The organism is Bacteroidota bacterium, from assembly GCA_016194975.1.
Lineage (GTDB): Bacteria > Bacteroidota > Bacteroidia > Palsa-965 > Palsa-965.
The window spans coordinates 115,344-230,686 of the sequence record JACQAM010000022.1; the positions used below are offsets into that span (position 1 = coordinate 115,344).

The 115,343-nt window shown below is 43.6% G+C and carries 95 protein-coding genes (2 of these 95 cut by a window edge); 27 read left to right on the top strand and 68 right to left on the bottom strand.

Annotated elements, in window-relative coordinates:
- From HY064_13740 to HY064_13760, 5 genes are all read right to left on the bottom strand, one after another.
- Positions 1 to 189 carry the beginning of a site-specific DNA-methyltransferase gene (locus HY064_13740; GenBank protein ID MBI3511717.1) on the bottom strand. Its footprint begins 699 nt before the window's first position, so 189 of the gene's 888 nt are visible here — the first part of the coding sequence; its start codon is at positions 187 to 189; its stop codon lies beyond the left edge, outside the window.
- 84 nt (positions 190 to 273) lie between these two features.
- Complete coding sequence (locus HY064_13745; protein ID MBI3511718.1) at positions 274 to 1,278, bottom strand: CBS domain-containing protein; 1,005 nt, start codon at positions 1,276 to 1,278, stop codon at positions 274 to 276.
- A 212-nt stretch (positions 1,279 to 1,490) separates the two neighbouring features.
- A complete protein-coding gene (locus tag HY064_13750) occupies positions 1,491 to 2,732 on the bottom strand; it encodes a hypothetical protein (protein MBI3511719.1) in 1,242 nt (413 codons plus the stop codon).
- A 109-nt stretch (positions 2,733 to 2,841) separates the two neighbouring features.
- The gene (locus HY064_13755) at positions 2,842 to 3,843 is read right to left on the bottom strand and encodes a DUF3137 domain-containing protein (GenBank protein ID MBI3511720.1); all 1,002 of its coding nucleotides are present in this window, start codon (positions 3,841 to 3,843) and stop codon (positions 2,842 to 2,844) included.
- A gap of 111 nt (positions 3,844 to 3,954) precedes the next feature.
- The gene (locus tag HY064_13760; protein MBI3511721.1) at positions 3,955 to 4,806 is read right to left on the bottom strand and encodes a leucine-rich repeat domain-containing protein; all 852 of its coding nucleotides are present in this window, start codon (positions 4,804 to 4,806) and stop codon (positions 3,955 to 3,957) included.
- A 184-nt stretch (positions 4,807 to 4,990) separates the two neighbouring features.
- Here HY064_13760 and HY064_13765 point away from each other — a divergent pair, with 184 nt between their 5' ends.
- The 3 genes from HY064_13765 to HY064_13775 all read left to right on the top strand — a co-directional run bounded on the left by HY064_13765 (position 4,991) and on the right by HY064_13775 (position 10,607).
- Positions 4,991 to 6,388, top strand: coding sequence for a hypothetical protein (locus tag HY064_13765; GenBank protein ID MBI3511722.1), 1,398 nt, complete (start codon positions 4,991 to 4,993; stop codon positions 6,386 to 6,388).
- Positions 6,355 to 7,056, top strand: a complete 702-nt coding sequence (locus tag HY064_13770) for a chromosome partition protein MukE (GenBank protein MBI3511723.1) — start codon at positions 6,355 to 6,357, stop codon at positions 7,054 to 7,056. Before HY064_13765 ends, HY064_13770 begins: the two co-directional genes overlap by 34 nt.
- 62 nt (positions 7,057 to 7,118) lie before the next feature.
- A complete protein-coding gene (locus HY064_13775; protein ID MBI3511724.1) occupies positions 7,119 to 10,607 on the top strand; it encodes a hypothetical protein in 3,489 nt (1,162 codons plus the stop codon).
- A 193-nt stretch (positions 10,608 to 10,800) separates the two neighbouring features.
- Here HY064_13775 and HY064_13780 read toward each other — a convergent pair whose 3' ends face one another.
- Entirely contained in the window at positions 10,801 to 11,091 is a 291-nt protein-coding gene (locus tag HY064_13780) for a GIY-YIG nuclease family protein (GenBank protein ID MBI3511725.1), read from the bottom strand.
- Positions 11,092 to 11,240: 149 nt separating this feature from the next.
- Here HY064_13780 and HY064_13785 point away from each other — a divergent pair, with 149 nt between their 5' ends.
- Positions 11,241 to 12,614: a hypothetical protein gene (locus HY064_13785; protein MBI3511726.1), complete on the top strand. Its 1,374-nt coding sequence runs from the start codon at positions 11,241 to 11,243 to the stop codon at positions 12,612 to 12,614.
- Positions 12,615 to 12,648: 34 nt separating this feature from the next.
- On the opposite strand, the gene HY064_13790 is transcribed toward HY064_13785, so the two are convergent.
- From HY064_13790 to HY064_13840, 11 genes are all read right to left on the bottom strand, one after another.
- Positions 12,649 to 13,272, bottom strand: a complete 624-nt coding sequence (locus tag HY064_13790; protein ID MBI3511727.1) for a carboxypeptidase regulatory-like domain-containing protein — start codon at positions 13,270 to 13,272, stop codon at positions 12,649 to 12,651.
- A gap of 121 nt (positions 13,273 to 13,393) precedes the next feature.
- Positions 13,394 to 13,921 (bottom strand): RDD family protein, encoded by a 528-nt coding sequence (locus HY064_13795; protein MBI3511728.1) that lies wholly within the window; start codon positions 13,919 to 13,921, stop codon positions 13,394 to 13,396.
- 30 nt (positions 13,922 to 13,951) lie between these two features.
- Positions 13,952 to 15,193, bottom strand: a complete 1,242-nt coding sequence (locus HY064_13800) for a tetratricopeptide repeat protein (protein MBI3511729.1) — start codon at positions 15,191 to 15,193, stop codon at positions 13,952 to 13,954.
- 96 nt (positions 15,194 to 15,289) lie between these two features.
- Positions 15,290 to 16,681: a tetratricopeptide repeat protein gene (locus tag HY064_13805; GenBank protein MBI3511730.1), complete on the bottom strand. Its 1,392-nt coding sequence runs from the start codon at positions 16,679 to 16,681 to the stop codon at positions 15,290 to 15,292.
- 2 nt (positions 16,682 to 16,683) lie between these two features.
- Positions 16,684 to 18,183, bottom strand: a complete 1,500-nt coding sequence (locus tag HY064_13810) for a tetratricopeptide repeat protein (GenBank protein MBI3511731.1) — start codon at positions 18,181 to 18,183, stop codon at positions 16,684 to 16,686.
- Positions 18,180 to 19,652, bottom strand: a complete 1,473-nt coding sequence (locus HY064_13815; protein MBI3511732.1) for a tetratricopeptide repeat protein — start codon at positions 19,650 to 19,652, stop codon at positions 18,180 to 18,182. Before HY064_13815 ends, HY064_13810 begins: the two co-directional genes overlap by 4 nt.
- 23 nt (positions 19,653 to 19,675) lie before the next feature.
- Positions 19,676 to 20,857: a tetratricopeptide repeat protein gene (locus tag HY064_13820; protein MBI3511733.1), complete on the bottom strand. Its 1,182-nt coding sequence runs from the start codon at positions 20,855 to 20,857 to the stop codon at positions 19,676 to 19,678.
- A gap of 208 nt (positions 20,858 to 21,065) precedes the next feature.
- Complete coding sequence (locus HY064_13825; protein ID MBI3511734.1) at positions 21,066 to 22,679, bottom strand: tetratricopeptide repeat protein; 1,614 nt, start codon at positions 22,677 to 22,679, stop codon at positions 21,066 to 21,068.
- Positions 22,676 to 24,112: a tetratricopeptide repeat protein gene (locus tag HY064_13830; protein MBI3511735.1), complete on the bottom strand. Its 1,437-nt coding sequence runs from the start codon at positions 24,110 to 24,112 to the stop codon at positions 22,676 to 22,678. Before HY064_13830 ends, HY064_13825 begins: the two co-directional genes overlap by 4 nt.
- A 150-nt stretch (positions 24,113 to 24,262) precedes the next feature.
- Positions 24,263 to 25,528, bottom strand: a complete 1,266-nt coding sequence (locus HY064_13835) for a T9SS type A sorting domain-containing protein (GenBank protein ID MBI3511736.1) — start codon at positions 25,526 to 25,528, stop codon at positions 24,263 to 24,265.
- Between the two features lie 27 nt (positions 25,529 to 25,555).
- Entirely contained in the window at positions 25,556 to 26,776 is a 1,221-nt protein-coding gene (locus tag HY064_13840; GenBank protein ID MBI3511737.1) for an outer membrane protein transport protein, read from the bottom strand.
- Between the two features lie 261 nt (positions 26,777 to 27,037).
- On the opposite strand from HY064_13840, the gene HY064_13845 reads away from it, so the two are divergent.
- From HY064_13845 to HY064_13855, 3 genes are all read left to right on the top strand, one after another.
- Positions 27,038 to 27,940: a hypothetical protein gene (locus tag HY064_13845; protein MBI3511738.1), complete on the top strand. Its 903-nt coding sequence runs from the start codon at positions 27,038 to 27,040 to the stop codon at positions 27,938 to 27,940.
- A gap of 277 nt (positions 27,941 to 28,217) precedes the next feature.
- Positions 28,218 to 29,417, top strand: a complete 1,200-nt coding sequence (locus tag HY064_13850) for a CapA family protein (GenBank protein ID MBI3511739.1) — start codon at positions 28,218 to 28,220, stop codon at positions 29,415 to 29,417.
- A gap of 241 nt (positions 29,418 to 29,658) precedes the next feature.
- A complete protein-coding gene (locus HY064_13855) occupies positions 29,659 to 30,345 on the top strand; it encodes a tetratricopeptide repeat protein (GenBank protein ID MBI3511740.1) in 687 nt (228 codons plus the stop codon).
- A 223-nt stretch (positions 30,346 to 30,568) separates the two neighbouring features.
- Here HY064_13855 and HY064_13860 read toward each other — a convergent pair whose 3' ends face one another.
- The 5 genes from HY064_13860 to HY064_13880 form a co-directional block, all read right to left on the bottom strand.
- Positions 30,569 to 32,107, bottom strand: a complete 1,539-nt coding sequence (locus tag HY064_13860; GenBank protein ID MBI3511741.1) for a LysM peptidoglycan-binding domain-containing protein — start codon at positions 32,105 to 32,107, stop codon at positions 30,569 to 30,571.
- Positions 32,108 to 32,262: 155 nt separating this feature from the next.
- A complete protein-coding gene (gene gatA, locus HY064_13865) occupies positions 32,263 to 33,684 on the bottom strand; it encodes an Asp-tRNA(Asn)/Glu-tRNA(Gln) amidotransferase subunit GatA (protein MBI3511742.1) in 1,422 nt (473 codons plus the stop codon).
- Positions 33,685 to 33,737: 53 nt separating this feature from the next.
- Entirely contained in the window at positions 33,738 to 33,929 is a 192-nt protein-coding gene (gene tatA, locus HY064_13870) for a twin-arginine translocase TatA/TatE family subunit (protein MBI3511743.1), read from the bottom strand.
- Between the two features lie 292 nt (positions 33,930 to 34,221).
- Complete coding sequence (locus tag HY064_13875) at positions 34,222 to 34,866, bottom strand: superoxide dismutase (protein MBI3511744.1); 645 nt, start codon at positions 34,864 to 34,866, stop codon at positions 34,222 to 34,224.
- 230 nt (positions 34,867 to 35,096) lie between these two features.
- Positions 35,097 to 35,585 carry a biotin/lipoyl-binding protein gene (locus HY064_13880; protein MBI3511745.1) on the bottom strand — a complete coding sequence of 163 codons (489 nt, stop codon included), beginning with the start codon at positions 35,583 to 35,585 and terminating at the stop codon, positions 35,097 to 35,099.
- 338 nt (positions 35,586 to 35,923) lie between these two features.
- Between HY064_13880 and HY064_13885 the strand changes: the two genes are divergently transcribed.
- Positions 35,924 to 38,644 carry a M1 family metallopeptidase gene (locus tag HY064_13885; protein MBI3511746.1) on the top strand — a complete coding sequence of 907 codons (2,721 nt, stop codon included), beginning with the start codon at positions 35,924 to 35,926 and terminating at the stop codon, positions 38,642 to 38,644.
- Positions 38,645 to 38,704: 60 nt separating this feature from the next.
- Here HY064_13885 and rnhA read toward each other — a convergent pair whose 3' ends face one another.
- Complete coding sequence (gene rnhA, locus HY064_13890; GenBank protein MBI3511747.1) at positions 38,705 to 39,163, bottom strand: ribonuclease HI; 459 nt, start codon at positions 39,161 to 39,163, stop codon at positions 38,705 to 38,707.
- 338 nt (positions 39,164 to 39,501) lie between these two features.
- Here rnhA and HY064_13895 point away from each other — a divergent pair, with 338 nt between their 5' ends.
- Genes HY064_13895 through HY064_13905 form a run of 3 tightly spaced genes read left to right on the top strand, consistent with a single transcriptional unit; the run spans position 39,502 to position 41,553 of the window.
- Complete coding sequence (locus tag HY064_13895) at positions 39,502 to 40,260, top strand: hypothetical protein (protein MBI3511748.1); 759 nt, start codon at positions 39,502 to 39,504, stop codon at positions 40,258 to 40,260.
- Positions 40,257 to 40,943 (top strand): hypothetical protein, encoded by a 687-nt coding sequence (locus HY064_13900; protein MBI3511749.1) that lies wholly within the window; start codon positions 40,257 to 40,259, stop codon positions 40,941 to 40,943. Before HY064_13895 ends, HY064_13900 begins: the two co-directional genes overlap by 4 nt.
- A gap of 1 nt (position 40,944) precedes the next feature.
- Complete coding sequence (locus HY064_13905) at positions 40,945 to 41,553, top strand: hypothetical protein (GenBank protein ID MBI3511750.1); 609 nt, start codon at positions 40,945 to 40,947, stop codon at positions 41,551 to 41,553.
- A 99-nt stretch (positions 41,554 to 41,652) separates the two neighbouring features.
- On the opposite strand, the gene HY064_13910 is transcribed toward HY064_13905, so the two are convergent.
- The 5 genes from HY064_13910 to HY064_13930 form a co-directional block, all read right to left on the bottom strand.
- Complete coding sequence (locus HY064_13910; protein ID MBI3511751.1) at positions 41,653 to 42,597, bottom strand: succinylglutamate desuccinylase/aspartoacylase family protein; 945 nt, start codon at positions 42,595 to 42,597, stop codon at positions 41,653 to 41,655.
- A 6-nt stretch (positions 42,598 to 42,603) separates the two neighbouring features.
- On the bottom strand, positions 42,604 to 43,491 hold the full coding sequence (rimK, locus tag HY064_13915; GenBank protein MBI3511752.1) for a 30S ribosomal protein S6--L-glutamate ligase: 888 nt from the start codon (positions 43,489 to 43,491) through the stop codon (positions 42,604 to 42,606).
- 111 nt (positions 43,492 to 43,602) lie between these two features.
- Entirely contained in the window at positions 43,603 to 44,037 is a 435-nt protein-coding gene (locus HY064_13920) for an ATP-dependent zinc protease (GenBank protein ID MBI3511753.1), read from the bottom strand.
- 105 nt (positions 44,038 to 44,142) lie between these two features.
- On the bottom strand, positions 44,143 to 45,600 hold the full coding sequence (locus HY064_13925; protein ID MBI3511754.1) for a T9SS type A sorting domain-containing protein: 1,458 nt from the start codon (positions 45,598 to 45,600) through the stop codon (positions 44,143 to 44,145).
- Between the two features lie 113 nt (positions 45,601 to 45,713).
- Positions 45,714 to 46,658: an SPFH domain-containing protein gene (locus HY064_13930; protein MBI3511755.1), complete on the bottom strand. Its 945-nt coding sequence runs from the start codon at positions 46,656 to 46,658 to the stop codon at positions 45,714 to 45,716.
- Between the two features lie 148 nt (positions 46,659 to 46,806).
- Between HY064_13930 and HY064_13935 the strand changes: the two genes are divergently transcribed.
- On the top strand, positions 46,807 to 47,571 hold the full coding sequence (locus HY064_13935; protein MBI3511756.1) for a hypothetical protein: 765 nt from the start codon (positions 46,807 to 46,809) through the stop codon (positions 47,569 to 47,571).
- A gap of 20 nt (positions 47,572 to 47,591) precedes the next feature.
- On the opposite strand, the gene HY064_13940 is transcribed toward HY064_13935, so the two are convergent.
- Positions 47,592 to 48,788 carry a DUF4419 domain-containing protein gene (locus HY064_13940; protein MBI3511757.1) on the bottom strand — a complete coding sequence of 399 codons (1,197 nt, stop codon included), beginning with the start codon at positions 48,786 to 48,788 and terminating at the stop codon, positions 47,592 to 47,594.
- A 74-nt stretch (positions 48,789 to 48,862) separates the two neighbouring features.
- On the opposite strand from HY064_13940, the gene HY064_13945 reads away from it, so the two are divergent.
- A complete protein-coding gene (locus HY064_13945) occupies positions 48,863 to 49,930 on the top strand; it encodes an FAD-dependent oxidoreductase (GenBank protein MBI3511758.1) in 1,068 nt (355 codons plus the stop codon).
- A gap of 39 nt (positions 49,931 to 49,969) precedes the next feature.
- Here HY064_13945 and HY064_13950 read toward each other — a convergent pair whose 3' ends face one another.
- The 14 genes from HY064_13950 to HY064_14015 all read right to left on the bottom strand — a co-directional run bounded on the left by HY064_13950 (position 49,970) and on the right by HY064_14015 (position 64,582).
- The gene (locus tag HY064_13950) at positions 49,970 to 50,323 is read right to left on the bottom strand and encodes a hypothetical protein (protein ID MBI3511759.1); all 354 of its coding nucleotides are present in this window, start codon (positions 50,321 to 50,323) and stop codon (positions 49,970 to 49,972) included.
- A gap of 41 nt (positions 50,324 to 50,364) precedes the next feature.
- Positions 50,365 to 51,420 (bottom strand): T9SS type A sorting domain-containing protein, encoded by a 1,056-nt coding sequence (locus HY064_13955; protein ID MBI3511760.1) that lies wholly within the window; start codon positions 51,418 to 51,420, stop codon positions 50,365 to 50,367.
- A gap of 103 nt (positions 51,421 to 51,523) precedes the next feature.
- A complete protein-coding gene (locus tag HY064_13960) occupies positions 51,524 to 52,093 on the bottom strand; it encodes a hypothetical protein (protein ID MBI3511761.1) in 570 nt (189 codons plus the stop codon).
- Positions 52,094 to 52,206: 113 nt separating this feature from the next.
- Complete coding sequence (locus tag HY064_13965; protein ID MBI3511762.1) at positions 52,207 to 53,010, bottom strand: hypothetical protein; 804 nt, start codon at positions 53,008 to 53,010, stop codon at positions 52,207 to 52,209.
- A 42-nt stretch (positions 53,011 to 53,052) separates the two neighbouring features.
- Entirely contained in the window at positions 53,053 to 53,802 is a 750-nt protein-coding gene (locus tag HY064_13970; GenBank protein ID MBI3511763.1) for a 1-acyl-sn-glycerol-3-phosphate acyltransferase, read from the bottom strand.
- A gap of 113 nt (positions 53,803 to 53,915) precedes the next feature.
- Positions 53,916 to 54,824 (bottom strand): exopolyphosphatase, encoded by a 909-nt coding sequence (locus HY064_13975; GenBank protein ID MBI3511764.1) that lies wholly within the window; start codon positions 54,822 to 54,824, stop codon positions 53,916 to 53,918.
- Positions 54,760 to 56,922 carry a polyphosphate kinase 1 gene (gene ppk1, locus HY064_13980; GenBank protein MBI3511765.1) on the bottom strand — a complete coding sequence of 721 codons (2,163 nt, stop codon included), beginning with the start codon at positions 56,920 to 56,922 and terminating at the stop codon, positions 54,760 to 54,762. The genes HY064_13975 and ppk1 overlap by 65 nt, the downstream gene beginning before the upstream one ends.
- A 91-nt stretch (positions 56,923 to 57,013) precedes the next feature.
- Complete coding sequence (locus tag HY064_13985; protein ID MBI3511766.1) at positions 57,014 to 57,514, bottom strand: histidine phosphatase family protein; 501 nt, start codon at positions 57,512 to 57,514, stop codon at positions 57,014 to 57,016.
- Positions 57,515 to 57,810: 296 nt separating this feature from the next.
- Positions 57,811 to 59,172, bottom strand: coding sequence for a peptidoglycan DD-metalloendopeptidase family protein (locus tag HY064_13990; GenBank protein ID MBI3511767.1), 1,362 nt, complete (start codon positions 59,170 to 59,172; stop codon positions 57,811 to 57,813).
- Positions 59,123 to 60,025 (bottom strand): DUF4292 domain-containing protein, encoded by a 903-nt coding sequence (locus tag HY064_13995; protein ID MBI3511768.1) that lies wholly within the window; start codon positions 60,023 to 60,025, stop codon positions 59,123 to 59,125. The genes HY064_13990 and HY064_13995 overlap by 50 nt, the downstream gene beginning before the upstream one ends.
- Before the next feature lie 7 nt (positions 60,026 to 60,032).
- Positions 60,033 to 61,481: a tetratricopeptide repeat protein gene (locus tag HY064_14000; protein ID MBI3511769.1), complete on the bottom strand. Its 1,449-nt coding sequence runs from the start codon at positions 61,479 to 61,481 to the stop codon at positions 60,033 to 60,035.
- A 3-nt stretch (positions 61,482 to 61,484) separates the two neighbouring features.
- Positions 61,485 to 62,498: a nucleotidyltransferase gene (locus tag HY064_14005; GenBank protein MBI3511770.1), complete on the bottom strand. Its 1,014-nt coding sequence runs from the start codon at positions 62,496 to 62,498 to the stop codon at positions 61,485 to 61,487.
- A gap of 111 nt (positions 62,499 to 62,609) precedes the next feature.
- On the bottom strand, positions 62,610 to 63,047 hold the full coding sequence (gene dut, locus HY064_14010) for a dUTP diphosphatase (protein ID MBI3511771.1): 438 nt from the start codon (positions 63,045 to 63,047) through the stop codon (positions 62,610 to 62,612).
- Between the two features lie 20 nt (positions 63,048 to 63,067).
- Positions 63,068 to 64,582 carry a polysaccharide biosynthesis C-terminal domain-containing protein gene (locus tag HY064_14015; protein MBI3511772.1) on the bottom strand — a complete coding sequence of 505 codons (1,515 nt, stop codon included), beginning with the start codon at positions 64,580 to 64,582 and terminating at the stop codon, positions 63,068 to 63,070.
- Between the two features lie 305 nt (positions 64,583 to 64,887).
- Here HY064_14015 and HY064_14020 point away from each other — a divergent pair, with 305 nt between their 5' ends.
- Positions 64,888 to 65,400 carry a hypothetical protein gene (locus HY064_14020; protein ID MBI3511773.1) on the top strand — a complete coding sequence of 171 codons (513 nt, stop codon included), beginning with the start codon at positions 64,888 to 64,890 and terminating at the stop codon, positions 65,398 to 65,400.
- A 107-nt stretch (positions 65,401 to 65,507) separates the two neighbouring features.
- Here the strand turns inward: HY064_14020 and HY064_14025 are convergent, their stop codons facing one another.
- The 3 genes from HY064_14025 to HY064_14035 form a co-directional block, all read right to left on the bottom strand.
- Positions 65,508 to 66,287, bottom strand: a complete 780-nt coding sequence (locus HY064_14025) for an enoyl-CoA hydratase/isomerase family protein (protein MBI3511774.1) — start codon at positions 66,285 to 66,287, stop codon at positions 65,508 to 65,510.
- A gap of 134 nt (positions 66,288 to 66,421) precedes the next feature.
- Positions 66,422 to 67,030 (bottom strand): hypothetical protein, encoded by a 609-nt coding sequence (locus tag HY064_14030; GenBank protein MBI3511775.1) that lies wholly within the window; start codon positions 67,028 to 67,030, stop codon positions 66,422 to 66,424.
- A gap of 9 nt (positions 67,031 to 67,039) precedes the next feature.
- Complete coding sequence (locus HY064_14035) at positions 67,040 to 70,483, bottom strand: lamin tail domain-containing protein (GenBank protein MBI3511776.1); 3,444 nt, start codon at positions 70,481 to 70,483, stop codon at positions 67,040 to 67,042.
- Positions 70,484 to 70,798: 315 nt separating this feature from the next.
- Here HY064_14035 and HY064_14040 point away from each other — a divergent pair, with 315 nt between their 5' ends.
- Positions 70,799 to 71,791 (top strand): aspartate-semialdehyde dehydrogenase, encoded by a 993-nt coding sequence (locus HY064_14040; GenBank protein ID MBI3511777.1) that lies wholly within the window; start codon positions 70,799 to 70,801, stop codon positions 71,789 to 71,791.
- Positions 71,792 to 71,812: 21 nt separating this feature from the next.
- Here the strand turns inward: HY064_14040 and HY064_14045 are convergent, their stop codons facing one another.
- The 7 genes from HY064_14045 to HY064_14075 all read right to left on the bottom strand — a co-directional run bounded on the left by HY064_14045 (position 71,813) and on the right by HY064_14075 (position 80,030).
- On the bottom strand, positions 71,813 to 72,730 hold the full coding sequence (locus HY064_14045; GenBank protein MBI3511778.1) for a lipoprotein signal peptidase: 918 nt from the start codon (positions 72,728 to 72,730) through the stop codon (positions 71,813 to 71,815).
- A gap of 210 nt (positions 72,731 to 72,940) precedes the next feature.
- Entirely contained in the window at positions 72,941 to 73,321 is a 381-nt protein-coding gene (locus HY064_14050; protein MBI3511779.1) for a TraR/DksA C4-type zinc finger protein, read from the bottom strand.
- A gap of 468 nt (positions 73,322 to 73,789) precedes the next feature.
- Positions 73,790 to 74,200 carry a hypothetical protein gene (locus HY064_14055; protein MBI3511780.1) on the bottom strand — a complete coding sequence of 137 codons (411 nt, stop codon included), beginning with the start codon at positions 74,198 to 74,200 and terminating at the stop codon, positions 73,790 to 73,792.
- A 13-nt stretch (positions 74,201 to 74,213) separates the two neighbouring features.
- A complete protein-coding gene (locus HY064_14060; GenBank protein ID MBI3511781.1) occupies positions 74,214 to 77,771 on the bottom strand; it encodes an isoleucine--tRNA ligase in 3,558 nt (1,185 codons plus the stop codon).
- Positions 77,772 to 77,887: 116 nt separating this feature from the next.
- The gene (locus tag HY064_14065; protein ID MBI3511782.1) at positions 77,888 to 78,607 is read right to left on the bottom strand and encodes a hypothetical protein; all 720 of its coding nucleotides are present in this window, start codon (positions 78,605 to 78,607) and stop codon (positions 77,888 to 77,890) included.
- A gap of 21 nt (positions 78,608 to 78,628) precedes the next feature.
- Complete coding sequence (locus HY064_14070) at positions 78,629 to 79,045, bottom strand: RidA family protein (GenBank protein ID MBI3511783.1); 417 nt, start codon at positions 79,043 to 79,045, stop codon at positions 78,629 to 78,631.
- Positions 79,046 to 79,190: 145 nt separating this feature from the next.
- The gene (locus HY064_14075; GenBank protein MBI3511784.1) at positions 79,191 to 80,030 is read right to left on the bottom strand and encodes a fructosamine kinase family protein; all 840 of its coding nucleotides are present in this window, start codon (positions 80,028 to 80,030) and stop codon (positions 79,191 to 79,193) included.
- 115 nt (positions 80,031 to 80,145) lie between these two features.
- Here HY064_14075 and HY064_14080 point away from each other — a divergent pair, with 115 nt between their 5' ends.
- Positions 80,146 to 80,844, top strand: a complete 699-nt coding sequence (locus tag HY064_14080; protein ID MBI3511785.1) for a hypothetical protein — start codon at positions 80,146 to 80,148, stop codon at positions 80,842 to 80,844.
- On the opposite strand, the gene HY064_14085 is transcribed toward HY064_14080, so the two are convergent.
- The 6 genes from HY064_14085 to HY064_14110 form a co-directional block, all read right to left on the bottom strand.
- Positions 80,789 to 82,216, bottom strand: coding sequence for a hypothetical protein (locus HY064_14085; GenBank protein ID MBI3511786.1), 1,428 nt, complete (start codon positions 82,214 to 82,216; stop codon positions 80,789 to 80,791). The genes HY064_14080 and HY064_14085 overlap by 56 nt on opposite strands.
- A 4-nt stretch (positions 82,217 to 82,220) precedes the next feature.
- Positions 82,221 to 84,053 carry a PAS domain S-box protein gene (locus HY064_14090; protein MBI3511787.1) on the bottom strand — a complete coding sequence of 611 codons (1,833 nt, stop codon included), beginning with the start codon at positions 84,051 to 84,053 and terminating at the stop codon, positions 82,221 to 82,223.
- A gap of 84 nt (positions 84,054 to 84,137) precedes the next feature.
- Positions 84,138 to 84,548 carry a response regulator gene (locus HY064_14095; protein ID MBI3511788.1) on the bottom strand — a complete coding sequence of 137 codons (411 nt, stop codon included), beginning with the start codon at positions 84,546 to 84,548 and terminating at the stop codon, positions 84,138 to 84,140.
- Between the two features lie 238 nt (positions 84,549 to 84,786).
- Positions 84,787 to 86,979, bottom strand: a complete 2,193-nt coding sequence (locus HY064_14100) for a T9SS type A sorting domain-containing protein (protein ID MBI3511789.1) — start codon at positions 86,977 to 86,979, stop codon at positions 84,787 to 84,789.
- Positions 86,980 to 87,194: 215 nt separating this feature from the next.
- On the bottom strand, positions 87,195 to 88,397 hold the full coding sequence (locus HY064_14105) for a TIGR03862 family flavoprotein (protein MBI3511790.1): 1,203 nt from the start codon (positions 88,395 to 88,397) through the stop codon (positions 87,195 to 87,197).
- Positions 88,398 to 88,405: 8 nt separating this feature from the next.
- Positions 88,406 to 89,107, bottom strand: coding sequence for a DNA-3-methyladenine glycosylase I (locus HY064_14110; protein ID MBI3511791.1), 702 nt, complete (start codon positions 89,105 to 89,107; stop codon positions 88,406 to 88,408).
- Positions 89,108 to 89,250: 143 nt separating this feature from the next.
- Here HY064_14110 and HY064_14115 point away from each other — a divergent pair, with 143 nt between their 5' ends.
- A complete protein-coding gene (locus tag HY064_14115) occupies positions 89,251 to 90,990 on the top strand; it encodes an aspartate aminotransferase family protein (protein MBI3511792.1) in 1,740 nt (579 codons plus the stop codon).
- Between the two features lie 95 nt (positions 90,991 to 91,085).
- On the opposite strand, the gene HY064_14120 is transcribed toward HY064_14115, so the two are convergent.
- The 6 genes from HY064_14120 to HY064_14145 all read right to left on the bottom strand — a co-directional run bounded on the left by HY064_14120 (position 91,086) and on the right by HY064_14145 (position 98,304).
- A complete protein-coding gene (locus HY064_14120; protein MBI3511793.1) occupies positions 91,086 to 92,435 on the bottom strand; it encodes an FAD/NAD(P)-binding protein in 1,350 nt (449 codons plus the stop codon).
- Between the two features lie 75 nt (positions 92,436 to 92,510).
- Complete coding sequence (locus HY064_14125) at positions 92,511 to 93,563, bottom strand: 2-oxoacid:ferredoxin oxidoreductase subunit beta (protein ID MBI3511794.1); 1,053 nt, start codon at positions 93,561 to 93,563, stop codon at positions 92,511 to 92,513.
- A 1-nt stretch (position 93,564) separates the two neighbouring features.
- A complete protein-coding gene (locus HY064_14130; protein ID MBI3511795.1) occupies positions 93,565 to 95,403 on the bottom strand; it encodes a 2-oxoacid:acceptor oxidoreductase subunit alpha in 1,839 nt (612 codons plus the stop codon).
- Positions 95,385 to 97,178: an FAD-dependent oxidoreductase gene (locus HY064_14135; GenBank protein MBI3511796.1), complete on the bottom strand. Its 1,794-nt coding sequence runs from the start codon at positions 97,176 to 97,178 to the stop codon at positions 95,385 to 95,387. The genes HY064_14130 and HY064_14135 overlap by 19 nt, the downstream gene beginning before the upstream one ends.
- A gap of 251 nt (positions 97,179 to 97,429) precedes the next feature.
- Entirely contained in the window at positions 97,430 to 98,005 is a 576-nt protein-coding gene (locus HY064_14140) for a bifunctional nuclease family protein (protein ID MBI3511797.1), read from the bottom strand.
- A gap of 11 nt (positions 98,006 to 98,016) precedes the next feature.
- Positions 98,017 to 98,304, bottom strand: coding sequence for a hypothetical protein (locus HY064_14145; GenBank protein ID MBI3511798.1), 288 nt, complete (start codon positions 98,302 to 98,304; stop codon positions 98,017 to 98,019).
- A 269-nt stretch (positions 98,305 to 98,573) separates the two neighbouring features.
- Here HY064_14145 and HY064_14150 point away from each other — a divergent pair, with 269 nt between their 5' ends.
- The 3 genes from HY064_14150 to HY064_14160 all read left to right on the top strand — a co-directional run bounded on the left by HY064_14150 (position 98,574) and on the right by HY064_14160 (position 101,754).
- Positions 98,574 to 100,016 (top strand): aldehyde dehydrogenase, encoded by a 1,443-nt coding sequence (locus HY064_14150; GenBank protein ID MBI3511799.1) that lies wholly within the window; start codon positions 98,574 to 98,576, stop codon positions 100,014 to 100,016.
- A gap of 245 nt (positions 100,017 to 100,261) precedes the next feature.
- Positions 100,262 to 101,101 carry a PKD domain-containing protein gene (locus tag HY064_14155; protein MBI3511800.1) on the top strand — a complete coding sequence of 280 codons (840 nt, stop codon included), beginning with the start codon at positions 100,262 to 100,264 and terminating at the stop codon, positions 101,099 to 101,101.
- 212 nt (positions 101,102 to 101,313) lie between these two features.
- Positions 101,314 to 101,754, top strand: a complete 441-nt coding sequence (locus HY064_14160) for a DUF1761 domain-containing protein (GenBank protein ID MBI3511801.1) — start codon at positions 101,314 to 101,316, stop codon at positions 101,752 to 101,754.
- A 129-nt stretch (positions 101,755 to 101,883) separates the two neighbouring features.
- On the opposite strand, the gene HY064_14165 is transcribed toward HY064_14160, so the two are convergent.
- Entirely contained in the window at positions 101,884 to 103,428 is a 1,545-nt protein-coding gene (locus HY064_14165) for a HAMP domain-containing histidine kinase (GenBank protein ID MBI3511802.1), read from the bottom strand.
- Between the two features lie 189 nt (positions 103,429 to 103,617).
- On the opposite strand from HY064_14165, the gene HY064_14170 reads away from it, so the two are divergent.
- A complete protein-coding gene (locus HY064_14170; protein MBI3511803.1) occupies positions 103,618 to 104,490 on the top strand; it encodes a T9SS type A sorting domain-containing protein in 873 nt (290 codons plus the stop codon).
- A 285-nt stretch (positions 104,491 to 104,775) separates the two neighbouring features.
- On the opposite strand, the gene mgtA is transcribed toward HY064_14170, so the two are convergent.
- Complete coding sequence (gene mgtA, locus HY064_14175) at positions 104,776 to 107,289, bottom strand: magnesium-translocating P-type ATPase (GenBank protein ID MBI3511804.1); 2,514 nt, start codon at positions 107,287 to 107,289, stop codon at positions 104,776 to 104,778.
- A gap of 63 nt (positions 107,290 to 107,352) precedes the next feature.
- A complete protein-coding gene (locus tag HY064_14180) occupies positions 107,353 to 107,946 on the bottom strand; it encodes a MarC family protein (protein MBI3511805.1) in 594 nt (197 codons plus the stop codon).
- Positions 107,947 to 108,088: 142 nt separating this feature from the next.
- Here HY064_14180 and HY064_14185 point away from each other — a divergent pair, with 142 nt between their 5' ends.
- The 6 genes from HY064_14185 to HY064_14210 form a co-directional block, all read left to right on the top strand.
- The gene (locus HY064_14185; GenBank protein MBI3511806.1) at positions 108,089 to 109,357 is read left to right on the top strand and encodes a hypothetical protein; all 1,269 of its coding nucleotides are present in this window, start codon (positions 108,089 to 108,091) and stop codon (positions 109,355 to 109,357) included.
- Positions 109,358 to 109,363: 6 nt separating this feature from the next.
- The gene (locus HY064_14190) at positions 109,364 to 112,627 is read left to right on the top strand and encodes a SpoIIE family protein phosphatase (GenBank protein ID MBI3511807.1); all 3,264 of its coding nucleotides are present in this window, start codon (positions 109,364 to 109,366) and stop codon (positions 112,625 to 112,627) included.
- 12 nt (positions 112,628 to 112,639) lie between these two features.
- Positions 112,640 to 113,899: a DUF2029 domain-containing protein gene (locus HY064_14195; protein ID MBI3511808.1), complete on the top strand. Its 1,260-nt coding sequence runs from the start codon at positions 112,640 to 112,642 to the stop codon at positions 113,897 to 113,899.
- Positions 113,859 to 114,473, top strand: coding sequence for a hypothetical protein (locus tag HY064_14200; GenBank protein MBI3511809.1), 615 nt, complete (start codon positions 113,859 to 113,861; stop codon positions 114,471 to 114,473). The genes HY064_14195 and HY064_14200 overlap by 41 nt, the downstream gene beginning before the upstream one ends.
- A gap of 2 nt (positions 114,474 to 114,475) precedes the next feature.
- Positions 114,476 to 115,009 carry a GNAT family N-acetyltransferase gene (locus HY064_14205; GenBank protein ID MBI3511810.1) on the top strand — a complete coding sequence of 178 codons (534 nt, stop codon included), beginning with the start codon at positions 114,476 to 114,478 and terminating at the stop codon, positions 115,007 to 115,009.
- Positions 115,010 to 115,110: 101 nt separating this feature from the next.
- Positions 115,111 to 115,343: the 5' portion of a DoxX family protein gene (locus HY064_14210; protein ID MBI3511811.1), read on the top strand. 145 nt of this gene lie beyond the right edge of the window; the window shows 233 of its 378 coding nt (coding positions 1-233); its start codon is at positions 115,111 to 115,113; the stop codon falls past the right edge of the window.

Sequence of the window (115,343 nt, forward strand, 5' to 3'; positions counted from 1 at the left end):
CACACGCAATAGTTCATGCGAAATTGGAAGAAACCAGTCAACATATTCATCCGGACTGATTCCGCCATAAGTGTTTTTTCTGCTGTCAGCGTACGGCGGCGAGGTAAAAATGAGATTAACAGAATTAGTCCGTAGTTTTTTCAATTCTTTTGCACAATCCCCTAAGATCAAATTAGCTTTAACTTCCATAAGGGCTAAATTACAATGAGAAAAGATTACTCATTCAAGTTTTGAAAAATCTTTCCAACAATTAAAATAGCGGATAAGAATTATTCAAGCTTCTCCCTTCACAAGGTTGAAGAAGGTGAGTGCGCCGGTCACTTTATTTTCATGGTCAACAACAGGCAAATAGGTGATGGCGAAATTTTTTGATTTGATGAGTCGCAACAATTCTTTCACCGTAGCATTTTCATTCACGGTAACAGGAGTACGATTGACCACATCATTTTCCGTAATGGAATTAAGCGCGTTTATTTTTTTCAGCATTCCTTTTCTCATGTCGGCGTTGCTGATTATTCCTTCGAACTTATTTTTTTCGTCGGCGAGGATCGTGAAACCAAGAGCGAAATCTTCTATACTGCGGAGAATATTTTCAAGGGAACGTTCATTCGGTTTCAGCACCGGAATTTCTCCACGGGTCATCATGAAATCTTTCACCATGAAATGCGATTCGTTCTCATGTGCTTTTAAATTCAGCAATGCGCTTCCCACAGTTTCCGCTTTGAAAAGATAAGAGCCGCTCACGCTCGCGTACACGCCCATGTTGCGCAGGATGAAAGAAACTTCCCCGTTCACTCCGCCGTCAACATGAATTCTTTTTTCCGGGAATTTTTTTCTGAACATCCGGATTTTCCTGAAAATTTCTTTGTTGAATTCTCCGCCGCTTTTTCCGGGAATGGTTGCCATCATGAGAATGAAGTCAAAGCGATCGGCATATTCGGTGAAGACATCAATTTCAGAAACAGAAGTGATGGCGAGGCCCAATTTCCCTTTAATTCCGGATGGAACAACCAATTTGCCGGGAAGATCTTCATATTGGAAGGTGACAAAATCACAGGGAGTTTTTTCCAGCAACGGAAAATATTTTTCCGGAGTTTTTGAAATGATATGAAGATCAACGGGCGTTTTGCTCCATTGACGGATCTTCGAAATATCTTCGAAAACTTTCGGCTCATCGTTACAATCCACATGAAAAAGATCGATGCGGTGTGCGTCGAGATCTTCTACAACTTCTTTCAGGTCGCGTGATGTAGAATAAATGGAAGCGGAGATTTTCATTGGAGAAATTCTGCCCAAAGGTATGTATTTGGCTGGTAAGCTATGCGATGGATGGAATATCGGATCTGTTTTTCAATGGGCTTTTCTCTTGTTCTTTTTGCCTGACCAAACCAATGCTAATGGCTACGAAAGTGAACAAGCTGCAATGATCACCACAGTTTTAGTACGCATTCGTATTACGTAACTTTTAGTAGGATTTTCGTATTTCGTACTCAATGCCAGAAGGCATAACTGATGAGTATCGCTGCAATGATCCCTGCGAGGTCTGCTATCAATCCTGCTCCCACAGCGTAACGTGTTTTCTTTATTCCAACAGAACCGAAATACAATGCAACAATATAAAATGTGGTGTCGCCCGAAGCGTACATCACCGAAGAAAGTTTTCCCACAAAAGAATCGGGACCGTACGTCGTTTTATTCTTGAGCAGTTCAGCTACCAGCCCCTGTGTTCCGCCACCGCTCAATGGTTTCATTATAGCAACCGGAATGGTGGGAGTGAAATCTGTATTCACCCCGAGTTTGTGAAAGAACCAATCGAATCCTGCAACGAGATAATCCATCGCACCACTTGCACGGAAAACACCAATGGCGATGAGCATTGCAACCAGATAAGGAATAATTTTTATCGACGTGTTGAATCCTTCTTTCGCACCGTCAATGAAAACGGAGAACACGTTCAGTTTTTTTATTACGCCACCGAAAATAAAAAGTATGATCACCGAAAAAAGAATGAAACTGCTTTCTACATTCGAGATGGTTGTTCTTCGCTCCGGCGTCATGTGCGAGAAGGCCCAGATCATAAAAAAAACAAATGCGGTTATCCCGAGCAGCCACGAGAGTAAAACTTTATCGAACAATTTTATTTTCTGCCGGATCGCAACAAAAATGAGTCCGCAGAGTGATGCACAATAAGAAGCGATCATGATGGGAACAAAAACGCAAGTGGTATCGGCCGATTGAAAAGAGGCTCTCAGCGCGAGAATGCTCACAGGGATCAAACAGAATCCGGCCGTGTTCAGCGCAAGAAACATGATCATGGAATTACTCGCTGTTTCTTTTTCGGGATTTATTTCCTGCATCGATTGCATCGCTTGTAATCCGAGTGGCGTTGCTGCATTTCCGATGCCGAGCATATTCGCAGAAAAATTCAGAATGATGTGTCCATGCGCAGGATGTCCTTCGGGAATTTCAGGAAATAATCTGCAGAAAAACGGCCCGATGAGTTTGGCAAGAAAACGTATTGCCCCCGCTTTCTCACCCACGCGCAGCAGGCCCATCCACATAGTGAGCGCGCCTGTGAGGCCGAGTGCGACTTCGAATCCTGTTTTTGCAGAATCGAATGTGCCCGACATCATGCTGGAAAAAACAACCGTGTCGCCGAGGAAGATCAGTTTACAAAGCGCGACGATGAATGCAACAAGAAAAAATCCAACCCAGACGTAATTCAATGCCATGAAGTAAAAATAATAAGATAGGAGAGCGGAGGGCGGAGCCCAGGGCAAACTTTACAACAAGCTAATTGTGAATATCTGATTTTCCGATTGCAGATTCCATGAAAAAATCTCAGAGTGAATAGGCGAGCGAAGCCACATCTTTCAACCGCGCAAGTTCATCGGCATGCCGCTGCAATAATTTTTCCGCGATCTCTTCTTTCACCACCACGTCGAGCGGATCATTCTTGTAACCGATCATCACGTACACTTTATTCTCTGTGTAAGAAACCGCAACTGCTGTAGCAAAAAGTTTATTCAATTCCAGCAGGTTCACCATGCGTGCGTGCGTGACGATGAGCGCCGCACCTTTGGTGTCGGTGGTGTAAACCGAAAAATTTTCATCGAAAGAATCATTCCCGGCTATTACTTTTTTCAGGGTGGAATTGCGGGAATATTTTTTCTCGGTGAGTTCAGCCCATTCATCCACTTCGCCTGAAACTTTTTTCTTCTTCGGAAAAACCCATACATCACAGGGAAAAATTACAGGACAGTGAATGCGGAAAAAATATCCGTAGAAATGATTCGTTGGCGATTCACGCTGCAGTACTACGCCCGAGCGCGCATCGCGATTGTCCTGCGACTCGGTTTGCAATGCGATCTGGTAAACTTCCGAAACCACTTTTCCCGAAGGGCCGAAGAGATAATCTTCCCGCTCAATGCGGTTTGCTTTATCACGGAATAATCCGCTCTTGCGTATATCTTCATTCATCAACCGGTGCGACGAAGCATTCACCCATCCCGGCAAAACGTGCGGAACAATTCTCCGCAACATAAGCCGCTTGTATTTTCTTGAGATCGTTTCGCGATCAGGAAATTTAAATGTGATCCACGCAACGAAACCAAAAAAACCGAGCGTGGAAACGAGCATCACAATGTAGGGCCATGCACGATCATTGTAATTTTCAAGTTCAATCATGAAAGCCATCCACGTCATAACACCCACGTAAAGCAATGAAGCGGAAATCCACAGCGCGGGTTTACGCCGGAGAACAACGCGTTGCCTTTCGAGTTTCTGCAAACGTTCCTGTTCCTCCTGCGTGAAGAGTGAAAAGTATGTGCGTTGTGAAGACATGGATTTGTTGAGCAGCGAAAGGTAGGTAATTTGCCCATGTGCTAATGGGGGAATTTGCCAATGAATTACTGATTACAAATGACAGATTCAAGGATGAACGACAAAATCAAGTCAAGATGTCCACTGCAGTTTTTTCAATTGTGCCGGACTCACGTTAAATGATTTTTCAAAATTCATTCTCGATTCCATATCACTTCCCGGGGCGGAAAGCGAGAGCTCTTTAATATTTTCTTTATTGAGAAGTGCGGTGACGGTTGGTGTACAAAGATCAAAATGCAGATGATTCACCGGGCATTCGTAAGGCCACGAACTGGAAATAAGAACAGGCACTGGAGCTTCATTATTAGAAAAAATCACGGAATGAATGTTTTTCATTTTCAGAATTTGCGGTGGAATATCCGTGAAAAGATTATTGGCAAGATCGAGAACGGTGAGACTATCCATTTCTGCAATGGATGCCGGCAATGTTTTCAAATTATTTACGCGAACCATCAGCACTTCAAGACTTTTCATTCTTGAAATTTCTTCCGGAATTGTATCTGCAAATGAAACGCCGATGGCGAGGCCTTTCAGTTTGTCGAGGCAACATATTCCCATTGGAAAATCATCGAAATTGAAATAAGAGAGCTCGAGGTATTTTAAATTTTTCAATTCTTTCAGGCGTAAAGTGTCAATGCGAATCTTCAGTGGCGCCTGGAGCGAATCGGTTTTCTTTTCCCGGCAAAATCTTCCCTGTACCGAAAGATGCTCTACATTTCTCAGCAACATAATTTTATCATCGGGAAAAACAGAGTCGCTGTAATTTTCATACTCAACAAATGTTGCGCGGAGCGGATTTTTCAATGCGGTTTCGATGGGTTTGCCGCGCTTTTCACTGTACATCGCTTTTTCCGCCGGAGTTTTTTCTGCGTGAATGGCAAGAGGGAAGAGTAAAAAAAGTGAAAGAGAAAAAATTCTGTTCATGGTGGAAATTTATCATTTAGCTAACAAAACTGTCCATTTTTACAACCAGGAATTCATAAATCTTATCAACAAATCAAACAAGTTTTCAGAATGAAAAATAGAAATTTCTCCAATGAAACCAATCTATCCACATTCTATCAACACGGCGTTTTTCTCTCTGCAAGAAGAATAAATTTGTGTGCTTATGGAACAACTCTCTCTTCTTCCACCTGCGCTGCGCACCTCACGCGCGCTGCACTTCCCGAAAATTCTCCGCGATCGTTACAATCTTCTCGTCCCGCGACAGGAAGACGGACTCATCGTTCTCGCACTTTACCAGAAAGTCCGCGCGGGTACTATCGAGCGCACTTTTCCCGAACGCATCATCACCGAAACGATCAAGCAGGTGCTCGATGAACTCGGACAAGGATCGGCACGCGGAGAAGAAACACAGAAGTATGATGAGACGCTGCACCGTTTGCTCCGCCACTTTCTCGACAAAAACATTGAAGAAAAAAATTACCAATTGAGTTCGTACGCAGAAAATTTCTGCGATCTGCTCGAGCGCGAAGTGCACACTGCGATCAATCCTTCGCAGATCCAGAAAACTTTCAACGACCTGGTGATGCTGCTGGGAATGAAACTCGAGAACATCGAGGATTTTCGCCATTGGTATCACACCCAATTTTTCAAGCACAAGAACGACATCAGCGCACAATTGCGCGCGTTGCAGGCCCAGATCGAAGACACCGTTGAGCAGCTGAATGATCTCGTGAAAAATGAAGTGGAGAATTTCCGCGATATGCTTATTGCATGTGAAGCTTTGCTCGATCGAATCAAAGAACAGGCGGATAAACTTTCAAGCGCATTCTCCTCGAAGGACGACATCAAGCAGATGCTCGATGATTCGGGGCTGAGCGATGAATTTGAATTCCGCACGATGAAACGCGAGGTGAGAAATTATTTCAAGGACATTGAATACCGGCTCATCAATGTGAGTCACACCATCGACCGCATCAAGCCGAAGATCAATAAACTTTATAATGATTTTGAGAAACGCGAATTCGACCGGAAGATTGAAACGTTCCTGGTTTATCTTTTCAAAAATTCGACAAGCAAATTTTATCGCACCAAAAAATTAAAAGACCGCAAAGTACACGAGGTGGATATTTTTCTTCCGAAGAATATTGCGGAAAAAGAAATGTACATGGATCGTTCGCGGCTGATGGATGTAGAATACATGCAACTGCTCGAGCCACCGGCCATTCAATTGCTGAATCACGAATTCGATGTGGATGATCTTCACCGCCAGGCAGAGGATCGCCGCCGACAGATAGAGCGCGACAAGAAGATCGAAGAATGGTTCAACATTATTTCTGAAGACCTGGCAAAAAATAAAAAAGTGAATTTCGGAGATTACTATTACCGCATTCTGCAGAAGGAAAATGATTTTGAGGCAGCCGTCAAGGAAGCGAATCTTGTACTCAAAGAATTTTCTAAAATGGAAAATGTGGAAGTGACCGTGAATGAAGAATTTCAATTCGACTCAAAACAACCCAACATCGCGCTATGGAAGATGCAGCTAAAAAATACAGTTTCCTAGAAACGGAAGAAGCGGATAATCTTTTCGCTGAACTTGATTTCGCTCTCAAGAGCGGGCAACACGTGCAGAATTATCCGCACCAGGTGGAGCTTTATAATTTTCTCGAGAAATTCGAAGAAGACATCCGCCTCTATTACCGGAATCTTTTCAAGGTGAATCTCGCTGCGAAAGGATCGGATTACACAAGATATTTTTATCTCGAGATCGATGATGAAAGCCGTGGCATTGTGAAATCGCGTTCGAAAAAACTTTCGCCGGAATATACTTTGCTCGGAATTCTGTTGCTGAAGATCCATCGCATCGACAAATATTTCATCAACGACATTTACATTCCCGATCTCATCCAACTCATCAAGAGCAACGAAGAGTACAAGAATTTCATCTACAATCTTTTTGCAAAACGCCGGGAAAAAGAAGCGACTGACATTGATGAAAACACCATTGACGAATGGGTGCGCAATGCGCTGCAGAATTTTGAACGAATGGGATGGATCCATTTCGATCCGCGCAATAAAGATATTTTCGAGATCATGCCTTCGATCGATCGGCTCTTCACCATGTATTCTTACGAGATCCACAACATCGATCGCCTCATTGACGAAACAAACACCATCACCGAAAAAACAGGAGGATTGTATCCTGTGGAAGAAGGTGAGGACAACGAATAAATTTTTGTCTGCCTTCGACAGGCTCAGTCTGACAAAAATTTCAAGAAGAACAAAAAAACATTATGAAACAATATCCAAGAATCTATTCACTCTCCACTGTAGGAGTTATCTATCACAACAACTGCGATTATCTTCTGCATCCGCTTCGCACGGATTTCACCGGCGGTTCCGGTTCGGGAAAATCGGTGATCGCCGATCTGTTGCAACTGATCTTCGTTGCGAAAAAAGAATTCTGGGAATCCAGTACCGATGTCATGACCACGGAAAAACGAACCGTGGAAGGCATTGTGCTCAAGCAAGGCGGTGAGCAGGGAAATTTCGGCTATGCTTTTGTGAATGTGGAAGTGGAAAAAGGAAAATTCTTTGTCGTGGGTACGCACGTGCAGACGAACGCGCGATCCATTTATCCGTTCATCATCCAGAAGGGATTTGACTTCGGGCCGGAGGCAGAGAACAATCTGGACCCGATGGATAAATTTTTATTGTACAAAGATTTTCTCATCAACAACCAGATCCTTCCCATTGACAAACTGAAAGAGGTTTTTGATAAACGTGGTTATAATCTCCGCCACTTCAATAACCGTACTGCGGAATTTCACCGCGTGCTTTACAACAACCAGATCCTTTCGCTCGATCTCAGCCACGATGAAAAGAAGCTGAAGAATTTCGCGCAGATCATACAGTCCTTCTCAAGGGGAAAAGGTGTTGGCGCAAAATCAGAAGACCTGAAAAATTTCCTGTTCTCGAATGACGATGATCAGAATAAAGAATATGAAAAACGCAAAAAGGAAATTGAAGAAGCGCATGAAGAATACAAACGCCGGTCACGCGTTTACGAAATTGTGAAGCTGAAAAAAGATCGCCTGTTGGCATTGCTCGAAGACAAAAAGAAACGTGATGTGGCACAAGTGCGCGCTGTTACGATGGAAACAACGTGGGCTTATCACCAGAAAGATGTGGTGGGCCGCGATCTCATTCGCACACAAAAAGAAACCGCGCATGTGAATCTTCAGCAGATTTTGCTCGAGCAAAGAGTGAATGAATTGAATACCGAAGCGGTGGAACGTGAGCTCGACTCGATCACGGGTGAGCGCGAACGCCTGACGACGGAGTTGGAAACAAAAAAGAAATCGCGTGAATTCGCGGAGAAGAATCGCGCATCGTATGAAAAGGCGTACGGAATTTCACAGCAGGAATACGATGAGGCCAGTGCGCGATGGACCAAAGTTAAATCAGTGGAAGGATGGATACGTCTTTACAAATCCATCGATGAGGTGCGCGAGCAATTTGCAAAGCAGGATAAAGTGGCGCGCGATAAAGAACGGCTCGAAGAATTTGAGAATTTCCTCGACGAACGCGGCATCACGAAAAATTTTCTCGATTCAACATGGGCAACTGATTTCAGGATGGCGCAGGTGGAGAACGACGGCATCATGGATAACCTGAACGAAGAAATTTTCCGCCTCGAACAAGTGCTTCCGCTTTTCGACAGCCAGAAAAAAGATTCTGTTGTGCAATGGGCTATCAAGAACGCAGGAAAACTCACGAGGGAAGAAGAGTCGGTGCTGATGCATTTTAAAACGCTGAGTACAAAAAAACCGTACGATGTAAAAGACGGAGCGCGTTTCATTCCTGATCCTGCCGGTATTTACAAAAATTTAAAACCAACCGACAAAGACGCGAATGGTTTCTGGGTGGATCTTGCCGGTGTGATGGAATATGTTCCGCTTGTTTCGAAACAACTTTTCAATAATCCGAAAACGATCGAGCAGGAATTGCAGAAATACGGAGATACGATCGGAAAAGAACTGGAGAAACTTACGGCCGAACGCGAGCATCATCGTTTGCTGCGCGATCAGCTCATAGAAGCAGGATTCAACCAGGCGCTCTCCGATATTTTCATTCGCAGGGAAGAACTCGCGCGATTTGTTGCGGATGAAACGATGGTGATGACAAAAGATGAATTTGAAGTGACGATGGATCTTTTCACGAATCCGCAGAACAATATGCGCCTGCAATACGAGGAAGCGAAGAAGAACTGGGAAGATGCGCATCAGAAATTACGCGAGGCCGATGATATCATTGCAAATTCACAGGGAGCTTTGATCGCGCTCGAAGGACAATTGCGCCAACTCGATCTCACTCAACTTCCCGACAAAGAACGAGAACTGAAAAATTTCAAACAGGAACGCAAAGCAGCCGATGAACGTTTTGCAGAATGGCAGAAGGATGCGAACACGTATCTGAAACCGGCTGATGCGGAAACAAGTCATGCGCAGGTGAACAAAGAAGTTCGCGCCATTGAAAAAGAACACGGCTCAAGTTCGAAAATGCTTTACAACGCGTTCACGCAACGGCTGCAGGAAATTTCGCGCAAGCAGGGATCGCTCGAGCAACGCCTCATCGGGTTGATGGAACAAATGCCTACGCTCGATTCGCGTTTCAATGAAGTGCACAAACGTTACACGGAACTCATTGGAGAATTCAAAGCGGAAGAAGCGACAGATATCGTGGAAGAATCGCAGGTGAATAAAGCAAAAGTTACCGTGATCACCACGCAGAAATCGTATGAATCGAATTTCGAAACGATTTTAAAAGATGATAAATTCAATATTGATGATGAACGTTTGAAGGGCGATCACAAATATGATTTTCAATCGCTTGCTGAAGTGATGTTGCCGAAGATCATCAAGGATCCGAACAACGTGGAGAATGATCTTGCGAGCGATGTGGAAGAACACCTCAAAAGTATCAATGAGAAAATGAACGAGATCAACGATCACAAGTTGAAGATCATCAATGGAATTTTCTCGAAGATCGAAGAAGTGTACAGCGAATACCGCGATCGTATTGATGACATCAGGGAATTTTTCCGCCAGAATAAAATTTCCGGCGGACACTACGTGGAAATTAATTTTGATCCGTCGAAAGCTTACCCGATCCAGTGGATACGTTCGCTCAATAAAAACATCGCGGCGAAAGCGCAGAATGTCGGCCTCTTTAAAATGTTCGAGACAGACAATGAAGGAGCGGATGCAATTATTTTAAAAGCATTCCTCGAACACAGCGATGGAAAAAATGTGAAACCCGACATTCGCAAACTCACGAATCCGAAATCCTATTTCGATCTTTCTATTTCACTGAAAACTCCAAGGGGAGAAGATGCGCCGGGATCGAACGGGCAGAACTACACGATGCTTGCGTTGCTTTGCATTGCGCGTCTCTCGATCATTGACAGTGATAAACTCACAGGAGCCGATCGTAAAATAAAACGCGGCGTTCGTTTCATGACCATCGATGAAGTAGCGGGACTCGGTGAGAATTTCGATATGCTGTATGAACTCGCGAAGAATTACGATTACCAGATTCTTACGATGACGATCGATCCGATAGGTCGATTCCAGGAAGGCAAGCAGAATATTTACACGTTGCGGAAAAATAATAACCCGGAATTCCACAACATCAATCCGACTCCGCTTGCACAATTCAGTTACGATAATATTGTGGAGACGCTGGAAGATTACATTGGTGCACTGCAGACGCAGAATTAATGTGCTAATGAATTAATATGTAAATGTGCGAATGCCACACAAGTGTTCGCACATTTTTTTCAATTCGTTTGTAGAGCCGGCCAGCGCTCAAGATTGCTTCACTTCGTTCGCAATGACCGACGCGCGGGCTGTCATTGCGAACGAAGTGAAGCAATCTTGCGGGCGGCCGTGAGAAAAACCAACTGTTGCATATTCAAACAATATTCCCGGAAAGATCTTTCCATTCCGGATTCATTTTATTAATGAGATCCTCTTTTCTCTTTCTGTTTCCGGCTTTCAATTGTTTTTCCCTTGCGATCGCATCACGTATATCCCAGAAAGTTTCATAGTAAACAAGTTTGTGAATTTTATATTTTGACGTAAATGATTTCGAATTACGATGATTCTTGTGTTCTTTCGAACGGCTTTCAAGATTATTCGTTACACCTATGTAGAGTGTAGTGTGCGTAAAATTAGCCATGATGTAAACAAATCCTCCGGTCATACTTTCAAAAGTAAATTGAAGAAAGGACTTAGTCATTTGAAAATGGTTCACCTTTCAGAGGCCAGCGCAGGATCGCTTCTCCCGATTTTAATCGGGAGAAGCGATCCTGCGCGAAGGCGTTGAGAAAAACAACTACCTTAGTTTCTCCAATGAAAAAATATTTTTTCCCTTCTGTACTTATTGCAGTTTTTGCGACAGTGATTTTATTTCAACTCAACTGCACTCCCAAACTCGATCCACCGAAACCGCAGGCAGGAAGTTGTGATTTTAGAACAACGGTTGCAATCGGTGGAGATTACATTTCAGGATACCAGGACGGAGCACTATGTTATGACGGACAACATAAGTCGATCTCCGCTCTTCTCAGCAGGCAGGTAAATTTATTCTCAGGAAATAATTTTTTTATTTACAGCATTCCGAGCGGATCAGAAGGGTTGGGTTGGAATATTAAACCGTGGGAAAGTTGGTATTCTGTACCATCACATCTTGGTTATTCCACAGACTGCATGGGCGTGAATTCATTAATGCCTTTGCAGGATTCGCTCAGCAGGACTTCAGCAAATTCAATTATTACAACGGCGAATCTTACCACGTACACGCATCTGATAGGAATTCCATTCGCAAAAACCCCCGACCTCTTTGATCCCATTCTTGGAAATTTCTCGTCGACACAAAATACAAATCCATATTATCGGCGCATTGCAAGAAATCCAGGCGCATCGACTGCTATCGGAGATGCAGTCGCACTGAATCCAACCTTCTTCACCGCATGGCTCGGCATGGAAGACATTTACGATTACGCACAACTCGGTGGAACAGGAGCGAGCATTACTTCTTCCGGAACTTTTTCCGCGTATCTCGATTCTGCATTGATGCGGTTGACGGCGAATGGCGCGAAAGGTGTGATCGCAAATATTCCCGACTTCCGGAATTTTCCATTTTACACTTTGGTTCCGTGGAATGGAGCAACGCTCACGCAGAGCAAAGCCGATTCGCTGAATTTAATTTACCAGAGTGCAGGCATCACCAATATTAATTTCACAGAAGGGGCGAATGGATTTGTGATCGTGGATCCGAGCACTTCATCCGGTTACCGTCAATTGCACAATGGAGAATATATTCTGCTAGATGCGCCACTCGATTCGATGAAGTGTAATTTTTATGGATTACTTATCAACCCGATGAACGATCGTTATGTGCTCGACAGTTCGGAAGTGGCGAACATTGACGCAGCTATTTCTTCTTACAATTCCATCATCGGGCAGAAGGCAAATCAATATGGACTGGCGCTCGTGGATGCGCATTCGTATTTCGCGCACGTGACCTCGGGAATAAAATGGGACGGGGTTGATCTCAATGCGGAATTTGTAACGGGAGGATTTTATTCGCTCGACGGTTATCACCCGAACCAGAAAGGATATGCGCTTATTGCGAATGAATTCATTTCAGCGATCAACAATAAATACGGTTCCACTATTCCTACCCTGAATTGTTTTGATTGCAACGGAGTTTTATTTCCGTAGACCCGCATCACTTCCTGCAATCAGAATTTTCTCTTCATTTTTTTATTTTCCCTTTGCTGATTCGCAATGCTTTTTTCTTTCCGCCTTTATTATGTTTTACAAAAGTGTTTTCCTGTGCAACCGGTTTTCTTGCTGCCGGCATAGGGCGGTGCTGGTAATAAGCGGTGTATTGTTTTTTCACTTCACAATTCACTTGGTCGGTATAGTTGTGATTGTAATCAAAACATTTTTTCCCGCGACTATAACTGATCGCGGCTATAGGAGTTTCAAGTAAAGAAATATCAGGACCTGGAACTGATTTAAAGAGGGCAAGTTCGAATTCGATACCGAAATAACCGGTTGTAAAAACAGGAACGTGCGTGTCGGCGCTGATCTTTTTGGAAACAAATCCTTTGTGCGAGATGGTGATCAGGAAATTATTATTCACCGGGAGACGGAAAATATATTCACCCGATTCGGCGCTGAGAAAAGTATCAGACCGGCCGCTCCCGGTATTCAGAATAATAAGCCGCGCACTGTCGAGATATTTTTCAGTCCCCGTAACGTCAAACCCGGTCTGGAATATTTTCCCGCTGAGTTCGAGGTATCTTGCCGCATTCATTTTTCCAATCATCCCGCTGCCAGCGAGTATCAGAAGTGTATAGAGGAACTTTTTCATAATCCGGGATTTTCTCTTTCCTGTTATAAAGGAACAACAGCACCTAAACGAAAACCCTGATGGAAGTCAAGAAAACAAGTGAGAGAAAGCAATCAGAAAACAATCGCTGCTCAGAAATTTTTCAGCGTTTCTCAATGACAAGCGTCTGCCCGATACGGTCGTGAAGTGAGCGTTTCTTTTTATCGGCGAGAAGAAAAATTATTTCGGCAGTATAAATGCTCATTGAAACTACAGTCTGAATAATAGTGTGTCCACTATTCCTCGCGAGTCGTGTATATTCCTTCATGGTGATCGCAGATTGAAATTCCGGCAGATGAAAGACCCTAAGTGTAAAATACAATGAGATTATTCCTGTGACAATGATGAGGGAATGCCTGAGCACAGCATTCATTAAACCGATACGGGAGAGATCACGTTTCACCACTTTCATTTTCATGATCATTTTTCCCGGTGTGGCGCTGAAGAGATATTCAAAGAATGGCCGGAATAAAACAGAAAAACAAACCAGGATGATCATGAGCGCCGGATTTTTCCACGTGGTCTTGTCAAACCACTGCAACGGAATAAAAACCGGGGCGATAAATAATCCGTCGATCAATAAAGCGAGCAATCGTTTCCAGAATCCGCCGTACACTACAGTATTGTCCATGAATTAAAGATAGTTGAAACAGGAAAGCGATCAGTCTTTTTTCAGCGCGTTCAGTTTTTTGTCAATGTATTTGTCATTCGGCAAAAGACTTTTCTGAATTCTCCTTGCATAATTTATGCTATCAATGACCTCTTTCTGCTTCATTTCCACCAATAATTTTTGCGAAGAAATAATTTCATTCGCTTTCTGCTTATTCCTGTACGCGCGGAAGGACACGCCCGCCACCACAAGCATGAGCGCGAAGCCGAGCGCACCTCCGTAAGAATAAATTTTCTGCTGTTGAATTTCCTGCGTGTGTTTTAAGTCGTCACGTTTTTTTTGTTCTGAATTTTTTATGGAATCCGCGGAAGTTTTTTTGTCGAAGTCGTACTGCATTTCTATCTGCGTTTGCCGTTTTGTGTTTTCTTCATTGGCAAGACTGTCGCGTGCTGCAATGTATTTTTTGTAATGATCCAAAGCCAGATCGTATTTGCCGGATTCCTCATCTATTTCACTCAAGCCATGGTAGATCTCTTTTTCGGCGACGAGCAAACCCAGACTATCTGATTTTGCGAGCGCCAACAGCAAATATTTTTCTGCTTTTGAATTTTGTTTCAGTGAATGATAGGAATCAGCAATATTGTCGAGCATGATCGCCTGGTTCTCCTCATCCCCGGTTTCTTCGGCAATCTGCAACGCCAGAAATTGATATTCGAGCGCTTTGGTAAAATTACCAAGACTGGAATAGGAATTACCAATGTTTCCGTATTCGGCCGACATTCCCGATTTGTTTCCCGTTTCTTCGTCGATCTTAAGGGCAGCGAAAGAATATTTCAATGCAGTGTCCTGCTCATGAAGATCCCTGTAAATATTTGCAACGTTGCCCAGGTAACGTGCCGTGCTTACTTGATCACCAAGATCCTTCACGATCTTTAATGCGATTGAATAATATTTCAGCGACTTCTCATACTCTTTCTGTTCAAGATAAACCAATCCGAGTCCGGCGTTTGCAGAGGCGATCCCGTTTTTATAATGGATCTTTTCAAATTTCTGAAGTGCGCCCAGGTAATTTTCAATTGCATTCGGGTACTGGCCTTTGATCCAGAAAGTATTTCCCAGGTAAAGCGAGGCAAGCCCCATGAATTTGTCCGATTTTAATTTAGTTGCCAGCTGCACGGCCTCAAGCGAAAGTATTCTTGCCGTATCGGGATTGTTATGCAAACACAGGCGCGAGAGTAAGTTCAGGCTCTTTACTTCATTGGTATCCGGCTTTGCTGTTTTTAAGAGAGCCACAAGAGAATCTGTTTTCCGTTTCTGGGAGAAACAAGTAGCCGCCGGCAACAGGCAACACGCCGATAAAAAAAGTAAAAGCAATTTTCTCATTTATTATTACTTTAACTGGCCTAAAATTTTTTCAATGTATTTTTCATTCGGCAATAAACTCTGCTGAATTCTTTTTGCGTAATGAATAGAATCCAAAATTTCCTTCTGCTTCATCTCCACCAATAATTTTTGAGAAGAAATAATTTCATTTGCTTTTTGTTTTTGCCGGTAACCCCTGAAAATAAATCCTGCCAGTAAAATCACCAATGCAAATCCGGCGATGAAATAATTCCGTTCTTTTTCTTTCTGTTTCAATTCTTCTTTTGCGAGCGCGTCTTTTTTATCCTGCTCGGCTTTTTGCTTTGATTCTTTTTTGTCGAATTCGTAATTCATTTCTTTTCGCACACCTTCTTTTTTATTTTCTTCGGACAAAAGAGTGTCGCGGACACTGGTGTAGCTTTTGAAATAGTGCAATGAACGCAAACGCATTTGTTCCATGTTTAATATTTTTCCGCCTAGAGAATCGGGAAGAGAAATATCGGCGGCCTCATAGAGCTGGCTTAACACTTGATAGATTCCCGCCGTAAAATCTTTCGACCCGATGCTGTCAGAAATAGCAAGTGCACGGTAATCATTCTTGAACGCAGCTTTGAAATCCTTTTGTTCCATTTCAAATGAACCGATGTTGACGAGGTCTGCAGCAATATCTTTTTGGTTACCAAGTTCTTCATCAATTTTCAATGCCCTAAGATCATAGTCAAGCACACTATCTACCATTTCCAAATCCCAAAATGCCAGCGCCATATTGGTGAAAGTTTCGGCGATTTCCCTTTTGTTTTTCAATTTTTCTTTAATTGACAAAGCTCTTCTGTCGTAATCCAGGGCTTTGGAATAATTTTCTGTATCGTAATAATAAACGCCGATATTGCCAAGCAGACTCGCAAGGTAATTCTGGTCTCCAAGTGTTTCTGCGATCTTCAGCGATTTGAAAAAATATTCTTGCGCTTTGGGATAATCTTCCTGATCCTCGTAAGCAAGTCCAATGTTCCCGAGCGTTTTCGCCTGCGATTGGAGATAACCGATTTCTTCGGCGATTTTCAGACTCTTGAAATAATTATTAAGCGCATCCGGATATTTTCCCTGTTCTTCATTTGCAATGCCGACCTGATTATAGGCAGCGGCAAGCCCTCTCCTGAAATTGATCCGTTGCGCGAGCTGAATTGCTTCGTTGCAGTAAATGATCGTGCTGTCATAACTGCCGATCGTCCTGAATTCATCGCCAGCCGTGTTCAGAAGAATTACTGTATTGGAATCTCCGCTCGGAAAAGTTGTTTTATTTTTTTTCAGCAACAAAATAATCGAGTCAATCTTTTTTTCCTGCGCGCAAATAGAGGAGCAGAGGAGCAGATAAGCAAATGTGCAGATGAAAAAGAAATAATATTGGGATGTTATTTTCATTCTCAATTCTTAATTCTTAGTCGATTTAAATTTTTTACAATATATTTCTCCGTCGGCATCATCGATTGCTGAATTCTCCTTGCATAATTTATGCTATCAATGACCTCTTTCTGCTTCATCTCCACCAATAATTTCTGCTGCGAAATAATTTCATTCGCTTTCTGCTTATTCCTGTACGCGCGGAAGCTCACGCCCGCCACCACGAGCATGAGCGCGAAACCGAGCGCGCCTCCGTACGTATAAATTTTCTGCTGCTGAATTTCCTGGTTGTGTTTCAACACCTCCTGTTTGTTTTGCTCTGAATTTCGAATGCTGTCGGAAGAAGTTTTTTTGTCGAAGTCGTATTGCATTTCCATGCGGGTTTGTTTTTTGGTGTTGTCATCATTGGCAATACTATCTTTTGCTGCAATATATTTTTTGTAATGCTCAAAAGCAAGTTCATATCTGCCGGTGGTATCGTAAAGTTTGGAGAGGGATTGTTCTCTGGATTTTTGCCCTTCAAGTGATCCGATTTCTAAATCAATTGCCAATGCCTTGCTCAAATATTCCTCCGCCTCTTTGAACTTTCCGGTTTTCGTATAAAGCGAGCCAATGTTGCCGAGGTCGGCAGCAAATCCGCCTTTATTTCCGAGTTCTTCTGCCATTTTCAGCGCCCTGAAATCATAGTCCAGCGCTTTGGGATAATCGGCTTGCTCCTCATAGACACTTCCGATGTTGCCGAGGTGGCGGGCAATTCCGTTTTTATCTCCGAGTTCTTCATCCATTTTCAGCGCTCTGAAATAATAGTCAAGCGCTTTGGGATACTCGGCTTGCTCCTCATATACAACTCCTATGTTGCCGAGTTGGATGGCAATTCCGTTTTTATTTCCGAGTTTTTCATTCATTTTGAGCGCCCTGAAATAATAGTCAAGCGCTTTGGGATAGTCGGCTTGATAATTATAGACACTCCCGATGTTGCCGAGGTTGGGAGCAATTCCGTTTTTATCTCCGAGTTCTTCATCCATTTTCAGCGCCTTTAAATAATAGTCAAGCGCTTTGGGATAGTCGGCTTGCTCCGTATAGACAATCCCGATGTTGCCGAGCCGTTTTCCTATACCTACTTTGTTATTCAATGCCTGATCAATTTTAAGAGCGGCAAAATAATTTTCCAATGCCTTGGGATAATCACCCTTTGCCCAGTAACCAGTACCGGCAGTGCCGAGTGTATTTGCTTTTCCTTTTTGCCAGTTTATTTTTTCAGCAATAGCAACTGCCTGCTGCGCGAGTAAAATAGTTGTATCGGGATTCGTAAAGTAAAGAGCGAAGGCGAGTTTATTCAGCACATTCACCTTGTTCGTGTCCTCCGGAAGAATTTTCAGAAGCGCAAGAAGCGAATCTTCGCTTTTCGGTAACGGATATTTTATTTTCACTGATGGCTGTGCCGGGTTATTATTTTTCTTCTTTCCTTCTTCACCACAGGAAAAAAGAAAAATGAGAAGGAAAATGCCGGGCAGAAATTTCATTTTCGCGGGAAAAGATTTTTAGAAATATATTTTTCACTTGGCAACAAACTATCCTGAATTCTTTTTGCGTAATGAATAGAATCCAAAATTTCCTTCTGCTTCATTTCCACCAATAATTTCTGCTGCGAAATAATTTCGTTTGCTTTTTGTTTTTGTCGGTAAGAGCGGAAAATAAATCCAGCAAGCACGAGCACCAAAGCAAATCCGGCGATGAAATAATTCCGCTGCGTTTCTTTTTGTTTCAGCTGTTCTTGCGCCAGCGCTTCTTTCTTGTCGTTATTTGCTTTTGTCTGCGCCTCTTTTTTATCAAACTCGTAATTCATTTCCTTGCGCACAAGTTGTTTTTTATTTTCTTCGGAGAAGAGCGTGTCGCGGACATCGACGTAACTTTTAAAATAGTGTAAGGCACGTAAACGCATTTGTTCCATATTCAGCATTTTCCCGCCAATAGAATCGGGCAGCGGAATTGACGATTCTTCGTAGAGCGTACTTATCTCATTGTACACATTTTGCATGTTTTCCAATCCACCCATACTGTCGCTGATGGCTAGAGCGCGAAAAAGATAATCGAAGGCAAGCTTATAATTTCCCAGGCCGGTATTGATCGAACCAATGTTTGAAATATTTCTTGCGATATCATCTTCATCCTGGAATTCCGCATCCAGATCGATAGCCTTCCGGAAATAAAGCAATGCTTCGGAAGAAAGTTCTTTTTTCTCCGAAGGGAGCAGCATCGGCATGTGGGATCTTTCACTGTAAACAGTTCCAATATTTCCGAACGTTACAGCAAGGTCTAATTTATTTCCTACTTCCTCCATCAACTGAACAGCCCTGGCATAAGTATCGAGTGACTTTTTCAGGAGTTCGTCTTTTTTTTGCGGAGTAATGAATGGTACGCGCGACTGTTCATCATAAATTACACCGACATTATCAAGCTGCGTTGCAATTTTGTTATTGTCTCCGATCTTTTCAAAAGTATTCAGCGCTTTTAAATAATAATCGAGCGCCTTGTCAAAATCGCCTTCTTCATCATAAATGATTCCTATGTTTCCATACTGGGAGGCAATTCGTTTTTGATCGCCGATTTCCTCATCGAATTTTAATGCTTTCAGATAATAACCAAGGGCTGTCGGGAAATCAGATTTAATGGAGTAATAGTTTCCGAGTTGTCCGTAAGTATTTGCCGCACATTTTTTACAAGCGGCTTCGAGAACGGCAGACCCGGATTTGGCAGAATCTAATTTTAATACGATAGCAAGCGCCTGCTCCCCGAGTAGAATTGCGGTGTCCGGATTTCCGTAACACAATTCCCGCCCGATGGCGTTGAGGTGAAATATTTTGTTGGTATCCTCTTTATCAGTTTTAAGAAGTTCGCGCAGGGAATCCAATTGGCCCTGCTGTGCAAAAGCAACCTTCTGCATGAAAGCCGCGAGAAATAAAATAAAAAAAATAAGGTAAATGTTTTTCATAATTGGACAAGCTCACTACAAGCTTAACTATTTAGCCGGTTTAAATTTCTCCCAATATATTTCTCGGTCGGCAGTAAACTTTTCTGAATCCGTTTTGCATAATGAATAGAATCCAAAATTTCTTTTTGTTTTTCTTCAATGACCATTTTTTGTCTGCGGGATGTTTGCAGCGAACGGAATACAAAAGCTGAAAATAGAAGCGCTAGCAATAAAACGATCGCCACAGAAAAGATAATACTATTCTTCTGTCGATTTTTTTCTTCAGCAATAACCGCTTGTTTTTCTTTTTCTTTATTCAACAATTGTATTTGCTGCTCCTTTTTTTGGGATTCGTATTTGGCACTCATTTCCGTTATTTGTTTTGAATTTTCCAAGCTGTAAAACGAATCATTGGCAACGACATACAATTGGGAATATTCGTAAGCTTTTTTATAATTGTTGAGTTGTGCGTAGGCGGTCGCCACATCAGAATAGGTATTGCCCAACTCCAGAGGAACGTTCAGTTCTTTGGAATAGGCCACGCACTTATCAAAATAAAAAAACGCGGAATCACTTTTTCCCAATGCCATATAAGTATTTGCAATTCCTCTTAGCGGATAAAGCATTGCCCAGTGATTACCCTCTTGTAATTTCAGCGCCTTGAAATGATAATACAATGCCTGCTTGTAATTTTTTTGCTCATAATAGAACGAACCGATATTTGTAGAAGTGATCGCCACTCGGTTTTTGTCTCCCAAATCTTCCGATATTTTCAATGACTTTAGATAATATTTTATGGCTTCAGCATAATTTAGTTTAAGATAAAAAATATTTCCCGCCATATTATATGCGTTTCCTAAACACAATTTGTAAGTTATTTTCTCACACAATTGAATGGTTTGTGTAGTGTATTCTAACGCTTTTGCATAATTTTTTTGATAGACATAAATGATTCCAAAATTGTACCAGGAATCGGCAATGCCTTCCTGAAAATTAATTTTTTCGGATAAAGAAAGTGCTTGTTGCGAATAATTCAGCGCTTTTGCCGCGTCATCGAAACGAAAGTTTTTCGAAAGCGTGATTAAATTCTTGACCTTATTCGTATCCTCTTTTTCGGTTTTGACAATGATTTGCAATGAATCAATAATTCTTTGCTGCGCGGGTAAAAAGAAAAATACAAATTGAAAGCCGCTGATTAAAAAAATACAAAACGATTTCTTTTTCATTGGAATTTGTTTAACCGATATAAATTTTTTGAAATGTATTTTTCATTGGGCAACAAACTCTGCTGAATTCTTTTTGCATAATGAATCGAATCCAAAATCTCTTTTTGTTTTTCCTCCCCTGAAGCAGAAACACCGGAATTCATTCTATAAATGTGTTTCGCTTCAGGGGAGATGAAGCGAAAGAGAGGAATATTGGGGCTATGTATCATTATCTTCCCAATTTATTCAAGGCGTTCTGAATGAAATTCTCCCCCGGTAATAATGCGTTCTGAATTCTCCTTGCATAATTTATGCTATCAATGACCTCTTTCTGCTTCATCTCCACTAATAATTTTTGCTGCGAAATAATTTCGTTTGCTTTTTGTTTATTCCTGTACGCGCGAAAACTCACGCCCGCCACCACGAGCATGAGCGCGAAGCCGAGCGCGCCCCCGTAAGAATAAATTTTCTGCTGTTGAATTTCCTGGTTGTGTTTTAACACCTCCTGTTTGTTTTGTTCGGAGTTTCGAATGCTGTCGGCGGAAGATTTTTTATCGAAGTCGTATTGCATTTCCATACGGGTTTGTTTTTTTGTGTTTTGATCATTGGCAACGGAATCGCGGGCGGCAATATATTTTTTGTAATGTTCGAGTGCGAGTTGGTAGCGGCCGGTGGTGTCGTAGAGTTGGGAGAGGGATTGTTCAACTTGTTTTGTTAGATCTAATGTCTTCAGCGTATCACAGAGCGCGAGCGAGCGTTTGAAATAATCCTCCGCTTCATTAAACTTTCCGGTTTTGGTATAAAGCGAGCCGATGTTGCCGAAGTCAGCGGCAATTCCGTTTTTATCTCCCAATTCTTCTGCCATTTGTAGCCCCATCAAATAATAGTCAAGCGCTTTGGGATAATCGGCTTGAGAATAATAGACATTCCCGATGTTGCTGAGTTGGATGGCAATTCTGTTTTTATCTTTCAATTCTTCCGCCATTTTCAGCGCCCTGAAATAATAGTCAAGCGCTTTGGGGTAGTCGGCTTGCTCCATATAGACAATCCCGATGTTGCCGAGTTGGCTGGCAATTCTGTTTTTATCTCCGAGTTCTTCATCCATTTTCAACGCCCTGAAAAAATAGTCAAGGGCTTTGGGATGGTCGGCTTGGTCTTTATAGACAACCCCGATGTTGCCGAGTTGGATGGCAATTCTGTTTTTATCTTTCAATTCTTCCGCCATTTTCAACGCCCTGAAAAAATAGTCAAGCGCTTTGGGATAGTCGGCTTGGTCTTTATAGACAACCCCGATGTTGCCGAGGGTTTTTGCAATTTCATTTTTATCTCCGAGTTCTTCTTTCATCTTCAGCGCCCTGAAATAATAGTCAAGGGCTTTGGGATAGTCGGCTTCAGAAAAATAGACAATCCCGATGCTGCCGAGGGTTATGGCAATTCTGTTTTTATCTCCGAGTTCCTCTGCAATCTTCAGCGATTGAAAATAATATTTCAACGCATCGACATAATTTCCTTTGTCAAGATTAAAGCCGCCTTTGTTTCGCAAGGCGGTTGCCAATCCTTTTTTGAATCCTGTTTTTTTCGCAAGCGCAATTGCATTGTTAATGATAAGAAGGGAGGTATCGGGCTTGGAGAATTTATATTCCCACGCAAGCCCATTCAACACATTCACCTTATTGGTATCCTCCGGAAGAATTTTCAGCAAAGCAAGAAGGGAATCTTCACTTTTCGGCAACGGATATTTTATTTTCACGGAAGACTGCGCCGGGTTATTATTTTTCTTCTTTCCTTCTTCACCACAGGAAAAAAGAAAAATGAGAATGAAGATGCTCCAAAGAAATTTCATTTTCGTGGAAAAAGATTTTTAGAAATGTATTTTTCATTCGGCAATAAACTCTGCTGAATTCTTTTCGCGTAATGAATAGAATCCAAAATCTCCTTTTGTTTTTCCTCCACGAGTTCTTTCTGCTGCGAAATAATTTCATTCGCTTTTTGTTTTTGTCGGTAAGAGCGGAAAATAAATCCAGCAAGCGCGAGTACCAGTGCGAATCCGGCGATGAAATAATTCCGCTGCGTTTCTTTTTGTTTGAGCTGTTCCTGTGCAAGCGCATCTTTTTTATTCTGGTCGGCTTTCTGCTTCGTTTGTTTTTTATCGAACTCGTAATTCATTTCCTTACGCACGAGCTGTTTTTTATTCTCCTGGGAGAACAGGGTGTCGCTGATGGAAACGAATTTCCTGTAATAATAAATGGAACGCAAACGCATCTGTTCGGGATTCAGCAGTTTTCCTCCAATGGAATCGTGCAATGGAGAAGTCGAATTTTCATAAAGGGAACTCAGGAGTTCATAATCCGACTTAAGTGCATTCATTAATCCGAGACTGTCATCAATTCTCAATGCCGTGTAGATCAAAGCGAACGCATCATTGTATTTTCCTGTCTTGGTATAAATGGAACCAATGTTTACATCATCTATCGCTATACCCTTTTTATCATCGAGCGATTGCGAGATCTTAAGTGCCCTCAAATCGAAGTCCAGGGCATTTGGGTAACAACTATTAAGTGCAAAAACAACATTGCCTTTGGCGATCCCGGAATCGCCCCTTTCTTCATAAACAGTTCCGATGTTGCCGAAACAAGTTGTAGCAAGAACATTATCTCCGGACGCTTCACAAATTTTTAACGACTTGAAATAATATTCCAGCGATTCTGAATAATTGCCAATGTCCCGGTAAAGATTTCCCAGACTGCATTCATTCCTTGCAATACCGCCATCATCCTTTAATTCAATTGCCAGATTCAACGCTCTCACATAATAATCTCTTGCTTTCGGGTAATCGGTTTCGTTAACATAAACAATACCGATGTTACCAAGAACGATTTCGATCCCATTCTTATCACCGATCTGTTCATCAATAGTAAGCGTCTTCAGGAAAAAATCCAATGCCTTCGGATAGTCTCCGAGATCTGAATAAACATTTCCGATGTTTCCAAGATGCCTTGCAATTCCATTTTTATTTCCGAGTCCGGAATCAATTTCCAACGACCTGAAGAAATAGATCAATGCGTTGGTATAATCTCCTTTGGTTTTATAGACGATTCCGAGATTATTGTAAGCGTATGCAGTTCCCTTCTTAAAATCAATTTTCTGAGCGAGAGTCAACCCGGCATTTCCATAAACGAACGCTGAGTCATACGCTCCTGCTTTTCGGAATTCCACACATAATTTGTTCAGATGATTTGCTTTTCCTGTATCGTCTTTGTCCTTAATAATAAGCAACCGAAGCGAATCTATTTGTCTGCCCTGAGTGTAACAGGCAACTTGCATCAGCATGCAAAATGTAGCGCAACAATAAATGAATGATCTTTTCATTTGCCGGGGGAGTAAAACCAAACGAAAGAAAAATACGAAAAGAAAGTCAACAGCTTTTTACTCCACCACTACTTTTTTAGAATAGCTCATTTCTTCATTGTGAATATTCACAAGATAAATTCCGGGAGCGAGATCAGTGGTATTCACTTTCGTTTTTCCATCAGCAGAAAGTTTTTCAGAACGCACGAGTTGGCCGGTCGGAGAATAAAGATCCATTACAAATCCATTTCCTTCGAGCCGCTCTGCATTAACCGTGAAATTTCCGGAAGCAGGATTCGGATAAATTCCAATGAGCGGCGCAAGCGCGGGAAGATCATTCACCGCAACAGGATTGGAATAAGAACAGTCGAGCGCATCGCCGCACACATAATGCACAAGAAAATTTCTCGAGATCACAAGTGTTGTATCATAATAAGCAGGATTGCTCACTTCGGGCGTGTGATCCTGTCCTTCGTAAGTTTCAAAACAATGTTCAATACCAAGATTTGTAAGACGCGCATCAACAGAATGCGAACCATCCACCATCAGCAATGGATAAGTGCCGAGCAAATAAATAATAGCAGAGCCATAAGGAACAGTTCCGTCCTGGTCACCATGAAAAAGCATGGCGGGCATATTGCCGGCAGCTATCCAGGAAGTATCTCCGATAGCGCCGCAAATTTCTATCACGCCCCGGAACGAAGAAGAGTAACCCTGGTTTCCGCTGAGTCCTTCTATTCCTCCATTGAGTCCGTAATGATTTACCGTATCAGCATAAACAGGAAATTCACTCATGTTATCCATGTACGACATGTGCAGCGCGGTGATCGCTCCTGCAGAAACGCCCATAAAAAATATTTTTGAAGTGTCGATGCGGTATGAATTTCCATTGACAGCAACATCTTTTTTGAAAAAACGGACCGCCGCTTTTCCATCGTGCACAGCGCGGATCACTGACCCTGCTGCATCAACACTGTCGGGTGTGCCGAATGGAAAATTGGTCATTCCCACACGGTAATCAATGGAGGCGACCACGTATCCCATTTTTGCAAAGTCGTGACAGAATGGAACAACATCAGTTCCGGTTTTTGATCCGCCGAGAAAATTTCCGCCATGCATCAGGATCACCAATGGCCGATTGGTACTCGTGTCCATTTTCGGAAAATACATATCGAGTTTGAGCGTAGTCACTGCATTTGATAAATTCACATTCGAACCATAAACGATATTCGACACGATGCTGTCCTGGTAAATAAAATCGCGATAGTGAAGTCCGTTACAGGTTTGAGAAAAGAGAAAAGAGAACGGAGAGCTGAGCAGTGCAAAGAGTAAAATTTTTTTCATGATGGGAATTATTGAGGGTTGAAATTTTTAAAGTTGAATGCTGAATCCGATCCCGGGTGCAATGACACGCGTTTTGTAAGTTCCGGAAAATCCGGTTTCGAGATTGGTGTCGGTTCTTTTCATTGCTTCAATGTACAACAATGAAAGATCAAGTGAAACTTTTTTTGTGGCTTTAACACTTGCTCCGCAGGTTACACCAATGCGGTCGGCGTCCGGCGTTTCAGGAGTGAGATATCCATCGGGAACAGGAGTATGATCATAATAAATTCCCATTCGCACTGTGCAGGAATTATCAATCGTGTATTGCGCGCCGGTGCGTATGATGTACGTGTCCTTGTACATGCGCGCGGAACTCACATCAGTAAGTTTGTCGGTATTGTCTTTGAAATCGATGCGAAGTGAATCATAACTGTGCCAGCCAATGAAATTAAGATCACAAGCCAGTTTTATTTTTCCACAAGCGTACCCAATCCCTGCATTCGCCACGTAAGGAAGTTTTATTTCCGATTTAAAAGTGGTCGGCGGAAAATAAGCAGCGAGAGAATTAGGAACGGAAAAATTTGCAAATCCATCCACCACTTTCACTGTTACAGATGAGCGGAAAGAAATTCCCGCACTCCAGCGGTCATTCATTTTAAAAAATAATCCTGCATTGTATCCGGTTCCTGTTGCAACGCCGTCGAGCACCGCTTTGCCATAATGGCCCGCTGTATCCTGTACGGGAATTCCCTTCTGCAATTCGAAACTTCCGGATGCATAAATGAAACCGACACCGATCCCGATATGATCATTGATCTTATAGGAAAAAGTAGGTTGGGTGAAAATTGTTTTGAGCGCAATTTCCTGGATCAGGAATTCTCCTTTCCAGTCTTCGGGCCACACTGCTTTGCTTCCGAACGGGGTGTAAACAGCAATTCCCGCAGTGAGATTTTTGAATTTGTAAGACATGAATAATTCAAATGGAGTTCCTACATGATGCAGCATCGTGTCGGTATAAATTCCAGGCGCCGGTTCGCGATAAATGGTTCTCGGAACAAGGAAAGAACTTCCGGCTGTAAAAGAAAATCCCGGATTTAAAAATCCCGCCATCCCCGGATTGAAAAACAAACAGGAATTATCGAGCAGTAACCCGGTTCCGCAATGTCCCATTCCCAGTTGTTTTTGTCCCTGGGCATTCAATTGGAATCCGCCGGCGTGCACGAGAAGAGTAAGCAGTAAGCAGGAGGTAGTAAGCAGGAGGTGGCGCATTTTCAAATGTAAGTATTGGTAACGAATTAAGAATGGAAGATAGACGACGGACTGATTTAAATGATGGGAACTAATTCTATCTCAAATATTGGCATCAAGTCCATCTTCCATAAGCGTGATGACCGACGCACAATCTGTATATCTGTAATCCTCCCTAATCTTTTTCATCCCCCTTTAAACCCTGTTCATCGAACGGCGTCTTAAGATCAACAAACCGGTTCCGCAAAAAACAAAATCAATAATCTTCTAAAAAATAAAACCATGAACGCTCAGAGATTTTTCACCGCAACAATAGGAGTAGCCATGATCGCCGCTCTTGCTTTTACTGCCTGCAGAAAAGATGAAACCGAAGAAGAAACTTCTTCTTCCGAAGACCACGCGATGCTTGAACGCACCGACCATGATATCACTTCCATGTCCGGGCAAGCCGCTGATATTACAGGAAGTTCACTTTCCAATTACAGAACAGGTGCCGATGAAAGTATTCTTTCCAATGGATGCGCAACCATTACGCGCGATTCTGCAAATCATACCGTGACCATTACTTTCAATGGAGGAACCTGCCAGGATGGACGCACGCGGAGCGGATCACTGCTCATCGATTATTCTGCATCTACCAATGGAGCGATGCATTATCGTGATCCCGGTTTTGTGTGCAGCGTTACTTCGAATAATTATGTGGTGGACGGAAATGCGGTGAACATCATCACCAAAGTGATCACCAATACTACACCATTCGGGTTCGATGCGCTCACTACAAATCTCACCTGGCACATTGTTGCTCACGTTTCTGTTACCAAATCTGCGGGAGGAACCATCGACTGGAATTGCGACCGCACAAAAGAATTGCTGAATACTTCTGACGCGAATGTTTATCACGGTTCTGCGCAACCCATCAGCTGGAATCTTGCCCGTATCGGCCTCACGGGATCTTCACATGGCACATGCGCAGACGGAGAATCATTCACAGGAAATATAACGAGCCAGCTCATCCGCGATTTCGGTGGTTGCAACATTGGCGGGAAATACCCGATCATACAGGGAGCGATTGATTTCACAAAAGGAACACGCCCCGTGCGCCACATCGATTTCGGAAACGGAGCGTGTGATGATCTTGCAACAGTTACAGTGAACAATCATACAAGAACGATTACGTTGCATTGACAATTTGAAATTTGAAAATTAATAAAGTGTGTGTAGGATTGAAGCGCCGGTCTTGGGAGAGGCCGGCGTTTTTCTTTTAGTACCAACTACGAAATCGACGAATTGCGAAATACAAACACTACGAATATGCTGATTTATTACAGGAACAGAATGTGCAGCTTTTTCGTTTAATGAATAGAGGCGTCCATAATTTACAATCAGGTAATCCGCAATCAATTTATCTTTGTTCCCCATGTCAGTAATAGCTTTCAAAATATTTTCTTTTCGGCGCGAACGCGTGAGTATCCCTTTTGAGATTTTCGGTGTGAGTTTGATTTTTCTTTTTTCTTTTTCGGCAATTCTGCTTGACGAGACTTACGAAAAAAATATTACTGCTGATAACAATTCCAATTCCTCTTATTTACTGCCTGCTGCTAAAGATTCCTCCGTTACCATCACACTCAGCTTCATCGGCGATCTCATGTGCCATGTGCCGCAAATAAATAATGCACGGCAAAGCGACGGCACTTTTGATTTCAATCCGAGCTTCAAAGAGATCACGCAATATTTATCCGCTGCAGATATCACGATGGGAAATCTCGAATGCACATTCGCTGGATCCGGTCATCCGTATCAGGGTTATCCGGCATTCAATGCGCCGGATGCTTATCTCTCAGCAATTAAAAATGCAGGAATAGATTTTCTCTGCACGGCAAATAATCACAGCATGGATACGGGTGAGGAAGGATTGCTGCGTACGGTGAAAAAAGTCCGCGAGAATGGTTTTTCTTCAACGGGAACGTTTGTTTCGCAAAGCGATCGTGATTCCATTCGCATTCTTGATATCAAGGGAATAAAAGTGGCGGTGCTTAATTACACTTACGGAACCAATGGCGCATACCCGTCCGCAGATCATGCGTACATGCTCAATGTGGCCGACAGCGCGCTCGTGCATGATGATGTGACGCGTGCGCGCGCAATGAACGCCGACATTGTTCTTGTGTTTTATCATTGGGGGAAAGAAAATAACCCGGACCCGATAGCAAGGCAGGATACAATGTTTCACTGGGCGGCCGATGCCGGTGCAGATCTTGTGATCGGCTCGCATCCGCATGTGCTGGAGCCGGTGTTGTATTATAAGACAACCGCAGGCGCTAAGCTTGATTCGGGTATCGTGGCATGGTCGCTGGGAAATTTTTTATCGAACCAGTACTGGCGTTACACCGATGGAGCGATGATACTTACCGTGTCGCTCACGAAAAATATTACGACCGGGAAGATCTCATTGGCAAAAGCAGAATATCTGCCCACCGCCGTTTGCCGCTCCGATGATAATTCCATCCGCCAGCACGTAGTGATTCCTGCGCAATGGTGTGAAAGTGATTCGATGCCGTCGTGGATAAATGATGTGTACAAAACAAAATTGTGTGAATCTTATAATGATACGAAGACGATGATGGGGAAAAGTCAGAAGCTGGTGATGGACACGTTGCGGTAGAAATTTATTTTCATCAACTTATTTATTTTCATTTTCTCATTGGAGAAAACAACTTTCAGAATTCACTTTTACAATCCTTGAATCCCTGAATTTTGAAAAATTTAATGCATACGTCATTTGCCGTATTCGAATTTTCATTAACAGATTTTTACAACACACAGGGTGGCTTTGGTTCGATGTTCGCGTTAGGAGTTCAGACCGCACGAAAAACGTACGGCACCAAAACAAAAAACGAAACAAAATGAAAAAGCACATCATCCTTCCGATCCTCGCTGCAATGGTAGCAGGAACAATTTCTTTGAACGCCGGTAATATTAAAATTAAAGCGATCGATGAAACACCCACTAAGGCAACAGAACTTTCCAACAAGGCATTCTGGTGCATGATCCTCAACTTCACGAACGAGGATTCCTTAAAGTATGCCGTTTCACTCTGCGACCAGGCGATCGCGCTTGATCCCGATCTGATCGATGCGTACTTCAATCGCGCTGATGCAAGATATTTCATGGGCGATTATGCAAATGCGCTGAAAGATTTTGACATCACTGTAGAAAAACGCGGACACGCAGATGATTTCCAGTACAGAGGCGAATGCAAGTACAACCTGAATGATTTCGAAGGTGCGCTCGCTGACTTTACGAAAGCAGCTGATCTCGGAGAATCTTCAACAGAATCCGGCGCAAGTCTCGCCATGAAAGATGCGAACGTACTTGGAATCGCATTCTATAATGCGAACAATTATGATAAAGCGGTGACAGCATTCAAGATCTCTGTGAATGCAACAACAACCGGAACCAATCTTTATAACCTTGCTAATTCCGAATATTTAGCAGGAGATCATTCTACAGCAATCAACGACTGGCACCGCAGTATGAAAATGGGAGACAAGGACGCGAAGAAAGCTTACAAAAAATACCGCAAGACCTGAAGAGACGGATGATGAGTGGAGCCCGGCCGAGGATTATTCCGAAGCCGGGTTTTTTTGCGTACATGCCGGCGAATGGGGGAACGAATTACGAATGGGGGAACGAAATGCGAATAGGAACGAAAATGCGAATTACGAATAGTTGTGTAAGGGCGATTTTTTTTTCGCAATGTGCATATTCGAAGTGTGCGGGGTTGTGAGCAGAGATTTGTAATTCGTACCCCTCTCAGATTTTTGCGATTTTTATTTTATCGCCGGCATGCATCACGAAATGATCGCCGAATCCATTCAGCTTTTTGAGCTGCTCGACTGAAACTCCTGTTGATTTTGAAATGGTATAAAGATTATCACCTTTCTTCACGGTGTAGTATTTGTATTTCGCGCCGGAAGAATTCGGTGCAGGATCATTTTTCCCGGGATCGGGATCGGAAGTTTTTGTCTTCGTGGAATTTTTCTGCGCGTCTGTTGATGTGCTGCCTGATTTTTCTTTCGGATCTTTTTCGGCGGTGTCGGAGTCCGTGGAAGAAGAAACTCTTTCCGGTGTGTAGATCACTAATTTTTGTCCGGGTTTTATATAATTACTTTTCAATCCATTCCATGCGCGTATATCAGTCACCGAACATTTATATCGCCGCGCAATGGAAGTGATCGTTTCTCCTTTTTTCACGGTGTGTGTGGTTTTCACTTCCACAATGGCCATTGCAGCCATCGCGGTATCTTTTTTAATATAATCGTAGATCGCCTGCTCATTTGTTACAAACGGCCCGACTTTATCAATGGGAAGAACTAATTTGTACGGTTCGGTGAATGAGTATGGAATTACATCGAGTTTATATTCCGGATTTAAAAATTCCAATTCATCCTGCGAAACAGCAAGCACTGCTTCTATCTGCGAAAAAGTAACCTGCTGTTTTACGGCCACAGTATCGATATCGGAAAATGCTTTTCGGGGAATGGCAGAATACAAATTATGTTCGAGATGATAACTCATCACATAATTCGCGGCGATGAATGCAGGAACGTACGCTTGTGTTTCTTTCGGAAGAAAAGGACGGATTTCCCAATAAGATTTTTTTCCTCCACCCGCGCGGCGAATTGCTTTGTTCACAGTTCCCGGCCCTGCATTGTATGCAGCAAGCACCATTTGCCAGTCGCCGAACATATTGTACAGATCACGCAAACACTGGCACGCCGCTTCGGTAGAACGATACGGATCGCAACGTTCATCTACATAAGAACTCACTTCGAGATCATACATTTTTCCGGTGGTGTACATGAATTGCCAGAGCCCGCGCGCGCCTGCATGTGAAGTTGCAGAAGGATTGAGAGCAGATTCTATTACCGGGAGATTTTTCAGTTCGAGCGGAAGATTGTATTTGTCGAGCTGTTCTTCGAAGATCGGATCATACAATTGCGAAAGCCCGAGCATTTTTTCTACGAGCGGGCGTTTCTTCACCACGTAAAGATTAATGTAAGTCTGCACATCTTCATTGTAAATAAGATCGAACGGCGAAGCGGCATTGAGTTTTGCAAGACGCGATTCTACAACAGCCGGATCAGCCGTGGGAATACTGTCGGCGGCATAATGAAATTTATTGTTGTGTTGTGTTTGCTGTTTCGGCAGCGATTCAATGTAGCGGTTGTGCGCAAGACTGTCGAGCATGGCCGCAATAGGATCGTCTGAAAATTTCAACGAGTCGGACTGCGCGTTCAGAAATCCTCCGATAAATAAAATACCTGTCAGCAGTGAAATTCCTCTCAGCATCAACGGGAGCTTTTCAGTTTATACGTTGAAATCCACGAAAAAGTACGTGTACTTGCCACAAAGATCGTCTGCATTGTTCTAATATTCAAAGGGAAATAATCTGTTTATTAGCTATGGATTGTTAAAAAGGGGGAGGGAGGATTACAGATTCTTCCCTAAAGCGATTGCAAATATTTCGCAAAGGCGAACATTTTTCCTTCTTCAAAATATTTTCCCATCAGTTGTACTCCGAATGGAAGTCCGGCAGAAGTTTTTCCAGCAGGAACCGAGATCGCCGGAACTCCGGCAAGATTGGCCTGCACCGTGAAAATATCTTCGAGATACATTTTGATCGGGTCAGCAGAATTGGCGCCGAATTCAAATGCAGTTCCCGGTGTTGTCGGAAGAAGAATAAGATCATACGCTTTCAGAATTTCTTCTGTTTTATCGCGAAGCAATCGTCTAACTTTTTGTCCTTTGGAATAATAGGCATCGTAATATCCTGCGCTCAGTACAAATGTTCCAAGCATAATTCGCCGCTGCACTTCGGCACCGAATCCTTCACTGCGTGATTTTTTGTAAGTCGATTCAAGATCACCTGCATTTTTACTGCGGTATCCGTAACGGATCCCATCGTAACGAGCAAGATTAGAGGAAGCTTCCGCCGTAGTGAGGACATAATAAGTGGGAACGAGATAATCAAGGAAAGGAAAACGCACCGCTTCTACCGTGTGTCCGTCTGACTTTAATTTGTCAATGATATTTTCAATCCGCGTTTTTATTTCCGGATCGAGCCCGTCTTTTTCGAGACAATCGGCGAGATAAGCAACGCGTATTTTTTCAGGATGCGAAAGTTGTTTCGAATATTCTGCAACAGGTTTTGATGAAAGCGTAGAATCATATTCATCTTTTCCTGCGATCACTTCCAGTATTTTTGCTGCATCGTCAACGTTGTTTGTCAATGGGCCCACCTGGTCGAAAGAAGATGCATAGGCAATGATTCCCCAGCGGGAAACTCTTCCATACGTTGGTTTCATTCCCACAATTCCGCAGAATGATGCGGGCTGGCGAATGGATCCGCCGGTATCTGTTCCCAATGCAGCGAGACAAAGCCCGGCAGCCACTGCAGTTGCACTTCCACCGGAAGATCCGCCGGGAACGCGTTTTACATCGTGCGGATTTTTCACATTTCCGAATGCCGAATTTTCGTTGGAAGATCCCATTGCAAATTCATCGCAGTTGGTTCTTCCAATGATGATCGCATCTTCTGCGAGCAAGCGCTCGACCACGGTGGAAGAATACGGAGAAATAAATCCTTCCAGAATTTTTGATGACGCGGAAACTTTGTGGTCTTTGTAGCAGATGTTGTCTTTCAGCGCAATTACCATTCCTGCTAATTTCCCTTCATTACCATTCCTGATCTTTTCATCTGCTTCTTTTGCTTTTGCGCGCGCGCTTGCTTCGAAAACTTCAAGAAAAGCATGGAGATCTTTTTTCTCTTCAATTTTTTTGAGATAATCTTCCACCAATGCAACGCAGGAAATTTTTCCGTCATGCAGATCAGTTTGAATTTGAGAAAGGGAAGTGTATGTCTTCAAAATTTCGAATTCAGCGTGGCAAATTCAGAAAACCAAAATTCCAATTTGAAGCTTCAGTCTTTTTTAGACTCACTTTCGCTGTCCACGCCTTTCGAAGCGTCTTTGAATTCTTTGATGCCTTTTCCAAGTCCCTTCATGAATTCAGGAATTTTTCTTCCGCCAAAAAGCAGCAGCACAACAACAAGAATAATGATCAGCTCGGGACCGCCCATGCCGAATATGCCAAGTATGATGAATGGATTCATGTTTTGTAGTTTCTGGTGCAAAGATACGAAAATGGCCATTGCTCAATTGTCATGGAAAATTTTTCGTTGACAATAAGAGGCTGTTTAAAATTCATTTTTTGGAATTGTTATGATACCATTTTTGTTCAGCCGAGACGCATTTTGCAGGCCATAGTGGAGCGACTACGGCCAAGAAATGCAACCCCGCCTGCTAAAGGAAAATGGGTCGTGCGTGGGCGGGCAGGGAAGGATGAATAAAAATGGCGCATAACAAAACAGAAGGATGAAATTTAAACAGCCTCTTAACCAATGACTATTTCATCCCATTCTCATACAACTGCGCAGCCATTTCCCAGTTCACCACATTCCACCATGCTGCGAGATAATCGGCGCGTTTATTCTGGTATTTGAGATAGTAGGCATGTTCCCAAACATCAACGGCGAGAATTGGAGTTCCCTTGGTTTCGGCAATATCCATCAGCGGATTATCCTGGTTTGGGGTAGAGCAGATGGAAAGTTTTTTGTCTTTGTCCAAAATGAGCCATGCCCATCCCGAACCGAAGCGGTCTTTGCCCGCACCGCTGAATTGTTCTTTGAATTTATCGAATGAAATAAAAGCAGAATTGATAGCGTCTGCTAATTTCCCATTGGGAACTGCGGAAGATCCCGCCGATGTGGTAGCCCGCATACTGTTCCAGAAAAAAATATGGTTCCAGTGTCCGCCGGCATTGTTGCGCACGGCCATAGGATATTTCGAAACAGTTTTTACCAGTACATCCAGGTCCAGCGGCGCATCTTTTATTCCGTCCAGCGCTTTGTTCAGGTTCGTCACGTAGGCCTGGTGATGTTTGTCGTGATGGATCTGCATGGTTTGAAGATCGATGTGCGGTTCGAGCGCGTCATACGCATAGGGAAGATCGGGCAAAGTAAAAGGTGCGGGAAAACTTCCGAAATCCATTTTTATGAGATCATGATTTTCTGCCTGCAGCATTTTTTTTCCGAGGAGAGAAATGCCCACCGTGGCAAGAATACTTTTCTGAAGGAATTTTCTGCGTGTGTTCATGGCTTTGAGTTTTGAGTTATGGATTTTGAATTATGAGTTATGAGTTTTTAGAAACTTCGACGCATCTTAGTTTCATTCCTCAAAACCATTCGTTAAGGGCAGAAATATATTAATCTAAAAACAAATCAGCTGAAAAGAACGAGTACCTGGTTTTTCTCGACAGCCGTTCCTTTCTTAACCGAAATTTTTTTCACCGTAACATCGGCGGGCGACTTGAGAATATTTTCCATTTTCATTGCTTCGAGCACAACCAGCGCATCGCCTTTTTTCACCAACTGTCCTTCATTCACCACCACATCAAGCACGAGTCCGGGCATAGGCGCTTTCAATTCATTCACTTTCGCCGAATGTAATTTATCCATTCCCAGTGAGTGAAGCAGCTCATCGTATTTGTCTTTTATGTTCAGCGAATAAGAATGGCCATTCACTTTTACCGTTAATGTTTTTGCAGCCACATCTGCTTTCACGATTTCCACTTCGTACGATTTGTGATCGCGCAATACATGAAAACGATTCGACTTTGCCTCATCGGAGGAAGTCGAGATTGTCCCATTGAGCGAAGTCGAAATGACATCACACAAAAAATCTTTTCCATTGATGTTGCCCTCCGTCATTTTTTCGCCGGAGAAAATAATTTTATGTTCCCTGCTGGAATTAACCGTGATAGTGAAAGACTGTTTTTCCATTGGGTACGAAATGCGAATCGCTGCGAATATACAAATAGCGAATCTGCGAACAACGCTAAATTAATTATTCGGTAAGTATAGGGAAAGAAGTTTAGACAGATAGCAGGATTAATTCGATAGTTGATCAAAAAAAGGACGAAATCATTGGCAATGCGCAACAATCTGTGTTCTTTCCAGCGGTCATTTTCCATTATGAATGGGGACATCTTATCAGAGTATTTTCCTCACCTTTACGTTCCTCGAAAACAATAAGTGCAATCCTTCCCATGAAAACGCTTCACAAATTTATTTTTCCCTCCGCCATTCTTTTCTTCGCACTTGCATGCGGACATCAGAAACATGTGGCCACTACCAAAAAAAATAATCACCAATGGTGGGAAGCTGATCTTAAAAAACCGGTCGATACTACTGTGAACGCAGAGTCGCGTACTGATTATAATCCTTCAGCAACACGTGTCACCGATCTGCTGCACACAAAACTCGATGTGCGTTTCGACTGGAAGAAGCGTTACATGTATGGCAAAGCAACGATCAGTGCGAAACCATATTTCTACCCGCAAACAACAATGGAACTTGATGCGCGCGGAATGCAGATCAACCGCGTGGCGATGCTTAAGCGCTCTGCGAACAACAGTATTTCTTTTTCTGAAGATACCGTGGATGCGAAATATGATTACGATGGAAAAAAATTAGTCATCCAGCTCGGGCGCACATACACGCGCGATGAGAATTACACCATGTACATCGATTACGTTTCCAAACCCGATGAACAACCTGTGAACGGAAGTGCGGCAATTAACGAAGACAAAGGATTGTATTTTGTGAATCCGGATGCGGATCAGAAAGATTCTGTTTTACATCCGCGCCAGATATGGACGCAGGGAGAAACACAATCGAATTCTGTGTGGATGCCTACGATCGACAGGCCGAATGAAAGAATGACTTCCGAAATTTATATTACCACGGAAGATAAATATGTGACGCTTTCCAATGGACTTTTATACGATCAGAAAAAAAATCCGGATGGAACGCGCACCGATCACTGGAGAATGGATTTGCCGAGCGCGCCTTATCTCGTGATGATGGCCATCGGTCAATTTTCAATAATAAAAGATTCGTGGAAAGGAAAAGAAGTGAGTTATTATGTGGAACCGCAGTTTGCACAATATGCACCAATGACTTTCGGAAGAACGCCGGAGATGATCGATTTCTTTTCGAAAAAACTCGGCGTCGATTTTGCGTGGGCGAAATATTCGCAGATATGCGCGCGCGAGTACGTGAGTGGAGCCATGGAAAATACAACGGCAACTTTGCATTCCGATTATCTGCAGGTGGATGACCGTGAGTATCTCGATGCAAATTTCGAAGATTATATTTCACACGAATTATTTCACCAGTGGTTCGGCGATCTCGTTACGTGTGAATCGTGGTCAAATCTTCCGTTGAATGAATCGTTCGCCACTTACGGAGAATATATGTGGAATGAATTCAAATACGGAAAACAGGAAGCCGACTACGGACATTATGCATCATTGCAGGGTTATCTCCGCGAATCGGCAGCGGGCCATCGCACAGCGTTCTGGCCGGGAGTTCGTGAACCACTCATTCGTTTTTATTATGATGATCGTGAAGATATGTTTGACGGACATTCTTACAATAAAGGAGGACAGGTTCTGCATTTGCTGCGGCAGTATGTGGGCGATGATGCTTTTTTCGCTTCGCTGAAATTATATCTCAACACCAAAAAATTCTCTTCAGGAGAAGTGGATGATCTTCGCCTGGCATTCGAACAGGTTACCGGGCAGGACCTGCGCTGGTTTTTCAACGAATGGTTTATGGAACGCGGCCATCCCGAATTGGACATTGCTTACAATTATGATGCGGCGAAACAAAAAGAAAGAGTGATCATCAAACAAACACAAGACAGAACAGACGGCACTCCTATTTTCAGAATTCCATTGGGGGTGGATGTATATGCAGGAGGAAAAACTACGCGCGAAGAAATTCTTGTGAAATCTCTGCGCGATACATTTTATTTTTCTTCCCTGTCGAAACCCGATTTTGTGAATGTGGATGCACAGAAAACATTGCCGTGTTTTAAACTCGATCATCACACAACAGCAGAGTGGGCATTTCTTTATGATCATTCCGATCTCTATGTGGATAAAGCGGAAGCGCTGAACAATCTTGCACCGAAAGGAATTTACAACGATACTGCAAAACAAATTCTTACTAAAGCGCTTGACGATAAATTCTGGGCGGTGCGACTCATTGCATGCAGGAAATTTTCCATTCCGCTCCAGGAAGAAAACGGCAAACCGCAGAACCCGATCGATGATGCGGTAAAACAAAAACTCATCTCGATTATTTCTTCCGATCCGAAATCAAATGTGCGAGAAGCCGCGGTTGAAGCATTGAACAGCAATGGAAAAGGGAGCGATCTGAAAAAAGTTTATCTCGATGCGCTGAATGATAAATCGTATTCCGTGATCGGGTCTGCGCTTGAGGCGATGTGCAAACAATTCCCGGAAGAAGGAATGGCAGAATGTAAAAAGAGGGAAAATGATCCCGCACGCTCCATGAAAATTGCCATTGGAGGAGCGTATGCTTATTATGGAACCGATGCACAACAATCCTGGTTTGAAAAAACAATGGCCACACTTTACGGTGGGCACCAGGCCGAATTCATTCTCGATTACGGAGCGTTGTTACGCCGTTGCAGTCATGCGACGATCGACAGCTCATTGCCGGGATTGGAAAATTTATATAAAACTTCTGCTTCGGAAACTACACGCGGGTATGTGAAAGGAACACTGAAAGACGTGAGCAATTATTTTAAAGACGGGGCAGATGAAGCGCAGAAAAAAATTGACGATCTGAAATCGGTGAAAAAAGATGCGACCGGTTTGCAGAAATTACAGAATGAAAAAGCGGAAGACGATGCGATAGCTGCGGATATTGATGTAGTGGTGGCGAGACTGAAATAGTATTGAGGGCGTAGCCCAACGCAGCAGTTCGAAGTTTTTAGAGATGCCCTTGAGTGCTCTCTACTCAGTACCATACCCATCATCTTCAATTAAATCTCCTCCCATCGCAGCGGCTACTGCTAATTCATCACATCTTTCATTGAGCGGATTTTCGGCGTGGCCTTTTACCCAATGAAATTTTACGTGATGTTTTTCGTAGATATCTAAAAAGCGCATCCACAGATCGGCGTTCTTCTTTTTTTTGAATCCTGTTTTTTCCCAGCCGAACACCCATTTTTTTTCCACGCTGTCCACTACATATTTCGAATCGGAATAAATAGTGACGTGCGATCCCGCAACTTTTAAACTTTCCAATGCAATGATCACACTCAGCAATTCCATCCTGTTATTCGTGGTTACACGGAATCCCTGTGATAATTCTTTGCGATGATTTCCAGACAGGAGAATGACGCCGTATCCGCCCGGGCCGGGATTTCCGCGCGAAGAGCCATCCGTGTAAATGGTAATGTGGTGTGACAAAGAGATTATTTATTTGTGCGAAGATAGTTACGAGTGGGAAGATTATAGATAGTACGGGATACAGATTACAGATAGTAGTATCATCGGACGCTTTTTGTCCGGTAAATCTGTCTTATCTGTAATCTGTATTCCCCAAGATCTGTAATCCTCCCTTCATTAGGAACTTCTGATTTTTTTTTCAAGGCGAAATACAATTGCCATAACGGGAACCGGAAGATGGAGAATGGACTAAATTACCGGATCTGAAAAATGAATTAACTCCCATAGGCGAAATCAGTCCAACTTCCATCCTCTATCTTCCAGTGCCAATCATTAACTTTATACTGAAAAATTAATTCATGACACAAATAGTCGGCGGTCCCTTCTGGCTTTTATTCCTTCTGAAATTCATAGAAGTTTCGTTGCTCATCATGATGACGATCTTCTGGGTGCGTGCAATGGCGCGCGCAATAGAATCCTGTCATCCTGCTGCGCGCACTACGGAATCGTGGAGCGCGTGGCTGACACTCATTCCTCTTTTCGGATTGGTGTGGCAATTTGTTTCCGGAAAAAATGCGGGCGAATCATTGGCGAGAGAATATTATCGCCGCGGATGGAAAAGCGAAGAGGGAAGGCCCGGTTATGAATTGGGCGCGATCACAAGTTCCATTGTTGTTTTTGTTTTTCTATTGCGCAGTTTCGATTATTTCAGCGATATGCTCGACATTCATCCCGGATTTTATTTCATCGGTACGGTCGTCATCGGGTTCTGCATGTACCGGCACATGGATCGTCTGAATGCGTATCGCGAACGCATCGACAAGGAAGCAATGATAATTCCTGATCTTGCATTTACGCAATACCAGCAGGCGCTTCGTTCGGTGAATGTGGAAAAGCAAACGTGGAATCCTATTCAGCAAACTTATTCTACGCAACCCGTTGCACCCGCACAGAATATTTACCCTGCTTACCAGCAGCCCACTTTTTTTCAGCAGGAACAACAAAATAATTTTCCGCCATCTCCTCTTTTCACACCGGCGCCTGCGAAGGAAGATGATCATTCGAAGTGGATGCCGAAAAAAGAAAATGAAAAAAATCCCAACGGGGATCAGCCATGATAGTTTACGGATTTTCGCCGGAAGAAATTGCGATGCTGCTCGTAGGAATGAGTATCGCATTCTGCATTCTCGCTTTTTTTCTCTGGACGTTGCAGAATGCCATCCAGGTTATAGCGCCTGCGAACCGGAAAATTTCCCCAAACCAGGTTTGGTTGACATTCGTTCCTTTTTTCGGATTCATCTGGATCTTTATCATGGTGATGCGTGTTGCAGATTCGTTCGGTGAAGAGATCAGGAAAAGAAATCTTTTTGTTTTTGAAGAACGTCCCGGATTGGGAATAGGTTTGGCCTGGTGTTTTTTCGAATTTCTTTTTTTCATTCTGCAATTCGCCCACGAACCACTCATCACGGCCGGCAGCGCAATTCCGGCGCTCATCTGTTTTGTGATCTATTGGTTGCGCATCATGAAATATAAAAAACTGATCACGGATGATTCGAAAAAAAATATTTCACCGCCGATTGCAATTCAACAAAATATTTCGCAAACTGCTTATGGAATTTACGGCCCGCAGAATTTCGATGAGTATCACCAGTTCATGGTCAAAGAAAATATTCAATCTTCTACCGATCATTCGAAATGGATTCCGCCGAATCTGAAGCAGAATAAAACCGAAGAGATCGTGAAGAAGGCAGAAAAGAATTCAGATGATCTTTCGAAATGGATGCCCAAACAAAATAAATAAAATGCAATTGCTTCCCGATTATCTCGATCTCACACTCTTCAGGATACTCTGGACAATTTGTTTTTTGTCGTGGCTCATCATCACGCCCCTCTGGCTGATGGCAATGTATCGTTCGCTTGAAACCATAGATCCTGTTGTAAGAAAAATGCCGCCGGCGAATGTGTGGCTTACCATGATCCCGCTTTTCGGTTTTGTGTGGCAATTCATTGTGGCGAACGCGGTGACGGAAGGATTGAAAGAAGAATTCACAAGAAGAGGAGTCATCATCCGCGATTCAAAACCGGGAAATGCATCAGGACTCTCTGCTAATATTTTATTCTGCTGTACACTTATTCCGCTGTTCGGAATTCTTATTGGCGTGGCGAGTTTCATTCCGCGCATCATTCATTTGTTCAGAATTAAAAATTACACTGCACAATTGCAGCACGTGATCGATGTGCAGAATAATTACAATGCAAACGATCAGAACAATTTTGATTGGGAACAATACCGCGAGAATGCAATGGATGCTGTAGCGATGATAAAGAATGAAGACCCGGACAGATTCAAACCGAAACCGGAAGAACCGCAATCGCCGGAAGAAGATATGGACCGGTGGCGGAAAAAATGATTACTGATTTTCAGGTTACAAATTACAAATGAAGAGTTCAGGGCTTAAATTATTAGTACAATTGCCAATGATTTCAACCTGAAATCTGGTCATCTGTCATCACTCCACCCCAATATGTATCAGCGCATCACCCGCATTCACGACCGGCTGATTATTCACTCCCACAACGAATCCATTTTGTGTAGCATGTAATTCGTGCTCTACTTCGCCATACGGATCGCAGATCATTCCGAGCAGTTCACCTTTCCTCACGGCTACTCCGTATTTTTTTGTCGTGTGAAATAAGCCGGAACTTTTTGCACGCAGCCACGTTGTTTTTTTCAGGAACACCGTTTTTTTCTGAGGAACATTTGCTTTGATCATTTTGTAATGATTCAGCACGCGCACACAACCATCCATTCCTTCCTTCACCGAATCATAATCGAAACGATGTGATTCTCCTCCTTCAAAAACAAGAATTTGTTTTCCGAGTTTCGATGCAGCAAGGCGCAATGTATTTTCACGGAACGGCGCATTCAGCACCATCAATGGCGCAAATATTTTTCCGAGTTCCAGATTTTTTTTGTCGTCAAATACACAACGTATCTGCGGATAGTTTGAAATTTTTGCACCACCTGTATGAAAATCAAAACCAAAATCAATTTGCGGAATGATGGATTGCATCAGGTCGTGCGCAATGCGGCTGCCGAGCGAACCGCTCTTAGATCCCGGAAAACAGCGATTGAGATCGCGCCCGTCAGGGAGATCGCGCGTGCCCGCAATGAAAGAAATAATATTGATCACAGGAATAGCGACGATGCAACCACGTTTCGGTTTCTGCACATCTTTCCGTTTGATGAGTTGACGCACTACTTCAATTCCGTTTATTTCATCACCGTGCATTCCCGCAAGAAATAAAACTGTAGGGCCGGGTTCTTTTCCATTGAAAACAAAAACAGGAATTTCAATGAGCGTGTGTGTCGGAAGTTTGTAAATGTTCAGCACCACCTGCGCGTGCTCGCCCGCGGAGATCGTTTGTCCTTGTATTGTGAAGGGTTTTCCCATTGTACATTACACTTGTGCATGAAATTCATTCCGCTCGATGTACTCAATTATTTTTCCGGCAATATCTTCTCCCGTTGCTCCTTCAATTCCTTCGAGTCCGGGAGAAGAATTCACTTCCATCACCAATGGCCCGCGCGCGCCCTGCAACATATCCACGCCCGCGATCGCGAGTCCTAATTTTTTGACGGCTTTTATCGCTGTAGCTTTTTCTTCGGGCGAAAGCTGCAGGAGTGAGGCCGTTCCTCCGCGATGAAGATTGGAACGGAAATCGCCTTCGGCTCCTTGCCTGCGCATCGCTCCTACAATTTGTCCGTCCACGATGAATGCGCGTATGTCGGCGCCTTTTGCTTCTTTGATGAATTCCTGCACGAGAATATTTACTTCCACATCAAGAAAAGCTTCGATCACCGATTTTGCTGAGTTGTGCGTCTCCGCAAGAATTACACCGATGCCTTGTGTTCCTTCGAGTAATTTTATTACCACCGGTGCTCCGCCTACCAATGAAATAACGGAGTCAATATCTTTTGGCGATGATGCGAATGCAGTTTTCGGCATTCCCACTCCTGCCCTTGCGAGTAATTGTAAACTTCTCAATTTATCGCGCGAACGCACGAGCGCCTGCGATTCCACCGTGGAGAAAACATGCATCTGCTCAAATTGACGAACAACTGCCGCTCCGTAAAAAGTGACGCTTGCCCCGATGCGCGGAATTATTGCATCGATGCCGGTGAGTTCTTTTCCCTGGTAATAAACATGCGGACGGCTCGATTCAATGACAAGCACACATTTCTGGTGATCGATGACCAGCATTTCGTGCCCGCGTTTTTTTCCGGCTTCTACAAGCCGCGCAGTGGAATAAAGTGATCCGCTTCTGGATAAAATGGCAATTTTCATGGTGGCGCTAACTACGAATGAACGCGAATTTACGAAATAGGGGAACGAAGTGCGAATCCCGAACTTGTTCGGGACGAAAATGCGAAGTGCGAATTTACGGATTACGAATGATCACGAATCTTCTGAGAATAAATGAATATCTGACACATCAACAAGAAATCTTTTTTTCAGAAGCCGTCTCCCTATAAGGACCGGGTATTTCATATTCTTGCGATCGGTGAGTGAAACAATACTGCGGATCGTTTTTTTTCCGATGCGTATGCGTGTGCGGATGATGTAACGCATTTCTTCTTCGCCGAATGAACTGCGGATGAGTTTCTGTTCGAATTTTTCAAAACGATGCTCCGTGTTTTTGTATTCGGGATGCGATTCATCGAGCAATCGAAAAAAAAGAATTCCATTCTCGACGCGCACGTGATGGCAATGCAGCGCAGTCGTATTCGCGCCGGTGTCGATCTTCGCAACAAGCCGGAATAATCCGAGATCGGGAAAGTCGATGAATTCCCTGCGGCCGATGAGTTTTTTTTCTTTGAGTTTTTCTGCCATTAATAAATTACCGAATAAATAAAGAGTAATTCAAGGAAAAAATTAATGAATAATAATAATCCTGTCTCTCTGAATAATCGTTTCGTTTGTCCGGATCATGTAAAGTTAATGCTGAATAATGATTTTGGATTCATAGATTATTTTTTCTTCTGAAATAATTTGAATAAAATATATTCCATCACTCCACTGTGAGGTTTCAATTTCTTCATTATTATTTTCAATCATCTTTTTTTCAATCAACTGTCCCGTTTCAGAATAAATTTCAATTCGTCTGTTTTCATTAAACTGAAAATCATTTGGGAAAAAGATGTGAAAATTATTCGATGCCGGGTTTGGGTAAACAGAAAAATGAAATGGTGAAGAAATAATATTTTGAATTCCCAAAGGAACATTACCAAGACTATCCGTTTTGACTAGATAAACATCGTAACCGGATACGGCGTATTGATCGGTTTCGCCTACGAGAATAAAACCCTGATCGTTGGTTGTATTTAAATAGAATCCATATTGATTTCCAGAAACGCCATATGTTTGGGACCACAATGAATCTCCTAGATCATTTGTTCTAATTAATAATGTATGCCCTTCAAAAGTAAAAGGATCTTGTGTATTTCCGAATAAAACGTAACCACCACTTGTGCATCGCTGGATTGTACACAATGAATTTCCTCTATTATCACCGTAAGTTTTCTGCCATTGAAAATTGCCATTTTTATCAAGTTTGTACAGGTAACAGTCGTTCATTATAGTATCGCCATAACTACTGGTAACTCCCACAACAAAAATGCTGCTATCCGGATTTTCGATTAGACTCATTCCATAATCTGATCGACTTCCTCCTGTTCGCTTTGTCCATACGGAGTCGCCAACGCTATTGGTTTTAATAACATAGCAATCGAAATTCCCAAACGTGGCGGTGTCTTCATAAAACCCACTGATTAAAAATCCCCCATCGGTTGATTGAACTATGCTTCGTCCCTCATCAGCCCCCCCCCCACCGTAAGCTTTCAGCCATTGAACATTTCCGACACTATCACATTTTACAATTAATGCATCATAACTTCCAGAACCAATAGCGGAAGTATGACCTGTAATAACGCAACCACTATCAGCAGTTAATGAGAAGCCATAAGGAAGGTTCGCACCAACACCTGCAGTTATAGTTTTTGTCCAGATGGTATCGCCAAGTGAAGTTGTTTTCAATAACCAGATCTTACTGTTGGTCGTTGAAATAAGATCCTTGATTGCGACAATAAGAAAATCTCCATTTGGCAGTTCTGCAGCAGCCACTCCGCCGTCCGGATTTGTCCCCCCATATTTTTTCACCCATTGCACATTTCCAGCCGAATCTACTTTCATGAGCAGCACATCCATATCGGCAGGAGAAGAGTTCGCTCCGCCTGTTACGAGGTAACCACCATCGGAAGTTTGAATGACGTGGTTGCCGTAGTTCGCGCCAAGCGTATCATAGTAGCGCTCCCATTCAATTGGCGCCTGCGCAAGAATGCGCGCACACAAGGCAAGGAATGAGAAAATAAAGGCAAGAGTTTTTTTCTTAAACACAGAAATGAATATTATTGCAAGTGAAATTTACAAAAACAAAATGAAAAGGACAAAAATGGGAGCAATAAAAAAAGTCCGGCAACAAAGCCGGACCCTTACACAAGTTTACCTTTTTATTTTTTACTTCCAACAGGAGAAATATCCAGTTGCCCGATGGCCATTAACTGGCGCATGGTTTTGTCCATTCCCTCTGTAGATCCGTCAAGGAAAATTACATTGCCTTCACCGTGTTCCGCAAAATTTTTCACGGCTTCTGTCCACATGCTGAAAAGAATAAGTGACGCATCAAGATTTGCATCCGTCATCATCTTGGCAGCTTGCGACATTCCTTTTGCAACTTCTTCGCGGAATAATGCAACACCTTGTCCGCGCAACTGTGCTGCATCTTTTTCTGCCTGTGCCTGAATTTTAATTGAATTACCTTCTGCTTCGGCAGCTTTTGTTTTTGTGATCAGCAACGCCTGTCCTTCATTTTCTGCAGCCGCTTTCGAATTATTAGCTGCAACTACTTTTGCCATTGAACGCATTACCTCTTCATCAAAAGTAATGTCATTTAATTGCAGATCGATGAGGTGATAGCCCCATCCTTCGAGTGTCTGGTCGAGTTGTTCTTTTACCGCTTCCACTATATCGCGGCGAAGTGAAAGAACTTCCGATTGTTTTTTTGTTGCAACAAAAGCGCGGACAGATCCTTCAATGGAACGCACGAGCGCCTGCATGAGATTCTGATCGTTCACGAATTTAAATGCAACATTCTGAATTGTTTTTTCATCCTGGTTCACCACGGCGTAAAGCAACATCGCGGTGAAATTCACATTCGCCTGGTCGATGGTCACGGCCTGGAATCCGAGTTCGGCCGAACGGTTCTGAATGGAAATGCGTTTATAAATACGCTCGATGAAAGGAATTTTGAAATTCAATCCGGGCCGCAGCACGCGATTGTATTTTCCGAATACTGTGGTCACACCAACAGTTCCCTGGTTGATGGAGACAAATGAAAGAATGATAACGAGGAATAAAAATATTCCGAGCAGGATGTAGGGTAGTGCGTCTGGCATGGTTTATAGGTTTTATTTGGGAGAGGAAAGGTAGGAAAGGGGAACGAATTACCAATCGCCCGAATCTACTTATTACGGAACTTACGAAATGAATTTCCCAAACAAGAACAATTACCAATGAAAAAGACTTACATTTAATGGATACCCCATGAGGTACTTCCTCCTTTTTCTGACTGTTTTATTTCTTTTTCCCAGTCACTGCCGCGCGCAGGATACTGCTATGAGTTATTTCCTGAAATTGATCGGGCCGACCGAATATAACAGTCTCGGCGATGTTTCTTTTCCTAATGATTCGCTGGAACTGTCTTTTTTCGGAGAGTATAATGACACACTTGTTTTGACCGAACTGAAATATCCACTGGTGCTTGGCGATGGATCTTCATTACTGTATCACGATTCTATTTTCTCAAATGGAAAAATAAAAACTGCTGTATGGGAATTCCGATTCCGGCTCGCGGTCGACGGGCCTCATTATGTCGGGATAAGAATAAGAAAAAAGAATTCCGGAGACTGGATGATGATCAAATGTTTTTGTGCCCAACCGATAGCTGAGTTCGGAACGAAAGAATCGCCATGGTTGCAGGAATTCGAAAGCGGAAGAACAATTATTCTGAATGAAATAAGTTTTTCGTCTCCGGGAATGCCGATCTCAATGAGGAAAGCAATTGCTATTGCGAAGAAAGAAGGATATTATAAAATGCATTTTGCCTGGCGAGTGGAGGACATCAGGTACAGCGCTGAGTTTCGGACTTGGAATATTACTTCTGATAAAGTACGTGAAACTTTCATGGGACCCTGCCGTCACACGAATGGTTGCACCATCTCACATTATTGCAGCATACGAATCAGTGCGGAGACAGGAAAAGTTCTTGATAAATCTCATGGGCACGGGAAAACCAAAAATTATGAATAACGATATTCGTATTCAAGCTTCTACTTCGGATCAGGCCACTTATTAATATCGTTCGCATATTTCGCGTCGTCACTCTTGATGCCTTTCTTCCCCGTGTCACGAATAGCCCAGCCAATCTCCGGTTGCAGCGCTCCTGTTGCTCGGTCAATTTTCATTCCCATGAAGCCTGCAATGAACTGCATCTGGTAAGTGGTATCAACTCCGTTGTCGTCATAGAGCCAATAAAAATCGGCAGAGGCAAATCCTTTCGGGAAAATTTTAGGATCTTCTACCGGGTCCATCAAATTATTTCTCCTGGTAAATTTTCCCTGTCCATCCTGCTGGTAAGGAAAAAATTTAAGCATCCATCCGGAGATGAGATCGATCTGGTACGTGACAGCGCCTCCACCGCAACCACCCGAACTTTTCAGGCGATATTCTATGTTGTATATTTTCGACCAGAAATCTTTATCTACTTCTCCTCTCGATGCATCTACAAATTCATTGAGAATAGGAGCAATTGAATCGGTCCACCATTTAAAATCATATTTTCCGAGAGAAAGTGTTTTTGTGCGCAGCTTTTCCCAGTCGGCAGTTGTTCCTTCGAGGGTAATTTTGGGAATACCGCAACCAATGGAAGTGTAAACTGCATAAACAAAATAACTGCTCATAGCATCCATCAGTGTAATTTCACAAGCGGCTTTTGCCGTGGGGGTTGTTGTAGAAAAATCAGCAAGCGTATTATTCAGAAGTTCCTGCCCTGTATTTTCGCCGATCTGTTTTGTGAATTGAGGAAAAATAGAATCCCATTGATTGTCGGGGTTTCCTTTGCGCAGATCATCATCTTCCACTTTCAGAACTTTTTTCCCGTCGAAATCCACGAAGTAATGGCGAAGACTTTCTGAATTCTGATCTACGTGAATTGCAAATTCCTGTGTGATGAGCAGCCAAATCATATCGGGAGAAAGTGTGAGAGGCCGATGATCATAATACGCTTCGCGCACGGTTGCGACGAATGGATTGTAGTTATAATAAACAAGCGAATCCACGCCTTTGTTCCATGCTTCCACTCCGGGACCGCACATTTTATCCACTACATTTTTATAACAGATGTTTGAAACCTGCAGCGGTTTTTGCTGCAGATCACATACATCGAAAGTGACGGATTTTTTTGCCGTCGTTTGTGCGAAAGAAAAACTGCCGAGGAAAAGGGCGGTGAAGAGAAGATGTTTTTTCAAGTGCGTGCGTTTTGGGTTATGAATGAAGACGCAAAATGGAGGGCGTTTCCATAAGCACTGCAAAAATCATTCCCGTGTTTACCTTTACAACTATGCGCAAAGCAGATTACATCATCGTCGGGCAGGGAATTTGTGGAAGTGTGCTTGCATTGATACTCATGAAGCGCGGGAGAAGCGTGGTGGTCATTGACCAGCCGGAACTTTCTTCCAGTTCAAAAATTGCAGCGGGAGTTTTCAATCCTTTCAATTTCCGGCAGATGATGAATAACTGGCGCGCGCACGAGATGCATGCTGCTGTGAAAGAAATTTATTCTTATGCAGAAAATAGTTCGGGGAAGAAAATTCTTACTGAAAGAAGATTGCTGAAAATATTTACCAGCGCCGATGAACGGAAATTGTGGGAACGCGCCTGCATTGAAAAACAAAATCTTTTTGCGGATGAAAATATCATTGACGAAAAAATTTCAGAAAAAATAAATGCCCCGTTCGGGATAGGGCTTGTGCAGGGTGCAGGAAATGTCGATTGCGGGATGCTGCTGTACGTGGTGAATGAAAAACTGAAAACTGAAAATAATCTGCTGGAAGAAAAGTTTGAAGAAGAGAAAGTGATGTTCGGAAATGATGATGTTGTTTACGACAACAGGATAGCGGCAAAAAAAATCATTTTATGCAACGGGCATTTTATTTCGCAAAGCAAATGGTTCCGCGGAATTCCATTCAAACAATCGAAAGGACAACTGCTGCACGTGCATATTCCCGGGTTTTCAACCGACGATATTTTCAGCCGCGGATGTTCACTCCTTCCATTGGGGAATGAACTTTTTATTCTCGGATCTACATTTGATAATGATGCGGTGAATGAAACGTCAACTGAAAACGCGATCGAAGAATTGATCAGCAAAGCAAAAAAATTCATCAGCGCAGAAATAAAAGTGGTGAGCCGGTATGCAGGAATTCGCCCCGCTATGCAGGATCGCCGGCCTGTCATTGGCATTCATACGGAAATTTCTCAACTGGGAATTCTCAATGGAATGGGAAGCAAAGCGGTTTTTCTTGCGCCGTGGCTGAGTGAACAATTGGTTTTGCAAATGGAAGAAGGAAAAGAATTGCCGGTGGAGGTGAGCGTGGGGAGATTTTTGTGAGGAAGAAAATCACGCCAATCAATGATCAGAAAGAGGGGCTCAGTTTTCGTCTTCTAAATATAAGTTACCCAATTTTATTTTTTCCTTTACCAACTTAGTGGTGGGACGCACCTGCGCAGGGGGACTTTTTTCGTCAAGTAATCCAATAATAATTAATGCGGGTACAGGAGCAAAAAAAGCAAAAAGACTCCAGAATCTGGAATTTCTTTTTTGTCGTTTCGCAATGTTTGATACCCATTTACAGTTAACCAGCAGGAGCACAAATAAAACCACCCAGGTAAACCAATTTATACTTTCAAGATCATACTCACTTTGGGGCAAACGCGCCATGACGGCGACAAAAATTATCATAAATCCAACTACCGTTGGAAGTTCATTCTTATTGCTTTTCATCTCTTAGGGGATTGGTCAGTTACTTTGTAAATTTTTTATTCTCATTCCACCACAAACTTTTCTCTCGCCACAATTTCTCCCGTATCATTTTTCAAAGCAAGAAAATAAATTCCACCCGCAAGTTCAGAAACAGAAATAATTTTTGTCCTTCCGGCAAAATGATCGGAAGAAATAAATTTTCCATCTGCTGAATAAATTTCTGCTGTTCCAGAAAAGTATTTTTCTCCCAATGAAATATTCAAAATATCAGCAGCCGGATCCGGAAAAACAGAAACAGCTATCAGTTGTGAAATAATATTTGCTGAAGTAGTAATGCCCGTGTAAAACACTACTGTTGTTCCTCCGTTATTCGGAATGCCAATGGAATCTCCGGCTGCATTTATGCCAATGTCCGCCGGGCTGTTGAGCCCGCTCATCACCACGGTCGGTGAAGTGAAAGTTGGCGTGAACCGATTGAGAGAATTATTTCCCCACGATGTAACGTACCAGTAACCGGCCATATCTTTTGTTACGCCATCACAATTACTCAGCGTAGTAGTCGTGAGCGTTGAAATGGTAGAATCAGCAAGCGACATTGCCTGTATGGGCGCATTCGTTCCCCACGTTACAAATACGCAGCGGTTATTCGCACCGTCGTAATAAATTCCATTGGGAGTTTTCGTAGTGCTGGCCATGATGTTGTAGGAATTCGCTGCGGGATTTATCCTGTAAATTTTTTTTGCAGTGAAATCTGTTGCGAATAAATAATTGCTTCCGTCAGTGGTCAAGCCGTTCAGGAAAGTTGCGCCGCAATTGATATTGAAAGTATTCGCTCCATTCGAGAGCGCATATCCGCGCAGGTAAGCGCCATCGCACACGTACGCGGTGCTGCCCATGATCTCGATCCCGTGCGGGCCCGTTGTGAGCGCGGGAGAAGAATAGAACGGAAGCGTAGTTGCGCTCGCAGGATAATCGGAAACGATGGTTCCTAAATTATTATTTCCTACGATCCAGCGATGATAAACTGCATCGGGCTCCACACTCTCCGGCCCGCTGAAAGTTTGTGAATGAAGAGCAAGCGAAAAAAGAAATGCAGAAGAGAGGAGCAGTTTTTTCATGGTGGAATGTTTTATCAATGGTAGCTAAAAAACAGCTGCATGCGCAGGGAAACATTCCTGAAAATTCCCGCGAATACAAAGAATATCGCCGACAACCGAACTATCAGTTCGTCATCACTTTTTTCGAAGTATAACGGATCGAATAAACAATTCCCATTTTAAAATTCAATTGTCCGCTTGCATAATGGTAATTTCCATTCTGCGGAAAATTCGTGAGATACCCTACGCGCGCTTCAATTCCTACTTTTGGCGACGCAAAATAATTCAGCCCGATCCCTTCTTCAGTCGACCACGGGAGCCGTCGTGTGTAAACAGTTCCGGAATTCCATCTTGTCCATCCCGTTCCGCCATTGAGAAAAACGTAGGGCTTCCATCGTCCGTTGAAAAAATAATAACGCGTTTCCGGGAAAAGACGGATGGAGCAACTGCGGTTGAGCATTTCGCGATCGGAGTACCAGGACGAAAAAGAATTCACACCAGCGCCAACGGAAAAATTTTTAAAAAGAAAATACTGGTAAGAAGCTGTAAGTGAAATATTGATGTTCGTTCCGAACCGCGAATGAGAACCGTTTCCGTAACCGAGTCCGCTGATGAGCTGATCTTTTTTCTGTGTCTGCGAGTAAATTTGTGTTGCAGCAAATAGTATTGTGAAAATGAAAAGATATTTTTTCATGAGCAATGTTTAGGAAAAGACGGAGGGGGAGAAAAAAGGTTGTGTGAAAAAAAGCAAAATCAAGCCCCTCTTTTTTCAATAACCAATAACCAATAACCAATAACCAATAATTTTTATTTCACTTCATCTATCGAATTCTCATGCAGCACCACCTTCGTGAAATGTTTATCATCGCCGTGTGAGAGCGTTCCTTTTATGGTGACTTTTTTATTCAGCAATCCGCCTATCGTTTTCATATCTCCTTCCACCTGCAACCGATCAATATTATTTTCCGTTGGAGAATCACCGCCACTTACATCAAGTTTAGAAGAAGGCCAGATGATGACGTACGTTATTTTCGCATCACTCTTCGGATCGCCGTCTTTTACTTTTCCGAAACCGGTTGTTTGTTCCATCAATCCTTCGACCGTTACTTCCTCGGGCGCATAATGAACGCCGATGTTTCTCGCTTTGTTGAGATCAGAAATGTCATCGCTCTCCGCAACAATTTTCCAAACGCCGTTCTGTTTTGCAAAAATGAGTGACGCCGGGTAATCTGCGGTTTTCCCTCCGGCAGTCACACGCTTGGTGATGCGCACGCGCCAGTTTCCGTCGGGCTGTTGCTCTTCAGAAATATATTCGGTGATCCGCTGCCGGTAATCGTTGTTCTGGGAAAAATAATTCGATTGTCTCTCCACCACAACGGCGCCTGAAATTTTATCGCCGTAATAAAGAACTGAATCAGCGTAAAAAGACCGCATGATGGAAGCATTCTTCATGTTGAGTGAAGCGGTCCAGCTTTCCGTGAGCGAGCGCCAGTCGGAAGCGGTGTCGGATCTGATCGTATCATTTTTTACAATGCCGGGATTTTGATTACCGGAATTATTTTCCGTGCAAGCTGCAAAAAATACCGGGACCAGGAAGAATAATCTGCGCATAAATAGTTTTTCCGAACGAAAGATACGAAACGAATTTGAGAATTATTTTCTCCACTTGCAGATATGCCCGATCATCATGGCTCTCACTTTTTCTTTCAGGGCAGGAATATCCTCTTCCTTCAAGCCCTTTGTTTCAATTGGCGGATCCCACACGGCATGAATTCTTCCCGGCGAAAGTTCCACGGCGTGATTGGGAGATAATTTGTCATCGGTATTGAGGACGGTAAGTATAGCGAGCGGAGTTTGTGTGGCAATAGCAAGGCGGAATGCTCCATCGCGGAATTCAAGAAGAGGAGGATCTTTTTTCCGGTTGCGCGTTCCTTCCGGACAAAGAAAAACAGAAACACCTTCATTGAGTGAACGGCGCATGATCTCGATGCTCTTGTTCCGGTCGGCGCGCTCGGTGCGATTCACGGTTACATAAAGTGATTTCACCACGTAACCGAAAATTGGAATTTTAATGAGTTCTGCTTTCGCAAGAAAACGAAAAGTATTTCCACACGATGAAATGTAAACGGGGATGTCAAGTTGCGACTGGTGATTGGCAATGAAAACGTAAGTTTTTTTTGGATCGATAAAATTTTTATTGCGCACCGTCAATGGTAAAAAAAGAAAAATGCGAAGCGAGGTCGCCCACATACGCGCAATGCGATGAGCGATCATTGTTCTTTTTTTTCCGTGGAAAACAGTGAGCGCAAAAATGGCAAATGGTGCAGCAAGAAGAAGCAGGATGACGAACCAGAGCAGTGCGTAAATTCCGAAAAGCGTTTTCAGTATGCGGAGTAAAAACAAGCGGGGTACAGATTACGAATGTTTACGAATATACGGATCGCTGATCCCTGTTTGACAAATTGCCTGGTGTGAAGAAAAAATCCGCGATCTGTATATCCGTAATCCGTAACCGGTCATTCACTGAAAACCAATCCCTGCCTGTTTTTACCAATGTGATTTTCGTAGAGCAGGTGAATGAGGCCGTCCACCATTCCGATTTGCGGAACATAGAGTTTATTGATCTGCGCATTCTTCATCACGGAGAGAAAAATTTTTCCCGCAGGCACGATCACATCGGCACGATCATCATTGAGCCCGAGCACTTCGATGCGTTCTTTGAGAGAGAAGGAAGAAATGAATTCGTGCAGTTCTTTCAGTTTATTGTAAGTGAGCGGGCGATTCTGTTTTTTGCGCGACATCTTGAAAATTTTGTTGATGTTTCCGCCCGAACCGATGGCCATGAGCGGATGATGATCTTTTGTTTTTTCCTTCACCCATTCTTTGAATTCGGCCCACGTTTCTTTCGCAACAAGATCGTTGAGGAAACGAATAGTGCCCACGTTGAACGAGCGCGATGCGATCACTTTATTGCCGGAAAAAAGTGTGAGCTCTGTACTTCCACCGCCCACATCGATGTAGAGATAGGAATTATTCTGATCGAGTTTTTCTGCAACATGATTGGAATAAATGATTTGCGCTTCGGTTTTTCCGTCAATGATCTCGATGGCGATTCCTGATTCGTGCAGCACCTGTGCCACCACATCCACGCCATTCGATGCATCGCGCATGGCAGAAGTTGCGCAGGCTTTGTATTCGTCTATCTCGTAAAAATTCAGGAGCTGCCGGAAAACTTTCATCGCAATGATGAGTTTTTCGAGTTTCTCTTTGGAGATTTTTTTCTGGAGGAAGGCATCTTCGCCTAAACGCAGCGGAATGCGAACGAGATCGGCTTTTTTGAAAATAGCGCCGCCGGAAGATTCATACACGTTTCCGAGAAGAAGGCGTACCGCGTTTGATCCTATGTCGATTGCTCCGAACTTCAACTTTCTTTTTTGTTATTTCCCGCCTGATCGCTTTTGCTTTCCGCTCGAGAAAATTCCGGATCTCATCCTGTGAGATGACTGCTTTTGTGTTTTTCCTGTTCCGATAAGCATTTTCTTCTTTTCCGCCGATGATGCGCGCTTTCATGTTATCGCGGAGCTGAAGACTGATAATGTGCCTCAGTTCAAGCTGACTTTCCCTGTCGTAGATTGGCGCTGCAACTTCCGAGCGATAATCGAGATTCCGCGTCATCCAGTCGGCCGAAGATATGAAATACTTTTCTTCGCCTCCGTTGCAAAATATAAACACGCGGCTGTGTTCGAGAAATCTTCCGACGATGCTGAGCGCTTCAATATTCTCGCTGAAATTTTTCACACCGGGAACCAGCGAACAGGTACCGCGTACAATGAGTTTGATGCGCACACCTGCACGACTCGCTTCGTAAAGTTTCAGGATCATTTCCCGGTCTACAAGATTATTCAGTTTTAAAATGAGCCATGCCGGCCGGCCGCGTTTTGCATTTTCAATTTCTTTTTCAATGAGTGAAATAAATTTTTTCCGCATCGTGAACGGCGCAACACAAAGATGTTTGTAGGATCCGTGTTTGAGATTATCATGATAAAACAAAAAAGCTTCCCGCACTTCCTGCGTAATCCGTTTGTCGGCAGTGAGCAGCGATTTATCAGTATAGATCTTTGCCGTATTCTCATTCATATTTCCGGAACCGACGTGCGCATAGTCCACCAGTTTTCCTTCTTCCTGTCTTGAAATGAGAAAAAGTTTCGAATGCACTTTAATATTCGGCACACCGAAAATGACACGCGCTCCTTCTTCCTGCAAACGATTCGCCCAGAAAATATTATTCTCCTCGTCAAATCGCGCCTGCAGTTCCATCACCACGACTACTTCTTTACCATTCTTCACTGCATTGATAAGCGCATTCACCACGTTCGAATTTTTCGAAACGCGATAAAGTGTGATCTGTATTTTTTTCACGCGAGGATCAATGGAAGCTTCCCGCAATATATCGATGATGTGATGGAAGGAATGAAAAGGGTAATGCAACAAAACATCTTTCTGGCGGATCACATGAAAAACACTTTCTCCTTTTGTGAAACGCGGATGATCGATCGGCGTTACCTCCGGCCACACCAGTTCCTTATGACCGAGATCTGGAAATGAAATAAAATCCTTGAAATTATGATAGCGCGATCCGGGAACGATATTATCTCCCTTGAGAACTTTCAGTTTTTTGCGGAGAAAATGCAACAGGTCATGCGCCATCGCTTTGTCGTAGAGAAAACGTACGGGCGCTCCTTTTTTTCTTTTCTTGAGACTTCCTGAAATTTTCTCAATGAAACTTTTAGAAATATCATTGTCAATATCCAGTTCCGCATCGCGCGTGAGCTTGATCGTGTAGGCACTCACGCGCAGGTATTCGTGCGAAGGGAAAATTTCATCGAGACAATAACGGATCACATCATCGAGTAGAATGATGTAATGATGTGCGCCCCGTTGCGGAAGAACCACGAAACGTGAAAGTGTATCCGTTGGAATTTCCACAAGCGCATAACGCGTTTTTTTCTTTTCGCGCCGCTCTAATTTTACTGCATGATAAATAGACTGGTCTTTCAGGTACGGAAACGATGGCGCGCTGTCGAGCATGATCGGGAAGAGCATGGCCATTACACGATCATGAAAAAATCCGCGTATCCATTCGCCCTGTTCTTTCGTGATCTCTTTTTCGTCAATGATGTGAATGCGGTGCCGCTCCAGTTCACCGAGGATCTCGCGGTAAATCCGTTCGAAGCGCAGTGAAGACCCTACACCGCGGCGCTGCACTTGCTCGAGAATAAAATCGGGATCACCGCCTAGCGACTCCACCACTTTTTTCCCGATGCGCGAAAGGCGCTTGAGCGTGGCCACGCGCACACGGAAAAATTCATCGCGGTTGTTTGAATAAATTCCAAGGAAACGCAAACGCTCGAGCAACGGATTGGAACGGTCTTCCGCTTCCTGCAGTACACGGTCGTTGAACATCAGCCAGCTCACCTCGCGGTTGACAAGCGGTAATTTTTTTTTGAGATTTTTTATTTTCATATAAAATGCGGAATCCCCGGGAAGGGAAATTCAGAATTGCTGAGTGAAAATAGAAAGTTTCCGCGAGGTTATCTCACTCCTGACAAAGGATTCATTTCCCGTTGATTTTATTTTTCGGAAAATCAAAGAGGACGAGTTTTCCACGCGATCCCGAAATTTTTTTCCAGGCCGGTTCTTCGAATGAAATTCCGGCAATGCCACACGTGGGCAGATCTCCCAATTCTGTTCCGCCAAAAAAATTAGCGGTGGCTGTGATCACAGGGTTATGGCCGAAAAGCAGGATGCAGTGTTTTTCTTCCGGAAGACCGGCGATCACATTACAGTAAGCATTCACATCCGATTCATAAAGTTCTTTGGCAATGTGAATGCGTGAAGGATCATGATCGAGATGCCGGGAAAAAATAAGTGCAGTAGTGAGCGCCCGCACAGCAGGACTCGACACAATGAAAGATTCACGAATGGAATTTTTAAGGCGTTTCGCCATTTCATGCGCATCGGAATAACCGCGATAACTGAGATGACGGTCAATATCATCAAGCCCTTCAGTATTCCAGGAAGACTTTGCGTGACGGATGAGGTAGAGTGTTTTCAAATTACGAAATTGGCGAATTCACGAATTACGAATGGGGGAACGAAGTGCGAATAGGTGCGAAAATGCGAAGTGCGAATATACTGATTACGAATACGGGAACGAAGTGCGAATAGGTGCGAAAGTGCGAAGTGCGAATATACTAATTACGAATACGGGAACGAAGTGCGAATAGGTGCGAAAGTGCGAAGTGCGAATTTGCTAATTACGAATGCGGGAACGGAATGCGGAAAGTGCGGATATGCTGATTACGAAAATGTGAATTAGAAAAGTGCTAACCCTAATGACCAATGACCTCATCAGTGCGCCGATTTCATCAGCCATTGTTCCGGATCCATTTTTCCAACGCCGCTTTTCCACACTTCAAAATGCAATACCGTTTGATTTTCATCCGGGTCTTCAGAAACTTTTCCGATCGCTTGTTTTGTTTTCACTTTATCGCCCTGTTTTACATTCACCGATTCTAATTTTGCATAAACAGTTAAATATTCTCCGTGACGAACGATCACCAGCCATCCCGATCCGGCGATGTTGGTGACGCCGGTAACTTCTCCGTCGAAAACCGCACGCGCATCGGCATCAGTTGTAGTTGCAATATCGATCCCGTTGTTATTCACCATCACGCCCTGCAGAACAGGATGCTCATGTTTTCCGAAATGAGAAATGATGGATCCCTGCTGCACCGGCCAGGGAAGTGCGCCCTGGTTTCCGGCGAAACTATTGCCGAGACTTTCTGCTTCGGGTGTGAGCACCAATTTCGGTGGAGCATCTTTTGAAGCGGGGACATCATTATTTTTCGATTTGGAATTATTTCCTGAAGAAGATTTTGCTGCACTTGCCGCAGCGCGCGCTGCCTCATCAGCGATCATTTTCTGAATGGCAGCGTCGATATCTGATTTCTCTTTTTTCTTTTTATCAAGATCTTCTTTCAATTGCGATTCTTTCGATTGAAGGTCGCGGAAAGTTTTATCCTTATCATCTTTTTCTGCGGCGAGTGCATGATGTTCTGTTTCCTGCGAATCGAGCAGCGCTTCTTTTTCTGCAAGTTGCTCTTCGAGATCACGTTTATTTTCATTGAGCGCAAGCAATGTATCCCCGATTTCCTGCGCATGTATTTTCCGGTCTTCGCCCACCTGCTGCATGTAGCGCATACGCAGGTACGCCTGGTTGAAATCGGATGAAGAAAAAATAAACATCATGCGTTCGTACGGATTCCGGTTGCGGTAAGCGAAAACGATCATGTTTGCATAATCGCGTTTCAGCTGCGCAACTTCCGTGTCGAGCCGTTCGATTGAACTATTGTCGTCAGTGATCTCTCTGGAAATATCATTCACTTCCGAACCGATCTCATTTATGAGTGCTTCTCTTGCGGAGATCTTCTGGTTGAGCGCCACAAGCTGGCTCAGCGAAAGTGTTTTCGAGCGCCGCGTTTGTTTCAGCAGTTTATCAGTGAGATCGATATCGGCCTGCAAACTCGCTTTCTTTTTCTGCAGGGAATTCTTATCGAGTTTTTCCGCTTTCGGTTTTGTTTTTGTTTTTTTCTTCTGCGCATACACGAATGATGCACCAGTCACCACGAGAGCAGCGACAAGAAAAATACAGGCAGGGAGTTTAATGATTCTCCGGAGGGCCTTGCTTGAGTATGATCGGTTTGCAGTCATCGGGAAAAGAGAATGGGAATTCGAGTGGTTGATTCAGTGTAATACGTTTGAAAACAACATCAAGTTGCGCTGAAGCTGATTCACTGCGTCCGAAAAAAATCTCGTGATGCGGGAAAGACAAAGTATCTTCTTTTGAAAACTCGCTGTAATCGGCTGTAAAAGTTCTGTTCTTTGCATCGACGAACAGTATCCGCATGATTTTAAACGTAGAAGGGTCGAGTGATATTGTCTGGAAAGGATCGTCCGGCGGTTTTTGTGCTTCGAGCGCTTTTTTCAGTTTTCGCTTGCGGATCGTGCTCAGCACATAATTACAGCTTTGTTCATTCACCGACGATTTCAGTTTTTCATCTTCTTCGTAAAATGAAGCGCTGTTGCCAATGAGCAACGACTGCATCATATCGAAATCCACATCGATCTGCAGCATGGAACTGAGAATGGCAAAATCGCCGGCGAAACATTTCTGCTGCGGAAGAAACTGCATGAACTTCACGGAATCGCGCGTTATGTATGCGCGCGCAACAGAAATTCCGATGACAGGATCGGTAACATTCATCCAGATCGCGCTGTCTTTTTTCATTCGCAGCATGACATTGAAACTTGTAGTGGAACTGTCGTCCGATGCTTCACAATTTAATTTTGCACTCATCCACACAAAATCGAATTCTTTACTGCGCATGGAAGCGATGAGCGATTTTGGTGCGCGGCGATCCATGTGACAATTATCGACCGTCGTTTGCGATGTTGTATCCGGTGTAACCTGCGTAGTATTTTTTTTCTTTCGTTTGCACGAAGAAGTAGTGCATAGGACCAGTGCCAGCAGAAAAGTAAGTGAGAGGGGCAGAATATTTTTCATGTACAATTTATTCTTTGTCTTCCATTTTTCCGGTTCGGATCTTCCGTTCCAGCGCTTCTCCTTTGCCGCCGCCGTCTTTTGCTTTTTTCCAGAAGGTCATTGCAGCATCGGCGTTATCGAGCCGGTATTGCGTATCGCCCATGCGTTCATTGAGCAGAACATCACCGGGAGCCATATCCAGTCCCGACTGAAGATAGCTCGCTGCTTTTTTAAATTCTTTTTTCGCGTAGAAAATACTTCCGAGAAAATAATAAGGATCGGGCTGGAGCGGAAAAATTTCCAGCGCTTTATTACAATATTTCTGTGCAGAATCATAAGCGCTTTCAGAAAAATAAATTTCCATAGTTCTTTTCCAGGGCAGGTATTCGGTTTCTCCAAGTACAATGGCCTTCGAATAATTTTTCACAGCCTTATCCAATTGCCCTTCGTTGTAGAAATAATCTCCGCTGATGTAAAATGATCCGGGATCGTCGGGGTAAATTTTCCTGAGAATGGCGCAGAGTGAATCGGCCTGCTTTTTTTTCTCGCCGGTAATGTGTGTGGAATCGGAAATGGGATAATTTTTTGCCAGGAATTTTATTTTTTCATTTTCACCTTCGGGATAAAATTGAAAAGCATTCATTGCCAGTTCAAATCCTCTCGGGCGATCACTAAGTGCATCAGAGTGCATTTCGAGTTCTGCTATTTTCAATTGTGGACGGATATCATTGGGATAATTCTTTTGCCAATCCACAAGATCAAATTCATAATCCAGATGATTTTTTTCCTTGAAATCCACAATGCGGGCGTAGTTTTCTTTCGTCGGAAAATATTTCACCAAAGTTTCCAGCGTGCTTTTTTCAGCTTCTTTGTTACCTGTGATCTCAAACAGCGCGATCTTTTCATTCGCCAGCGTATCTGAAATTCCCTCTATGGATTGGATCTTATTATAAGTTTTCAAAGCATCATCATATTTGCCGGCGCGTTTCTGTTCATCCGCCAAACGGAAAAGCAGGTCGGTATTCATTGGATCTTTGTCCGAAAGATCTTTGAAAATTTTTATGGATTCGTCGTGGCGCCCGTTCGCTTCAAGCAATTCTCCATAGCGGAAATCGTACCATTTATTCTGGGGATCATTGTCCACCGCATTTTTTGCATACTGCACCGCATCAGAAAAATTTCCCTGCTGCTGCATGATTCCCGCGATCTCATAATCTGCAGCGCCGCATTTCGGATCCATTTTGAGCACGGTCTGGAAACTCACGAGCGCTTGCGCAGGATTGCCGATCGATTTCTGGATGAGTCCCGCTGTGAAAGTTTCTTCGAGAAGCGATTGCTTCACCGTGATGGGATCGTGGCGTTGCGCTGTTGGATTCGAGAAACCTGCTTCATCATTCTTTTTCTTTTTCGGCCCATGCCCCATCACATTGCATGATGCAAGCACGATCAAAAAGAAAATGTAAATGAAAAAACGCATGCCTTACGAAAGTTTTAAAACATTATAATCGCCGAGTGAAACATCGCCATGCACATGATCAACCTCCGCGTGATTCCCAATCATGGAATTCCGTATTTCTGAATGCGAGATTTTCGAACCGGAGAGGATGATGCTGTTTTCAATAACGGAATTCGCAACACTGGTATTGTCGCCGAGAGAAACATGCGGGCCTATGGTGGCGTTTTCCAGTTTCACATTTTCTCCAATGAAACACGGCGGAATAATTTTACTGTTCACCGAATTCAAAGAAGATGACACAAGTCCTTTTTCATTCCGGCGGAATTCCAGCACACGCTGATTGGTGAAAACGGTTGCATCTTTATTTCCACAATCGAGCCACTCGGTAACTTTTCCCGGCGAAAATTTCAGGCCTTTGTTCTTCATATTCTCGAGCGCATTCGTCAACTGGTATTCGCCTTTGTCGCGGATGTTGTTGTCGAGAAGATATTGCAATTCATTACGCAGATTTTTTCCATCGCGGAAATAATAGATCCCGATGATGGCGAGGTCACTTACAAATTGCTGCGGCTTCTCAATGAAATCGGTGATCTCATCATTCGCATTCACTTTCACTACGCCGAACATACGCGGATCATTGATTTTCTGCACCCAGATGATTCCTTCTTTTGATGAATCAAGTTTAAAATCTGCCTTGAAAAGTGTATCAGCAAACGCAACGACAACTTTTCCTTCGAGCGATTCTTTCGCGCATAGGATCGCGTGCGCAGTGCCCAGCGCTTCTTCCTGGTAAGTGATGGTTGCTTTGGCGCCCAGTTTAGTCGCAATATCGCGCAGCATTTGCTCCACTTCTTTTCCGAACAAAGGGCCGATGATGAAAGCAATTTCTTCCAGCGGTTCATTGCACACCACGGCAATATCTTCTGCCAGCCGTTGCACAATAGGTTTTCCGGCAACCGGTATGAGCGGTTTCGGAACGGTGAGTGTATGCGGGCGCATCCGTTTTCCCATGCCCGCCATCGGGATAATTATTTTCATAACATATAAAATTCAAAAATTTCAAATTTCAAATTCCAAATCCGGTATGAAGTATTACGTTTCATTATTAGGAATTCTTTGAAATTTGTTTTTTGGAATTCGGGATTTTTTTTATTTCGTTCCTGTATGTCCGAATCCTCCGTCTCCTCTTTCAGAGGAAGCAAGATTTTCTGTCGGCATCCAGCTTATCTGTTCATGTTTTGCGATGACCATTTGTGCAATACGTTCTCCGTCGTTTACAATGAATGGAACATTGGATAAATTCACAAGGATCACTTTTATTTCGCCGCGATAATCAGCGTCGATCGTACCGGGAGAATTCAAAACAGAAATTCCATTCTTCGCAGCAAGTCCGCTTCTCGGCCGGATCTGTGCTTCGTAACCAATTGGCAATTCAATGAAGAGTCCCGTGGGAATGGGTGCGCGCCCGAGTGGTGCAAGCGTAACGGGCACGTCAAGATTTGCGCGAAGATCCAGCCCGGCAGAATGTGGTGTGGAATACGAAGGGAGTTCGTGTTTGGATTTGTTGACGACGGGGACTTTCAGCATGGAAAACGAAGGTACGAAAATCAGGATTTTGGATCGGGTGAAGAAGTGTTTCTGCGAATGAATCGCTGTGGTTTTTCAATGAGCACAACTACCGCGATGTAAAAAATGATCAGCAGGTTTTTTACACACAGGTCAGCAAAGTGAGAAGAAAGCGGAAGATATTTTCCTGCGAAAAAAAGCCCGATCGCGAATGAGAGATAAGCCAGCACACGGAACACATCGTAATCGACGCGGTAATATTTCTGTCCAACAAAATAGGAAAGCACCATCATCGAAGCATAACAGATGAGTGTTGCCCACGCCGATCCCATGTACCCGCCGTAATAAATATTCGCAGAAGGAATCCAGAGAAAATTAAGCAACAGCGTGATCGCCGCGCCGAAAAGCGTAAGCCACATTCCGAATTTCGTTCTTCCGGTGAGTTTGTACCAGATGGAAAGATTGAAATACATTCCAAGAAATAAATTTGCAAGCAGAAGAATGGGCACCACCGGCAACCCGGCGCGATATTCTTTTCCCACAAAATATTTTATCCAGGAAATATTCAGCGTCGTGCCGAGGAAGATGAGCAGGCAGAAGATCACGAACCAGGTCATTACTTTGCCATACATCGTGTGCGCATCTTTATCTTTTTGCCTCGAGAAAAAGAACGGCTCAGCCGCATAACGGAACGCCATTACAAAAAGCGTCATCAGGATCGAGATCTTGTAACACGCGCCGTAAATTCCCACCTGCGATTCAGCAATATTTGCCGGCAACATGTATTTGAGAAGAATGCGATCCATCGTTTCATTCGTCATTCCGCCGAATCCTACAATGAGCAGTGGAAGAGAATACGTCATCATGCGTTTCCAGAGAGAAAGATCGAAACCGTAACGGATGCGGAGCATTTCCGGGAGTAAAAACAAAATGGAAATAATATTTGCAGCAAGGTTGGCGACGAACGCATAAGCAATCCCGATCTGCGGATCGTAAAGATTTCCGAGGAAAGATCCCGGATGTTTTTCGTGATAGAATTTGCAAACGCCTACAAAAAATAAATTCAGCAACAACTGGACGGCGATGTTCAGCATTTTTATGCGTGCAAATCTTTTCGCTTTATTTTCTTCACGCAATTTTGCAAATGGAATTGCCGTGAGCGCATCTGTTCCCACAATGAGAATGGCCCACAGAATAAATTCACCGTGGCCGGGATAACGTAATAGCGACGCAAGCGATGGCGCAAAAATCAGGAAGGGAATGCTCAGTACAATTGTGGAAACCACCAGTGAACGGAGCGCAGTAGAGTAAACAAGATTTTTATCCGGCTCACTCACGGAAAAATTAAACAGCCCCGTTTCCATTCCGTAAGTGAAAAGAATATTCAGGAAAGAAATGTAAGCGTAGAATTCAATGTTCAGTCCGAAATCGGCCGGCTTACCGAAGATGTAAGTGAAAAAAGGAACGAGCGCATAATTGAGCATGCGCCCCACAATGGTGGGAAGTCCGTAAACTGCTGTTTGTCCTGCAAGACGCTTGAGAGGAGTTGCGCTCATGATCAACTACGAATGTGCCTTAAAATACTTTAGTCGCGGGAAGGAAATGGCCTTTTTATAAACGAGGAAAGGTTAAAATCATTGGTAAAAATCCGGCCGATTTTCGCTCTAAAAACCAACTTAACACGATTTGTGTCATCCGGCATTTGCCGTATTTCACTTTCGGGCGTTCCAATGCGGCCTGCTTTTTGCTATTATTGTCGGCGCGTTCTTTTGAATTCTCCAATGAAAAATCACTTCATGCGAAAGATCATGAGCGCGTTTCAATTAAATTATAACTTTGTCACTCACTTAAACCAAATCACATGAAACCCTTACGGATAGCCGCGTTGTTCGGCGCTCTCAGTCTCCTGTTCATGGGCTGCCCCTATGAATCGAAATTCACACTTGGCGATGCTTCCAATGCAATTGCCGATCAAAGTCTCGTTGCAAAAAAATGGGATTGCAAAGGCGAAGAAGATTACGTTTACAAAGTGGAACTCGAAGGAACAATGTACAAGATTACCAAGAAAGATACGAAGAACGGAGGCGAACCTACTTATTACAAAGGATTCATTACACCGCTCGGCGATGCGCTTTTTCTGAATGTTTATGAAGTGGATAAAGACGGAAATCCAACTGCAGAGGAGATACAGTATTATTATTACAAAGTGGAAAAAATGGATGGCGATGCAAGCCGTGTAAAACTGCGCGCGGTGACCGATAACATCACGGAAGAATTCGAAAGCGCAACGGAGTTCCGCGATTTTGTGAAGAAAAATATGGGCATCAGTTTTTTCTACAATAAGGACGATGAAAAAGTGATGTACAAGGATTAAAAAAACAAATTCCGAAACTTTCGAATAAAAAAAATCCCTGCTTATTTGAGGCCGGGATTTTTTTTATGAAAAAATTTTCTCCAAACTCCTCTCTCCGTTCTCCCCACTCATTTCCCTTTGAAATCCGGTTTTCTTTTTTCCATGAAGGATGTTGTTCCTTCAGCAAAATCAGAAGTTCCGCAGCAGCGCGAGAATGAATCTACTTCATATTTGAATCCGTCCACACCATCGGTGTAATGCGCATCCACACATTTTACAATTTCTGAAACTGCGAATGGCGCTTTGGTAAATATTTTTCTCAGGATCTCTTCGCATTTGGGAATGAGCTGATCATTTGGCACAAGATAATTGCACAGGCCCACGCGGTAAGCATCTTTCGCGTCAATGATATCGCCGGTCATGAGCACTTCTGTTGCGCGGCCGCGGCCAATGTGCATCGTGAGGCGTTGTGTTCCGCCATAACCCGGAATGAGTCCGAGATTCACTTCGGGCTGACCGAATTTTGCGCTTTCGGCTGCAATGCGCATGTGGCACGCCATGGCAAGTTCGCACCCGCCACCGAGTGCATAACCGTTTACGGCAGCGATCACCGGCTTCGGACAAAGTTCAATTGATTTAAAAATTTTCTGCCCTTTCTGCGCGAACTCCGCTCCGCCTTTTGCATCGAGGCCAACGAATTCGGAAATATCTGCACCTGCAACAAATGCTTTCGGTCCTGCGCCGGTAATGATCACGCCTTTCACTGCATTTTCTGTTACGGCATAATGCATCGCACTTTCCAGGTCGGCAAGCAACGCTTTATTCAGCGCATTGAGTTTATCCGGGCGATTGAGAATGACCGTATAAATTCCGTTCTCGAGCGTGGTGATCAGGTTTGGAAAGTTCATCGTTATTTTTTTTGATTCAGCTTTCGCCACTAAAGTTTCAGACATAAACTATTATTTTTTTATGGCGCTAAAAATAAATAGTCCTTAAGGATATTTTTCTTCTTTCCGAATGAAGTTTTGAAAAAGTTTTCCCACTATTTCTCCCGGAATGAATGCAACATTCTTAGCATTTCTACGGCATTTCTTTTTTCATCTTCCTGCAGGCACCAGGCGGTGATGGTATAATATTTCTTTTTACCGGCGACGAATGCTATTTTATAACCGATGGGCAATGGAATACCGGGAACGTCTGCCGCGAATTCCGCAATTTGTGCCGGAAGATTGTCAATGTTCTGTTGAGAATATTTCACGTTGCCGTTAATTTTTACCGCGGCCTTCATCATACTCATGTGCAGGGCGGTAAAATTTGAAATGCGATCATGATCCGTATTGTAAATCCTCAACGTATCATCAAGCACAGAAATTTCCTCATCAATCACCGTTACAAATTCGTTACTGTCATTGTCGGCAAACTGAAGAGATGCATCAGCATTCAGTGAATTTGTGGAAATAAGGTGAAGAGGAATTTCAAGCGAGTATTCATTGTGGATGTTCACCGTGCGAAAAGATGCAGTGGGGGCGGAATCGGAATTATTTTTTTCATGAACAGCGGGAGTGTTGCAGGAAAAAAATAAAAATAAAAAAGAGGGAAGGGAAAAAAAACAGGAAATAAAAAAAGAAAAACTTATTTTTCGGGAACGCATGTCATTTGCTCAGAGTTTTCCGGCCAGCACACAACTTCTCTTGTATTCTTTCACGGTGCCGTCCTGTTTGAACGCTTCGAAATAGATCACGTATGCGCCAACGCGCGCTTTCGTGCGATCGTCCATTGTTCCATCCCAGGAAAAACTTCCGTTCATTGTTCCGAGCAATTCATTGCGCACCAGCGTACGCACCAGTCGCCCGCGCGCATCGTACACGGAAACATTCGCCACATAACCCGGCTCGGAAAAAAGATAATTGATATTGATCACGTCGTTGTAGCCGTCTCCGTCGGGAGAAAATATCTGCTGCGAAGTTTCCGCCGAAACGGTCACTGCCCCGTCATCAGCAGTTCCCATTGGGGAATACTGCGAATTCTGCTGTGTGGGCGTTGCGAATCCTATGTTTTCAGAAGCGCTGTGCCAGTTGGTGGGATCCTGCGTTTGCCGGTCGAAATCGATGCGCTCGAGCGAAACTCCTTTTGTGGTTTGCAGCAATGGAAAATGCCAGGAAGAAGAATACACGAGACTATCGATGATGTGAAAACCGGTGTCGGCAAGAATTACAATACCACCGCTAACATTCATGGATGGGATATTCGTCATGTCGAGGCAGAGATCAATGTTCGTTTCTGAAGGATATTGCTGTTGTACTAAAACACTACCCTGGCTCAGCACGAGATATTGCGAAGGGAAAAATAAATATCCTTCCGGCGCCACCACATTCAGATCATTGAGAATATGCGCAACCGTATCAGCCGTGCACAAAACAATATTTTTCAGATCTACAACTTTACCCGAGCGGTTATAGATCTCCACGAAATCTGTTCCTCCTGCATTCGGATCGAAAAGAATTTCATTGATCACAATATCATTTCTCAGCGCAGCTTCCGGCAATGCGAATGGCGCATCGTTCGGTGTTTCCAGTGCATTTCCCGCACAATCCGAAAGTGAAGTATTCACACTCACATGATAAATTATTCCTGCAACAATGGAAACAGGAAGCTTGAGATCGCATTTTGTAAAGTCAGGAGAAACTGGACGAACGCTCAGCGGATTTCCGATACTGTTATCGATCGTGTATCGCGACACATTCGCCATCGTTAAACTGTCGAGCGGTTCTGAAAAAAACAAACGGAGACTATCGGCAGCAAGAACAGAAACGCGAACGAGACGCGGAGCAACATGATCAGGATTCGATGCATTCACGCTATTGCGAGCACCCGGAGTTCCTCCTGCTGTTGCAACAGAAGCCTTCCAGTTGTTCATTCCCCCGCACGGATTATTCGGATCAATTTGTTCGAGCGACCATCCGCCATTCTGCTTCGCGCTATTCTGGTACCACGTGTCGGAATAAGTGACGGAATGAATTTCCATTCCACTCACATCGCGAAGTGTTATTGTTGCACCGGTATTTGTAAGCGCAGAAAAACTTGTTACGCCCACTACATTTATTCCTGTGAAAAGCGGGGCCGCCGTCGTTGAAGTGAGCACAACAAAACTATCGGCCGGTAAGGTTACACCAACAAGTGTGCGCGTCGTTGTTCCAACGGTGATCGTCCAGTTGTCGAGTGAAAGGGAATACGGTGTGCGGTTGAACAATTCAAAATATTCTTCATTCGGCAATTGCACCGGCGGATCGGGATCGGCCATGATCTCGTTGATCACTACATCATAGGGTTGAATTTTGTGATAGGAAAAAATTCCCGAATTCGGATTCGCCGCATTGCCCGCACAATCAGTAAGCGCGCCGAATGTGATCGTGTAGGTTGTGTTATTAGACAACGCAGTTCCCAGCGTGAGATAAATACACCGGAGTGTTGTGGTATCATAATAAAGTGAAATCGGATTTCCGATCGCAGGAGAAATATTGTAATTGGAAAGAGTAGTGAGTTGAGAGGGATCAATCGCTTCATTGAAACATAAAACAACATGCAAACTATCTGTTGCGGAAACCGATTGAAGAATGGGACCAATGATATCAGGAGAATTATTGTAAACAGAATTCTGCGTTCCGGGAGTTCCGCCGGCAACATTCACCGATGCGATCCAGTTTCCTGCAGGAGAACATCCAATGCCGGCATTTGGATTAATAAGTTCAAGCGTCCATCCTCCATTTTGTTTTATGGCATCCTGGTACCAGGAAATATCATAATCAACAGAATCGATTACGTTACTTGCAGCGTCCATCAATTTTAAATTGTCGCCCGAATTATTCAGCGAAGGCCATGAACTTACTCCGACCGTTGGGCCGTAAGGAGAAAGAAGTGAAGTGTCGGCATTTGCGCAGATGATCACGTAACCGCCGGCGGGGATCACGGCAGAATTCAGCGCCCCATTGGAAACGCCGTCTGTGAAACCCCATCCGCTGAGATCGAAATTATTTGCACTGCGATTGTAGAGTTCAACAAATTCAGTATTCGGCAATGCAACAACGGGAGAAGGATCGGCCATGATCTCGTTGATGATCACATCATGAAAAACAGGATTGCTCAATGGGAAATAAGTAAAATTCGTGTTCGCACTCGTGATCGCATTCGCGCTCAGGTCCTGCACGTTCGTGACCGTGAGCGTGTACGCGGTTGCGCTCACGAAGCTGCTGGAGAACGTGAGATGCACGAGCGAATGATTGACCGCATCGCGCACAGCCGTTATGGGATTGCCAATGGAATTATTTACGGAATAATTTGTTGTCACCTGGGAAGTCACCGCATCCACATTCTCATCGAATAAAACATCAAGCGCCGTTGCAGAAGTTGCCGTAGCAGAAACAAGTGTTGGAGGAGTGTTGTCAACAATTACGGGCCCCACATAAATATCGTCGTAATAGAATTTCGTTACGTTGGAGATGGTGTATTTACTGAACACGCCGAAAAAACTGCTTGTCGTGTGCGTGTTATCGAAAACCATTCCTTCCACCTGGTAATTCGTTCCGCCGGTTGTGTCAGAATACAACGTCCATGTACCTGTGGCATCGCGTGTCACTTTAATGCGAAGTGTGTTGGTGGTGGCTGCGCAATGATTATTGATGCCGTCTATGATCTTAGTTTGCGTGGTTCCGCTTTGTTCCCATAGATCGATACTGTCGAGCGAACCGTTCTCTCCCATTCGCACATAATATCCATTTACATTTCCTTTGAGATTCGCAATATCGGAAACAAGATAAACGCGCACATTATTGTTATCAGAAGGCGCAAAACTTTCTTTCACCCAGAAATCCCATTCAGCATTACCGATGAAAGGGCTCGGAAAAGAGAGATACGAAGTATCGGCAACGGTGCTTGCACTGTTGAGTTGTAACTGGAATGAAGCATTTACCTGGTAATCGGCAGCGTCACCGCTCCACGTGGGATTTGCTGTAAAATCGCCATCCGAAAAGTTATCAGAGATCTGGGCCGGAATGAAACCGGCAAATAAAAAGAATACCACCAATAAAGCGGCCGAACGGAATTTCATTTGTCCTTTGAAAATAAACACTTGTAAAGATAAAATAATCACTCTTGCGAAGGGTGGATTTTCTGTGAACAAAACTTCAGAATTTGCATACACAGGAAAGGAAAAAGTTTCATCTTTGCGCCCATGAATATCAGCTGTATGAAACGCAAGATGAAAAAACCGCTCCTGTAAAGGAAAGGTCTCCTGTGTTTTTTGCATCGCAATAATAAACAATGGCCTTTCCCGATGGAAGGGCTTTTTTATTTACGATGTACAATTTGAATCGTACATTATAATCGGGGCCGTAGTTCAAATCGTAAATTAAAAATTGTAACCATGAAAATAGCTGTTGTAGGTGCCACCGGATTAGTAGGCACAAAAATGCTGGAAGTGCTCGCAGAGAGAAATTTCCCAGTTACAGAGCTGATCCCGGTTGCTTCGGAAAGATCGGCCGGGAAAGAAATTTCTTTCAAAGGGGAAAAATATAAAGTGGTAATTCCCGCAGTGGCCATTGGCATGAAACCACAGATCGCATTATTTTCTGCCGGTGGAAACACTTCGCTAGAATGGGCGCCGAAATTTGCTGAAGCAGGAATCACGGTGATCGATAATTCTTCGGCATGGAGAATGGATACTTCGAAAAAACTCATTGTACCCGAACTGAATGCGGAAGTATTGACACCAAGCGACAGGATCATTGCCAACCCGAATTGTTCCACCATTCAAATGGTAGTGGCGCTGAATCCGCTGCACAAAAAATACAAAGTGAAAAGAATTGTGGTCAGCACTTACCAATCGGTGACGGGCACAGGAAAAAAAGCGGTCGATCAGTTGATGAATGAAAGAAAAAATCAAAAAGGAGAAATGGCGTATGCTTACACGATAGACATGAATGCAATTCCGCAGATCGATGTGTTCATGGATAACGGATACACGAAGGAAGAAATGAAAATGGTGAATGAAACGAGGAAGATCATGCGCGATGATTCCATTCGCCTTACCGCAACGGCAGTGCGCATTCCTGTTATGGGTGGCCACTCGGAATCGGTGAATGTGGAATTTGAAAATGAATTTGATCTTGCGGAGGTGCGTACGTTATTGGAGAAATCGCCGGGAATTGCGGTTATCGATGATGTGAAAAATCTGCAGTATCCGATGCCGCTGCTTCATGCGCACAATAAGGATGAGGTTTTTGTCGGAAGATTGCGCCGCGATGAAACACAACCGAAAACGCTCAATATGTGGATCGTTTCTGATAACCTGCGCAAAGGAGCAGCGACGAACGCAGTACAGATCGCAGAATATTTAGTGGAGAAAAAATTAGTGTGAGAGGATGTCTAAAATTCATTTTCAGGAATTCTGATCGCCTTGAATTTCGGTTGAAGCAGATGTTGCATCTGTTTGTTCTTTTTCAGTCACGTCAACTTTCGCCGGAATTTCTTCTTCATCGGGAATAAATCGCGGGTAACGTTGCAGGAAATAAAACATTCCTGTTCCGGCAGCAGCGGCAAGTAAAAACACGAGCCCGATCTTCATTCCTGAAAGCGGGTGGATCTTCGAAAAAAGAGTGAAGTAGGTGAGCAGGAGGAAGGAGCTGATCAGGAAAAAGATGCATCCGAAAAAGATATTGGTAGTCAGAATTTTTTTTTCGGGGAGAGTTGCAAGTTTTCCGAAAAGGCGTTTCTGAAAAATGATGAGAAGGAAAACTCCGACAGAAATAGAAGCATCAGCAATATTGAAGACGGGCCGGAAGAAACAGAATTCTTCTCCGCCCCAGAATGGAAAACTTTTCGGAAAATGCCCGGTATAAACCGGGAAATAAAACATATCCACCACTTGCCCGTGCAGGAATCCTGCATATCCTTTTCCATTGGCAACGAGCTGCGAAACGTTCTGATCCCAGGGATCACTTGCAGTAAAAAATTTTCCGTAAAAAACACTGTCGATGATATTTCCCATTGCGCCCGCGAAGATGAGCGCTACGCACACGACGAGCAGCGGGCGAACATTTTTTCTGAAGAGTGTCCACAGGTAATAACCGATGCCGGCTACAGCGAGCAAACGGAAAATGCTGAGCAATAATTTTCCCCACGCGCCATCAGAAAGTGTGAGGCCGAAAGCCATTCCTGGATTTTCTACGAAATGCAGGAAGAACCAATGGCCCGATACTTCATAGGCCTGGCCGAGATGCATGGTAGTTTTGATCCAGATCTTGATTGACTGGTCGATGAAAAGTACAGCAAATGCAATGGCGAGAGCTTTTTTCAAATGGTGAACGAATTACGAATGGTGCGAATATACTGATTAAGAATGTTGAGAAAATTCATTGACACAGTGCAAAATTACAAATAGAAAAATTGAGAAAAGAGGTCGAAATGATAATTGATGTGAAATCGATTGTTTAAAAATCAAGAGGATTCTCAATGAAGAAAATCCTCTTTATCATTAGCATATTCGAGCAATTTGAAATTCGTTCCCCTAATTATGCTGTCCCATTTTAGCATCGATGCTGAGGGTTGCATGAGGAACACTGCGCAAACGTTCTTTCGGAATAAGTTTTCCGGTGATGCGGCAGATTCCGTAAGTTTTATTTTCAATACGGATGAGTGCGTTCTTCAGGTTCTGAATATATTTTTCCTGGCGCGCGGCGAGTTGTGCGGTTTCTTCTTTCGAAAGCACATCCGATCCGTCTTCCAGTAATTTGAAAGTAGGAGAGGTGTCGTCTGTTCCGTGATCATCTTTGTGTGAAAGCGTATTCTTGAGCAATTCATAATCGCGTGAAGCTTCTGCGAGTTTCGCGTTGATGAGTTCACGGAATTCTTTCAATTCACTATCGGAATAACGTGTACGGTTATCCACCTGCGATTTTGCTTTTTTGAAGATCACATTGTTTCTTGCAATAGGAGGAGAGATCACCGGAGGTAATTTCGGCTGAAGCAGGGCGAGCGTAGTCGATTTTTTCGGAGGTGCGGCGACCGGTTTCGATTTCATCACTGGTTTCGGTGCGGGCTTCACTGCCATTTTCTTTGCGACAGGTTTTGCTTTTGCCGTTTTTTTCGGCGCAACTTTTTTAGCAACCGTTTTTTTCTTCGCTTTCGAAGCAGGCTTTGCCTTTGCTTTTTTCACAGGTTTCTTCTTCGCCTTTACCGGCGCTTTTTTCTTCTTCGCCACTTTAGAAGTTTTACCTTTTGCACTTTTTTTTGCAGAAACTTTTTTAGCCATTTTGATTGGAATAAAAAATTAATTACCCCACTACCATACGCCTTTCTTGCAGGAACAGGCAGTGGGGTAAATTGAATCGAATGTTACCGGAAAAATTTCCGTTTATCAGAAATGATCAAAAGCGCCACGCATTTCATCTGATTCAGATGAATTGTTTTCGCTTTCATTTTCCATTTCCGGAAGCTCCTCGTTCATTTCCATTGCAGTTTCCGGTTCCGGCATAGTCTCATTATGAGCAACAGGAGGGGTGACAATTTTCTCTGCCGTTGGTTTTGGTGCCGGAGCTTTTTTAGGAGCTGCTGGTTTCTTCGGAGCTGCTTTTTTCTTTGCAGCGGGTTTCGCTTTCTTAGCCGCCTTTTTCTTAGCTGCCGGTTTTGCTTTTTTCGCTGCTTTTTTCTTAGCGGGTTTCGCTTTTTTAGAAGCTTTCTTTTTAGGAGCTGCTTTTTTCTTAGCTGCTTTTTTCTTTGCAGTTTTTGCCTTTTTGGCTTTGCCGCCTTTTTTCGCCTTTTTAGCCATGGGTGTAGAAATTTTAATTGTGTTTTGTGATGTGTACTAAAGTTTTTATCTCGTCATCAACTTCTACCGGAACTGCCTCTTTTTCCGAGAGGGTGTGTACCAATTCCAGCGAATCCGCGAGAGTTTCAGAGCAAATATAATTGAAATTATTTCTCACAGCAGAGCGAAGAAGATCATGCATTTTTATCTGCACATCTATTCGATCGGTCACTTGAAAATCCTTGTCTTTACGAATATTCTGAATTCGGTTCACCAACTCCCTCGCCAGGCCCTCTTCCCTCAATTCCTGTGTCATCGTAATGTCTAATGCTACAGTCAATCGGCCATCCATTGCCACCAGCATACCCGGAAGATCATCTACAAGTATCTCTACCTCAGAACGTTCTATTCGAACACGTTCTCCATCGAAATTTAAGTCAAGGAACCCCTGCGTTTCGAGCAGGGAAATGTCGTCCTGCTTCATAGTAGTAATGGCAGCCGCTGCTGCCTTCATGTGCCGCCCCAGTTTCTTACCCAAAAGCTTGAAATCGGGCTTGATTTTTTTACTGAATATTCCCGGATCAAGGACAAATTCCAATGTTTTTACATTGGTTTCCGATAAGATCAGGTTTTTTACAAGGTCCAGACGCTCGCGGAATTGCTCATCCAGCACAGGGATCATGATCCTAGTTAAGGGCTGACGAACGCGGATATTCTGCTTTTTGCGGAGTGAAAATACCAGCGATGAAAAACGTTCCGCCAATTCCATTCTTTCTTCCAGTTCTTTGTCAATGAGCGTTGCATTGCTCTTCGGCAATAATGATAAATGCACAGAAGGAATATTTTTTTCTCCGCAAAGATCGAGGTACAAACGATCGGAAAAAAATGGTGCGAACACACTCGATAATTGTGCAACAACTTTCAGGCACTCGTGCAATGTTTCATAAGCCGCCTTTTTATCATCGCTCATTTCCCCTTTCCAAAAGCGGCGACGCGAAAGACGCACATACCAGTTCGACAAATGTTCATCCACAAAATTTTCTATCGCGCGCGCTGCAGGAGTCGGATCGTAATCATCGAGTTTTTCCGTGACAAACTTCACCAATGAATGTAAACGCGAAATGATCCAGCGGTCAAGTTCTGTTCTTTCGGAATAAGGAACAGTGTTTTTCTCATCAAAAACAAACTGGTCAATATTCGCATACAGCGCAAAAAAAGAATACGTATTATAAAGTGTTCCGAAAAATCCTTTCTGCGATTGAACAATTCCTTCGGAGTTGAATTTTAAATTATCCCATGGTGATGCGTTCGTGGTCATGTACCAGCGCGTTGCATCCGCACCATATTTTTTCAGTGTTTCGAACGGATCAACCGTATTTCCCAGTCGCTTCGACATTTTATTTCCATTCTTGTCGAGTACGAGTCCATTGGAAATTACATTCTTGTAAGCAACACTGTCGAATTGCATTACTGCGATCGCGTGTAAAGTGTAAAACCATCCGCGCGTTTGATCTACACCTTCTGCAATGAAATCGGCCGGAAAATATTTTCGCTCATCGATCAGCTCTTTGTTTTCAAACGGATAATGCAATTGCGCATACGGCATTGCCCCTGAATCAAACCAAACATCGATCAAATCCAATTCGCGGAATAATTTTTTTCCGTTGCGTTCCAAAATAATTTCGTCGGAATACGGACGATGCAGATCGAACGTGTCGTAATTCTCTTTCGTGAAATTTCCGGGAACAAAATTCTCAAGTGGATTATTTTTCATGTATCCCGCTTTCACCGAACGATCAATTTCTTTTTTAAGTTCTTCTGCCGAGCCGACGCAGATCATGTCCTGTTTGTCTTCACTCACCCAGATCGGCAGTGGAATTCCCCAATAGCGGGAACGGGAAAGATTCCAGTCCTGCAGATTATTCAGCCATTCACCGAAGCGGCCTGTCCCTGTTGATTCCGGTTTCCAGTTGATGGTTTTATTCAGTTCGCTCATTCTATCTTTCATCGAAGAAGCTTTGATGAACCAACTGTCGAGCGGATAATACAACACCGGTTTATCTGTTCTCCAGCAATGCGGATAATTGTGCTCGTATGTTTCTTTCTTGAATAATTTCCCTTCCTGTTCGAGTTTCAGAATGAGACGTTCATCAACACTTAAATATTCATTGGTGCGCGAAACAATTTTCGAAACGAGATCATTCAATTCATTGCCCGATAATTTTTTCAGTCGTTCGACTTCAGAAACTTTTTCAGCGTCCGATAAATAATCTGCCTTCACATATTCTCCGGCGAATTCTTTCATCTCCGGACGGAATTTTCCGCGAAGATCTACAAGTGGAACTGCTTTTCCGTTTTCATCAATCACCAGCATTGGAGGAACGCCAGCTGCTTTTGCCGCGCGCATGTCATCTGCACCGAACGTAGGCGCGATGTGTACGATGCCGGTTCCGTCTTCGGTAGAAACAAAATCTCCGGCGATCACACGGAACGCTTTGTCGGCGTGCTCGTGCGGAAGTGTGTAAGGAAGGAGTTGTTCGTATTGGAGGTTTAATTTAATAAGCTCTTCTCCATAAATGGTGTTTGTATCTACTCGAAAAGTTGTCTTATTGTCATAAGGATATCCAGAATCCCAAACGAGATTTTCAGAAGGAATTTTTTTGTCGCCTGCTTTATAATTTTCTAGTGATAAACCAAAATTCTCAAAGGGAAAATACTTTGATGTTGGACTAATAGCCAACACAACTATAATTGGTTTATGGGTGAATGGATGAAAAGTTTTTGTGAAACCGTAATCAACCCTATTTCCCAAAGCCAAAGCTGTATTCGATGGCAATGTCCATGGAGTTGTTGTCCAAGCCAAAAAATAAAAATCTCCCCAGTTATTATAATTCTTCACAGCGCGTTCTTTGAGCCAATTTTCAATTTTCAATTTTGAATCTTCAGTCAACTTAAACATCGCCGTCGCCGTTCTGTCTTTCACATTCCTATAACATCCCGGCTGATTTAATTCGTGCGAAGACAAACCCGTTCCTGCTGCTGGAGAATATGGCTGAATGGAATATCCTTTGTAGAGCAGATTTTTTTTGTAGAGTTGCTGCAACAACCACCAAACACTCTCGATGTATTTATTTTCGTAGGTGATGTAAGGATCTTTCATGTCCACCCAATAGCCCATCTTGCGCGTGACATCTTCCCACAGGTGCGTGTACTTCATCACTTCCTTGCGGCACGCTTTGTTGTATTCGTCAATGGAAATTTTCTTGCCGATGTCTTCTTTTGTAATTCCTAAAGTTTTTTCAACGCTCAGCTCAATAGGAAGTCCGTGCGTGTCCCAGCCCGCTTTTCTTTTTACCTGTTTTCCTTTGAGCGTTTGATAGCGGCAGAAAATATCTTTCATCGCGCGCGCCATCACGTGGTGAATGCCGGGAATTCCATTGGCAGAAGGGGGGCCTTCGTAAAACACAAAAGGTTCGGCACCTTCACGTTCAGAAACGCTGCGTTCGAAAATTCTGTTCTTGTCCCAGTACGCGAGAACTTCTTCCGCTATTTTCGGCAGATCGAGATTATCGTATTCCGGGTAGATTTTCATTGGGGGGGAGCAAAGATAGAAATTAGCCGTGAGAAGCCGGAGATGGAGATGGACCTGATTTTAGCAGGGGAGAAATGAATTATTTTCCTTTCGGTGTTTTACATCCTCCATCTTCCTCAGTACGATTGAAATTGTGAAATTCCACAAAGCGTATCCGGGAGTGAATTTCCCAATGAATCCCAGCGGTGCCAGATGCCTATTGCCGATTTATTCACCACATTTCCTTCCGACTGTTTTTTCCCGTTGCTGAAAAAATTAGCGCACGTACCATTGCCAATGGAATCAATGTTGAGTTGTTGCTCGGGGTTTCCATTCTCAAAAAATTCGTTGCGCACCATTTTTCCATCGGGAGCAGAATGACTTTCAATATCTGTATTCCCGTTTTCATACCATTGCGTGAGCGTGATCAATTTCCCGTTTTCAAATTTCTGCTGTGATCTTTTTTTTCCGCTGCGATAATAATCCATCCACGTGTCTGTAGGAATTTTCTTTTCGTACGAACGTGTTTCCATCACTTTCATAGTGCGGTACCAGAAAACCGAAGAATAGGTACTGTCGTTCATTTCCTTTTCCGATGCTGCTTTTTTAAACATAAATAACTGCCCGTTCTCTATGTAGCGGTATTCTTCAAATGCAGAATCGTGATCGGTGTAGTATTCCTGTTTCCATTTTTCACCGAGATATTCTGTTGTGCCCTGAGAAATAATATGTTTCTTTTTTCCGCAGGAGAATACAGGAAGCAGGAAGCAGAAGGCAGTAAGCAGCCTGCCCGCCGAAGTGATAACGAAGGAGGGAAAGCCGAAGGCCGAAGTTAGAAGCGAGGAATATTTTTTCATCAGCGAACTTTGAACCTGGAACTAAACAGCAGCAATTACTTTCAACTCTATCGCTATCGGGGTAGGCAGACAATTTATTTCCAAAGTAGTTCTGCACGGAGGATTTTCGGAAAAATATTCTGCCCATAATTTATTATACACTTCGAAATCGTCTTTCATGTTGGTGAGAAAAACGGTGACGTCCACAATTTTATTCCACGAGCTTCCTGCATCTTCGAGAATGAATTTCACATTCTGAAAAACGCTGCGGCATTGTTTTTCTATATCGTAAGAAATTATTTTTCCGTTTGCATCCAGTTCCACTCCCGGAATTTTTTTTGTTCCTTTCTCGCGCGGACCTACGCCGGAGAGAAAAAGTAAATTGCCCACACGTTTTGCATGCGGATAAAGTCCTACAGGATCGGGAGCTTTGGAGGAATTGATGGAATTTTCTGACATGGCACGAAGGTAATGCTTGCCCGACAAAATATAACGAAGGCGGTGCTAATGTGCAAATGACAGAGTATGCAAGTGTGTTAATGTGCGAATGAAAATGGAATGAGGAGGTGAATTCAACGCGCACTCGTAACCCCAAACGCATCACTCAAAACTTCCCCAGTATCATCTTCACATCATTCACATATCCACCACCGAACAAATTTAAATGTACAAGAAGCGGATACAGATTACAAAATTCAATTCGCGTTTTCCACTTTTTCTCCAATGGAAATTCATTTTCATAACCGGAATAAAAATCTTCATCAAATCCACCGAATAATTTTGTCATGGCAAGATCCATTTCACGGTGGCCGTAATAAATAGCCGGATCGAAAACGGCCGGGCCATTCGCAGAATGAAAATAATTTCCGCTCCACAGATCGCCATGCAGTAAGGAAGGTTTTTCCTCCGGGAAAATCTCACCAATGTACGAGCAGAATTTTTCTGATAATGCAACCAGTGAAGGAGAAATTTTTCCTGTGTCGCGTGCGCGTTTCACCTGCGGGAGCATGCGCTCGCGTGAAAAGAATTCTTCCCACGAATTATGTTTTGAATTTGATTGATGAAGTGTGCCGATAAAATTATGATGATCGAGTCCGAATTTTTCTGAAGAATTTTTGTGGAGCTCCGCCAATGATCTTCCCGCATCGAACATTCCGTTTGAATGCGCAGATGCGCGCCCGAGAAATTCCATCAGCAAAAAAGAAAAACCATCTTCGTCCCACGCGGCCATCGGTTCGGGAATGCAGAATGAACTTTTTCCCTTCAGCAAATTCAAACCTTTTGCTTCTGCCTGAAACATGCTGTTGGAAAAGGAAGCATTGTTTTTTTTCAGAAAATATTTTCCTTTTCCGGTAGTGATGACCGAACATTGATTGATGCTTCCGCCGCCGGCAGATTCGCGGGCAAGGATCTCATTCATTAGCTCCGGGCGGCTCGGGTTCATTTGCGAAATTTACGATACAAAAAGAGCTTTTTTCTTACATACACCGTCACAAAAAGACAGCCGAATTCGTTAAAGAAGCAGTGCCTGATTACCCTTAACCCCAATTGCCCTGCACATGACCAAAGTTGCGCGCCACCTTTTTCTACTTTCGTTTTGCTTCGCGTTGGAACATTATTCGAGCGCGCAGTACCTGCGTGTGCCGGATTCTTTTCATACGATCAATGATGTTTCAATGGAATTGCGGGTGAGTGGAGATGGATTTGGTCCGCATTATTATCCTTCACTTGGAATTCGCACCGGGCGCAGGACTACTTTGGAGGCGGGAATGATAATGCGACAGGACGATTACTCGATGGCCGGAATTTCTTCGGGATTCCGTTATTGTCTCATGACGGTTTCGCGTTCGTTCACGGGAAGAGCTACGATCTATGTTTTCGGAAGAGCGGAACGGCTTTCATCGCAACAATTAGGTAAGCACGATATTGAATTGCAGGATTACACCGGTGTGATGCATACCCAGGATGCGCCTTCGGATTTTACGATGGTGCATTATCACGCATATGAAGGTGGTGCAGGATTAGGCGGAGCGATCAATATTTTTTCAGGATTGTTTCTCAACTGGGAAGTGATGATCTCCTATTACAAATCGTCGCAGGAAAATTATAATTCTTTCAGTCTCTATTACCAGAAATCGGGAATGATCATGGAAGTAGGAGGAGGAATTTCGTGGCGCTTCAATGAACGTGCGGCCGACTTAGTCACGCTGACAGAGCATCAAGATGAAGATCTGTTAGCCGAAGAAACTTCAGAATAGAATCGGGGCCGGAATTATTTTCCAGGAATGATTTGTAAAGTGCGGTGATCTTTTCTTTTTTTCCATTTCCATTCGACAGCGCGACCTTGATGATCTTGACCAATAACACCGCATCAGGATATTTTTCTTCCATTTTTTCCGATGATATTTTACGGCTGATGCTGCGCGTGGTGCTTTCCGCAAGATCAGTTTTCCCATCGAAAAAATAGGCAAATGCGAGCAGGATTCTCGCTTCCGTTTCTGCGCGGGCATATTTTTTAAAAGAAATTTCGCTGAATAATGAATTGATCTGAGCTGCGCATTCTTTGTAATTTTTTTCAGCGAAAAATTTTCCGGCATTGAAAAGAGAGATCGAGTAAACGCAATGATCGCCACCGGTGACCGCCATATTAGTATCCATCGCAGGAATGTCGGATGCATTCGGAGAATTGATATTCATCGCTTTTCTCTCCAATGAAGAAATGAAAAATTTTCCGATGGGCATAGTATGCGCGAGCCGGGCAATCTTCACAGGTGCAGCGCTGAGCCGGGCAAAAATTTCCGCATTGTTTTTATATAATCCGATTCGATTGTAATATTCGAACCACAGAAAATCGGCAGCAGAAAAAAGATAACGGTAGTAACGATCGTTGGGATAAGTTTCGAGTATGGCACAGATCTTTTTCAGGATGTCTTCCACTGTTTCTTCAGAACCGGGAATATTCATTTGCGGATCAACGAAAATTCCATAAGCCGCTGCAGCGAATCCGCGCATCACGCGCAGGCGATGCGAATCGTAAAGCCGTTCGAAATTGTCGAGTTCTTTGAGGTAAAGTTTCATCAGATCGATCTTCGATTCGTCGTCCGAGATCATGTAATTGCCGAGTTCTGCCGAGAAGAGTGATAACAGTTCCTCTGCTTTATCAATGGCCAGCATGTAAGCGACATTTTTATTGTAGCGCTGCTGGTATTCATAAAACTTCGCAGAGTTGAAATGTAATTTTTTCAAAGCGGTGTAAACCACCACCAGCTCTGCCGGCATATCGTGTTCCTTCAGTTGCGATTCAAGATACTGCATGAGTACAACCGCAGTTTCACGATTCACCTCGTAGATGAGTGACGGTGCAGTAGCCGTTGTTTTGAGTAACTCCGCGCGCGAATCTTCCGAAATGCGGAAAAGATATTCCTGGATCTTATCCTGCAAGCGCGAACGCAAAGTGTAGAACGAAGAATTGTTGGTCGCGGTGAGTTTCTGAATTTCTTCTTCGCTCAATTTATCTTCCCGGTACGAATCAAGAAGCTGGCAGAATTTTTCTGCTTTACTCTGCACAAGTTCATTGCGGAATGTTTCGTACCGCCCGGCATCCATTTGTATGATCACATCTCGCAGCATAGTTTCAATTGGAAGTGGTGATGGTGAATGTGGTTCTGTAATTGATAGATGATTCAACGCTGATGGTGCAACCCATTGCCTCTACAGTTTGCTTCACGATGAATAATCCGAGCCCGGTGCCACTTGCTTTTTCATCACCGCGATAAAACATTTCGAAAATAGAATTGAGCCGGTCTTTGGCAATGCCTGTTCCATTGTCCTCAATACTCACCAGGATTTTCTCATTGACACGCATCAGGGAGAGTTTCACATAAGCTTCATCAATATTACGCGAAAATTTTATACTATTACTAAAAAGGTTATTGATAATCACCTGCCAGCGATCTTTATCCGATTTCAGGATGATATTGTCGGGGTTGTGATAATAGAAATGCATTCGTGATCCTTTCTCTGAAAATCCCAGCAAGTCGGTAGCGACTTTAAAAATTTCTGCGAAGTCGATTGTTTCATGCGTGGGAATGAGGCGCGTATTCCTCGAATAGCGGATAATGTTTGCAATGAAATCATCCAGTCGTTTTATGCTCTGGCTTATTTTGTCGAGATAAATTTTTGCGTCTTCGCCATATTTTTCACGCCGCATGAGTGCGGCCAACCCGAGAATGGAATTCAGCGGCGCGCGCAGATCGTGTGAAGCGCCGTAAACAAATTTATCCAACTCAATATTCACTTTGGTCAATTCATCATTGTGCTTACGGAGCAGTTCCACATATTTTCTTCTTTCAGTAACATCGCGCTGCACGGAAACAAGATGTGTGTAATTTCCTTCTGAATCGGAAACAGGAACAAAAACAAGGTTATTCCAGTAAGCAGTACCGTCTTTTTTATATTGCACGATCTCCGCCTGAATTGTTTCAGATTTTTTGATTGCGGTTTGAATTTCTTCCAGTGTTTTTGCATCGTTATCGCGTGCGAAAAGAAATTCCGGATTTTTTCCTGAAGCTTCTTCTGTTGCATATCCTGTCATATCCGTAAAAGCGGAATTCACATAAACGATGGGCGTTTTCATATTTCCATTCGACTGGTGAATTTCACAAACCAGTATAGCTTCTTTTGAATTCTTTACTACAGATTCAAAGACCTTCAACCGCAACTGTTCCAGTTTTTCATTGGTAATTTCGCGGATCATAATCGCAATTCCTGCGGGGATACCTTTATTGTCATAAAGGATTTTCATTTGCACGTGCACCCATACCGCTTTACCGATCTTGTTTCTTCCCTGGAATTCGTCAGTGATCTGTTCTTTTGCCTGCAGGTTGCGAATCGCATTTTGCCAGGTAAAATGCAGATGATCTTCATAAAACACCGAAGAGATATCGGTATCCAGCATTTCCTTCTCCGTGTACCCGTAAACTTTTGAAGCGAGCTTGCCCCAGAAAATTATTTTTCCTTCAATCGTGGTGATGATGGAATTATCCATCGCTAAATTAACGAAGGCCTCGTGCAGGCGCGAGGCAACGCCGGTACGCTCATCAAATTTTTTTTGTTCATCACAATAAATGCGAACTAATTTTTCGAGGAGCAATTCATTCAACTCTTTTTCCAGGATGAGTTCCTGCACAAATCGATTGCGATAAAGTGAAATGAAATAATCATTGACCTGCTTTATCACCAGCACTACGGGCACACTTCCTGAAGTGATAATTCTCCGCTGGATAGTTGCAGGTAAACTTTCTTCTTCACACAGAATAATTAGAAGTGAATATTTTTCCGGAAGTTGCTCAGGCAATGCAGCACAAACTACTTCATGATCCTCCGGGAAAGATCCATGAACGAATGAACAGATCTTCTCTGCAAGAAGAGGGTCTCCGGCTATTGCGATCGGTACACGAAATTCCATAATGAACGCGAAGAGAATAACAGCTCTCCGGAAATTCTTAATTGTGAGTCATAAAAATAGGCATCATGAGCGCCGATGAAACGGTCATGTAAGAATCTGGGCAATATTGGCAGTAGTATTTATCGAGGCGAGCGCTTCTTCTGTAAGTGGTTTGTGAAGGAATGCGCAGATCTCAGGATAATCCTTTGCCTTTGCCAGGTCTTTAGGATCGATCGAGCTGGTGAGCATGGCCACCTTAATTCCTTTTCTTGCTTTCTCGTCGAGGGAACGGAATTCATCAAGAAACTGGTACCCGTCAAGTATCGGCATATTAATATCGAGGAAGATCAGTTGGGGCAAATGTTCCTGGCGCAATTCTTTATTGGCAGAAAGGTTAGCCAGAAATTCTATCGCACTTTTTGTACCGGTATTTACATACACGGTTTCAGCGAAATTGCAACCCTGTATCATTCGCTCATTAATGAAATTGTCGATGTCATTGTCATCAACAAGCATAACGATAGACATTTTTTTAGGCGGTGCTTGAGTCATCGTAAAAAAATTATCGTGATGGGGGAATGTATACTTATACGAGGCAAGCATGTAATTGGATGCGCAAAATGGTGAAAACAAAAACCAAATTCCTTACACCAATTTCATTGAGAAAACGGTTCGTATTAATTATCCGGCGAAGAGAAATTCACTCTTCGTTTTTTAAAACAGGAGCCACTTTTATTTAAGCATCTGCAGTGGATTATTCCACCACGAAAACTTTTTTCATTACGGGGTTGCTTCCTGTTGATGTGGCGTGCGGAAAAGAAACGAGCAGAAAATAATTTCCTTTTGCAAAAGAGCTCACAGGAATTTCTGTTGTTCCCGGGTTGAGCAACTCTTCAAAAATTTTATTTCCATTAACATCGTACACGCAGGCATACGCATCATCCTGCATGCAGCGTATGTGCAGCACGTCGCTCGCGGGCACAGGAAAAATAGCAACAGAAAAATTTTCTGATGCTGCATTTACACCCAATGGCGCACTCGAACCCAGAGTAACCACGCCATTATTTACCAGCGAAGACGACTGAACAAATCCTGTTGTTGTATTCCCGGTAACAGCGAGCGCTCCTTTATTCTGCCACATTGTTCCGTCCCACTGCGCAACAATGATCTGTGCAGAAGCGGATGAAGTACAACTCCTCGAAGAATTCCAGCTCAGCCACGCGCGCACACCTGTCGTGCCCTGCACGTGAGTTACATTCCAATATTCGCAGGAAGAAATGCTGTACACTCCAGCGCCAAGCGACCACGACGGATAAACAGGAGAAGGATCATTTTCAGAATAAGAAACAATAAATTCATTCGTCACATCATTCGACGCATCGATCTTCAGCGGGGCAAAAACAGTTCCGTTCGTTCCTACAGGGAATTCAAAAGCATCGTCTCCTTTTTTACTCACCGGGCCATTTACGAATGAAGAATCGTTTGCGCCCGTGCAGGAAGTGTTGTCGCCGAAAGTGAGGAGGTTGACGGAAGAAGAAATAATATTTCCTTTTACAAATTCTACCTGCTGGCCGGGAGAAGAAATGAAAAGTGGGGATGAAAGGGTAACCACATCAAGTAATTTATTGATCACGATAGTTCCTTTGTAACCGGAAGTGTTTGCAGAAGCGTCGAGTGATTGCGGATTTTTTCCGGAGAATAAAAGTTTTGCATTTCCTCCTGCATATCCAGCGCCAATGGTTACATCACCTTCTGTCTGCATCACACTTCCATTCACCATTCCTTCCTCCAGCAATAAATTTCCTTCGTTGAATAAAGTATCGCCTGCAGAAATGAGAACAGAAGAATTTGCCGGCGACTGAATATTCCTGACTATAATATTATTGAACGGCGTGTTGCTGCCTGACAGACTCATCGTAAAATTCAAACCAGTGCTGCCCGATTGCGGATCGAGCACTACCGCTGCATTATTGTGATCGAAAATTCCAACGGTGTGGGTAAACAGTGCACAACTCTGGGAATGAATTCCACCAATGAAAAAAGTATCCTGTGGCGCAAGAAAAGTTCCGGAAAGCAAAGAAAAACTTCCAACAGAAAATTTATGTGTATTCAGTGCGGGCAAAACCGATCCTGAAATTTTATCAATGACTAAGTGATCCATTCGTGGATTTGAATTCGGCGAAGAATAATATTGTGTGCCGGGACCTTTCAAAATTACATTCGCGTATCCCCCTGTGGACCCGCTGAGCAGAAAAAGGTTCCCGGCACAACTGATAGCGCCACCGAGCATGCCGTCATTGATATGAAGTTCATGCGAAACGGAAAGCGTGTCGCTTCCTGCGACAATGAGTTCAGAATTGATGTTTGAATTACAGGTGTTCGCAGCTTCGAAAGTCACATTGTAAAAATCATTCGAAGGCGGAACAACAATGAAAAATGTGAGAGCACTGCAACCCGATTCGGGACTGAACGATACATTTGCATTCTGGTGAACGAAATTTCCATTGGTAAAACTGAAAATAGTATCGCTCGATGTACGAGTTCCGGTAATATAGAGATCGGATTGAGGAGCAAGAAAGGTTCCGCCGCGCAAGGAAAATTTTCCAAGCACTTCTACATAACCTGTCTCACCGTCGAATGTTCCGTGACTTTGCGTAAAGCCAAGATCACCGATATAAAAATTGGGGCCATTATGAAGTGCAACAGAAGAATTGAAAGTTGAATTCAGTTTTATTCCGCGCACGCTTGCATCTGCATCTATCGTGCACGCGCCGTTTCCGTTTCCATCGAATATCGCCACATCATTCGCAGATGGAATTCCCGCTCCGCCGGGACCGCCGCTTGCAGAAGCCCAGTTCGCAGAGAGTTCCCAGTTGGAAGCCGCAGCGGATACCCAATAAAGATTTGCGGAATAAAGCGGCGCGGCCATCACGAAAAGTGAAGCCACACAAAGAAAATTTTTTTTAACGCAATTTGCGCAAGGAATAGCAGGAGTCATTTTTCACAGGGGTTAACAGGACAAACATATTCCGACTCCTGCGGATTAATAAACCCACGTGCGTGCGTGCGTTACAGATGTAAGATTTTCATCGTTTTTGTGGAAGGATTTATTTTCTCCTTTACCTCAGCGGGTAAATACAAAGTCGTTTTTTTTGCAGCCGGTTACTGATCGATCCTGCCGTTCAGATGCCTTGCCAGGAAGACTCCCATACTGAAGCAGGCCTGCAAAAGATAACCACCTGTGGGCGCATCCCAGTCGAGCATTTCTCCAATGACAAAATGATGCGGAAGTTTTTTCAGTTCAAAATTTTCATTCACTTCGTCAATCGCAATTCCGCCAACCGTGGAGATCGCTTCATCAATAGGGGCAAGTGCTGTGATGCGTACGGGAATATTTTTTAAACGGTTACAGATCATTTCATCCGACAGGAATTCTTCTTTGCTCAGAATATTTTTCAGTAATGCCATTTGTGTTTCTTTGAAATGAAATGCAGAGCGAAGATGAGCAGTACGGTTATTTTCATTCGCGCAGGCCCGTAATTTTTTTAAAAGAACGGTTTCACTTTCATCCGGGCGCAGATCGATAAAAATTTCTGCAAATGATCTTTCCGACAATTCTCTGCGAATGTCAGGCGACAGAAAATAGACCGCGCCACCTTCAAGTCCTGATGAAGTGATAACGATCTCTCCTTTTTTTTCTTTCCCATTGCATTTCACCAAAATATTCTTCAGCGCTTTCCCATTATGTTTTTCAATGAACTCCTTTTGCCATTCCGCGAGAACTGTACAGTTCGATGATTGAAACGGAACGATCGCGATATTTTTTTCTTCAAAATATTTTGCCCACGTGCCGTCGCTTCCCGTTACTTTCCAGCTTGCACCGCCGAGAGAGAAGATGCAGTGGTCGGTTTCAGTTGTCAGTTCACCAGATGGAGTATGGAAGAGCAATTTATTTTCTTTCCATCCGCGCCATTCGTGTTCAAAATGAAATCGAACATTTTTATTTTTCAATGCACGAAAGATCGCATTGAGCACATCAATAGGTTTGATTATTTTTTCCGGGAAAATTCTTTTACTTGTGCCGATGAAGGTGGCGATGCCCATGGAGAGCAGCCATTTCCGCAGATCTTCATTGGTAAAATCCAGCAAAGCGGGTTTCAGAAAATATTCCGGCGTATATCTCGTGACGAATGTTTTGATGTTTTCCGAATGCGTGAGATTGAATCCGCCGTCACCGGCCACGAGGAATTTTCTCCCCGGAGCGGAATTCTTCTCGTAAATATGAATGTCAAATTTCTTCCCGTCGAGAAAAGCGGCAAGCAGCAGTGCGGCAGGCCCGCTTCCGATGATCGTTATTTTTTTCACGCGTGCTGTCAGGTCTTATGACCTGGCATTTTATTTCGTGTGCTGTCGGGCCTCTGACCCGACAAGGAATGCCACGCCGGTTTTTCCCGCGTGCTGTCGGGCCTCTGACCCGACAGGGAATGCCACGCCGGTTTTTCCCGCGTGCTGTCGGGCCTCTGACCCGACAGAAAGTGCCACACTGGTTTTTTAGCAAGCACTTTTTTATAGATCGCGCACGAGGGAATATGCGCACCCGGAAGATAACCAGTGCTCATGAGAAATTCATTCACAATTTCACCACCTGTAAAACGAAATTTTTTTTTGAAAACTTTCACCCATTCGTCTTTCGTCAGCGGATGATGATGATCGATCCAATTTTTGAAGGAACCGAATTCTTTTTGCAAACCAATTATCACATTGGCATTATGGATCGCCGCTTCGATCTTCAACCTGTTGCGGATAATTCCTTCGTTCTTCATCAGGCGGTCAAAATCTTTCTTCTTGTAGTTCGCCACTTTTTTTATTTCGAACTGATGAAACGCGCTGAAGAAATTTTCTTTCTTTTTCAGAATGGTCGTCCAGCTTAATCCCGCTTGATTTATTTCCAATACAAGCCGGGCAAATAATTCATTGTCGTTGTGAATAGGAAATCCGTATTCGTGATCGTGGTAATGAACGTGCACGTTATTTTTTTCCATTGTGGAAACCGCCTCGCAATAAGAATTCGCCATAGGATCTGTTTAGAGCTACAAAGCTGCGAAATGTGGACCACAGAGACACAGAGGCACGGAGAAATAATTGGTCTGTAATCTGTATTCCCTACCATCTGTAATCTTCCCCGTTTGGCTAACTTTGTTCTCCTAAAAATTACACCATGTCCACACCCAAATGGAAATCATTACTGAACGATAAGGTCCGCACGGTTTATCCGCAGCCCGACCGCGACAAAGAAAAAGATTCCAAGCTGGAAGATTTCCTCAAGCAAACGATCGTGGCGCTCAATGCGATGAAGCATGATCCGGAAGAACAGAAATGGTTCTGGGGCGATATTTCAAAGCGCAAAATGATTTCCAAACCGAATTCTCCGGCAAAAGAAATTCTCACCGGCATCAAACAGGACATTCAAATGCCCGCGCACATAGGCGTGCGTGATGATGTGATGAATGCACTGCTCACGCGTTTCAACGGCGTTCCTCATTGGGGACATACCAAAACGCTCATCAATGTTGTTCCGCAATCTTCTGAACTTTCTGTGGCTGCTGCCATGCTCGGTGCAATGGTGAATGCAAATCTTGTGGAGTCGGAATTGTCGAGTGATATTGCTGCTGCGGAAGTGGAAGTTATTTCCATGCTCGCCGAAATGTTCGGATGGAATAAAGTGAAAGCGGGGGGAATCTGCACAACCGGCGGAACAAATAATTATCTCTACGCTACAAAAATTGCATTGACGAATTGTCTCGGATATTCTTCGCGCCACAATGGAATTCGAGAAGACGTAAAAATTCTTGCGTCGAAAGGATCGCACTATGCGAAATACAATACTGCCGACTGGACAGGACTCGGAAGAAAAAATGTGGTGGAGATCGATGTGAATCCCGATGGAACAATGAACGTGGATCATCTCGAAGAAGTGTTGCGTTCATTATATAAACAAGGTGTTCCTGTGGCGATGGTAGTTGCCACTGCGGGAACGACCGATGCATTTGCCATTGACAATATCCGCGAGATCGCGCATTTGTGCAAAATGATTCCGAAAGAATATTTCGCCGATTCACGTCCGTTCGTTTATGCTGATGCAGTGATCGGTTGGGCGTGGATGGCATTCCGCGATTATGATTTTGCTGCGAATCCATTGGAGTTTTCTACGCGTGCAATGAAATTGATCTCCGATTCTATTCTCAAAGCAAGTGGAATGGAAGATGTGGATGCAGTAGGAGTTGATTTTCACAAAACAGGTTTCGCCGCTTATGCGAGTTCTGCTTTTTGTCTGAAAGACGAACGCATGTTCGATCTGCTGAAATCTCCGGGTGGCGGCGTTTCCTATTTATTTCATTCGCACAAAGACATTTATTATCCCGGAAAATTCACGCTCGAAGTTTCGCGCGCGTGCGCACCTGCACTCATCGCGTGGACGCACTTGCAGTATTTCGGTTACGAAGGTTATCAGGTGATGATCGGCCATCTTATAGAAATGCAACAAGCTTTGCGCGATGAATTGGAATTTCACCAGAATATTGTGGTCGTGAATAAAGACAGTTATGGTGCGGTGACTTTATTCCGCGTGTATCCGAAATGGATGGACGGAGGATTGCAATACCAGAATGAATTCTTCAAAGAAAAATACGATGAGGAATTAATGAAGTACAACCAGTTCCAGATGGATGTGTACAACACACTTTGCGAAATGCACGAGACAGAAGGAATTCCGGCGCCGGCGCTGAGCATCACCACAAAATTCCGCACTACAGAATATGGCAAACCGGTTTGCGCGCTGAAGGCGTACCTAATGGGCGCGCACACGAATACGGATCCCGCTTATCTGAAGAAAGAAGTTGTTGCACACATTCAGAAGGCAGTGGAGATCGTGAGTTCGAAACAGAAAGTGAATGCATGAATTCAAAATTGAGAATTCAAGATTGAAAATTCTGAAGCGGTACAATTTAAGTAATTAACTACCAAAATTGTACTAATTACAGTTTGCCAGAAATATCAGAACCTCTTCACAAACACCTCCGCCTGCTCTCTTATTTCTTTCAGCGCAGTTGTTTCCCACAATGCTGATTTTCGCATGGGACCAATGCACCAGAGTCCTTCCACTTCATTTGAATTTTTGTCAATGATTTTTCCGTCAACCGTACATTTTATTCCCAAGCCGAGTTCATCGGCACAAACAAATCCCTGTTCCATTAAGCTGATGATGATCGGGAATTTCACTTTCCGGTAATCCGATTCGGGCCCGGTGCAATTGACGATCTTCTGAAAAACAGTTTCAGGTAATTTACTTTTCGAATCGAATGAAACTGAAATTCCTGTATGTGCAATTTTTGCGTTGGCGATCATTCCCTTCGCCATCTGCAATTTTCCTGAAGCGATCATTTCATTCAGCATCACTGAAGCGGAATGCGGGATACGATGACGGACAATTTCCCAGGAGGGACGCAATCGTTTCAGAAAATAGTTCCGCTCTTCTTTATTCCAGTTGGTCCAGAAATTCTGTGTCAACGGGCGAAGACCCTCTACAAGCGATTGCCAGGAAATTTCCGGATGCGTTTTCAAAAAATTGCTGTAATGTAGCCACACCTCACGCGGATGCAAGTGCGGGGGAAGATTAATTTTCACCGGGGTAACATTCACATCGTGCGCGAGCGGAAGTTTTCCTTTTCGGGAAATCATCCGAATATTCCCATTGAATTTTTTTTGTTTCAGCGTAAGCACTACATCCACCGCACTGAGACCCGTGCCGGCAACTAGAATATTTTTTACTTCGGAAAGTCCGGTATAAATATTCCCGATCCATGGATTTGAAAAATAGCGCGGATCAGAAAAAACAGGATGTTCTTCTTTGAAGAGATCGGCCGGTGGAAAATTTCCCAGCGCCAGAACAACTTCATCGGCTTCAAAAATATTTTTACGATCAGTTACGGCCAAAAAAATGTTCTCTTTCTTCCTGAGAGAAATTACTTCTTCATTTATGATCTGCAATTTTCCCGGATGTGAATGAACGGCCTCGCGCAGATGTTGGGAAATATAATCGCCGAAAAATTTTCTCGGGACAAATGCAGTTGCAATTTTTTCAGGAAGAATATTGCTATACGTGTTCCGGTTTCGCTCCAGCCATTCTGTAAAATCGTTCGGCTTCTCTGTGAAAAGACTCATTCCTCCTGTTGTAACATTCAATAACTGGTGTGTGAATTCTTCACTGTAAGCAACACCTCTGCCCGTCATCACCGGATTTTTTTCCAGTAGCATTATTTGGCTTATATTTTTATACGCACACAACCGTATAGCGAGAAGCGATCCGGATAATCCTCCGCCGACAATGAGAATTTTTTTCTTCATGATCACAGAACAGAAAACCTGTTACTGCGGCTAAGATAAAAGAAGATCAATGGGATTTCAATAAAGATTTTCAAACTAAACCTGTTCCGCGTTTATCTTCTTCAGCATTTCAGAACCCGGGCATAATTTTTCCTGTGGTACTGCATTCAGCGGCGTGTCTGTTGTGCCGAGAAGATGATGAAGATCCGTAGAACCTTCATTGATGTAAAGTAACCCGGTGAGAATTTCTCCTTTTAAAAGCGCGTTGTGAACTGCGTTGATCGCAGAAACACGATCGAACGGGTCCCATCCTTTTGCAAGTTTGTGAAGATGCAGCAAGGAACCATCGTGCATCGTTACATTCGCAACAGTGCCTTCTTCATATTCTGCAGTGATCTCTTTTGCAGGCGGAACAAAATCAACAGTGCCGGTTGCGTCGATATGTTCCCTTACGTAATCATACGATTTTGTAGAACCAACATTATTATTGAAGGTCACGCAAGGCGAGATCACGTTGATGAAAGCAAAGCCGGTATGTTTCATCGCCGCTTTTATCAATGGAACCAGTTGTGTTTTATCACCGGAAAAACTTTGTGCAACGAATGGTGCTCCCAACTCGAGCGCTAAACTCACCAGATCGATCGGGTGAAAATGATTTTCAGATCCGGCTTTACTGATGGAACCGATATCCGCTGTTGCAGAATCCTGTCCCTTGGTCAAACCATAACATCCGTTATTCATCACGATGTAAACCATATTCAAATTGCGCCGCACCACGTGAACGAATTGTCCCATTCCTATTGATGCAGAATCACCATCGCCCGAAACACCAATGTAAATGAGATCACGATTACCGAGATTCGCTCCTGTAGTTACTGACGGCATTCTTCCGTGAACAGAATTGAATCCGTGAGATTTTCCCAGAAAATAATTCGGAGCTTTCGATGAACAACCGATGCCCGACATTTTTGCAAGGCGATAAGGTTCAATGTTCGATTCAAAACACGCCTGCATGATCGCTGCGCTGATGGAATCGTGTCCGCACCCGGCGCATAATGTGGAGAGCACGCCTTCGTAATACGAGATCGAATGACCGATTTTATTTTCCGGTAATTCGGGATGACGGAACTTTGGTCTTATGTAAGTCATGTCAGTTCGTTTTTTTTGTTTTCACTTTCGCAGCGAGATGCGCATTGATCTGTTTGAAAATATTATCTGCAGTCACCGGCGTTCCATCGTAACTCAGAACAGAAAGTATTTTGCCCGGTTCAATTCCTGCTTCTATCATAAGCAGCGAACGCATCTGCGCATCGCGATTCTGTTCTACGAGCATTACTTTTTCGTGCGATGAAATAAAATCTTCGATTGCTTTGTTGAATGGGAATGAAAGAATACGCATCGCATCAAGTACAATTCCTTTTTCCTTCAGCATGTCGAGCGCTTCTAAAACAGGAGGAGTTGATGTGCCGAAGAAAATTACAGCGTAATCAGAATTATTTTTCTTCTGCAGGAATTCTGGCCCCGGCACCCTGTTTTTCGCCGTGTTGAATTTCCGGATGAGGCGATCCATATTCCGTACGTAAGGTTCCGGCTCTTCAGTATATCCCGCGTACTCATCGCTCGAAGTTCCTCTCGTGAGGAATGCGCCTTTTGTCGGATGTGTTCCGGGCAATGTGCGATAAGTTATTCCGTCTTTATCTACGTCAAGAAATCTTCCGTAGCGTTCAATTTTATCAAGCTGTTCTGCAGTGAGAACTTTTCCGCGTTTGTATTTTCTTTTGTCGTCCCAGGTGAGTGGCGCCGTCATGTGTTCGTTCATGCCGAGATCGAGATCAGACATTACGATCACCGGTGTTTGTAATTCTTCGGCGAGATCGAACGCATCAACAGTCATGTTGAAACATTCCGTTGGCGTGGAAGGAAAAAGAAGAACATGTTTCGTGTCGCCGTGCGAAGCGTACGCTGCGGAAATAATATCGGATTGTTGTGAACGTGTTGGCAATCCTGTTGACGGGCCGGTGCGCTGAACATCGATGAGCACTGTCGGAACTTCTGCATAATAAGCAAGACCGAGAAATTCACTCATGAGTGAAACACCGGGACCGGAAGTAGCAGTGAACGAACGCGCACCATTCCAGTTTGCTCCGATCACCATTCCTATTGCGGAAAGTTCATCTTCCGCCTGCACGATCGCGAAATTTTTCTTACCGGTTTCTTTATCCACGCGGTATTCATCGCAATAAGAATGAAAAGCTTCGACAACAGAAGTAGAAGGAGTAATCGGGTACCACGCAGCAACAGTTGCTCCTGCATAAACAGCGCCGAGTCCGCACGCTGCGTTTCCTTCTATCATAATGGAATCACCGACAAGATCGCGTCGCTCAATACGGATATTCAATTTGAATTTGAAATTCTCTTTTGCATAATCCGATCCGAGGCGAAGCGCTTTCACATTCGGCGCAATGAGTTTTTCTTTCCCGGCGAATTGTTCGCTGACCAATTTTTCGATCGCGTCGAATTCTATTCCGAGCAGAGCAGATAATGCGCCGACATAAACTACGTTCTTGAAAAGTTGCCGCTGGCGAGGATCACTGAATTCTTTATTGCACATTTCCATTATAGGAATGCCGAGATAATTCACATCATCACGAATGAATTCATCGTGCAGAATTTTTGTTGAATCGTAAATAATATATCCGCCGGTTTTTACCGCCGCCACATCCTGTTTCATCGATTGCGGATTCATCGCCACCATGAAATCAATTCCGTCTCTTCTTCCGAGATACCCTTTTTCACTCACGCGCACTTCATACCACGTAGGCGCGCCCTGTATGTTCGAAGGAAAAATATTTTTCGGTGAAACAGGAACTCCCATCCGGAAGATGGCTTTCGTGAACAGAAAATTCGCACTTGCCGAACCTGTGCCATTCACATTCGCAAACCTGATGACGAGGTCATTTATTTTCGCTTTCACTTTACCGTCTGACATGCGTGATCTGCTTTAGTTACGTTATAGAAAAATTTCTGCATATCCCATGCTGAGGTCGGGCAACGTTCGGCGCACAAGCCGCAGTGGAGACAAACATTTTCATCTTTCACCATTATCCTTTTCGTAGGAAGAATATCAGAAACATAAAGATCCTGTGACATTTCATTTGCCGGCGCTTTCAACCGCGAGCGCAGATCACTTTCATCGCCGTTTTTTGTGAACGTGATGCACGACGTCGGACAAATATCGACGCACGCGTCGCACTCGATACATTTATTTTCGGTGAACACAGTTTGCACATCGCAGTTCAGGCAACGCTCCGCTTCTTTGAATGCAGTAGGAAGATCAAAACCGAGTTCCACTTCTTTTTTGCGATCTCGCAGCGTTACTTTTTTGTCGGCTTGCGGAACGATGTAACGCAGATCTGCAGTCACATCATTATCATAACTCCATTCGTGAATTCCCATTTTCGTGGAATACAATGTAACGCCGGGAGCAGGGCGATCATTCACATCCAATCCTTCGCAGGAGAGATGCATGGAAATTGCGGCCTGGTGTCCGTGTGCAACAGCAGTGATCACATTTTTAGGGCCGAAAGCAGCATCACCTCCGAAGTAAACTTTTTTATGCGTCGATTGATATGTTGTCGCATTCACAACGGGCATTCCCCATTTATCAAAATCAATTCCGAGATCGCGTTCTATCCACGGAAAAGAATTTTCCTGCCCGATCGCAACGAGCACATCATCTGCTTCAATGAAAACTTCCGGTTCGCCGGTCGGAACAAGTTTGCGTTTATTATTTTCCCAAACCGCTTTTACTTTTTCGAACATCATTCCTTTCAGTTTCCCATTCTCGTGCACCACAGATTTCGGAACATGATTATCAATGATCGGAATATCTTCGTGCATCGCATCTTCCTTTTCCCACGGAGATGCTTTCATCTCGGCGAAAGGAGAACGCACCACCACTTTCACATTTTCTCCGCCCACGCGGCGTGAAGTGCGGCAACAATCCATCGCAGTATTTCCTCCGCCAAGCACGATCACATTTTTCCCGATCTTATTCGTGTGTTCGAAAGCGACATTCGCAAGCCAGTTGATACCGATGTGAATATTTGCAGCCGCTTCTTTTCTTCCGGGAACATCGAGATCACGTCCTTTCGGTGCGCCCGATCCGACGAATACCGCATCATACTTCTGTTCTGAATGCAATAATTCTTTCAGCGATTTCACAAAATGATTGAAATGTTGTTTGATGCCGAGATCAAGAATATAATTTACTTCTTCATCCAAAACAGATTCGGGCAAACGGAATGAAGGGATCTGGCTGCGCATGAATCCGCCGCCGCCTTTTTGTTCGTCATACAAATGAATTTCATATCCGAGAGGAGCAAGGTCGCGCGCAACGGTGAGTGATGCGGGCCCTGCGCCTACGAGTGCGACCTTTCTTCCGTTGGATTTGAACGGACCCTGCGGCATAAATTTTTTTACATCGTCTTTGTGATCTGCAGCAACGCGTTTCAATCTGCAAATTGCGACGGGTTCTTCTTCCACGCGTCCGCGGCGGCACGCGGGTTCACATGGGCGATCGCATGTGCGCCCGAGAATTCCCGGAAATACATTTGATTCCCAATTCACCATGTACGCTTCCGTATATTTTCTTTCCGCGATCAACCGGATATATTCCGGAACAGGAGTATGCGAAGGACATGCGTACTGGCAGTCCACGACTTTATGGAAGTACTCCGGATCTTTGATTTTTGTTGGCTCCACGGTATGATCTTTAAGTTAAGTTGCCTCCCCGTCCGCGAATCTGCCGTATTTTTTGCGTTTGAATAAAATGAACACAACGCAAGGATGTTCGATCAGCGGCAGGCAAAATTATCGTTTTTCATTTAGACTATTATGTAAATATCAATGAAAAAACCGGAAGAAAACGATCCGGTCATCGATGAAGAAATACAATCAATCGAAAATTTTTCCGAAAAAAAATATTTTCAGTGAAATAAAGGAATTTTTCCATTTCAATTTTTTTCTCCCGCTTCTTCAAGCACTTTGCGCATCACATAAATTTTCGCTCCCGCGCGCAGGCCCATATTGATCGCATCACTCGGGCGCGAATCCACTTCAATTTTTTTTCCGCCTTCGCTGAGCATGATCACGGCGTAGTACGTACTTGATTCGAGTTTGGTAACGATCACTTTATTTATTTTCATATCGCTCGCAGCAAGCAGGTTCGTGAACATGTCATACGTCATGGGCCGCGAAGAAAGCGTTCCGCTTTTATACATTTGAATTCCATTCGTTTCGCATTCGCCTATCACCACCGGAAGATAAACGTCGGTCATTTCATATTTCGGTTCAAGCCGCACAATGTAGCCGCCGTAACCGTATGATTCCACATTACCAACATTCACTTCTATCGTGTCGTTTTGCTTAACTGCATCCATGGGAGGATCCGGATCTTTTTTCGTGGATGCAGAATCAATGGACCATAAAGTTTTTACATCAGCATGATGTTGCGCATTCACATTATTCAGCAGCATGGAGCCGGTGAAAATTGTCGCGATGATGATGGAGGGGAGGAGGAGTTTTTTCATGTTGATGTTTGTTATTTAGCAGGTGTTTTTACATAAGGAGAATAGAATGCCGTATCATCGAAATACACATCGATGATTTCCCCGTCCGCTTTTTTTATTTCCGTCATGGAAATTGATTTTGTACTTGTGTTCTGAATAATGATTGATTTAATGTAAGTGTATCCGGGATATTTGAACCGGAGCCAGTTGTTCTTCTCTGTAATGACTTTTGTCTCCGATTTCTTTTCATTGATAATCACAGCATCTGCAACAGACGTTCCACCTCCGGTATGCGCATTCATGAAAGAAGCCGAATCCACGGGCGAATCCCTTTTATGTTTTTGGGAATGGCCCGCCAACGGAATAATCAGAAAGAGTACGGCTATAAATTTCTTCATAACGTGATTTTGTCGATGCAATTTAGTGAAAAAGAATCTGTGTCCATCTGTGAAATCCGTGGCAACTTTCTGTCGGGAGTCAGCGATATCGCAACAGTAATTTTGCCACGGATTACACGGATTTTCACCGATTAAATGCTTCGGAAGAATTCTCCTGAATTACACCTAATTTTGTCATTCAGAAATTCATCGTGGAAAAACTTCAGAACTACATCAACGGAAAACTCGTCGCACCGGCTTCCGGAAAATACATTGACAATTACAATCCTGCTACCGGGAAAGTATATTCACTCATTCCCGATTCAGATATCGCCGATGTGAGTGAAGCGGTGCAAGCTGCAAAAGCTGCGTTTGCGAAATGGTCGGTGACACCGGTGGAAGAACGTTGCCGCATCATGATGAAAATTGCAGACATTATTCGCCGCGATACCGATGCTTATGTGAAAGCAGAATCTGTTGACAATGGAAAATCCGTTCATACCGCATCGCTTATTGATATTCCCCGTGCTATTTCCAATCTTGAATTTTTTGCAACAGGCATTATGCATTACGCGGCGGAATCGCACATCACGGACGATCGCGCAGTGAATTATACCATGCGTCAACCGATCGGAGTTGTTGGTTGCATCTCACCGTGGAATCTTCCGCTTTATCTTTTCACCTGGAAAATTGGTCCGGCGATCGCGACTGGAAATTGCGTCATTGCAAAACCTTCTGAAATTACTCCTTACACTGCGTGGATGTTTTCCAAAGCCTGCATTGAAGCAGGATTACCGGCAGGAGTTCTCAATATCATTCACGGACTCGGCACAAAAGCAGGACAAGCGATTGTTGATCATGCAGGAATAAAAGCAATTTCATTTACCGGCGGAACAAAAACAGGAGCGCACATTGCAGCGAGTGCGGCGCCGAAATTCAAAAAACTTTCGCTGGAACTCGGCGGAAAAAATCCGAATATCATTTTCGCCGACTGCGATTTCGATGCCATGATAAAAACCACGATGCAAAGTTCGTTTGCGAATCAAGGAGAAATTTGTTTGTGCGGATCGAGAATTTTTGTGGAACGGCCGCTGTATGATAAATTCAAAACAGAATTTGTGAAGAAAGCTGTGGAGATGAAACCTGGCGATCCATCCGATCCGAAAACAAGATTGGGCGCGATCGTTTCGAAACCGCACATGGAGAAAATTCTTTCTTATGTTGAATTAGCGAAACAGGAAGGCGGAAAAATTCTTGCAGGAGGAAATCAAGTAAAGATGGAAGGAGAATTAAAAGACGGATGGTTCATTGCGCCGACCATCATAGAAGGGCTTTCTTACGATTGCAGAACAAACAAAGAAGAAATTTTTGGCCCCGTTGTAACCATCATGCCATTCGACAAAGAAGAAGAAGCGGTGATGATGGCCAACAGTACGACTTATGGATTGGCAGCTTCCATCTGGACGCAGGACATTACGCGTGCAAATCGCGTGGCTGCGAATGTGCAGAGCGGAATCATCTGGATCAACTGCTGGTTGTTCCGCGATCTGCGCACACCATTCGGCGGAATGAAAGGAAGCGGAGTAGGAAGAGAAGGAGGATTCGAGGGATTCCGTTTTTTCACGGAAGCAAAAAATGTCTGCATTAAATTGTAAGAATTTTTTTCTGCAATAAGAGGCTGTTTAAATTTCAAAAAATGAATTTTAAACAGCCTCTAATATTTTTCCGGGATAATTTTTTGTGATGCATACCTTATATATAAGGTATAGTTCCGTTTTACAGAACTTCATTAATTCTTACATCGCCAAGTTTTCGGCCGAAATGTGTTTTCGCAGGATTTTCCGCGGGTCTATGTTTGTATCGTAATAATCAAACAACCCAAACCCAAAACACAACTACCATGAAAAATTTCCTTGCATACACCGCCGGCCTCCTGTTCACAGGTACTACTATGTTGAACGCGCAGGTCTCCATCACATTCATGAATGAATCCTGTAATAATTCAGGAGATGGTGCCATAAGAGTACAAACGTATTCCCCGGGATGGACCACTCAAATGATCAAAAACAATGTGGATACGAGTAATTTTACCGTCACTCAAACGGATACTATTCTCACCGGGCTAAGCGCAGGAGATTATTTGTTTTATTCTTGTGGAGGATCTGATACAATAACAAATCTTGTTACACTAACAGCGCCGGCGCCGGTAAACATGACTTTAGCGACGAGTTCTAATTCGGTTAATATTAATGACAACATCGCTTTCACCGGAAGCGGCACAAATATTTCGGCGTACTCCTGGAGTTTTGGCGACGGAAATAATTCAGTCGATTCCATTACCAATCATTCTTATGCTACAAGCGGTTCTTTCCTGGTTACGCTTACTGCTACTGATTTGAATGGTTGCACCGGCAGCAGAACTGCCACGATTGATGTCACTGATCCATTTGCTCCGCTCGCTCACAATAATTCAACCGATCCGCGCAACAGCAATAGTTCAACCACACGTTACAACACGGTTCATGTTTACAGTGCAAGTGGTTCAGGAAAGATTACGATAGACAACGAAGGAACTTCATCTTACGGAATCCGCGTGATGAATATAAACGGACAAACCGTGATCACACCCAATGAAGTAACCGGCCATACAGAATTACAGGTGTCCACACCGGGAATTTACATCGTAAGCATTGTAATGCCCGATGGTGATGTAAAAACAGAAAAAGTTTTTGTTCAATAGAACACAAAAGAAATTTCAGCAGGTTTGACAAGAATGTGGGAATGATCTCCGGGCAAGGACGGAGATCTTCCTGCATTTTTTTATTTAGCAGTATGATAAAATAAAGAGAACGCCGACTTATCAGCATCGGGCTGTTGAATTCCTTGTGGCGAATGGATATTCCCGCGCACTTCTTTTATCGTATCTTTTCACCTCACCAAAACCGTAAAAAAATGCTACTCAAAGAATTTTTCTCTCATGCGAATTGGATGGCTATCGGTGTTGCAGCAATCGCCTATTTTGCCATTGGAGCCCTTTGGTTCTCCGTACTCTTCGGAAAAACATGGATGGGCGAACATAAAATTGTTATGCCAACCGATGAAAAAGAAAAAGCAAAAATGAAAGCAATGATGCCTTTTATGATGATCAAGACATTGCTCATGAATATTCTTATGGCGCTTGCTGTTGCAATTGTTCTGAAAGCAATTCCACAGGCATCTATCAATTGTATGATGGGAATTAAAGTGGGAATACTGATGAGTGGCGTGGCTACCATTCCAATGGTGATGGGCCACATGTACACAATGAAATCACTCAAGCTGATGATCGTCGATGCGGGGTATCATATTTTTTCGATCACACTCATGTCGATCATCATTTCGGTTTGGCATTAGGAAGCATTGCTAATGAAATAATGTGCTGATGTGCCAATGAATTTTCGTTGGCACATTTTTTTTATGAACTGATGAAAGAAGAAGACATTCGGGACTATTGCCATTCATTAGCACATCAGCAATATTGTCTCATTTATTCAGTACGATCCTGAACGTCGTTCCTTTTCCGGGCTCCGAACGCTTCACGAAAATTTTTCCATTGTGATATTGCTCCACAATTCTTTTGCAGAGCGAAAGTCCGAGTCCCCATCCGCGTTGCTTGGTGGTAAAGCCGGGTTCAAAAATGGTGCGTTGTTTCGAGCGCGGAATTCCTTTGCCGGTATCGGTGATGTCAACATAAACGAATGGCTGAAGATCGGTCACCTCAATCGTGATCGCTCCTGTTCCGTCCATCGCATCCACCGCATTGCGACAAAGATTCTCGATCACCCACGCAAAGAGCGGAACATTCATGGGCACATCAATTTTTCCTTTCACATTGAAATTAAAATTAACCGTGCGCGGAGAACGTGAACGGATATAATCAACCGAGTTAGTCAACGCGTCCACAATATTTTCATACGCTAATTTCGGTTGCGATCCTATTTTCGAAAATCGTTCCGTGATCATTTCAAGCCGTTTCACATCCTGCGCAATTTCTTTCGTCATCTCATCATTCACTCCTTTCATCTTCAAATATTCGAGCCACGCAATGAGAGACGATAAAGGTGTGCCCAACTGGTGCGCAGTTTCTTTTGCCATTCCCACCCACACATTATTCTGCTCAGCTCTTCGCGCGGTGCTGAATAAAAGATAAGCCACCAATAAAAACATTCCGATCACGATGAACTGGAAAACGGGATAATATCTTAACTGCCGTAATTGAGGCGACTCGGAATAATAAATGATGTTGTATTTATTTTTACTGAAAGTCACGCGCACCGTATCGCCGTTATTGGTCAGATCTTTCAACGCTATTTTCAGGTAATGTGCCGAATCATTTTTCAATTGTACGGAATCAAGATTTCCGAATGCAATTATTTTTGCTGAAGTGGAATCGTAATAAATGGCGGGAGTAGAAGAAGGATTCGAAGCCACTTCCCTGATGAATGAACGTTCATTCTCCACGTACGATTCACGGATCTCATCGAAAACTTTTGAGTCGCGGTAAAAAAGATAACACCATTCCGGTTTCGCTTTCGGATCGTTGATACGGTTGCTCACGTCGATGGGAATAGAATCATGTTGTTTGCGCATAACCGAAAGTTGTTCTGCAATATAATTTTTATCTCCCCTGATCATTGCCGTATCAAGGTTGCGCGAAGTTTTGTATTCGCCAATGGAATCTACCACGATCACCGGCACGGTTTCATTATTACGGATCACGTCAACCACGAGTGTGAATGCATTATTATCTTTCACAATGATCGGGTCAGACATCAGTCCGCTTGCTTCGGCCCATATCTCCACTTTTTTTCTTTCCTCGCTCGCGATCTTTGCATACAACTGGTTGGTCGCCTCCATCATCAGCGCTTTTCTCCGCACGGCATCGGCCCACAATTCCACATTGCGTTTTTCACTCACCGAAATTTTCTTCACCAGCCGGCTCGAATACCAGAGTGATGCGGCCACAATGAGCAGCGCCGCTCCGAGCAGAAGCAGTTTCCATAATTGTTTCCTGGAATAGATATTCACGGCAACGACAGAATTTAATTAAGGGAGACCGCAGCAAAGATACGTTTGAACAGTGTAATAATTGTGAACTGACACGCTGTGTAAAGCGAGCATTTATTAGCCGGAACGCGGAATGAAACATAAAAATTCTTTTTCTATTCGGGGAATTTCACGAACTTGGTACAACGCATTCAGAAAAAAAATCCAGCCATGAAAAATATTTTTACTACAATTCTCTTCTCGTCACTCGCGATCGCACTCTTTTCGCAGCCCTGTGCCAACACGGCAAATATTTATTCCTTCTCCTACAACGGAAAAAATTACGAAGTGGTGAAAGAAGTTAAGAACTGGACCAATGCTTCTGCGTGTGCAGTTTCAAGAGGAGGATATTTGGTTCAGATCAATGACGCCGGCGAACAGGCGGCGGTGTACACTGCAATTACATTTGGAGCGGGCGTGAACAGCACTTACGCGAGTGTGAGCGACGGAGGCGGGATCGCGTACGTGTGGATAGGCGCCACCGATCGCAATGTAGAAGGAACCTGGTTGTGGGATGGAAATTATGACAACGTTGGATTTAATTTTTGGATGGGACAGGGAAATGCAGGAGCGGGAGGAGGATATGCGGTGGCTTCGAGCTATGTGAATTGGGGAGGAACAGGCGCCGGCGCAGCAAATGAACCCGATAATTATATCGGCATCCAGGATTGCGGGGCCATTGGTCTTGCAACATGGCCTTATGGAGTTGCCGGAGAATGGAATGATATTTCAGGAGCAAATAATCTTTATTACGTGATCGAGTACGACAGTTCATTCGGAATAAATGAGCATCAGAAATTTCATTCACAACTTTATCCCAACCCGGCAAATAAAGTTTTCAATATTGCAATGGAAAATTCTTCCCTGCAGATCTCCGGTGTAAAAATGGTTGACCAACTCGGGAATCTTGTTTTCTCACAGCAGGAAATGAACAGCGACAATATTTCAGTGGACGTAAGTGATCTTGCCGAAGGAATTTATTTTGTGAATGTGTATTTGTCCGACGGCACTTCGGAATACCAAAAGATTTGTGTAGTGCGTTGAAAATATTTTGGAGCACGCCCGCCCGTTCCAATAGAATTAAATATCGCAAACGGAATTTATTTTTACAGAATTATTTCTCAGGGAAATAATCTGGCAGAAGGGAAGCTGGAGATCGTGAGGTGAAAAGATGTTGGTTGTATTTGAATACAACTCCCTCAGCACTATGTATCAGAATTTTTTTTTCCAGTCAATTTGTTGCGCTTTTCCACAGAAATTTATTTTCGTGACGCTTTCATTCGCCGACGCTCCGAAATGAAAAAAATTTCAGCGGTACGTTGTATTTTTTCACACACCCTGTTTTTTCATTGCGTATCGGAAGAAAAATATTTTCAGGATATCTGCAGTTACAAGATAAAGAAAAAGAATTCCGGTAATCATCAGAAGCTGCGCCAGGGGAAGCGATTGAAGTCCGAACAGGGCAGCGAGTGGCGTATAGATAAGCACCATAGTAAATGCAGCCATCAGTACGGCAATGAGAATGAGCAGGTGTGATGGTTTGCTTTTCAGGAAAGATCTTGACGAGCGAATGACGAAGAGAATTACAAGTTCTGTGATCACCGATTCGAGAAACCACCCGGTCTGGAATCCAGATTCTTTCAGGTGAAGCGTAAAGTAGAGATAAAAAAATGTTAGGAAATCGAAAACAGAACTGTGTAAGCCGAAAACAATCATGAATCTCCGAACGGTTTTCAGATTCCACCGGCTTGGCTTTTCAATCTGGCTATCATCTACATTATCATCCGACACCGCGAGGTAAGGAAAATCGGTAAGGAAATTGGTAAGCAGGATTTGTTTTGGAAGCATCGGTAAAAATGGAAGCAGCAACGAAGCTCCCGCAACGCTGAACATATTTCCGAAAGTTGCACCGGTGCTGATGAAAATGTATTTCAGCGAATTCGCAAATGTTTTCCTTCCTTCTGTAATCCCGTCAGCAAGAACAGAAAGATCTTTTTCCAGCAATACAAAATCGGCAGCTTCTTTTGCAACATCTACCGCATCATTTACTGAAATGCCTGTGTCAGCGGCGTGAATGGCTGCTACATCATTTATTCCGTCGCCCATGTACGCCACCGCTTCGCCCGACTGCTGCAGTGCGCGAATGATGTGCTCTTTCTGCTGCGGTTCTATCTCGGCGAATACCTGAACTGCTTTTACTTTCACCTTCAACGCTTCGGGCGACATGGCCGCGATCCCACTTCCAAGCAAAACCTGAGAAGTATCGAGACCAAGTTCCGCTGCAGTATATGCTGCAACATGCCTGTTGTCGCCGGTAATAATTTTGAGAGTCGTATTCAATTTTTTAAAACGTTCTATTGAATGAAGCACACCTTCCTTGAGCGGATCTTCAAGAAGAATGAAACCGAGAAAGATCATATTTGCTTCATCAGTTTTTGTAATCTTCTGTGTTGTAAAATTTTTATAAGCGAGCCCGAGAACGCGGAATCCCTGCTCGCCGTATTCGCGGAAGCGCGACGTGATGCGCGCAAGATCATCTTTCCCGAGCGAGCGAATTTCCTTCGCGGAAAAATAACTTGTGCACACGTCCAGCACATTCGTCAGCGCGCCTTTCGTGATCATCGTATAGTTGCTGTTCTTTTCAGCGACAATACTCAGGCGTTTGCGTTTGAAATCGTATGGAATTTCTCCACATTTGTTATAACCGGAAATATCTTCACCGAGTTTCCGCAGAGCATCATCAATAGGATTTGTAAAACCTCCCTGCAGCGAAGCATTCACTTTTGCCATTCTATAAAGTTCAGCATCTTCTTTTCCGTCGGCATCCACAATTCTGTTCACACGCGAAACGCCTTCAGTAAGTGTTCCTGTTTTATCCGTACACAGCACCGTGACCTCGCCAAAATTGATGATCGAAGTAAGTTTTTTTACGATCACTTTTTTGCGAAGCATTCGTTTTGCCCCTGCAGTCATTGACAAGGTCATGATGGCTGGCAATAATTCCGGCGCCATGCCTACTGCAATTGCAAGTGAAAAAAGAATTGAATCGGCGATTGGTTTGTGAAAAATAATATTGATGACAAGAATGCAGATGGAAAGTACCAGTGTGATCTTCAAAAGGAAAATGCCGAAATTCCGGATACCCTTTTCAAAAACAGTTTCTTCTTCGTGTTCGAGCGAACTTTTCAGTTGGCCGAAAATGGTATTATTTCCGGTGAGTACTACCAGCGCCTTCGCCGTTCCGCTGATGATGTGTGTTCCTTTCCATAGGCAATTTGTTTTTTCGGAAATGGAAGCGCCTTCTTTCACATCGCCGGAACTTTTCTCTACCGAAAAAGATTCTCCCGTGAGCGCACTCTCATTCACGTGAAGTTCCTCGCTTTCGAGAATGCGGCAATCGGCAGGAATAATATCGCCGGCGCTCAGTTCGAGAATATCTCCCGGAACAATTTCACTGCTTTTCAGTTTCATCGTTTTTTCTTCGCGCAACACGCCGACAGTAACAGCGAGCATCTGCTGCAATTTTTCTACCGACCTTCCTGCATTCAGTTCCTGTATGAAGCTCAGGAATCCTGTTGCAAGAAGAATGGCGAGAATGATGAACATGTCCGTTGTTTCGCGCATGATCCCAGAGAGGAGAACAGCCACGAGCAGCAGAAGGACGAGCGGATTCCGGAATTGCCTGATCAGTAAATGCAACTCGCGGGCAAAACGGTTTTGCGTATGTTCTTTCCCCTGTTGCAGCCGCAAACGCCTTTCTGCTTCTGTATGGGTAAGCCCCGCCGCAGAACTTTTAAGTTCATCAAAAAGTTGTGGGACCGGGTCAGATGCAGGATTGATCATGTTGATTTATTCCAGGAACCGGAACATCAGTAAAACGTTACGCGTTTATTTTAAGCCGGGAAATTATTTTACCGTGAAGTGAAGATGTGCCAGTAAATTCGTGCGGAAAAGTTTTACGGCAATAGCCAGCAACACGATCCCGAAAACTTTCCGGAGAATAGCCACGCCTCCCACACCGAGAATTTTTTCCAGACGGGAAATATTCTTCAGCGTGAAATAAACGATGATCACATTCACCACGATCGCGATGAGAATACTCACAATGTTGTAGTCGGCGCGCAATGAAAGTAAAGTAGTGAGCGTACCTGTTCCGGCAATGAGCGGAAACGCCAATGGCATTACAGATGCCGTTGCAGGAACTTCATCTTTGTAAAGACGAATGCCGAGGATCATTTCGAGCGAAAGAAAAAATAAAACGAACGATCCGGCAATGGCAAAATCAGAAACTTCAATGCCGATCAGGTGAAGAATGGGTTCACCAATGAAAAGAAAACCAATCATGATCAGTAAAGAAGCAATGGAAGCTTTTTCGGAATTCAGTTCCCCTACTTTCTGGCGCAGGCCAATGATCACCGGTATAGAACCCACCACATCCACAACGGCGAATAAAACCATCGTCGCTGTGGCGATCTCGCGGATATCAAATTTTAAAACCATTTTAAATTGATTTTCCCTGCAAAGTTAGTATCAAAAATCGACGCGTTTACGTAGAACCCTGAACGAAAAGTCCCTAATTTTAAGCAGTACAGAATTCCGCCTCCCTAAAGCGAAAAACATGTTGAAAATGATTGCATATCCAATGAAGAAAGTACTCCTGCTTTTTCTCTTTGCGATGTGGTGCGGAAATATTTTTGCGCAGGGCGATATGCGATTTTTCGGAACAGCTACTGAAGGAGGCAAGCCCCTTGCCGGCGCAACCGTCACTGTGCAGATGGATGGAAAACAGATCATCAATCTCACCACCGGCAAGAATGGGAAATTTAAATTCACCATCGACGTCGGCCACAGTTACCAGATCAATTACAGCGCGCCCGGTTGTGTTTCCATGTTCATGACCATGGACCTGCACACGCCGCCCGATAAAGCGTGGATCTATCCCGATTATGTTGCAGAAATTCCGTTCTTCAGTTCTGGCGATCCGAAAGTGAAAACAGAATTGTTCGCGCAAAAACCATTCATCAAAGTTGTGTTCGACGGCAATTCCGGTTTTCATGATGATCCTACGTATCGTTTCATTGACGAAATTTTCAAAGACCCGAATGAAGAATTGAAAAAACAACAAGAGCTCGCAAAAAAACAAGCGGAAGAACAAGCGCGGCTCGATGCCGAAGAAAAAGCGCGGAAAGATGAAGAGGAACGCCAGCGCTTGCAGAAAGAAGACGACGACCGTAAGAAAGCAGAGGAAGAAGCAAAGCAGAAACAACACGCAACAGATGCAAATGCAAATAACAACCAGCCACAGGAAGATGCTGCACCGGAATCGGACGCAGTGAAACTCGAAAAAGAAAAAGAAGAAAAACTCAATCGCGAAAAACAGAATAAAAATATTAAAGCGCAGTATGAAAACAACCTGCTCAAACTCGTTGCGGAAAGTGAACGGCAGAATAATCTTGAGAAATACAATAAAATGAAAGAAGATGCCGAAGGAAGTTCGGTCGTGCAAGTGATGAGGAAAGAAGCCGAAGTGAAAGCACAGAATGATTTTCTCATCGAACAGGATAAGGAACGCACCAAACAAACAAAAGCAAATAAACAGATCAAAGAAGAACAGATGAGCGCCCTCGTGAGAACAGAAGCACAAATAGAAAAAGATATCCGCGCCAATCAATTGAAACCTGTTGTGCTTTCTTCGCAACTCAATTATTCTCCTTCACCGAACATCGTCGTCACTACCGAAGACGAATTACTTTCCACCGCTACTTCCACCGTCATCAGTTGGCCCGGCGGTAAACGCACTATTTTCCGCACCGATGAATACCTGTGGGGAAGTAAATATTATTACCACGATGGACTGGAGATCGACAGTAAAACTTACGAAGCAGAATTATTCCGTCACAAACGCGGCTGAAATTTTATGATCAGAAAATTATTCACTCTTCTTTTTCTTTCCTTCTCTTTTTTCGTTCACGCACAAACGACGAGTTTCATCAATTACGGCGTAGAGCAGGGACTCGTGCAGTCGCAGGTGCAGACGCTCGTGCAGGACGACAATGGTAATTTGTGGATCGGAACACTTGCGGGATTATCAAAATACAACGGGCTTACCTTTCAGAATTTCTCGAAGAAAGACGGACTCGCTGAAGATTGGATCACCGCTTCCTATAAAGATGCGAAAGGCGATATCTGGTTCGGACACTGGGCAGGTGGGGTGAGCCGCTACAATGTGAAATCAGGAAAATTCGAAAGTCTCAATCTCGAAGAGTACACGCGTTTTCATACCGTGACCGCGATCACGGAAGATGAGCAGGGATATTTCTGGATCGCAACAGAAGGTTCCGGAATTTTTATTTATGATCCTGCAAAAAATAAAATGTTTGCGTTGAATGTGAAAGATGGACTTGCGAGTTCGAATGTGTATGATCTCGCGATGGACAAGAGCAGCAACATGTGGATCGCAACTGATCACGGGCTCACGATCTGCGATACGAAAGGCGATATCAGTTCGCCGGCATCGTATGTAAATTTCAATGCAGCCCGCGGATTTGCAAGCGACGTGATCACTGCGCTCGAACTTTCGAAAGACGGATCGGAAATGTGGATAGGCACCGGCGACAAAGGCGCTGTGGTGCTGCAATTGCCTTCGGGATTCGTGAACAGGAATGTTTCTACGCTCGCCGCTACCATGAAAGTTTTCGGAAGTGCAGAAGGTACGGGTTCCGATTTCATCAATGAGATCACGCAGGACACGCACGGAAATTTCTGGCTCGGTACAACCGGGGGAGGAGCCGTGAAAATTTCTCCGGCGGTTTCTACCAATAATCTTTTGTATGCGCTCGATCATGCGGTTGTGAAAGAATACAACACCCGCCAGGGACTGAATTATTTTAATGTGAATTGCATGCTCGAGGACCGCGAAGGAAATGTGTGGCTCGGAACGGATGTGGGGTTGAATCAATATCGCGGAGAACGATTCCAGTTGTTCGATCGTCTCGATCAATTGAATAATGATATTGTGTGGGCCACTTGCGTTGATCATGATGGAAATGTGTGGCTGGGAACGAATGACGGATTAACGAAACTTACTTTTTACACGGTTCCTGAAACGGGCGAAAAAAAATTCACGACAAAAAATTATTCCACTGCCGACGGACTCGGAACAAATGTTATTCTTTCGCTCTTCGAAGATGAATCGAATACACTTTGGGTGGGAACAGGATACGGTGGAGTAAGCCGCCTTTCGCCCGGCTCCGATAAATTCGAAACGTTCAGTACGAAAGACGGGCTCGCCGGCGATGTTGTGTACGCGATCAACAGCGATGGCCATGGAAATATCTGGATAGGAACGAAAGAAGGTGCCTCGCGTTTTGATCCGCTTTCAAAAACGTTCCGCAATTACACAATAGAAGATGGACTCGGCGGAAATAACGTTTACCGGATTTTCCGCGACAGTCGCGGCACCATCTGGTTTGGTTCTCTCGGCGGATATCTTTCTGCGTACGATGGAAAAGCATTCACCAAGTACGATGAATCGAGCGGCATTGTTCATCGTTTTATTCTCACCATCAATGAAGATAAAGATCACAACATCTGGTTCGGCGCTTATGGCGGCGGCATTTATGAATTTGATGGAAGAACTTTTAAAAATTACACCATGAAAAACGGCATGAGCACCGATTCGCCGTATGCCATTATTTGCGACAACGATAATAATATCTGGGTGGGAAACAGCAGGGGACTCGATCGTTTTGTGCGCAAGGACAGCAGCTTCATTCATTATGGAAAGAGCGAAGGATTTCTCGGTGTGGAAGTGAATCCGAACGCTGCTTCATTGGGAAAAGACGGGGCGTTGTGGTTCGGAACGATTATGGGCGCAGTTAAATTCGATCCGAAAGAAGATCGCAAAAACGAAACGGAACCATTGACCTTCATCAACGGATTGAAAATTTTTATGCGTGATGCAGATTTTCCGCAAGATGGGAAATTCAGTTACGATCAGAATCACATCACATTTCAATTCGTGGGAATTTCATTGACGAATCCGGAGAAAGTAAAATACCAGTACAAGCTCGAAGGATTCGACAAAGACTGGTCGCCGCTGCCTACGCATTACAACGAAGCAGTTTATTCCAATCTTCCTCCCGGAGAATATTCTTTTTTAGTGAAGGCGTGTAACAATGACGGGAAATGGAATGCGGCCCCGGTCGTTTATAAATTTTTCATTCGCCCGCCATTCTGGCAAACCGCAACTTTTTATGTGATCATGATTCTCTTCGTGCTGTTCTGCATTTACGGTTTTGATAAATGGAGAACAACAAATCTCAAAAAACAGAAAAAAATACTCGAGGAAAAAGTAGAGGAGCGCACACTGGAACTTGCTTTGAAGAACGAAGAACTCGCGCAGAAAAACAAAGAAGTAACCGACAGTATCAAGTATGCAAAACGTTTGCAGGATACCATGCTGCTGCCGAGCCGCGAACTCAGAAAACAATTCACAGAATCTTTTATTCTCTACAAACCGAAAGATATTGTGAGCGGCGATTTTTATTTCTATCGGTTGTTGAATGCGAATGGAAGAAGAAGAGCATTGATCTCTGCAGTGGATTGTACCGGACACGGCGTTCCCGGCGCGTTTATGAGCATTTTCACCAACGATCTTATTCTGCAGATCCTCGAAGCAAATGCAAATGCAACACCCGCGAAGATGCTCGACGAACTGAACAAAGCGATGAGTGAAAAAATGCGGCATACGATCGACGATATACAGGTGCGCGATGGTGTGGATATTTCATTGGCAAGCATTGATGTTGATTCGCTCGAAATGAAATATGCGGGCGCATTCAATTCCATTTATATGTTTCGCGGAAAACAATTCCATGAATACAAGGCCGACAAGATTTCTATTGGCGGATTCAAGGAAGAAAGCGCGAAAAATTATTCGGATACAACTGTTCAATTGCAATCGGGCGATACCATTTATCTTTTCTCTGACGGGTATGCCGATCAGTTCGGCGGCCCGCAGGGAAAAAAATTCAAACTCTCTCAGATGAAAGCTTTACTGCTCAATATGCAGGATCAGGAAATGATAGACCAGCACCGCATACTCGACCAGGCCATCGAAAACTGGAAAGGAACCTTCGAGCAGGTAGACGACATGCTGGTGATCGGAATCAGAGTCTGATCCATTCCCGGAATGAACAGAATTTCTTACAAAAAAATATTTTCTGCTGTGGGAATTTTTCTCGCACTCGCGTTCGTCATCATGCAGGCGCGCGCGTACGGCGATTTTAAAATATTTCTCGAAGCATCACAACTCCTCAGCCGGCACAAAGACATTTATAATGTATCGCTCTTTTCTGCGCCCGATGTTTCGGGATTGTATTATTACAGTCCGCTTTGGGCAACGATCCTGGTTCCGTTCACTTTCATTTCGCCATTCATCCCGAAATTTCTCTGGCTGTCTGCTTCTGTGTTCTGGCTCGTGCGGTCGTGGGTGCTCATTAAAAGAAGATTTGATCTGAGCATGTTCAGTGAAAAGCAAAAAATATTTTTTTTGCTCATCTCATTTGCAATGGTCTTTCGTTTTGTGCTCTATAATTTCTCGCTCATACAGATGACTGTTTTTATTCTCTGGGCAGTACTCGAAAGTCTTTCGCTGTTTGAAAAGAAAAAAAATATTTACGGAAGCGCGCTACTTGCACTCGCAATCAATATTAAATTACTTCCTGTGGTGATTGTTCCTTACCTGGTTTACCGCAGGCAATTTATTCCCGCATTATTCACCACAGTATTTTTTGTCATTTATCTTTTTCTTCCTGCAATTTTTATCGGAATCAGTTTCAATGATTTTCTGCTTCACGAATGGTGGAGTGTGATCAACCCGGCGCAAACTACACACACGATAGAAGCCGATAAATATGTTCACAGTCTTACAGCGCTCATTCCTTCTTTATTTACCCCAACGCAAGGCGATCTGCCGATCACGAGAAATATTCTTTCGCTTTCACCGGAGGCAGCGGGAATGATCACGAACGTTATTCGTTTTGCGATCATCGCGTGGACACTGTATTTTCTTGGCGTGAAAAAAAATAATTCCCGCGGCGATCTTCATGTGTTGCGTGAAGTGAGTTACATCCTCATGGTGATCCCGCTCATTTTTCCGCACCAGCAGAAATATGCATTTTATCTCCTCCTTCCTGCGTGCGCGTATGTCACGTATTACATGATGCGCGTGCGAACACTCAATGAGAAAAGAACAAAATGGATATCGTGCATGGTACTGCTTCTTTTTTCATTTTTGTTAATGACACTCACTACCGACGGACTCATTGGCCGGCATTACAATGACATTACACAGCATTTTAAAACCATTACCTGGGGGGCGTTACTTCTTATCGTCGTAATTTCGCTTTGTGATCCGAAGGATATACTACAAGTGGTCACTGAAAAATAAAAGAACAGCGATGGCAGAAAAATTTCCGGATAGAATTGTTTTTGGCAACTACGAGCGGCCACTCATCACGAAATGGATGAATGAGCTGAAGTATTTTACTTTTGCCCGCGGCGGACTGAATGAATTTGTGAAAGATGGCGATGAATTCGTTGTAACATTCCGGCATAGCGGGAAAGATGATCTTCTCAGAAAACTTTCGTCCATTGGTGTTGAATTACGAGCGATAAAAGAGAATGAGAAAATATTCCGGCCGGAATTACCAATTGGTAAAAAAAATTCCGTCGATCTTCCTGATCCCATTCCATCGTTTCCCGATCTTGCCCAACCCAAATGGAAAATGATCGCGGAGGCAGAGTGTTTCATTTTCGTTGCAGAAGAATATTTCTGGATCGCAGTGAGCAATACCATTGGTTCTGGCGAATGGTGGAAAGTTTTTCCGGAAGATTTCGAAGCGTGCAAAAGAATAGAAGAAATTTTCGACAAAGTTTCATTGCGCGACAGCCGGATCTACGAAACGGAAAATTACGGCCGGTTCATCAACCGGCACAATTATCCGCAGTATTTTACCAATTGAAAATGATCATCAGGCAAGCTGTGATCACGGACGCAGAAAAACTCCGTGAACTTTCCATCTCCACATTTTGTAATGCGTATGAAAAATTCAATACGGAGACGGACATGAAGATGTACGTTGAAAAAAATTTCTCGCCGGAAAATATTCACCTCGAACTTTCCGATCCTGTAAATGTTTTTTTTGTTGTGGAAGAAAATAAAGAGTTGATGGCTTACCTGAAACTTGCTTTGTTCCCTAAGGAAAATAATGTGAATGCAGAAAAACCAATTGAGATATTACGATTCTATACTTCAGTCGGCCATGCAGGAAAAGGCATCGGGAAACTTTTATTCGACCATTGCGTTTCCTTCGCAACCGAACGCGGGTATGATAAAATTCAACTCGGTGTGTGGCAGAAGAACGAAGGAGCTATTGCAGTTTACAAAAAATGGAATTTCAAAATTACCGGCAGCGTCAAATTCATTTTCGGAACCGATGTGCAGGACGACTTTATTATGGAGTACGAAATCGTGCCGTGGTCATTGCGAACAGGGTGAAGCAATCTTGCGGGATAGAGTGAGTACTCCACATGCCTCCCGCAAGATTGCAGCGCTACGCTCTCAATGACCACCGCACGATTCCGGTATGAAAAAAATATATGTCAACAAGAAAAATATTATTCTGGTTAATGCCGCCACTTTACATACTGGCGGGAATCTATCATTTCATCAATCCTGAATTCTACAACAGATTAATGCCGCTGTGGATCCCGCAGCATTCATTGCTCATCTTCGTAAGCGGAATAATTGAAATTCTGCTTGGAGTTTTTTTATATCCTTTACAAACAAGAAAAATTTCCGCCTGGCTCATTATCGCCATGCTCGTCGTTTT

Bases quoted from the DNA above. Each gene is read 5' to 3' on its own strand.
- HY064_13745 (MBI3511718.1), bottom strand. From the start codon at position 1,278: ATGAAAATCTCCGCTTCCATTTATTCTACATCACGCGACCTGAAAGAA.
- HY064_13750 (MBI3511719.1), bottom strand. From the start codon at position 2,732: ATGGCATTGAATTACGTCTGGGTTGGATTTTTTCTTGTTGCATTCATC.
- HY064_13755 (MBI3511720.1), bottom strand. From the start codon at position 3,843: ATGTCTTCACAACGCACATACTTTTCACTCTTCACGCAGGAGGAACAG.
- HY064_13760 (MBI3511721.1), bottom strand. From the start codon at position 4,806: ATGAACAGAATTTTTTCTCTTTCACTTTTTTTACTCTTCCCTCTTGCC.
- HY064_13765 (MBI3511722.1), top strand. From the start codon at position 4,991: ATGGAACAACTCTCTCTTCTTCCACCTGCGCTGCGCACCTCACGCGCG.
- HY064_13770 (MBI3511723.1), top strand. From the start codon at position 6,355: ATGGAAGATGCAGCTAAAAAATACAGTTTCCTAGAAACGGAAGAAGCG.
- HY064_13775 (MBI3511724.1), top strand. From the start codon at position 7,119: ATGAAACAATATCCAAGAATCTATTCACTCTCCACTGTAGGAGTTATC.
- HY064_13780 (MBI3511725.1), bottom strand. From the start codon at position 11,091: ATGACCGGAGGATTTGTTTACATCATGGCTAATTTTACGCACACTACA.
- HY064_13785 (MBI3511726.1), top strand. From the start codon at position 11,241: ATGAAAAAATATTTTTTCCCTTCTGTACTTATTGCAGTTTTTGCGACA.
- HY064_13790 (MBI3511727.1), bottom strand. From the start codon at position 13,272: ATGAAAAAGTTCCTCTATACACTTCTGATACTCGCTGGCAGCGGGATG.
- HY064_13795 (MBI3511728.1), bottom strand. From the start codon at position 13,921: ATGGACAATACTGTAGTGTACGGCGGATTCTGGAAACGATTGCTCGCT.
- HY064_13805 (MBI3511730.1), bottom strand. From the start codon at position 16,681: ATGAAAATAACATCCCAATATTATTTCTTTTTCATCTGCACATTTGCT.
- HY064_13810 (MBI3511731.1), bottom strand. From the start codon at position 18,183: ATGAAATTTCTGCCCGGCATTTTCCTTCTCATTTTTCTTTTTTCCTGT.
- HY064_13815 (MBI3511732.1), bottom strand. From the start codon at position 19,652: ATGAAAAACATTTACCTTATTTTTTTTATTTTATTTCTCGCGGCTTTC.
- HY064_13820 (MBI3511733.1), bottom strand. From the start codon at position 20,857: ATGAAAAAGAAATCGTTTTGTATTTTTTTAATCAGCGGCTTTCAATTT.
- HY064_13825 (MBI3511734.1), bottom strand. From the start codon at position 22,679: ATGAAATTTCTTTGGAGCATCTTCATTCTCATTTTTCTTTTTTCCTGT.
- HY064_13835 (MBI3511736.1), bottom strand. From the start codon at position 25,528: ATGAAAAAAATTTTACTCTTTGCACTGCTCAGCTCTCCGTTCTCTTTT.
- HY064_13840 (MBI3511737.1), bottom strand. From the start codon at position 26,776: ATGCGCCACCTCCTGCTTACTACCTCCTGCTTACTGCTTACTCTTCTC.
- HY064_13845 (MBI3511738.1), top strand. From the start codon at position 27,038: ATGAACGCTCAGAGATTTTTCACCGCAACAATAGGAGTAGCCATGATC.
- HY064_13855 (MBI3511740.1), top strand. From the start codon at position 29,659: ATGAAAAAGCACATCATCCTTCCGATCCTCGCTGCAATGGTAGCAGGA.
- HY064_13860 (MBI3511741.1), bottom strand. From the start codon at position 32,107: ATGCTGAGAGGAATTTCACTGCTGACAGGTATTTTATTTATCGGAGGA.
- tatA (MBI3511743.1), bottom strand. From the start codon at position 33,929: ATGAATCCATTCATCATACTTGGCATATTCGGCATGGGCGGTCCCGAG.
- HY064_13875 (MBI3511744.1), bottom strand. From the start codon at position 34,866: ATGGATTTCGGAAGTTTTCCCGCACCTTTTACTTTGCCCGATCTTCCC.
- HY064_13880 (MBI3511745.1), bottom strand. From the start codon at position 35,585: ATGACGGAGGGCAACATCAATGGAAAAGATTTTTTGTGTGATGTCATT.
- HY064_13885 (MBI3511746.1), top strand. From the start codon at position 35,924: ATGAAAACGCTTCACAAATTTATTTTTCCCTCCGCCATTCTTTTCTTC.
- HY064_13895 (MBI3511748.1), top strand. From the start codon at position 39,502: ATGACACAAATAGTCGGCGGTCCCTTCTGGCTTTTATTCCTTCTGAAA.
- HY064_13900 (MBI3511749.1), top strand. From the start codon at position 40,257: ATGATAGTTTACGGATTTTCGCCGGAAGAAATTGCGATGCTGCTCGTA.
- HY064_13905 (MBI3511750.1), top strand. From the start codon at position 40,945: ATGCAATTGCTTCCCGATTATCTCGATCTCACACTCTTCAGGATACTC.
- HY064_13910 (MBI3511751.1), bottom strand. From the start codon at position 42,597: ATGGGAAAACCCTTCACAATACAAGGACAAACGATCTCCGCGGGCGAG.
- rimK (MBI3511752.1), bottom strand. From the start codon at position 43,491: ATGAAAATTGCCATTTTATCCAGAAGCGGATCACTTTATTCCACTGCG.
- HY064_13920 (MBI3511753.1), bottom strand. From the start codon at position 44,037: ATGGCAGAAAAACTCAAAGAAAAAAAACTCATCGGCCGCAGGGAATTC.
- HY064_13930 (MBI3511755.1), bottom strand. From the start codon at position 46,658: ATGCCAGACGCACTACCCTACATCCTGCTCGGAATATTTTTATTCCTC.
- HY064_13935 (MBI3511756.1), top strand. From the start codon at position 46,807: ATGAGGTACTTCCTCCTTTTTCTGACTGTTTTATTTCTTTTTCCCAGT.
- HY064_13950 (MBI3511759.1), bottom strand. From the start codon at position 50,323: ATGAAAAGCAATAAGAATGAACTTCCAACGGTAGTTGGATTTATGATA.
- HY064_13955 (MBI3511760.1), bottom strand. From the start codon at position 51,420: ATGAAAAAACTGCTCCTCTCTTCTGCATTTCTTTTTTCGCTTGCTCTT.
- HY064_13960 (MBI3511761.1), bottom strand. From the start codon at position 52,093: ATGAAAAAATATCTTTTCATTTTCACAATACTATTTGCTGCAACACAA.
- HY064_13965 (MBI3511762.1), bottom strand. From the start codon at position 53,010: ATGCGCAGATTATTCTTCCTGGTCCCGGTATTTTTTGCAGCTTGCACG.
- ppk1 (MBI3511765.1), bottom strand. From the start codon at position 56,922: ATGAAAATAAAAAATCTCAAAAAAAAATTACCGCTTGTCAACCGCGAG.
- HY064_13990 (MBI3511767.1), bottom strand. From the start codon at position 59,172: ATGACTGCAAACCGATCATACTCAAGCAAGGCCCTCCGGAGAATCATT.
- HY064_13995 (MBI3511768.1), bottom strand. From the start codon at position 60,025: ATGAAAAATATTCTGCCCCTCTCACTTACTTTTCTGCTGGCACTGGTC.
- HY064_14000 (MBI3511769.1), bottom strand. From the start codon at position 61,481: ATGCGTTTTTTCATTTACATTTTCTTTTTGATCGTGCTTGCATCATGC.
- HY064_14005 (MBI3511770.1), bottom strand. From the start codon at position 62,498: ATGAAAATAATTATCCCGATGGCGGGCATGGGAAAACGGATGCGCCCG.
- dut (MBI3511771.1), bottom strand. From the start codon at position 63,047: ATGCTGAAAGTCCCCGTCGTCAACAAATCCAAACACGAACTCCCTTCG.
- HY064_14015 (MBI3511772.1), bottom strand. From the start codon at position 64,582: ATGAGCGCAACTCCTCTCAAGCGTCTTGCAGGACAAACAGCAGTTTAC.
- HY064_14020 (MBI3511773.1), top strand. From the start codon at position 64,888: ATGAAACCCTTACGGATAGCCGCGTTGTTCGGCGCTCTCAGTCTCCTG.
- HY064_14025 (MBI3511774.1), bottom strand. From the start codon at position 66,287: ATGAACTTTCCAAACCTGATCACCACGCTCGAGAACGGAATTTATACG.
- HY064_14030 (MBI3511775.1), bottom strand. From the start codon at position 67,030: ATGCGTTCCCGAAAAATAAGTTTTTCTTTTTTTATTTCCTGTTTTTTT.
- HY064_14035 (MBI3511776.1), bottom strand. From the start codon at position 70,483: ATGAAATTCCGTTCGGCCGCTTTATTGGTGGTATTCTTTTTATTTGCC.
- HY064_14040 (MBI3511777.1), top strand. From the start codon at position 70,799: ATGAAAATAGCTGTTGTAGGTGCCACCGGATTAGTAGGCACAAAAATG.
- HY064_14055 (MBI3511780.1), bottom strand. From the start codon at position 74,200: ATGGCTAAAAAGGCGAAAAAAGGCGGCAAAGCCAAAAAGGCAAAAACT.
- HY064_14060 (MBI3511781.1), bottom strand. From the start codon at position 77,771: ATGAAAATCTACCCGGAATACGATAATCTCGATCTGCCGAAAATAGCG.
- HY064_14065 (MBI3511782.1), bottom strand. From the start codon at position 78,607: ATGAAAAAATATTCCTCGCTTCTAACTTCGGCCTTCGGCTTTCCCTCC.
- HY064_14070 (MBI3511783.1), bottom strand. From the start codon at position 79,045: ATGTCAGAAAATTCCATCAATTCCTCCAAAGCTCCCGATCCTGTAGGA.
- HY064_14075 (MBI3511784.1), bottom strand. From the start codon at position 80,030: ATGAACCCGAGCCGCCCGGAGCTAATGAATGAGATCCTTGCCCGCGAA.
- HY064_14080 (MBI3511785.1), top strand. From the start codon at position 80,146: ATGACCAAAGTTGCGCGCCACCTTTTTCTACTTTCGTTTTGCTTCGCG.
- HY064_14085 (MBI3511786.1), bottom strand. From the start codon at position 82,216: ATGCTGCGAGATGTGATCATACAAATGGATGCCGGGCGGTACGAAACA.
- HY064_14090 (MBI3511787.1), bottom strand. From the start codon at position 84,053: ATGGAATTTCGTGTACCGATCGCAATAGCCGGAGACCCTCTTCTTGCA.
- HY064_14095 (MBI3511788.1), bottom strand. From the start codon at position 84,548: ATGCTTGTTGATGACAATGACATCGACAATTTCATTAATGAGCGAATG.
- HY064_14110 (MBI3511791.1), bottom strand. From the start codon at position 89,107: ATGGCGAATTCTTATTGCGAGGCGGTTTCCACAATGGAAAAAAATAAC.
- HY064_14115 (MBI3511792.1), top strand. From the start codon at position 89,251: ATGTCCACACCCAAATGGAAATCATTACTGAACGATAAGGTCCGCACG.
- HY064_14120 (MBI3511793.1), bottom strand. From the start codon at position 92,435: ATGAAGAAAAAAATTCTCATTGTCGGCGGAGGATTATCCGGATCGCTT.
- HY064_14125 (MBI3511794.1), bottom strand. From the start codon at position 93,563: ATGACTTACATAAGACCAAAGTTCCGTCATCCCGAATTACCGGAAAAT.
- HY064_14130 (MBI3511795.1), bottom strand. From the start codon at position 95,403: ATGTCAGACGGTAAAGTGAAAGCGAAAATAAATGACCTCGTCATCAGG.
- HY064_14140 (MBI3511797.1), bottom strand. From the start codon at position 98,005: ATGAAAAAACTCCTCCTCCCCTCCATCATCATCGCGACAATTTTCACC.
- HY064_14155 (MBI3511800.1), top strand. From the start codon at position 100,262: ATGAAAAATTTCCTTGCATACACCGCCGGCCTCCTGTTCACAGGTACT.
- HY064_14160 (MBI3511801.1), top strand. From the start codon at position 101,314: ATGCTACTCAAAGAATTTTTCTCTCATGCGAATTGGATGGCTATCGGT.
- HY064_14170 (MBI3511803.1), top strand. From the start codon at position 103,618: ATGAAAAATATTTTTACTACAATTCTCTTCTCGTCACTCGCGATCGCA.
- mgtA (MBI3511804.1), bottom strand. From the start codon at position 107,289: ATGATCAATCCTGCATCTGACCCGGTCCCACAACTTTTTGATGAACTT.
- HY064_14180 (MBI3511805.1), bottom strand. From the start codon at position 107,946: ATGGTTTTAAAATTTGATATCCGCGAGATCGCCACAGCGACGATGGTT.
- HY064_14185 (MBI3511806.1), top strand. From the start codon at position 108,089: ATGAAGAAAGTACTCCTGCTTTTTCTCTTTGCGATGTGGTGCGGAAAT.
- HY064_14190 (MBI3511807.1), top strand. From the start codon at position 109,364: ATGATCAGAAAATTATTCACTCTTCTTTTTCTTTCCTTCTCTTTTTTC.
- HY064_14195 (MBI3511808.1), top strand. From the start codon at position 112,640: ATGAACAGAATTTCTTACAAAAAAATATTTTCTGCTGTGGGAATTTTT.
- HY064_14205 (MBI3511810.1), top strand. From the start codon at position 114,476: ATGATCATCAGGCAAGCTGTGATCACGGACGCAGAAAAACTCCGTGAA.